The organism is Enterobacter sp. Taxon_8 (assembly GCF_058354585.1).
Window position 1 is genome coordinate 3,083,323 of record NZ_CM177989.1, and the last position, 114,142, is coordinate 3,197,464.

At 57.4% G+C, this 114,142-nt stretch carries 107 protein-coding genes and 1 riboswitch (2 of these 108 running past the window's edge); of the genes, 52 read left to right on the forward strand and 55 right to left on the reverse strand.

The annotated features are described in order from the left end of the window. The 9 genes from rlmC to nfsA all read right to left on the reverse strand — a co-directional run. Positions 1-7, reverse strand: the 5' end (the start) of a protein-coding gene (gene rlmC, locus AC4IBF_RS14695) for a 23S rRNA (uracil(747)-C(5))-methyltransferase RlmC (protein ID WP_136194592.1). It extends 1,121 nt beyond the left edge of the window; only the first 7 of its 1,128 coding nucleotides appear in the window; the start codon lies at positions 5-7; its stop codon lies beyond the left edge, outside the window. A gap of 40 nt (positions 8-47) precedes the next feature. Further along, positions 48-521, reverse strand: coding sequence for a YbjO family protein (locus AC4IBF_RS14700; protein WP_024907853.1), 474 nt, complete (start codon positions 519-521; stop codon positions 48-50). 65 nt (positions 522-586) lie between these two features. Further along, on the reverse strand, positions 587-1,432 hold the full coding sequence (potI, locus tag AC4IBF_RS14705) for a putrescine ABC transporter permease PotI (RefSeq protein ID WP_100122374.1): 846 nt from the start codon (positions 1,430-1,432) through the stop codon (positions 587-589). After that, positions 1,429-2,382 (reverse strand): putrescine ABC transporter permease PotH, encoded by a 954-nt coding sequence (potH, locus tag AC4IBF_RS14710; protein WP_133294074.1) that lies wholly within the window; start codon positions 2,380-2,382, stop codon positions 1,429-1,431. Before potH ends, potI begins: the two co-directional genes overlap by 4 nt. Before the next feature lie 10 nt (positions 2,383-2,392). Next, complete coding sequence (gene potG, locus AC4IBF_RS14715) at positions 2,393-3,526, reverse strand: putrescine ABC transporter ATP-binding subunit PotG (RefSeq protein ID WP_024907855.1); 1,134 nt, start codon at positions 3,524-3,526, stop codon at positions 2,393-2,395. Between the two features lie 98 nt (positions 3,527-3,624). Continuing rightward, entirely contained in the window at positions 3,625-4,737 is a 1,113-nt protein-coding gene (gene potF, locus AC4IBF_RS14720) for a spermidine/putrescine ABC transporter substrate-binding protein PotF (protein WP_023617461.1), read from the reverse strand. A 351-nt stretch (positions 4,738-5,088) separates the two neighbouring features. Continuing rightward, on the reverse strand, positions 5,089-5,565 hold the full coding sequence (locus AC4IBF_RS14725) for a YbjN domain-containing protein (RefSeq protein WP_014169308.1): 477 nt from the start codon (positions 5,563-5,565) through the stop codon (positions 5,089-5,091). A 63-nt stretch (positions 5,566-5,628) separates the two neighbouring features. After that, complete coding sequence (gene rimK / locus AC4IBF_RS14730) at positions 5,629-6,531, reverse strand: 30S ribosomal protein S6--L-glutamate ligase (RefSeq protein ID WP_111963877.1); 903 nt, start codon at positions 6,529-6,531, stop codon at positions 5,629-5,631. A 69-nt stretch (positions 6,532-6,600) separates the two neighbouring features. Then, positions 6,601-7,323, reverse strand: coding sequence for a nitroreductase NfsA (nfsA, locus tag AC4IBF_RS14735; protein WP_136194591.1), 723 nt, complete (start codon positions 7,321-7,323; stop codon positions 6,601-6,603). A gap of 184 nt (positions 7,324-7,507) precedes the next feature. Here nfsA and AC4IBF_RS14740 point away from each other — a divergent pair, with 184 nt between their 5' ends. Next, the gene (locus tag AC4IBF_RS14740) at positions 7,508-7,777 is read left to right on the forward strand and encodes a GrxA family glutaredoxin (protein WP_006809455.1); all 270 of its coding nucleotides are present in this window, start codon (positions 7,508-7,510) and stop codon (positions 7,775-7,777) included. Positions 7,778-7,807: 30 nt separating this feature from the next. On the opposite strand, the gene AC4IBF_RS14745 is transcribed toward AC4IBF_RS14740, so the two are convergent. After that, positions 7,808-8,182, reverse strand: a complete 375-nt coding sequence (locus AC4IBF_RS14745) for an inner membrane protein YbjM (protein WP_136194590.1) — start codon at positions 8,180-8,182, stop codon at positions 7,808-7,810. Between the two features lie 273 nt (positions 8,183-8,455). On the opposite strand from AC4IBF_RS14745, the gene AC4IBF_RS14750 reads away from it, so the two are divergent. The 4 genes from AC4IBF_RS14750 to arsC all read left to right on the forward strand — a co-directional run bounded on the left by AC4IBF_RS14750 (position 8,456) and on the right by arsC (position 12,488). Then, on the forward strand, positions 8,456-10,141 hold the full coding sequence (locus AC4IBF_RS14750) for an aspartate:alanine antiporter (protein ID WP_111963874.1): 1,686 nt from the start codon (positions 8,456-8,458) through the stop codon (positions 10,139-10,141). A 252-nt stretch (positions 10,142-10,393) separates the two neighbouring features. After that, on the forward strand, positions 10,394-10,714 hold the full coding sequence (locus AC4IBF_RS14755; RefSeq protein WP_252092679.1) for a metalloregulator ArsR/SmtB family transcription factor: 321 nt from the start codon (positions 10,394-10,396) through the stop codon (positions 10,712-10,714). A 40-nt stretch (positions 10,715-10,754) separates the two neighbouring features. Further along, positions 10,755-12,044 (forward strand): arsenic transporter, encoded by a 1,290-nt coding sequence (locus AC4IBF_RS14760; RefSeq protein ID WP_491462930.1) that lies wholly within the window; start codon positions 10,755-10,757, stop codon positions 12,042-12,044. A gap of 12 nt (positions 12,045-12,056) precedes the next feature. After that, the gene (gene arsC, locus AC4IBF_RS14765; RefSeq protein ID WP_348942645.1) at positions 12,057-12,488 is read left to right on the forward strand and encodes a glutaredoxin-dependent arsenate reductase; all 432 of its coding nucleotides are present in this window, start codon (positions 12,057-12,059) and stop codon (positions 12,486-12,488) included. 21 nt (positions 12,489-12,509) lie between these two features. Here arsC and AC4IBF_RS14770 read toward each other — a convergent pair whose 3' ends face one another. Then, on the reverse strand, positions 12,510-13,061 hold the full coding sequence (locus AC4IBF_RS14770; RefSeq protein ID WP_111963929.1) for a TetR/AcrR family transcriptional regulator: 552 nt from the start codon (positions 13,059-13,061) through the stop codon (positions 12,510-12,512). A gap of 81 nt (positions 13,062-13,142) precedes the next feature. Here AC4IBF_RS14770 and AC4IBF_RS14775 point away from each other — a divergent pair, with 81 nt between their 5' ends. Beyond that, positions 13,143-14,357 carry an MFS transporter gene (locus AC4IBF_RS14775; RefSeq protein ID WP_491462931.1) on the forward strand — a complete coding sequence of 405 codons (1,215 nt, stop codon included), beginning with the start codon at positions 13,143-13,145 and terminating at the stop codon, positions 14,355-14,357. Then, entirely contained in the window at positions 14,347-15,159 is an 813-nt protein-coding gene (locus AC4IBF_RS14780) for a Cof-type HAD-IIB family hydrolase (RefSeq protein WP_127730186.1), read from the forward strand. Before AC4IBF_RS14775 ends, AC4IBF_RS14780 begins: the two co-directional genes overlap by 11 nt. A gap of 59 nt (positions 15,160-15,218) precedes the next feature. Here AC4IBF_RS14780 and AC4IBF_RS14785 read toward each other — a convergent pair whose 3' ends face one another. Then, positions 15,219-16,451: an MFS transporter gene (locus tag AC4IBF_RS14785; RefSeq protein WP_111963868.1), complete on the reverse strand. Its 1,233-nt coding sequence runs from the start codon at positions 16,449-16,451 to the stop codon at positions 15,219-15,221. Between the two features lie 168 nt (positions 16,452-16,619). Here AC4IBF_RS14785 and AC4IBF_RS14790 point away from each other — a divergent pair, with 168 nt between their 5' ends. The 3 genes from AC4IBF_RS14790 (at position 16,620) to deoR (ending at position 18,790) form a co-directional block, all read left to right on the forward strand. After that, positions 16,620-17,348, forward strand: coding sequence for a phosphatase PAP2 family protein (locus tag AC4IBF_RS14790; protein WP_143344872.1), 729 nt, complete (start codon positions 16,620-16,622; stop codon positions 17,346-17,348). Between the two features lie 7 nt (positions 17,349-17,355). Continuing rightward, complete coding sequence (gene ybjG, locus AC4IBF_RS14795) at positions 17,356-17,964, forward strand: undecaprenyl-diphosphate phosphatase (protein ID WP_111963866.1); 609 nt, start codon at positions 17,356-17,358, stop codon at positions 17,962-17,964. 67 nt (positions 17,965-18,031) lie between these two features. Then, positions 18,032-18,790 carry a DNA-binding transcriptional repressor DeoR gene (deoR, locus tag AC4IBF_RS14800; RefSeq protein WP_008503427.1) on the forward strand — a complete coding sequence of 253 codons (759 nt, stop codon included), beginning with the start codon at positions 18,032-18,034 and terminating at the stop codon, positions 18,788-18,790. A gap of 66 nt (positions 18,791-18,856) precedes the next feature. Here deoR and dacC read toward each other — a convergent pair whose 3' ends face one another. Continuing rightward, entirely contained in the window at positions 18,857-20,062 is a 1,206-nt protein-coding gene (gene dacC / locus AC4IBF_RS14805; protein ID WP_143344870.1) for a serine-type D-Ala-D-Ala carboxypeptidase, read from the reverse strand. Positions 20,063-20,302: 240 nt separating this feature from the next. Between dacC and AC4IBF_RS14810 the strand changes: the two genes are divergently transcribed. Next, a complete protein-coding gene (locus tag AC4IBF_RS14810; RefSeq protein WP_111963865.1) occupies positions 20,303-20,929 on the forward strand; it encodes a glutathione S-transferase family protein in 627 nt (208 codons plus the stop codon). Here the strand turns inward: AC4IBF_RS14810 and AC4IBF_RS14815 are convergent, their stop codons facing one another. Together AC4IBF_RS14815 and bssR are read right to left on the reverse strand one after the other, a co-directional pair. Next, positions 20,930-22,048, reverse strand: a complete 1,119-nt coding sequence (locus tag AC4IBF_RS14815; protein ID WP_491462932.1) for a PQQ-dependent sugar dehydrogenase — start codon at positions 22,046-22,048, stop codon at positions 20,930-20,932. Between the two features lie 106 nt (positions 22,049-22,154). Then, positions 22,155-22,538 (reverse strand): biofilm formation regulator BssR, encoded by a 384-nt coding sequence (gene bssR / locus AC4IBF_RS14820; protein WP_111963863.1) that lies wholly within the window; start codon positions 22,536-22,538, stop codon positions 22,155-22,157. A gap of 216 nt (positions 22,539-22,754) precedes the next feature. On the opposite strand from bssR, the gene rimO reads away from it, so the two are divergent. Further along, positions 22,755-24,080 (forward strand): 30S ribosomal protein S12 methylthiotransferase RimO, encoded by a 1,326-nt coding sequence (gene rimO, locus AC4IBF_RS14825; protein WP_023335043.1) that lies wholly within the window; start codon positions 22,755-22,757, stop codon positions 24,078-24,080. A 63-nt stretch (positions 24,081-24,143) separates the two neighbouring features. Here the strand turns inward: rimO and gsiD are convergent, their stop codons facing one another. Genes gsiD through iaaA form a run of 5 tightly spaced genes read right to left on the reverse strand, consistent with a single transcriptional unit; the run spans position 24,144 to position 30,366 of the window. Further along, positions 24,144-25,055 (reverse strand): glutathione ABC transporter permease GsiD, encoded by a 912-nt coding sequence (gsiD, locus tag AC4IBF_RS14830; protein ID WP_115874579.1) that lies wholly within the window; start codon positions 25,053-25,055, stop codon positions 24,144-24,146. 1 nt (position 25,056) lies between these two features. Beyond that, complete coding sequence (gsiC, locus tag AC4IBF_RS14835) at positions 25,057-25,977, reverse strand: glutathione ABC transporter permease GsiC (RefSeq protein ID WP_111963862.1); 921 nt, start codon at positions 25,975-25,977, stop codon at positions 25,057-25,059. Between the two features lie 5 nt (positions 25,978-25,982). Next, positions 25,983-27,521, reverse strand: a complete 1,539-nt coding sequence (gene gsiB / locus AC4IBF_RS14840; RefSeq protein ID WP_133294063.1) for a glutathione ABC transporter substrate-binding protein GsiB — start codon at positions 27,519-27,521, stop codon at positions 25,983-25,985. Between the two features lie 23 nt (positions 27,522-27,544). Further along, the gene (gsiA, locus tag AC4IBF_RS14845; protein ID WP_115874576.1) at positions 27,545-29,416 is read right to left on the reverse strand and encodes a glutathione ABC transporter ATP-binding protein GsiA; all 1,872 of its coding nucleotides are present in this window, start codon (positions 29,414-29,416) and stop codon (positions 27,545-27,547) included. 11 nt (positions 29,417-29,427) lie between these two features. After that, a complete protein-coding gene (gene iaaA / locus AC4IBF_RS14850; RefSeq protein WP_115876043.1) occupies positions 29,428-30,366 on the reverse strand; it encodes a beta-aspartyl-peptidase in 939 nt (312 codons plus the stop codon). 187 nt (positions 30,367-30,553) lie between these two features. Here iaaA and moeA point away from each other — a divergent pair, with 187 nt between their 5' ends. Both moeA and moeB read left to right on the forward strand, forming a co-directional pair. Then, complete coding sequence (gene moeA, locus AC4IBF_RS14855) at positions 30,554-31,786, forward strand: molybdopterin molybdotransferase MoeA (protein WP_143344866.1); 1,233 nt, start codon at positions 30,554-30,556, stop codon at positions 31,784-31,786. A 1-nt stretch (position 31,787) separates the two neighbouring features. Continuing rightward, positions 31,788-32,540, forward strand: a complete 753-nt coding sequence (gene moeB / locus AC4IBF_RS14860; RefSeq protein ID WP_491462933.1) for a molybdopterin-synthase adenylyltransferase MoeB — start codon at positions 31,788-31,790, stop codon at positions 32,538-32,540. Between the two features lie 89 nt (positions 32,541-32,629). Here moeB and fsa read toward each other — a convergent pair whose 3' ends face one another. Beyond that, on the reverse strand, positions 32,630-33,292 hold the full coding sequence (gene fsa, locus AC4IBF_RS14865; protein WP_111963857.1) for a fructose-6-phosphate aldolase: 663 nt from the start codon (positions 33,290-33,292) through the stop codon (positions 32,630-32,632). A gap of 128 nt (positions 33,293-33,420) precedes the next feature. Here fsa and AC4IBF_RS14870 point away from each other — a divergent pair, with 128 nt between their 5' ends. The 4 genes from AC4IBF_RS14870 (at position 33,421) to AC4IBF_RS14885 (ending at position 39,173) form a co-directional block, all read left to right on the forward strand. Further along, positions 33,421-34,320 (forward strand): glycyl-radical enzyme activating protein, encoded by a 900-nt coding sequence (locus AC4IBF_RS14870; protein ID WP_248173132.1) that lies wholly within the window; start codon positions 33,421-33,423, stop codon positions 34,318-34,320. A gap of 4 nt (positions 34,321-34,324) precedes the next feature. Continuing rightward, positions 34,325-36,757 (forward strand): formate C-acetyltransferase/glycerol dehydratase family glycyl radical enzyme, encoded by a 2,433-nt coding sequence (locus AC4IBF_RS14875; RefSeq protein ID WP_491462934.1) that lies wholly within the window; start codon positions 34,325-34,327, stop codon positions 36,755-36,757. A 193-nt stretch (positions 36,758-36,950) separates the two neighbouring features. Continuing rightward, entirely contained in the window at positions 36,951-37,766 is an 816-nt protein-coding gene (locus AC4IBF_RS14880; protein ID WP_367897148.1) for a Cof-type HAD-IIB family hydrolase, read from the forward strand. 150 nt (positions 37,767-37,916) lie between these two features. Continuing rightward, positions 37,917-39,173 carry a DUF1479 domain-containing protein gene (locus tag AC4IBF_RS14885; protein ID WP_143344860.1) on the forward strand — a complete coding sequence of 419 codons (1,257 nt, stop codon included), beginning with the start codon at positions 37,917-37,919 and terminating at the stop codon, positions 39,171-39,173. Here AC4IBF_RS14885 and AC4IBF_RS14890 read toward each other — a convergent pair. Next, positions 39,170-40,243, reverse strand: coding sequence for a LacI family DNA-binding transcriptional regulator (locus AC4IBF_RS14890; RefSeq protein WP_143344859.1), 1,074 nt, complete (start codon positions 40,241-40,243; stop codon positions 39,170-39,172). The two genes, AC4IBF_RS14885 and AC4IBF_RS14890, sit on opposite strands and share 4 nt — an antisense overlap. Before the next feature lie 288 nt (positions 40,244-40,531). Here AC4IBF_RS14890 and AC4IBF_RS14895 point away from each other — a divergent pair, with 288 nt between their 5' ends. Together AC4IBF_RS14895 and AC4IBF_RS14900 are read left to right on the forward strand one after the other, a co-directional pair. Further along, the gene (locus tag AC4IBF_RS14895) at positions 40,532-41,833 is read left to right on the forward strand and encodes an MFS transporter (RefSeq protein ID WP_143344858.1); all 1,302 of its coding nucleotides are present in this window, start codon (positions 40,532-40,534) and stop codon (positions 41,831-41,833) included. 17 nt (positions 41,834-41,850) lie between these two features. Then, complete coding sequence (locus AC4IBF_RS14900; protein ID WP_491462935.1) at positions 41,851-44,214, forward strand: glycoside hydrolase family 31 protein; 2,364 nt, start codon at positions 41,851-41,853, stop codon at positions 44,212-44,214. 83 nt (positions 44,215-44,297) lie between these two features. Here AC4IBF_RS14900 and AC4IBF_RS14905 read toward each other — a convergent pair whose 3' ends face one another. Further along, positions 44,298-45,893 (reverse strand): ABC-F family ATPase, encoded by a 1,596-nt coding sequence (locus AC4IBF_RS14905; protein ID WP_008501187.1) that lies wholly within the window; start codon positions 45,891-45,893, stop codon positions 44,298-44,300. 222 nt (positions 45,894-46,115) lie between these two features. Here AC4IBF_RS14905 and ldtB point away from each other — a divergent pair, with 222 nt between their 5' ends. Beyond that, the gene (ldtB, locus tag AC4IBF_RS14910) at positions 46,116-47,036 is read left to right on the forward strand and encodes a L,D-transpeptidase (RefSeq protein ID WP_023335026.1); all 921 of its coding nucleotides are present in this window, start codon (positions 46,116-46,118) and stop codon (positions 47,034-47,036) included. Positions 47,037-47,078: 42 nt separating this feature from the next. On the opposite strand, the gene AC4IBF_RS14915 is transcribed toward ldtB, so the two are convergent. The 3 genes from AC4IBF_RS14915 to AC4IBF_RS14925 are packed head-to-tail and all read right to left on the reverse strand — an operon-like array spanning position 47,079 to position 50,561. Continuing rightward, positions 47,079-47,795 (reverse strand): GntR family transcriptional regulator, encoded by a 717-nt coding sequence (locus AC4IBF_RS14915; protein ID WP_115874566.1) that lies wholly within the window; start codon positions 47,793-47,795, stop codon positions 47,079-47,081. A gap of 15 nt (positions 47,796-47,810) precedes the next feature. Further along, complete coding sequence (locus AC4IBF_RS14920) at positions 47,811-49,133, reverse strand: PTS sugar transporter subunit IIC (protein WP_491462936.1); 1,323 nt, start codon at positions 49,131-49,133, stop codon at positions 47,811-47,813. A gap of 51 nt (positions 49,134-49,184) precedes the next feature. Next, positions 49,185-50,561, reverse strand: coding sequence for a glycoside hydrolase family 1 protein (locus AC4IBF_RS14925; RefSeq protein ID WP_491462937.1), 1,377 nt, complete (start codon positions 50,559-50,561; stop codon positions 49,185-49,187). Between the two features lie 298 nt (positions 50,562-50,859). On the opposite strand from AC4IBF_RS14925, the gene AC4IBF_RS14930 reads away from it, so the two are divergent. Beyond that, positions 50,860-51,963: a M14 family metallopeptidase gene (locus AC4IBF_RS14930; RefSeq protein WP_111963927.1), complete on the forward strand. Its 1,104-nt coding sequence runs from the start codon at positions 50,860-50,862 to the stop codon at positions 51,961-51,963. 113 nt (positions 51,964-52,076) lie between these two features. Here the strand turns inward: AC4IBF_RS14930 and AC4IBF_RS14935 are convergent, their stop codons facing one another. The 6 genes from AC4IBF_RS14935 to mntR form a co-directional block, all read right to left on the reverse strand. Further along, the gene (locus AC4IBF_RS14935) at positions 52,077-53,117 is read right to left on the reverse strand and encodes an aldo/keto reductase (RefSeq protein ID WP_133294049.1); all 1,041 of its coding nucleotides are present in this window, start codon (positions 53,115-53,117) and stop codon (positions 52,077-52,079) included. Between the two features lie 107 nt (positions 53,118-53,224). Then, complete coding sequence (locus tag AC4IBF_RS14940) at positions 53,225-54,748, reverse strand: efflux transporter outer membrane subunit (protein WP_491462938.1); 1,524 nt, start codon at positions 54,746-54,748, stop codon at positions 53,225-53,227. Further along, a complete protein-coding gene (locus tag AC4IBF_RS14945) occupies positions 54,748-56,319 on the reverse strand; it encodes a DHA2 family efflux MFS transporter permease subunit (RefSeq protein WP_133294047.1) in 1,572 nt (523 codons plus the stop codon). Before AC4IBF_RS14945 ends, AC4IBF_RS14940 begins: the two co-directional genes overlap by 1 nt. Next, complete coding sequence (locus AC4IBF_RS14950) at positions 56,316-57,410, reverse strand: HlyD family secretion protein (protein WP_047742414.1); 1,095 nt, start codon at positions 57,408-57,410, stop codon at positions 56,316-56,318. The genes AC4IBF_RS14945 and AC4IBF_RS14950 overlap by 4 nt, the downstream gene beginning before the upstream one ends. 101 nt (positions 57,411-57,511) lie before the next feature. Further along, the gene (locus tag AC4IBF_RS14955) at positions 57,512-58,621 is read right to left on the reverse strand and encodes an anion transporter (RefSeq protein WP_455507350.1); all 1,110 of its coding nucleotides are present in this window, start codon (positions 58,619-58,621) and stop codon (positions 57,512-57,514) included. Then, entirely contained in the window at positions 58,618-59,091 is a 474-nt protein-coding gene (gene mntR, locus AC4IBF_RS14960; protein WP_023310887.1) for a manganese-binding transcriptional regulator MntR, read from the reverse strand. Before mntR ends, AC4IBF_RS14955 begins: the two co-directional genes overlap by 4 nt. 183 nt (positions 59,092-59,274) lie before the next feature. Here mntR and mntS point away from each other — a divergent pair, with 183 nt between their 5' ends. Next, positions 59,275-59,403, forward strand: a complete 129-nt coding sequence (gene mntS / locus AC4IBF_RS14965; protein ID WP_111963843.1) for a manganase accumulation protein MntS — start codon at positions 59,275-59,277, stop codon at positions 59,401-59,403. Between the two features lie 283 nt (positions 59,404-59,686). Next, entirely contained in the window at positions 59,687-61,270 is a 1,584-nt protein-coding gene (locus tag AC4IBF_RS14970) for a phosphoethanolamine transferase (RefSeq protein ID WP_491462939.1), read from the forward strand. 95 nt (positions 61,271-61,365) lie between these two features. Here AC4IBF_RS14970 and ompX read toward each other — a convergent pair whose 3' ends face one another. Next, on the reverse strand, positions 61,366-61,884 hold the full coding sequence (ompX, locus tag AC4IBF_RS14975; RefSeq protein WP_023310884.1) for an outer membrane protein OmpX: 519 nt from the start codon (positions 61,882-61,884) through the stop codon (positions 61,366-61,368). Positions 61,885-62,238: 354 nt separating this feature from the next. On the opposite strand from ompX, the gene rhtA reads away from it, so the two are divergent. The 6 genes from rhtA (at position 62,239) to ybiO (ending at position 68,837) form a co-directional block, all read left to right on the forward strand. Further along, a complete protein-coding gene (rhtA, locus tag AC4IBF_RS14980; RefSeq protein ID WP_023334998.1) occupies positions 62,239-63,126 on the forward strand; it encodes a threonine/homoserine exporter RhtA in 888 nt (295 codons plus the stop codon). 299 nt (positions 63,127-63,425) lie between these two features. Beyond that, positions 63,426-63,929 (forward strand): DNA starvation/stationary phase protection protein Dps, encoded by a 504-nt coding sequence (gene dps / locus AC4IBF_RS14985; protein WP_063408106.1) that lies wholly within the window; start codon positions 63,426-63,428, stop codon positions 63,927-63,929. 362 nt (positions 63,930-64,291) lie between these two features. Then, the gene (gene glnH / locus AC4IBF_RS14990) at positions 64,292-65,035 is read left to right on the forward strand and encodes a glutamine ABC transporter substrate-binding protein GlnH (RefSeq protein ID WP_133294043.1); all 744 of its coding nucleotides are present in this window, start codon (positions 64,292-64,294) and stop codon (positions 65,033-65,035) included. A gap of 84 nt (positions 65,036-65,119) precedes the next feature. Further along, positions 65,120-65,779 carry a glutamine ABC transporter permease GlnP gene (gene glnP / locus AC4IBF_RS14995; protein ID WP_014169254.1) on the forward strand — a complete coding sequence of 220 codons (660 nt, stop codon included), beginning with the start codon at positions 65,120-65,122 and terminating at the stop codon, positions 65,777-65,779. Next, complete coding sequence (glnQ, locus tag AC4IBF_RS15000) at positions 65,776-66,498, forward strand: glutamine ABC transporter ATP-binding protein GlnQ (RefSeq protein ID WP_028012446.1); 723 nt, start codon at positions 65,776-65,778, stop codon at positions 66,496-66,498. The genes glnP and glnQ overlap by 4 nt, the downstream gene beginning before the upstream one ends. 125 nt (positions 66,499-66,623) lie before the next feature. Next, positions 66,624-68,837 carry a mechanosensitive channel protein gene (ybiO, locus tag AC4IBF_RS15005; RefSeq protein WP_143344856.1) on the forward strand — a complete coding sequence of 738 codons (2,214 nt, stop codon included), beginning with the start codon at positions 66,624-66,626 and terminating at the stop codon, positions 68,835-68,837. A gap of 48 nt (positions 68,838-68,885) precedes the next feature. Here the strand turns inward: ybiO and rlmF are convergent, their stop codons facing one another. Continuing rightward, positions 68,886-69,797: a 23S rRNA (adenine(1618)-N(6))-methyltransferase RlmF gene (gene rlmF, locus AC4IBF_RS15010; RefSeq protein ID WP_158285463.1), complete on the reverse strand. Its 912-nt coding sequence runs from the start codon at positions 69,795-69,797 to the stop codon at positions 68,886-68,888. 243 nt (positions 69,798-70,040) lie between these two features. On the opposite strand from rlmF, the gene mcbA reads away from it, so the two are divergent. From mcbA to ybiJ, 3 genes are all read left to right on the forward strand, one after another. After that, the gene (gene mcbA, locus AC4IBF_RS15015; protein WP_111963837.1) at positions 70,041-70,307 is read left to right on the forward strand and encodes a DUF1471 family periplasmic protein McbA; all 267 of its coding nucleotides are present in this window, start codon (positions 70,041-70,043) and stop codon (positions 70,305-70,307) included. 122 nt (positions 70,308-70,429) lie between these two features. After that, positions 70,430-70,696, forward strand: coding sequence for a DksA/TraR family C4-type zinc finger protein (locus AC4IBF_RS15020; protein WP_133294040.1), 267 nt, complete (start codon positions 70,430-70,432; stop codon positions 70,694-70,696). Between the two features lie 285 nt (positions 70,697-70,981). Beyond that, positions 70,982-71,242, forward strand: coding sequence for a DUF1471 family protein YbiJ (ybiJ, locus tag AC4IBF_RS15025; protein WP_115874556.1), 261 nt, complete (start codon positions 70,982-70,984; stop codon positions 71,240-71,242). Between the two features lie 116 nt (positions 71,243-71,358). Here the strand turns inward: ybiJ and ybiB are convergent, their stop codons facing one another. Beyond that, positions 71,359-72,321 carry a DNA-binding protein YbiB gene (gene ybiB, locus AC4IBF_RS15030; RefSeq protein ID WP_491462940.1) on the reverse strand — a complete coding sequence of 321 codons (963 nt, stop codon included), beginning with the start codon at positions 72,319-72,321 and terminating at the stop codon, positions 71,359-71,361. A gap of 266 nt (positions 72,322-72,587) precedes the next feature. Here ybiB and AC4IBF_RS15035 point away from each other — a divergent pair, with 266 nt between their 5' ends. The 5 genes from AC4IBF_RS15035 (at position 72,588) to AC4IBF_RS15055 (ending at position 77,947) form a co-directional block, all read left to right on the forward strand. After that, entirely contained in the window at positions 72,588-73,124 is a 537-nt protein-coding gene (locus tag AC4IBF_RS15035; RefSeq protein WP_325813269.1) for a fimbrial protein, read from the forward strand. A 68-nt stretch (positions 73,125-73,192) separates the two neighbouring features. Beyond that, a complete protein-coding gene (locus AC4IBF_RS15040) occupies positions 73,193-73,867 on the forward strand; it encodes a fimbrial biogenesis chaperone (protein ID WP_367897144.1) in 675 nt (224 codons plus the stop codon). A 23-nt stretch (positions 73,868-73,890) separates the two neighbouring features. Beyond that, positions 73,891-76,434, forward strand: a complete 2,544-nt coding sequence (locus AC4IBF_RS15045; protein WP_143344852.1) for a fimbria/pilus outer membrane usher protein — start codon at positions 73,891-73,893, stop codon at positions 76,432-76,434. Between the two features lie 20 nt (positions 76,435-76,454). After that, complete coding sequence (locus AC4IBF_RS15050) at positions 76,455-77,447, forward strand: fimbrial protein (protein WP_133295412.1); 993 nt, start codon at positions 76,455-76,457, stop codon at positions 77,445-77,447. Further along, entirely contained in the window at positions 77,444-77,947 is a 504-nt protein-coding gene (locus AC4IBF_RS15055) for a fimbrial protein (protein WP_133294035.1), read from the forward strand. The genes AC4IBF_RS15050 and AC4IBF_RS15055 overlap by 4 nt, the downstream gene beginning before the upstream one ends. On the opposite strand, the gene dinG is transcribed toward AC4IBF_RS15055, so the two are convergent. Both dinG and rhlE read right to left on the reverse strand, forming a co-directional pair. Further along, positions 77,934-80,111: an ATP-dependent DNA helicase DinG gene (gene dinG, locus AC4IBF_RS15060; protein ID WP_367897143.1), complete on the reverse strand. Its 2,178-nt coding sequence runs from the start codon at positions 80,109-80,111 to the stop codon at positions 77,934-77,936. The two genes, AC4IBF_RS15055 and dinG, sit on opposite strands and share 14 nt — an antisense overlap. A 97-nt stretch (positions 80,112-80,208) precedes the next feature. After that, on the reverse strand, positions 80,209-81,588 hold the full coding sequence (rhlE, locus tag AC4IBF_RS15065; RefSeq protein WP_133294033.1) for an ATP-dependent RNA helicase RhlE: 1,380 nt from the start codon (positions 81,586-81,588) through the stop codon (positions 80,209-80,211). Between the two features lie 205 nt (positions 81,589-81,793). Here rhlE and cecR point away from each other — a divergent pair, with 205 nt between their 5' ends. From cecR to AC4IBF_RS15090, 5 genes are read left to right on the forward strand one after another with little or no spacing between them, the layout of a single operon-like run. Continuing rightward, positions 81,794-82,471: a transcriptional regulator CecR gene (gene cecR / locus AC4IBF_RS15070; RefSeq protein WP_133294032.1), complete on the forward strand. Its 678-nt coding sequence runs from the start codon at positions 81,794-81,796 to the stop codon at positions 82,469-82,471. Further along, positions 82,468-83,463, forward strand: coding sequence for a secretion protein HlyD (gene hlyD, locus AC4IBF_RS15075; protein ID WP_252092662.1), 996 nt, complete (start codon positions 82,468-82,470; stop codon positions 83,461-83,463). Before cecR ends, hlyD begins: the two co-directional genes overlap by 4 nt. After that, on the forward strand, positions 83,456-85,195 hold the full coding sequence (locus tag AC4IBF_RS15080) for an ATP-binding cassette domain-containing protein (RefSeq protein ID WP_143344849.1): 1,740 nt from the start codon (positions 83,456-83,458) through the stop codon (positions 85,193-85,195). The genes hlyD and AC4IBF_RS15080 overlap by 8 nt, the downstream gene beginning before the upstream one ends. After that, the gene (locus tag AC4IBF_RS15085) at positions 85,185-86,318 is read left to right on the forward strand and encodes an ABC transporter permease (RefSeq protein ID WP_133294029.1); all 1,134 of its coding nucleotides are present in this window, start codon (positions 85,185-85,187) and stop codon (positions 86,316-86,318) included. The genes AC4IBF_RS15080 and AC4IBF_RS15085 overlap by 11 nt, the downstream gene beginning before the upstream one ends. 9 nt (positions 86,319-86,327) lie before the next feature. Continuing rightward, positions 86,328-87,434 carry an ABC transporter permease gene (locus tag AC4IBF_RS15090; RefSeq protein ID WP_133294028.1) on the forward strand — a complete coding sequence of 369 codons (1,107 nt, stop codon included), beginning with the start codon at positions 86,328-86,330 and terminating at the stop codon, positions 87,432-87,434. On the opposite strand, the gene AC4IBF_RS15095 is transcribed toward AC4IBF_RS15090, so the two are convergent. After that, a complete protein-coding gene (locus AC4IBF_RS15095; RefSeq protein WP_023334980.1) occupies positions 87,396-87,806 on the reverse strand; it encodes a YbhQ family protein in 411 nt (136 codons plus the stop codon). The two genes, AC4IBF_RS15090 and AC4IBF_RS15095, sit on opposite strands and share 39 nt — an antisense overlap. Positions 87,807-87,939: 133 nt before the next feature. Here AC4IBF_RS15095 and AC4IBF_RS15100 point away from each other — a divergent pair, with 133 nt between their 5' ends. Genes AC4IBF_RS15100 through AC4IBF_RS15110 form a run of 3 tightly spaced genes read left to right on the forward strand, consistent with a single transcriptional unit; the run spans position 87,940 to position 90,898 of the window. Continuing rightward, the gene (locus tag AC4IBF_RS15100; RefSeq protein ID WP_115874543.1) at positions 87,940-88,701 is read left to right on the forward strand and encodes an endonuclease/exonuclease/phosphatase family protein; all 762 of its coding nucleotides are present in this window, start codon (positions 87,940-87,942) and stop codon (positions 88,699-88,701) included. After that, complete coding sequence (clsB, locus tag AC4IBF_RS15105) at positions 88,698-89,936, forward strand: cardiolipin synthase ClsB (RefSeq protein WP_111963823.1); 1,239 nt, start codon at positions 88,698-88,700, stop codon at positions 89,934-89,936. Before AC4IBF_RS15100 ends, clsB begins: the two co-directional genes overlap by 4 nt. Then, positions 89,936-90,898 carry a lysylphosphatidylglycerol synthase domain-containing protein gene (locus tag AC4IBF_RS15110; RefSeq protein ID WP_133294027.1) on the forward strand — a complete coding sequence of 321 codons (963 nt, stop codon included), beginning with the start codon at positions 89,936-89,938 and terminating at the stop codon, positions 90,896-90,898. The genes clsB and AC4IBF_RS15110 overlap by 1 nt, the downstream gene beginning before the upstream one ends. Positions 90,899-91,003: 105 nt before the next feature. On the opposite strand, the gene AC4IBF_RS15115 is transcribed toward AC4IBF_RS15110, so the two are convergent. The 6 genes from AC4IBF_RS15115 to moaA form a co-directional block, all read right to left on the reverse strand. Next, positions 91,004-91,711, reverse strand: coding sequence for a Bax inhibitor-1/YccA family protein (locus tag AC4IBF_RS15115; RefSeq protein WP_069719576.1), 708 nt, complete (start codon positions 91,709-91,711; stop codon positions 91,004-91,006). 64 nt (positions 91,712-91,775) lie between these two features. Next, positions 91,776-92,228, reverse strand: a complete 453-nt coding sequence (gene moaE, locus AC4IBF_RS15120) for a molybdopterin synthase catalytic subunit MoaE (protein ID WP_133294026.1) — start codon at positions 92,226-92,228, stop codon at positions 91,776-91,778. A gap of 1 nt (position 92,229) precedes the next feature. After that, positions 92,230-92,475, reverse strand: a complete 246-nt coding sequence (moaD, locus tag AC4IBF_RS15125) for a molybdopterin synthase sulfur carrier subunit (protein ID WP_111963820.1) — start codon at positions 92,473-92,475, stop codon at positions 92,230-92,232. Next, positions 92,468-92,953, reverse strand: coding sequence for a cyclic pyranopterin monophosphate synthase MoaC (moaC, locus tag AC4IBF_RS15130; protein ID WP_111963819.1), 486 nt, complete (start codon positions 92,951-92,953; stop codon positions 92,468-92,470). Before moaC ends, moaD begins: the two co-directional genes overlap by 8 nt. Before the next feature lie 3 nt (positions 92,954-92,956). Beyond that, positions 92,957-93,469 carry a molybdenum cofactor biosynthesis protein B gene (gene moaB / locus AC4IBF_RS15135; RefSeq protein WP_115874539.1) on the reverse strand — a complete coding sequence of 171 codons (513 nt, stop codon included), beginning with the start codon at positions 93,467-93,469 and terminating at the stop codon, positions 92,957-92,959. Between the two features lie 24 nt (positions 93,470-93,493). Further along, complete coding sequence (gene moaA, locus AC4IBF_RS15140) at positions 93,494-94,483, reverse strand: GTP 3',8-cyclase MoaA (protein ID WP_133294025.1); 990 nt, start codon at positions 94,481-94,483, stop codon at positions 93,494-93,496. Beyond that, a riboswitch (molybdenum cofactor riboswitch) is annotated at positions 94,471-94,604 on the reverse strand. It overlaps the preceding gene by 13 nt. A gap of 225 nt (positions 94,605-94,829) precedes the next feature. Here moaA and yvcK point away from each other — a divergent pair. Continuing rightward, a complete protein-coding gene (gene yvcK, locus AC4IBF_RS15145) occupies positions 94,830-95,738 on the forward strand; it encodes a uridine diphosphate-N-acetylglucosamine-binding protein YvcK (RefSeq protein ID WP_127730109.1) in 909 nt (302 codons plus the stop codon). 41 nt (positions 95,739-95,779) lie between these two features. On the opposite strand, the gene uvrB is transcribed toward yvcK, so the two are convergent. Then, positions 95,780-97,795 (reverse strand): excinuclease ABC subunit UvrB, encoded by a 2,016-nt coding sequence (gene uvrB, locus AC4IBF_RS15150; protein WP_008501138.1) that lies wholly within the window; start codon positions 97,793-97,795, stop codon positions 95,780-95,782. 752 nt (positions 97,796-98,547) lie between these two features. Here uvrB and AC4IBF_RS15155 point away from each other — a divergent pair. After that, entirely contained in the window at positions 98,548-99,270 is a 723-nt protein-coding gene (locus AC4IBF_RS15155; protein WP_133294024.1) for an ABC transporter ATP-binding protein, read from the forward strand. Here the strand turns inward: AC4IBF_RS15155 and bioD are convergent. From bioD to bioB, 4 genes are read right to left on the reverse strand one after another with little or no spacing between them, the layout of a single operon-like run. Next, a complete protein-coding gene (bioD, locus tag AC4IBF_RS15160; RefSeq protein ID WP_133294023.1) occupies positions 99,233-99,934 on the reverse strand; it encodes a dethiobiotin synthase in 702 nt (233 codons plus the stop codon). The two genes, AC4IBF_RS15155 and bioD, sit on opposite strands and share 38 nt — an antisense overlap. Then, positions 99,927-100,682, reverse strand: coding sequence for a malonyl-ACP O-methyltransferase BioC (gene bioC / locus AC4IBF_RS15165; RefSeq protein WP_133294022.1), 756 nt, complete (start codon positions 100,680-100,682; stop codon positions 99,927-99,929). Before bioC ends, bioD begins: the two co-directional genes overlap by 8 nt. Continuing rightward, positions 100,666-101,823: an 8-amino-7-oxononanoate synthase gene (gene bioF / locus AC4IBF_RS15170; RefSeq protein WP_133294021.1), complete on the reverse strand. Its 1,158-nt coding sequence runs from the start codon at positions 101,821-101,823 to the stop codon at positions 100,666-100,668. The genes bioC and bioF overlap by 17 nt, the downstream gene beginning before the upstream one ends. After that, on the reverse strand, positions 101,820-102,860 hold the full coding sequence (gene bioB, locus AC4IBF_RS15175; RefSeq protein ID WP_115874533.1) for a biotin synthase BioB: 1,041 nt from the start codon (positions 102,858-102,860) through the stop codon (positions 101,820-101,822). Before bioB ends, bioF begins: the two co-directional genes overlap by 4 nt. 86 nt (positions 102,861-102,946) lie before the next feature. Between bioB and bioA the strand changes: the two genes are divergently transcribed. After that, on the forward strand, positions 102,947-104,236 hold the full coding sequence (bioA, locus tag AC4IBF_RS15180) for an adenosylmethionine--8-amino-7-oxononanoate transaminase (protein WP_411800864.1): 1,290 nt from the start codon (positions 102,947-102,949) through the stop codon (positions 104,234-104,236). 48 nt (positions 104,237-104,284) lie between these two features. Then, complete coding sequence (locus tag AC4IBF_RS15185; protein WP_032674406.1) at positions 104,285-104,761, forward strand: kinase inhibitor; 477 nt, start codon at positions 104,285-104,287, stop codon at positions 104,759-104,761. Positions 104,762-104,846: 85 nt separating this feature from the next. Here AC4IBF_RS15185 and hutH read toward each other — a convergent pair whose 3' ends face one another. The 5 genes from hutH to hutI form a co-directional block, all read right to left on the reverse strand. Further along, entirely contained in the window at positions 104,847-106,367 is a 1,521-nt protein-coding gene (gene hutH, locus AC4IBF_RS15190; protein WP_252092660.1) for a histidine ammonia-lyase, read from the reverse strand. Next, complete coding sequence (gene hutU / locus AC4IBF_RS15195) at positions 106,367-108,052, reverse strand: urocanate hydratase (protein ID WP_348942632.1); 1,686 nt, start codon at positions 108,050-108,052, stop codon at positions 106,367-106,369. Before hutU ends, hutH begins: the two co-directional genes overlap by 1 nt. A 127-nt stretch (positions 108,053-108,179) precedes the next feature. Then, positions 108,180-108,914 carry a histidine utilization repressor gene (locus tag AC4IBF_RS15200; RefSeq protein WP_104949081.1) on the reverse strand — a complete coding sequence of 245 codons (735 nt, stop codon included), beginning with the start codon at positions 108,912-108,914 and terminating at the stop codon, positions 108,180-108,182. Between the two features lie 19 nt (positions 108,915-108,933). After that, entirely contained in the window at positions 108,934-109,872 is a 939-nt protein-coding gene (gene hutG / locus AC4IBF_RS15205) for a formimidoylglutamase (protein WP_288460357.1), read from the reverse strand. Continuing rightward, positions 109,869-111,092: an imidazolonepropionase gene (gene hutI, locus AC4IBF_RS15210; RefSeq protein ID WP_143344845.1), complete on the reverse strand. Its 1,224-nt coding sequence runs from the start codon at positions 111,090-111,092 to the stop codon at positions 109,869-109,871. Before hutI ends, hutG begins: the two co-directional genes overlap by 4 nt. 224 nt (positions 111,093-111,316) lie before the next feature. On the opposite strand from hutI, the gene AC4IBF_RS15215 reads away from it, so the two are divergent. Continuing rightward, entirely contained in the window at positions 111,317-112,600 is a 1,284-nt protein-coding gene (locus AC4IBF_RS15215) for a putative acyl-CoA thioester hydrolase (protein ID WP_143344844.1), read from the forward strand. Positions 112,601-112,719: 119 nt separating this feature from the next. On the opposite strand, the gene pgl is transcribed toward AC4IBF_RS15215, so the two are convergent. Next, on the reverse strand, positions 112,720-113,715 hold the full coding sequence (pgl, locus tag AC4IBF_RS15220) for a 6-phosphogluconolactonase (protein ID WP_045909472.1): 996 nt from the start codon (positions 113,713-113,715) through the stop codon (positions 112,720-112,722). A 140-nt stretch (positions 113,716-113,855) separates the two neighbouring features. Between pgl and AC4IBF_RS15225 the strand changes: the two genes are divergently transcribed. Next, positions 113,856-114,142 carry the beginning of a pyridoxal phosphatase gene (locus AC4IBF_RS15225; RefSeq protein WP_149366186.1) on the forward strand. Its footprint extends 532 nt past the window's final position, so 287 of the gene's 819 nt are visible here — the first part of the coding sequence; it begins with the start codon at positions 113,856-113,858; the stop codon falls past the right edge of the window.

The window sequence follows — 114,142 nt, forward strand, 5'->3', positions numbered from 1 at the left end:
ACTGCATATGAAAACCTTAAAAATCACGAGGGCTGCGATTATACACATTATTGCAGGCGGAAGAATCTCCGACTGGAAGCCGGAACGAAGAGTAGAAAGAGCACCAGCATGTCCGGCAGTTTTTGCATAAATAGCGCGCGCAGGATCTCGCGTTTGGATTCACCGGCGATGCTGAACAGCTCCGGGTAGCCATACCCCAGCGAGGCGGCCCACAGATAGCTTGCGGCGGTAATTTGCGTCAGCAGATAGACCCATCGCGCCCAGTTGCGCCCTTTAACCAGCGAAAACGCGCAGTAGATCTCGATAAACACCAGCACCAGGCTGCTCAAAAAGACCAGCGTCAGATTCCACGTCTGCACGCTGCGGTGAATGAATTCACCGATGCCGCGCACGCCCAGGGTGTTGAGAATCATCAGCACATCCAGGCAGCGGATCATAATAATGGCGAGCGCCGCCACCTGAACCAGCGCAGGTACGTTAGGACGCGCGTGCGTAATACGTGATTTTTTTAATAATCCCAATGTTTTACTTCCCTGAAAAACAGTGCCGCGTCATGCGCGGCACATCACTGGAAATTTTAAATCCTTCAGCCGCGTCTTGCACGCTGGATATCGCGCACGCGCTGTTTTTCCGCGCGCGCCATCAAATACCAGGCGATAAATCCGACAATTCCGACCACGCCGAGGATGATAGAGGCCAGGGCGTTGATCTCCGGGTTGACCCCCATACGCACGCTGGAGAAGACCAGCATCGGCAGCGTGGTCGCCCCCGGGCCGGAAACAAAGCTGGCGATCACCAGATCGTCGAGCGACAGGGTAAACGCCAGCAGCCAGCCGGAGATCACCGCCGGCATAATCATCGGCAGGGTGATGATGAAAAAGACCTTCAGCGGCGTCGCGCCAAGATCCATCGCCGCCTCTTCAATGGAGCGATCCAGCTCGCGCAAGCGCGAGGAGATCACTACCGCTACGTAGGCCGTACAGAAAGTGACGTGCGCCAGCCAGATGGTGAGCATGCCGCGATCTGCCGGCCAGCCGATGGCGTGCGCCATGGCCACGAACAGAAGCAGCAGCGCGAGACCGGTGATCACGTCCGGCATGACCAGCGGGGCGGTAATCATAAAGGCGAAGCCGTTCGAACCGCGAAAACGCCCGAAACGCACCATCACCAGCGCGGCGATCGTGCCCAGCACTGACGCCATGGTCGCCGCCAGCGCCGCAATGGTCAGGCTTAGCCCCACCGCGCTCATCATTGCATCATCGTGGAACAGCTCGCTGTACCAGCGCGTCGACCAGCCTGCCCAGACCGTCACCAGCTTGGAGCTGTTAAACGAATAGATCACCAGCATCAGCATCGGCGCATACAGGAAGGTAAAGCCGATGACCAGGATCGCGATTCGCCACGGGGAGCGCACTACCGGTAAGTTGTTCATCCGCGATCTCCCATCTGTTTCTGCTGATGCTTGTGGAACCACATGATCGGCACGATCAGCAGCAGTAACATGATAATCGCCACCGCTGACGCCACCGGCCAGTCGCGGTTATTGAAGAACTCCTGCCACAGCACGCGACCAATCATGATGCTGTCTGGCCCGCCGAGCAGTTCCGGGATCACAAACTCCCCCACCGCCGGGATAAAGACCAGCATCGACCCGGCAATAATGCCGCCTTTGGTCAGCGGGACGATGACGCTGAAGAAGGTTTTTAACGGACGGGCGCCGAGATCGAGCGACGCTTCCACCAGCGAGTAGTCGATACGGGTCAGCGCCGTGTAGATCGGCAGCACCATAAACGGCAGATAGGCGTACACAATACCGATATAGACCGCGAGGTTGGTGTGCAGGATCGTCAGGGGCTGATCGATAACCCCGAGCCACATCAGGAAGTTGTTCAGCACGCCGTTGTTTTTCAGGATCCCCATCCAGGCGTAAACGCGGATCAGGAACGAGGTCCACGACGGTAAGATTACCAGCAGCAGCAGGATGTTGCGGGTCGACGGCTTACTGTGCGCCACCGCCCACGCCAACGGGTAGCCCATCACCAGACAGCAGAGCGTCGAGATGGCCGCCACCTGCAGCGACTGCAGATAGGCTTCGAAATAGAGCGGGTCGTCGGTGAGCTGCAGGAAGTTACCCAGGTTTAAGGTCAGCGTCAGCTGCCCGTCGGCCCAGTCCAGCAGGTTGGTGTAAGGCGGGATTGCCCGCGCCATTTCCGCCAGGCTTATCTTGAAAACAATCAGGAACGGCAGCAGGAACAGCAGGATCAGCCACACGTACGGCATGGCGATCACCAGCTTGCGGCCGTGGTTCATCTGCATTCGCGTCAGCCACTGGGCAAAACCGCCCGGTTTGCCTGCGCGGGCTGGAGGTTCAAGTGTACTCATTGGCCGCTCCTTATACCGTCAGCACAACGCAACTGTCTGCATCCCAACACAGGCGCACTTCGTCGCCCCAGGTCGGCTGCCCCTTGCGGTAGCGATGTTCGTTCTGTAACTGCGCGCTGAGCATCTGCCCGCTTTTCAGGCGCACGTGATAGATGGAGAGGTCGCCAAGATAGGCAATGTGCACCACTTCACCGACGGCAAAGTTATAGCCATCGGCAGGCGGATCCTCACAGAGCATGATCTTCTCCGGACGCAGCGCGACGTAGACCGGCACGTTATCCACCACGGAGTTATCCGGATCGACCTTCAGCGGATGCTGCAGCCCCGGCGATTCGATGACCAGACCATCTTCCTGACGATCTTTCAGCAGCCCTTCGAAGACGTTGACCGAGCCGATGAACTCCGCGCTGTAGCGGGTGGTTGGATGCTCATAAATCTCTTCCGGCTCGCCAATCTGCACGAACTTCCCGCGGTTCATGATTGCGATACGTCCGGCCATGGTCATGGCTTCTTCCTGGTCGTGGGTAACCATCACGCAGGTCACGCCCACGCGCTCGAGGATATCGACCACTTCAAGCTGCATACGGTCGCGCAGCTTTTTATCCAGCGCGCCCATCGGCTCATCGAGCAGCAGCAGTTTCGGGCGTTTTGCCAGGCTGCGGGCCAGGGCCACGCGCTGGCGCTGGCCGCCGGAGAGCTGGTGCGGTTTACGCTTCGCGAACTCCTGCATGTGTACCAGGCTCAGCATCTCGGCCACGCGCGCGGTAATTTCGGCCTTCGGCAGTTTGTCCTGCTTCAGGCCAAAGGCGATGTTCTGCTCCACCGTCATATGCGGGAACAGCGCGTAGGACTGGAACATCATGTTAATCGGGCGCTGATACGGCGGTACGCTGGAGAGATCCACGCCATCGAGCATGATCTGCCCGGCGGTGGGCTGTTCAAAACCGGCCAGCATACGCAGCAGGGTCGATTTACCGCAGCCAGAAGCTCCCAGAAGAGCAAAAATCTCGCCTTTATAAATCGTCAGGCTGACGTCGTCCACGGCATGCTGGCCATCGAAAGATTTAGTGAGGTTACGAATTTCAAGAAGCGGGGTCAGCGCTTTACGGACTTTCGCCTGCGGGCGGGGGATCGCGTCATTCACGGGGTGCTCTCCGGCAGAAATCAAATCATGGTGCAGGCGCACCAGAACGGTGCACCTGTTGCCGGGGGCACTTCGCTTGCCCGGCCTGTAACAAAGGGTTATTTACCGCTTTTCACCTTGGTCCACGCACGGGTACGTACGCGGTCAATTTTTGGATCCTGGACTTTCAGGGTGAAGAGCTTGGCGAACACATCCGCTGGCGGATAGATTGCCGGGTTATTACGGATTTCTTGGCTCACCAGCGGCACGGAGGCCTTGTTACCGTTCGCATAGTAAACGTGGTCGCTGATGTGGGCGATAACCTCAGGACGCATCAGGTAGTTGAGGAACTGATACGCTTCGTCTTTGTTTTTGGCGTCAGCCGGCATCGCGAAGACGTCGAAGAAGGCCAGCGCCCCCTCTTTCGGAATGAAGTAGGAGACGTTCACGCCGTTTTTCGCCTCTTTCGCGCGGTTCGCCGCCTGCCATACGTCCCCTGCCCAGCCAATCGCGACGCAGATGTCGCCGTTCGCCAGGTCGTTAATGTACTGGGACGAGTGGAAGTAACGAATGTTTGGACGCAGCTTCAGCAGCAGATCGGTCGCCGGGCCGGTGTAATCATCCGCCTTATTGCTGTTCGGGTCTTTGCCCAGGTAGTTCAGCACGGTCGCGAAAATCTCTTCCGGCGCATCGAGGAAGGAGACGCCGCAGCTTTTCAGCTTCTCAAGGTTTTCCGGCTTCAGCACCACGTCCCAGCTGTCCAGCTTCACGTCCGGGCCCAGCGCCGCCTTCACTTTATCAACGTTAAAGCCGATACCGGTGGTCGCCCAGAGATACGGCATCGCGTATTTGTTGTCCGGGTCGTGTTTGGCCACCAGCTTCAGCACTTCCGGATCGAGGTTTTTCCAGTTCGATAATTTGCTCTTATCCAGCGGCTGGAAGACGCCTGCCGTCAGCTGGCGCTCGAGGAAGCTTGCGGAAGGCACCACGAGGTCAAACCCGGTGCTGCCCGCCATCAGCTTTCCTTCCAGCACTTCGTTGGAATCGAACACGTCGTAGACCACTTTAATGCCGGTCTCTTTTTCAAAATTTGCCACCGTGTCCGGCGCAATATAGTCAGACCAGTTATAAACGTGCAGCGTTTTTTGTTCCGCAGCGAGCGTGCCGGCAGAGACGGCCATCAGAGCACCCGCAACCAGACCCGATAACCATTTTTTATTCAAGGCGATCATAGTGTTATTCCTTCTGAAAGCTCGTTAACAAACGAACTAAAACTGTGCAATCTGAATGTATGCAAAAATCATGCATAGTTTGTCGCTCTGCTCAAAATAAAAAGAAATCTCTTTACCCGGCAGCTTCCGCTCGCTTTTTGAAGCATCGCAAGAATAACTGTAGCCCGTGTCCCCGGCTATAGCCCAGACGAAAAAACGCCTTTTATCAATTTTTTATGCAGGTTAAGTCTACGTGATAAGCCGAAACGGCCTTCAGGGAGGTGAATAATTCTTTAAAGAAAGGTTAAAAGCAGCAGAAAAAATGGCCTTCTGCAGCCGCTATGGCAGCGACTGCGCAAAAGTCAGACAGGCTTAGTGAAGAAAATTGGGAGATGCATCATTATTCTCTGCATCATCTTCCGCGCTATACAGCAGATGGTGTGCATTGGCTTCCATCATGACCATCGAAATTTGCTCTTCGCTCAGGCGCATAAACCATGAGAACTGCTTGAATGACAGCCCGGCTCCGGAGAATAAAGACTGGCAAACGACCAGTTTTGGCAGATTATCATCCTGTATGTCGAGAAATGCTTTCACCGTCAAAGAACTGGCGTTAATCGCTGACAGGTCGGAAGCCAGCGCCAGCAGCGCAGAGGGCTTCACTTCGGCCAGCGCGGAGAAAAGGATCACGTCGTTAATCAGATCGATTTTGGCATCGAAAATGCCGTCGAAATTCTGCATATGAGGCAGATGCAGCGCCTGGCAGGAATCGCATTCGAAAAACGTAATTCCGGCATCATCAAGCCATTGACGTAACGTATCCAGTGTAGGTACGACCTGTAAATCCATCGCGTTGCAGCCTCTTTAATAAAAACTTCGCATAGGGTACTTAAAAAGCGCGCGGTAATCCATTTAACCACCCGTTTTCAGACAGTAGCCCGGCGTCGCATGACGCTCGATCCATAAGATCATTTTACCCGCAATATCGACCCCTGTGGTTTTTTCCACGCCTTCAAGCCCCGGCGAGGCGTTCACTTCCATAACCAGTGGCCCTCGCGTCGCCCGTAGCAGGTCTACGCCTGCCACGTCCAGCCCCAAAGTCTGCGCCGCTTTGACGGCAATTTCCCGCTCCTGGTCGCTGATATCGGCGATTCTGGCAATGCCGCCGCGGTGAAGGTTAGAGCGGAAATCGCCCTCTTTGGCCTGGCGCTCGATGGCCGCCACCACCTCGTTTCCCACCACGAAACACCGGATGTCGCGCCCTTTGGCCTCTTCAATGTACTCCTGCACCAGAATATGGGCATTCAGCCCGCGGAAGGCATCAATCACGCTCTCCGCTGCCTGACGCGTCTCCGCCAGCACCACGCCAATGCCCTGTGTGCCTTCCACCAGCTTGATCACCAAAGGGGCACCGCCCACCATGTCGATCAGATCGCTGGTGTCGTCCGGTGAATGGGCAATCCCGGTGACGGGAAGATCGATCCCCTGGCGCGCGAGCAGCTGCAGCGAGCGCAGCTTGTCGCGGGCGCGTGAAATGGCGACGGATTCGTTGAGCGGATAGCTGCCCAGCATCTCGAACTGGCGCAATGCAGCGGTGCCGTAAAAGGTTATCTGGGAGCCGATGCGGGGGATCACCGCATCAAAGTGCGGCAGCTTGCGGCCTTTGTAGTGAATCGACGAGGCGGCAGGGTCAATGTTCATATAGCAGGACATCGGGTCGAGGATCTCAACCTGATGTCCGCGTTTCGCCGCCGCTTCTCGAAGACGCTTACATGAATAGAGCGTTCCATCCCGGGACAATATGGCAATTTTCACCCTGCACCTCTCTGAAGACATGGAAAAAGCCTGCGTATCATATACGCAGGCAGGCGCAGGATAAATGGACTATCTCGTAGCCCAGCCCTGTTTGTGCAGATAATCAAGAATAAACGGGCGATTTTCTTTAATGATGGTGCGGCGAATATGGTCAGTCCAGGTGTCGCGACGGTTATTGCTGCCGCGCGTCAGGTAGTAGTTCGCCAGCTCTTCATCGTATTGATTCAGGACGTTCTGATCGACCGGCTGGTAGTGGTTTTCGTGCACCAGCATCGCCGCGGGAATACGCGGTTTCAGATCCGGGTTATCCGCCGGCCAGCCGAGACACAGGCCAAACAGCGGCAGCACGTGTTTTGGCAGCTTCAGCAGGTCGGTCACGCTTTGAATGTTGTTACGCAGGCCTCCGATGTAGACGCCGCCTAATCCCAGCGACTCCGCCGCCGTAAAGGCGTTTTGCGCCATCAGCGCGGTATCCACCACGCCCAACAGCAGCTGTTCGGCCAGCCCGAGCTCGGCCTCAGGGCAGATCTGCAGGTGGCGGTTAAAGTCGGCGCAGAATACCCAGAACTCGGCTGCCTGAGCCACATGCTTCTGCCCGCCGGTCAGCGTCACCAGCTGTTCACGCATGGCCGGGTCGGTAATGCGGATAATGGAGCTGCACTGCAGGAAGCTGGAACTTGAAGTCGCCCTTGCGCTGTTAATAATCGCTTCGCGCTGCGCATCGGTAATCGGCTCATCGGTGAAGTGGCGAATGGAACGATGGGAAAGGAGCAGGTCTATGGTTGGCGTCATCTTGTCTCTCTTTGTCTTGCTTAATACGTATGGCAGCCAGTATAGGCAATGATATGCGCGGTGTAATTGGCGAAACATAGCTCATAGATATTATAACGACAGGCGAAACCTTCTTTAATGACGACAGGTTATGGGGCACTATACGTGTCATTCGCCGTCAGGCTTGTTTTTTGAGGAGAGAGAAATGTTTGCAGTAATTTTTGGTCGTCCAGGGTGCCCTTACTGTGTGCGCGCGAAAGAGCTGGCTGAGAAACTGACCGAAGAGCGCGATGACTTCAACTTCCGCTACGTGGATATCCACGCGGAAGGCATCACCAAAGCGGATCTCGAAAAAACCGTCGGTAAGCCGGTTGAAACCGTACCGCAGATCTTCCTCGATCAGAAACACATCGGCGGCTGCACCGACTTTGAAGCCTATGCCAAAGAGCACCTGGGCCTGTTTGCTGCCCAGTAATGAAAGGAGGCCCTCACCGAGAGGGCGTTTTTATTTGTGGTGCCGTCGGCGTTGAAGCAGACTGCGCACAAATAAGTAGCAGAGCGCGCCAAGGGCGCACCAGAATACGGCGCTCATCAACCACGCCAGCTCCTGCCAGAAACTTCGCGTTGAAACATACAGCATACGCATCAGCAGCAGACACAGCGGTGCCGCCAGCATGGCGCCAATTAGCGGCTTGACCACTTCCCCTTTACGGGAAAGAAAACTGGCTGCCGCTCCCGGCAGGGTAAAAAAGAGCAGCCCCAGCTCCGGGTGTCCGGCAGCCCTGAATGCCCCTTTCAGATTAAAAGCGAGCGACATGCACACGACGGTAAACAGCAAAAAGCAGCTGATCACCCCCACCCAGTTTCGTTTAATGTTCAAACTATCCTCCTGACTTATCTCTATCAAATACAGCTTCGTCGGGTAGACGCCCGGTCAGATAAAGCAGTGCGGCAATCCTTGCCAAAGTACGCACAGGGTGATGCGATAATAGGTAGCTGTCAGTAGCTAATGCGATTAAACTACACGCCAGCTAATGTTTTAGGGAATAAAGCAGGAAACAGGGAGCGTTAACGCCTTTCCCTGACCCAGAAAACAGTAGCCCAAATAGTCCTTTCATTCAACAACTTACTGGTAAACAAGAAGTTAGCCTCCGTGAATATAAACGTCGCAGACTTGTTAAATGGGAATTACATCCTGTTATTATTTGTGGTACTGGCGCTGGGCCTTTGCCTGGGTAAATTGCGCCTGGGTTCAGTTCAACTTGGTAATTCCATTGGCGTTTTAGTCGTCTCCTTATTATTAGGTCAACAGCACTTCAGCATTAACACGGACGCGCTCAACTTAGGTTTTATGCTGTTTATTTTTTGTGTTGGCGTGGAAGCGGGACCGAACTTTTTTTCAATTTTCTTCCGCGACGGTAAAAATTATCTGATGCTGGCGCTGGTGATGGTCGGCAGCGCGCTGCTGATCGCGTTAGGACTGGGTAAACTGTTTGGCTGGGATATCGGGTTAACGGCCGGTATGCTGGCAGGCTCCATGACCTCCACTCCCGTGCTCGTGGGTGCCGGTGATACCCTGCGTCATTCCGGCATGGCCGGCGCACAGCTTTCTGCCGCACTCGACCACCTGAGCCTGGGCTATGCCCTGACCTATCTGATTGGTCTGGTGAGCCTGATCGTTGGCGCACGCTATCTGCCAAAACTGCAGCACCAGGATCTACAGACCAGCGCCCAGCAAATCGCCCGCGAGCGCGGTCTGGATACCGATTCCAAACGTAAAGTCTATCTCCCGGTGATCCGCGCCTATCGCGTCGGGCCAGAGCTGGTGGCATGGGCAGACGGCAAAAATCTGCGCGAGCTGGGGATTTATCGCCAGACGGGCTGCTATATCGAACGTATCCGCCGCAACGGCATTCTGGCGAACCCGGACGGCGACGCGGTGCTGCAGATGGGCGACGACATCGCGCTGGTGGGTTACCCGGACGCCCACGCCCGTCTCGACCCGAGCTTCCGTAACGGCAAAGAGGTGTTCGACCGCGACCTGCTCGACATGCGTATCGTCACCGAAGAGATCGTGGTGAAAAACCATAACGCCGTTGGCCGCCGCCTGGCGCAGCTGAAGCTGACGGACCACGGCTGCTTCCTCAACCGCGTGATCCGCAGCCAGATTGAGATGCCTATCGACGACAACGTGGTGCTCAACAAAGGCGACGTGCTGCAGGTCAGCGGCGACGCCCGACGCGTGAAAACCGTGGCCGACCGCATCGGCTTTATCTCCATTCACAGCCAGGTCACCGACCTGCTGGCCTTCTGCGCCTTCTTTATCGTTGGTCTGATGATCGGGATGATCACCTTCCAGTTCAGCAACTTTAGCTTCGGCATCGGTAACGCCGCCGGGCTGCTGTTCGCCGGGATCATGCTGGGCTTCCTGCGAGCGAACCATCCGACCTTCGGCTACATTCCGCAGGGCGCGCTGAACATGGTGAAAGAGTTCGGTCTGATGGTGTTTATGGCAGGCGTCGGCTTAAGCGCGGGCAGCGGCATTGGCCACAGCCTGGGCGCCGTCGGCTGGCAAATGTTGGTTTCCGGACTTATCGTCAGCCTGGTGCCGGTGGTGATCTGCTTCCTGTTCGGCGCCTACGTGCTGCGCATGAACCGCGCCCTGCTCTTCGGGGCAATGATGGGCGCGCGTACCTGTGCGCCTGCGATGGAAATCATCAGCGATACCGCGCGCAGCAACATCCCGGCGCTGGGCTATGCGGGCACGTATGCTATCGCTAACGTGCTGCTGACGCTGGCGGGTACGCTGATTATCATCATCTGGCCCGGACTCGGATAACTCCTAAGAATGCGCGTGGTGGAAAATATTTTTGTTACGCGCAGAACTTTTTTATCAGGGGGCAGTCATAACTAGTGCCACTGCTTTTCTTTGATGTCCCCAATTTGTGGAGCCCATCAACCCCGCCGTTTTGGTTCAAGGTTGATGGGTTTTTTGTTGCCTGAAATTCACCTTCCTCTATTCTTTTCTTCTCTCTTGCCACGAAAACACATATGATTAAACATATATAAAATCACACCTGCAGGAAATCCCATGATCCACCCGCTCCAGCTCTTCAAAACCCTCTCCGACGAAACGCGGCTCGCCATCGTCATGCAGCTCCGCGAAGCGGGCGAGCTGTGCGTCTGCGATCTCTGCGCCGCCACCGCCGAATCTCAGCCGAAGGTTTCCCGCCATATGGCGCTGCTGCGCGAGTCCGGGCTGGTGATCGACCGTCGCGAGGGTAAGTGGGTTTATTACCGTCTCTCTCCCAACATGCCCGCGTGGGCGGCAACGATTATCGACAACAGCTGGAACTGCCTGCGGGAAGAGACGCGCATGAAGCTGAAAAACCGACTTCCGGGCTTGTGCTAAGCAAAACATATTCACAAAAACAGATACAACGGAGTAACAGATGTTTCTGGCAGGGGCTATTTTTCTGTTTACGCTGGTACTGGTCATCTGGCAGCCCAAAGGGCTCAGCATCGGCTGGAGCGCGACTATTGGTGCCGTACTGGCGCTCGCCAGCGGCGTGATTCACGTAAACGATATTCCGGTTGTGTGGAATATCGTCTGGAACGCCACGGCAACGTTTATCGCCGTCATCATTATCAGCCTGCTGCTGGATGAGTCCGGCTTTTTCGAGTGGGCGGCACTGCACGTTGCCCGCTGGGGGAACGGCCGCGGACGATTGCTGTTTACGTATATCGTGCTGCTGGGCGCAGCCGTGGCGGCGCTGTTTGCCAATGACGGTGCGGCGCTGATCCTGACCCCTATCGTTATCGCCATGCTGCTGGCCCTGGGGTTCAGCAAGCGGGCCACGCTGGCGTTTGTGATGGCGGCAGGTTTTATCGCCGATACCGCCAGCCTGCCGCTGATTGTCTCCAACCTGGTCAACATCGTCTCGGCAGACTTCTTTAAGCTGGGGTTCAGCGAGTACGCTTCGGTGATGATTCCCGTTGATATCGCCGCGATTGCCGCAACGCTGGTCATGCTGCACCTGTTCTTTCGCAAGGAAATTCCTCCAGAATATGACCTGGCGAAACTCCAGGAGCCTGCGCGGGCCATTCACGACCTCCCGACGTTCAGAACGGGCTGGATCGTCCTGCTCCTTCTGCTCGTCGGTTTCTTCGTGCTTGAACCTCTCGGCATTCCGGTCAGCGCCATTGCGACCGTCGGCGCGCTGATTTTATTCGCTGTCGCAAAACGCGGACATGCAATTAATACCGGAAAAGTGTTGCGCGGCGCACCGTGGCAGATCGTCATCTTCTCGCTGGGGATGTATCTGGTGGTGTATGGCCTGCGCAATGCCGGGCTGACGGAATATCTCTCAGGCGTACTGAATAGCCTGGCCGGGCAAGGGCTGTGGGCCACCACGCTGGGAACCGGATTCATCACCGCGTTTCTGTCATCCATAATGAACAATATGCCCACGGTGCTGATTGGCGCGCTCTCCATTGAGGGCAGTACGGCGACAGGACTGATCAAAGAAGCAATGATTTACGCCAACGTGATTGGCTGCGATCTGGGGCCGAAAATCACGCCTATCGGCAGCCTTGCCACCCTGCTCTGGCTTCACGTGCTGGCGCAGAAAAACATGACGATTAGCTGGGGCTACTATTTCCGGACGGGCATCATCATGACGCTGCCGGTCCTGTTTGTGACGCTCGCCGCGCTGGCGCTACGTCTCTCCTTCACACTGTAATGAGCCACTGATATGAGCCACATCACTATCTATCACAACCCCGCCTGCGGCACGTCGCGCAACACGCTGGAGATGATCCGCAACAGCGGCGCGGAGCCAGAGATTATCCTCTATCTGGAAACCCCGCCGTCGCGCATTAAGCTGACAACCCTGATTACCGATATGGGGATCTCGGTGCGGGATCTGCTGCGTAAAAACGTGGAGCCCTACGAACAGCTCGGCCTTGCCGATGATAACTTCACCGACGACCAGCTTATCGATTTTATGCTGCAACACCCGATTCTGATTAACCGTCCAATCGTGGTCACGCCCTTGGGCACTCGCCTGTGCCGCCCGTCTGAAGTCGTCCTCGACATCCTGCCGGACGCACAGAAAGGGGCATTTACGAAGGAAGATGGCGAAGCGGTGGTGGACGCCAGCGGGAATAAAATCGAGCGCAGGTAAAACTGGCAGGGCGAGTGATACCTAAGGGTTCCCCTCGCCCGCAATTCTCCCCACCATCGCCCGGATCTCTTCGCGGGATAGTGGCGCCCGGTCAGTCACGTAGTGCAGCGTCATTCCTTCAATAAAGGCATCCAGCGCGCGGGTGGTGACCGGGTCGAACCACTGCTCGAGCGTTGTCTGGCTCATCTTCATCCAGTCCTGCATCACCGTTTTGAGCGCCGCGCTGCGGTGCATAAAGGCGTAAAGCTGATACATCAGCGCCATGTTGTGCGGCGTAGTCACCTGCGAGCTGTGGATCAGCGTGGTGATGGATTCGCACGCCATTTCCGGCCCGGTGACGCCCGCGAAGAAATCCCGGTACTGCTGCGACATCTGGCGGGTAAACCACGTGAAGGCCTCCTCCAGCAGCGGCTCCATACCGTCGAAATAGTAGGTCATCGACCCCAGCGGCACGCCCGCGCAGGTGGCGATTTTCCGGTGCGTGACGGCGTGAATACCGTGTTCAGCAATGGTGTCGAGGGTCGCCTGCAGGATCTTCTCCCGGCGATGCGGATCGTTGGGTGGTCTGCTCATCATTTCCTCACCTGGTTTGTGTACAAATGTACACAAACTTGCTAGTGTTGTCGCTATTGTTGTACTTCTGGTGCTACCCCAATGACGCTGACCTCTTCCCGCAAAGCCCTGCAGCTCCGCATGTGGGCGCTGTTTATGTTCTTCTTTATTCCCGGTCTGCTGATGGCCTCCTGGGCCACGCGCACCCCCGCCATTCGCGACATTTTGTCCGTCTCTACAGCTGAGATGGGTATCGTGCTGTTTGGCCTGTCGATAGGCTCCATGAGCGGCATCCTCTGCTCCGCGTGGCTGGTGAAGCGCTTCGGTACGCGGGCGGTGATCCGCACCACCATGTGCTTCGCGGTGTTCGGGATGATCGTGCTCAGCGTCGCGCTGTGGTTTGCCTCACCGGTGCTGTTTGCGCTGGGGCTGACGGTATTTGGCGGCAGCTTCGGTTCGGCGGAAGTTGCCATCAACGTTGAAGGAGCGGCTGTCGAGCGTGAGATGAACAAAACCGTGCTGCCGATGATGCACGGTTTTTACAGCCTCGGCACGCTGGCCGGTGCGGGCGTGGGGATGGCGCTGACGGCCACTGGCGTGAGCGCCAATCTGCATATCCTGCTGGCAGCGCTGGTGTGCATTATTCCGATTCTGACCGGCATCCGGGCGATCCCGGACGGCACCGGCAAGAACGCCTCAGATGAACAGCATTCGGCCGAAAAAGGACTGCCCTTCTACCGCGATTATCAGCTGATGCTGATTGGCGTGGTGGTGCTGGCGATGGCGTTCGCGGAAGGGTCCGCCAACGACTGGCTGCCGCTGCTGATGGTAGACGGTCACGGCTTTAGCCCAACCTCCGGCTCGCTGATCTACGCCGGGTTTACGCTGGGGATGACCGTCGGGCGCTTCACCGGCGGCTGGTTTATCGACCGCTACAGCCGCGTGGCGGTGGTGCGCGCCAGCGCCCTGCTGGGCGGCCTGGGTATCGCGATGATCATATTTGTCGATGTGGACTGGATTGCCGGGGTATCGGTGATCCTCTGGGGACTGGGCGCGTCGCTCGGCTTTCCGCTTACCATTTCAGCCGCCAGCGATACCGGCCCGGATGCCCCGACGCGCGTCAGCGTGGTGGCAACCACGGGCTATCTCGCCTTCCTGGTCGGGCCGCCGCTGCTTGGCTTCCTCGGCGAGCACTACGGGCTGCGCAGCGCCATGCTGGTGGTGTTAGGGTTGGTCATCATCGCGGCGCTGGTGGCGCGCGCGGTGGCAAAGCCGGAAACGAATCAAACGACACTGGAGAAGGGATATGAGCGTTAAACTGATCGCCGTCGACATGGATGGCACATTCCTCAGCGATGCCAAGACCTACAATCGCCCGCGCTTTCTGGCGCAATACGCCCGCATGAAGGCGCAAGGCATTCGCTTCGTGGTCGCCAGCGGCAACCAGTTCTACCAGCTGATCTCCTTTTTCCCGGAGATTGCGCATGAAATTTCATTCGTCGCCGAAAACGGCGGCTGGGTCGTAAGTGAGGGTGAAGACGTCTTTAACGGTGAACTGTCGAAAGCCCATTTCGAGACCGTTGCGAACGTGTTAAGCGACGTTCCCGGCATTGAGATTATCGCCTGCGGGAAGAGCAGCGCCTACACGCTGAAGTGCTATGACGAAGGCTTTAAGGGTATCGCGGCGAAGTACTATCACCGTCTGGAAATGGTCAGCGATTTCGACAACCTGAACGATATTTTCTTCAAGTTCGGGCTTAACGTGTCTGACGATGAAATTCCGCGTATTCAGGCGCTGCTGCATGAAAAGCTGAGTGACATCATGGTGCCCGTCACCACTGGTCACGGCAGTATCGACCTGATCATACCCGGCGTGCACAAAGCTAACGGCCTGCGGATCCTGCAAAAGCGCTGGGGCATAGACGATAGCGAAGTGGTGGCCTTCGGCGACAGCGGCAACGACGTGGAGATGCTGCGCCAGTCCGGATTCAGCTTTGCGATGGCGAATGCCAGACCGCATATCAAAGCGGCGGCGCGTTTTGAAGCGCCGCACAATAACGATGAAGGCGTGTTGGATGTGATTGATAAGGTGCTGGATGGAGAGGCACCGTTTAATTAACACCGTGCGGTCTGGTGCCCTCACCCTACCCCTCTCCCACAGGGAGAGGGAATAAACAGTTAAGGTTGCAGGGCGTTTCCGACGCGCTTGTCTTTCAGGAACACCACCATCAGGGCAACCCACAGCACGCCGTTGGCGAGGTTAAACAGGCTGAACAGCCCGTTGCCGCCCATCGCGTAGGCATGCTTGCTCACCTCGATACCGACGGTAAAAATCAGCATCTGCAGCATCCCCATCGCCGCGGAGACCGTGCCTTTACTCATCTCGCTGGCAAACAGCGTCAGGCGCACCAGACCGGCGTTGGCCACGCCAATCCCGAAGGCGTAGATGCTCAGCCCTGCCGTCATCCACAGATAAGCGTGTGATGACGCGACGGTCGCCACCGCCGCCAGAATCAACCCTGCCGCAATCGGCCAGCCGCCCATGATAATAAGCGAACGCACTGTGCGGCGTGACGTCAAACGTGCCAGCACCAGGTTCCCGATAATCAGCGCGCCAAAGATCGGCACCTGCAGCAGACCATACTCATAGCTGCTGAGCTTTTCACCGCTGATGATAATAACCGGAGACTGGGCGATCCACGCCAGCAGCGGCAGGCTAACGAACCCGGTCGCCAGCGCGCCCGCCACAAAGCGGCCATTCTTCAGCACTTCTTTATAGTCCCGACCCAGCTCTTTCAGCGAGAGTTTCTCGCCGATGCGGGTGGCCGTTTCCGGCATCGCCCGGTGCAGACCAAAGAACGCGATGGCGGCGAGAACGGCAAACAGCACAAACATCCCTTCCCATGGCGCCATATGCACCCACGCGGCACCCACCAGCGGCCCGAGTAAGGGGGCAATGAGCGCCACGTTCGCCATCAGCGCGGTAATTTTGATACACACCGCCTCTTCAAACGATTCCTGAATGGCGGCATACCCCACGGCGCCGATAAAGCACAGGCTCACCCCCTGCAGGAAGCGCAGCAAGGTAAATTGTTCAATGTTTTGCGCCAGCAGCGTGGCAAGACAGGTGACGATAAACCACACCACGCCCGTCAGCATCACCGGACGGCGGCCAATGCGATCCGACAGCGGGCCTAACAGCCACTGCAAAAACATGCCGCCGGCCAGATAGGCGGTCATGGAGGTCGGTACCCACTCGATTCCGGCGTTGTACTGCGCCACCACCGCCAGCATACCGGGCTGGATCATATCGTTGCCGATATAGGTAGAAAATTCGTAGAGCACCAGACACAGAGGGAAAAGCAACGCCTGACGACCCAGACGTGAACCAGAAGAAGAACGGTTTAACATGCAATCTCTTTATAATGACAAAATCGCGACGAGTGTAATGAAATGCCGCAGCCCGAGATAGTGATTTATCGAGGATAAACAGAAATAAAGCACATATCGTCTTCGTTTAAGGTTTCCTTAAGTTGACACTTTTATGATAGCCCCATTACTCGTCAACGACCCCAAATCATGGCACTTACCTCCAGCCGTTCAGAATTGTCTAAGTTACAGACAAATAAGACAAAACGCCTTTACCGCTTACCGTCCCGCTTTTATGGTTATCAGCTTTTCATACTGATTGCCCTTGCCGTGGTATTTACGTGGCTATCGCGCAATGAAGCGCTCGACAGATGGATTACCGGCTTTTGGTATGACGCGGCGACGCAGAGCTTTCCGCTGCAGAAAGACCACCTGCTGGATCTGCTCAACCACCGACTGGCGAAGTACATTGCCATCGCCTTTGGCGCCGTGGCGCTGGTTTACGGCGCCTACAAGCGTAACGCAAGGCTGGTTACGGCAGCGCTGCTGATGGGCGTTGGCGCGCTGGTGGTGGGCCTGCTGAAAAGCATGAGCCATCACAGCTGTCCGTGGGATCTGGTGGAATATGGCGGGAAGGCCGTGTCCTACCCCCTGTTCAGCTCCATTCCTGCTGACAGCGGTCCGGGGCGCTGTTTCCCCGGCGGTCATGCCTCCAGCGGCTTTATGGTGATGGGGCTGTTTTTTGCCTTCTGGCGCGAACGTCCGCGTCTCGCCTGGTGCTTCGTCGCGCTGGGCGTGGTGTTAGGTCTGGCGATGGGCTTCGGTCAGGTCATGCGCGGGGCGCATTTTTTCTCTCACAACCTGTGGGCCGGGTGGTGGGTCTGGTTTTCCCAGGTGGTGGTCTACGGGCTGATTTCCACCCGGTTTGCTAAAGAGTGATAACGCTATGCTAGAGAATCTGAATTATCAGCTGTTTTATCTGATCAACGCCACACCGGCCTCGCCCGAGTGGATGATCGACTTTGCCACCTTTCTGGCAAAAGACCTGATCGGTATCGTGCCCGCGCTGGCAGCCATTCTCTGGCTGTGGGGGCCTCGTAGCCAGGTAAAAGCACAGCGCAAGCTGGTAATCAAAGTGGCGATGGCTCTCGGCGTAAGCGTCCTGGTGAGCTACATTCTGGGCCACGCGTTCCCGCACGATCGTCCGTTTGTCGATCACGTCGGCTATACCTTCCTGCATCATGCGCCGGATGACTCGTTCCCGAGCGATCACGGTACGGTGATCTTCACCTTTGCGCTAGCCTTCCTGTTCTGGCATCGCCTGTGGTCTGGTGCGGTGCTGATGGTGGTCGCCGTGGCCATCGCCTGGTCTCGCGTTTACCTGGGCGTCCACTGGCCGCTGGATATGGTGGGCGGCTTCCTGGTCGGGCTGATTGGCTGCGTGAGCGCGGCTATCCTGTGGAGCCTCTTCGGTGAAGCGCTCTACCGCACGCTGTCATCACTGTATCGCGCCATTTTCGCTATCCCGATCCGCAAAGGCTGGATACGTGACTAACCCCAACCTGTCAGGTTACACTTGAACCCCCGCCCTGCGGGGGTTCACTTTTTTATCCCGAGGAACTATGGAAACACGTCGCGATGACCGCATTGCTCAGCTGCTACAGGCGCTGAAGCGCAGCGATAAGCTGCATCTTAAGGAAGCCGCCAACCTCCTCGGCGTCTCAGAGATGACCATTCGTCGGGATCTTAACAGCGAAAGCGCGCCCGTCGTGCTGCTGGGCGGGTATATTGTGCTTGAGCCGCGTAGCGCCAGCCATTATCTGATCAGCGACCAGAAGACGCGCCTGGTGGAAGAGAAACGCAAAGCCGCCCGGCTTGCAGCCTCGCTGGTACAGCCGCACCAGACGCTATTTTTTGACTGCGGCACCACCACGCCGTGGATTATCGAGGCCATCGACAGCAGCATTCCTTTTACTGCCGTGTGCTACTCCCTGAACACCTTTCTGGCGCTTCAGGAGAAACCCGAGTGCCGGGTGATCCTGTGCGGCGGCGAGTTTCACGCCAGCAACGCCATCTTTAAGCCGCTCAACCTGCAGGACACGCTCAGCAATCTCTGCCCGGATATCGCGTTTTATTCCGCGGCGGGCGTCAACGTGCGCCAGGGCGCAACCTGCTTTAACCTGGAAGAGCTGCCGGTGAAGCACTGGGCATTAAGCGCCGCGCAGTACCATGTTCTGGTGGTCGATCACAGCAAGTTTGGTAAGGTCCGTTCGGCAAGAATGGGCGAGCTGGCGCAGTTCGACGCCATCGTCAGCGACTGCCGCCCGGACGACGAGATTGTGGCCCACGCGAAGGCGCAGCAGGTGAAATTGATGTATTAAGAGAGTGCGGTCTGATGCCCGCACCCCAGCCCTCTCCCACAGGGAGAGGGAGAAAACCCATCAGGTTTAGCTGAACCAGCTGCCGAACCACCCGTGAAATTTCATCATCACGAAATCCCACATCCGGCTGAAGAAGCCGCCCTCTTCGACCGCTTCCATTACAATTAACGGACGCTGTTCAATTGATTTACCGTTTAGCTGGAAATCAATCGTCCCGACTACCTGGCCTTTTTTCAGTGGCGCGGTGAGCTGCGGATCGGTCAGGGTGTAGCTGGCCTTCAGGTTTTTCAGCTGACCGCGCGGAATGGTCACCGAGCCCGCCTCACCCGCGCCCAGGTTCACTTCGCTCTTGTCACCAAACCAGACGCGCTGGCTGACGAACGTGGCATCCGGTTTAATCGGCGTCACGGTTTCATAGAAGCGGAAGCCCCACGTCAGCAGTTTTTCTGACTCATTAAAGCGAATACGGTCGGTTTTGGTGCCCAGCACTACCGAAATCAGGCGCATGTCGCCCTGGGTCGCGGAGGCCACCAGGTTATAGCCCGCGCCCGCCGTGGTGCCGGTTTTCATTCCGTCCACGTTAACGTTGCTGCTCCACAGCAGGCGGTTGCGGTTCGGCTGACGGATTTTATTGAAGGTAAACTCTTTCTCTTTATGGATGGCGTATTCATCCGGCACGTCGTGGATCAGCGCTTTCCCCAGCAGCGCCATGTCGCGCGCGGTACTGAACTGTCCCGGCGAATCCAGACCGTGAACTGTTTTGAACGTGGTGTTGGTTAAGCCCAGTTTCTGCGCGTAGCCATTCATCAAGCCAATGAAAGAATCCTGGCTGCCGGCAACATAATCGGCCAGCGCAATGCACGCATCATTTCCCGACTGAATAATTACCCCTTTGTTCAGATCGGAAACGGAGACCTGATCCCCAGGCTTCAGGAACATCACGGAAGATCCCCGCAGCTCCGGGTTGCCGGTCGCCCAGGCATCCTTCCCGATGGTGACCATATCGTCCAGCTTGATCTTGCCCGCTTTCAGCGCCTGGCCGACCACATAGCTGGTCATGATTTTGGTCAGGCTTGCCGGATCGAGTTTCTCATCTGCATTACCTTCCGCCAGCACTTTACCGCTGGAATAATCCATCAGGATCCAGGCGCGCGCGTCCACAGGCGGCGCTTCGGGCGCAGCCTGCTCAGCTGCGTAGAGAGTTGGTGCAAACAGGAAAAGGAGCGCAGAGCCTGTCGCAAGGCTGCGCAGAGAAGTCATTTTACGCGTCATAAATGCCACCCGAGTGTCCATTCAAAAATTACGTCACATCACCGTGTCGCAAGAAGCGATGAGTAATAGCGCACTAAAACGGTTAAAGAAACCCAACGAGGGTAAAGTTATTAAAGTTTATGCAATAACATTCAGATACGCTTTGATTCAGACGATTTTTTTGTCTTCTGTTGCGTAATTGTTAGGTTTATCTCACCATGGCGAAAGCTGACACGGATTCACATCTCATCAGGAGTAAATATGATTACGCTTTGGGGCAGGAACAACTCGACCAACGTTAAGAAAGTGCTCTGGACGCTCGAGGAGCTGGATTTACCGTTCAATCAAATCATGGCCGGCATGTCGTTCGGCGTAAACAAAGAGGCCGACTATCTGGCCATGAACCCGAACGGCCTGGTGCCGCTGCTGCGCGATGATGAAACAGACGCGACGCTTTGGGAGTCCAACACCATTGTGCGTTACCTCGCCGCGCAGTACGGTCAGGGCCGCCTGTGGGTTGAGAATCCCGCCCGGCGCGCTCAGGGCGAAAAGTGGATGGACTGGGCGAACCAGACGCTGTCCCCGACCCACCGCGTGATCCTGATGGGGCTTATCCGCACGCCGGAAGCTGAACGCGACTATCCCGCAATTCACGCCGCGCAGGATGCCTGCGAAAATCTGTTTGCGATGATGGATGACGAGCTGGCGAAGCACGCCTGGTTCTCCGGCGAGGCGTTCGGCGTGGGCGATATTGCCGTGGCGCCGTTCGTCTGGAACCTGACCAATATGGGCCTGAAGTGGACGCCGCGCCCTCACCTGGAGCGCTGGCTTAAACAGCTGAGCGATCGCCCGGCTTACCGCAACGTGGTAATGATCCCGGTCACCTGATTACGCGCCGGACGGGCTGACTTTCAACAGTTGCCCGTCCGTCTCGTCGGTCAGGACATACAGATACCCATCCGGCCCCACCCGCACGTCGCAAATACGCTGGTCCCGGTCGCCCAGAATGCGCCCGTCCTCCGTCACCTTATTGCCGTCCACGCTCAGCACGATCACGTCCTTCTCCTTCAGCGCGCCGATAAACAGCTTGTTTTTCCACTGCGGGAAAACGTCGCTGTTGTAAAACGCCATGCCGCTCACCGCGGGTGAGACTTTCCAGAAGAACAGCGGTTTTTCGGTTCCCTCAACGTGCTCGCCTTTAGCTTCCGGGATTTTCAGGCCGCTGTAGTTAATGCCGTGCGTCGCAAGCGGCCAGCCGTAGTTTTTTCCTTTCTCCGGAATGTTGATCTCATCCCCGCCTCGCGGGCCGTGCTCGTTCAGCCAGAGCGTGTCGCTCCAGGGGTTCATCGCCATCCCCTGCGGGTTGCGAATGCCGTAAGACCAGATTTCGGGTCGCGCACCGGGGGTATTCACAAAGGGGTTATCCGACGGGACTTTTCCGTCTTCGGTAAGGCGCACCACTTTACCCTGCAATTTATCCAGATCCTGCGCCGTCGGACGCTGATTATTCTCGCCGAGTCCAATAAAGAGAGAGCCTTTGCCGTCGAACACCAGCCGCCCGCCAAAATGGTTACCGGTTGAGAGTTTCGGTATCTGGCGAAACGCCACCTGGAATCCCTCGATGCGGGAATAGTCGTCGCTCAGGCGGCCATAGCCTACCGCCGTGCCGGCTTTGCCGTCATGCCCGGCCTCGGCGTAGCTCAGCCAGACGCGGCGCGACTTCTCAAAATCCGGGGCAAGCACCACATCCAGCAACCCTCCCTGACCGTTTGCCCAGACCTTCGGCACGCCGACAATCGGATCGGAGAGCCCTTTTCCGGTCTGCCAGCGTTTGAGCTGACCACCCTTCAGGGTCACCAGCAGCCCGTCATTATCCGGCAGGAACGCCAGGGACCAGGGGTGATCGAGTCTGTTTTGCAGCACCTCGACCTTCACCGCCTCTGGCGCAGCAAGAAGTGAAAACGGAATGAATAATACAGGCAGGGAAATCAGCGAGGATCGAGGCATAACGCACTCCTTTATCGGCATATGGCATAAAGATTAGCCACTGCGTCCGGGCGCGTTAGCACTTTTACAAAAGCTTAAGCAGAAGGGGGAGTCGCCTCCCCCTGGATCAGTGCTGTTCAAGCTTCTCGTGCTCGTTCAGGCACATGATGCATAGAGAGAGCGTTGTCAGGCAGTTTTCAAGCTTCTCCGCGTTTACGGCGATAAAGTTCGGGCAGTCGTGGCGTCCGTTCATCAGACATACCCCGGCGATGGAGAGCACCTCAGCGGCGCGGCGCAGCGCGATCAGCTCACTTTCGCCGTAATTCGCCTTCAGGGTCGGTGCTTTTTCACGCATGAAATTACACAGTTCAAACAGGTTATCACGCAGATGTTCGCTTTCGCTGACTGACATATACCCTTTTGCCTTCCTCAACTGCAGGTACGCGGCCAGGTCGATTCGGGCGTTGATCAGCTTGTTCAGCAGATCGCGTTTTAGTCTGTCAACGGTCATGCTCTTTCCTCCTCTGTCAGCCATGGTGCATAGTCAGGATAAGTACATTTTTTGTACAGTTTAATGCCTGGGATCAATTTTTATTAACTGATTAACATAATTTACAATGTTACAACGTCAGCCCGACGCATCCACCTTGCAAAGAGTGTATAAATCCCCCGCGATACGCTGTAAAATCCCGCCCTGATAACTCCATAATTGATGAATTTTTAACCTATGAGCAATGTTACGCACCAGCCGAAAATCGGCTTCGTCTCCCTGGGCTGCCCGAAAAACCTGGTGGATTCAGAACGCATCCTGACCGAACTGCGCACCGAGGGCTATGACGTGGTGCCAAGCTACGACAACGCCGATATGGTGATCGTTAACACCTGCGGGTTTATCGACAGCGCGGTCCAGGAATCACTGGAAGCCATCGGTGAAGCCCTGACCGAAAACGGCAAAGTGATTGTGACCGGCTGCCTGGGCGCGAAAGAAGACCAGATCCGCGAAGTGCACCCTAAGGTGCTGGAGATCACCGGCCCGCACAGCTACGAGCAGGTGCTGCAACATGTTCATCACTACGTGCCAAAACCAAAGCATAACCCGTTCCTGAGCCTGGTGCCGGAACAGGGCGTGAAGCTGACGCCGCGCCACTACGCGTACCTGAAAATTTCCGAAGGCTGCAACCATCGCTGCACCTTCTGCATCATCCCGTCCATGCGTGGCGATCTGGTGAGCCGTCCGATTGGCGAAGTGCTGGCTGAAGCCAAACGTCTGGCCGACGCGGGCGTGAAGGAGCTGCTGGTCATCTCCCAGGACACCTCTGCCTACGGCGTGGACGTAAAGCACCGCTCCGGTTTCCACAACGGCGAGCCGGTGAAAACCAGCATGGTTGGCCTGTGCGAGCAGCTGTCCAAACTCGGTATCTGGACGCGCCTGCACTACGTCTACCCGTACCCGCACGTTGACGATGTCATCCCACTGATGGCGGAAGGCAAAATTCTGCCGTACCTGGACATCCCGCTGCAGCACGCGAGCCCGCGTATCCTGAAGCTGATGAAACGTCCTGGCTCCGTTGACCGCCAGCTGGCCCGCATCAAGCAGTGGCGTGAGATCTGCCCGGATCTGACGCTGCGCTCCACCTTTATCGTCGGCTTCCCGGGTGAAACCGAAGAAGACTTCCAGATGCTGCTCGACTTCCTGAAAGAAGCGCGTCTGGACCGCGTCGGCTGCTTCAAGTACAGCCCGGTAGAAGGCGCAACCGCCAACGAGCTGGCGGACCAGGTGCCGGAAGAGGTGAAAGAAGAACGCTGGAACCGCTTCATGCAGCTGCAGCAGCAGATTTCTGCCGAGCGTCTGCAGGAAAAAGTGGGCCGCGAGATCATGGTTATTATCGACGAAGTTGACGAAGAAGGCGCGATTGGCCGCAGCATGGCGGACGCCCCTGAAATCGACGGTGCGGTGTACCTGAACGGCGAAACCAGCGTTAAGCCGGGTGATATTATTCGCGTGAAGGTTGAAAACGCGGACGAGTATGACCTGTGGGGTAGCCGGGTTTAATCTTCCTGCTCCTCTTTTGTAGGCCGGGTAAGGCGTAGCCGCCACCCGGCACATTTTACTGCGCTATCCCTTAATCCTCGGATCCAGCGCGTCGCGCAGACCGTCACCCAGCAGGTTAAACGCCAGCACGGTCAGAAAAATCGCCAGGCTCGGGAAGATCGCCACGTGCGGTGCAATCACCATATCCGCCCTCGCCTCGTTCAGCATCGCGCCCCACTCCGGCGTTGGAGGCTGAGCACCCAACCCTAAAAACGACAGGCTGGCCGCCGAGATAATCGACACGCCGATACGCATGGTGAAATAGACCACGATGGACGACACCGTACCCGGCAGAATATGGCTGAACAGGATGGTGGCGTCGCTGGCCCCCATGCTGCGGGCAGATTCTATAAAGGTCTGCTGTTTCAGCACCAGCGTGTTGCCGCGCACCAGGCGCGCAAACGCCGGAATCGAAAACACCGCGACCGCAATGATGACGTTGGCCATGCCGCTGCCCATGATCGCCACCACCGCAATCGCCAGCAGAATGCCGGGAAAAGCAAACAGCACGTCGCAGATGCGCATGATGATGCGGTCCCACCAGCCTTCGTAATATCCGGCAACGAGCCCCAGCACGGTACCGATGGCCGCGCCGATCAGCACCGCGAACACCCCGGCGGCAAGCGAGATTTGCGCCCCGACCAGCACGCGGCTAAAGATATCGCGCCCGAGGGAGTCCACGCCGAACCAGTGCAGCATCGACGGTCCGTCGTTCAGACGGTCATAGTCAAAATAGTTTTCCGCATCAAATGGCGCCACCCACGGCGCAATCACCGCCACTGCAATAAGCAGCAGCACAAACAGCCCCGCGGTCATCGCGACCGGCTGACGGCGAAAACGCCGCCAGAATTCAGACCACGGGGTGTGGACGTGGTCCGGTTTTAGCCCCGGCATCGCGTTTAAAACGGCCTGACGTCGCCAGTTCAATAATCGCATCTTACTTATACCTGATGGCCGGGTTAATGGCGGCGTAGAGCACGTCCACCACTAAGTTGATAAGAATAAATTCCAGCGAGAAAAGCAGCACTTCCGCCTGAATCACCGGGTAGTCGCGCATCTCGACGGAATCGACCAGCAGGCGTCCCAGCCCCGGCCAGTTGAAGACTTTTTCCACCACGATAGAGCCGCCCAGCAGGAAGCCAAACTGCAGCCCCATCATCGTCACCACCGGGATCATCGCGTTGCGGAACCCGTGCTTGAGAATGACCCACTTCTCGCTGACCCCTTTCGCCCGCGCGGTGCGAATATAATCTTCGCTCAGCACGTCAACGAACGAGGCGCGGGTAAAGCGGGCCATCACGGCCGACACGGCAGCCCCAAGCGTCATGGAAGGCAGGATGTAATGCTTCCAGGTATCGGCCCCGACGGTGGGCAGCCAGCCCAGCTCAACGGAGAAGATCTGCATCAGCAGCATCCCCAGCGCGAACGCCGGGAAGGAGATGCCGGTCACCGCCAGCGCCATGCCGAGCTTGTCCGGCCAGCGGTTGCGCCAGACGGCTGCGACAATACCGGCGCCAAGCCCAAACACGACTGCCCAGCTCATGCTGGCAATCGTCAACCAGAACGTCGGCATAAAGCGGGTGGCGATCTCCTCCGACACCGGACGACGCGACACCATCGAAATACCAAAGTCACCCTGAAGAACGTTGCCAATATAGTGCAGAAACTGCATATACAGAGGCTGGTCAAGACCCAGCTGTTTACGCACCAGCTCAATGACCGTGGCATCCGCTTCGGGCCCGGCAACCAGACGCGCCGGATCGCCCGGCAGCATATGGACAAACAAAAACACCAGCACCGCCACAATCAGCAGCGTCGGAATAAGCCCCAGCAGGCGTTTACAAACATAATTCAGCATGAGGTTTATTTTAAATCCGCATCGTCAAAGCTAAAGCCGGTGTCCGGCATGATGTAGAACCCGGTCAACGCTTTGTTATGGGCTGATACCAGTTTCTCCACCACCAGCGGCACCCACGGTGACTCTTTCCAGATGATGTCCTGCGCGTCTTTGTAGAGGCGCGCCTTCTCCTCCGGTTTAGTGGTTTTCAGCGCATCGGCCAGGTCTTTGTCCACCTGCGGGTTGCTGTAGAACGCAGTGTTGAACAGGGTTGGCGGCCAGTTCTGCGAGGCAAACAGCGGCGACAGCGCCCAGTCGGCTTCACCAGTCGATGCCGACCAGCCGGTGTAGAACATCCGCACGCCGCTCTCTTTCTGCCCTTTCCCCTCCACTTCTGCCGCACGCTGTCCGGCATCCATTGCCGTGACCTGTACCTTGATACCCACCTGCGCCAGCTGCTGCTGGGTAAACTGCAGCACCTTCTGGGCGGTGCTGTGATTATGCGACGACCACAGCGTGGTGCTAAAACCGTTCGGGAAGCCCGCCTCTTTCAGCAGCTCGCGCGCTTTAGCCGGATCGTACGGCCACGGCTGATAGCTTTGCGCATAGGCGATAGCCGGCGGCAGCACGCCGGTGGCCGGGGTGGCATAGCCCGCAAAAGCGACCTTCACCAGCGCCTGACGGTTAATGGCATAGTTAATAGCTTCGCGCACCTTCGGGTTATCGAACGGCTTTTGCGTGACGTTCATGCTGATGTAGCGCTGCATGATCGACGGGCTGGCGACCAGCTCCAGCTTGCTGTTTTTCTGCAAAATGGCGGCCTGCTCATACGGGATCGGGAAGGCAAACTGCGCCTCGCCGGTTTGCAGCATCGCCGCGCGGGTGTTGTTGTCCACCACCGGACGCCAGGTGATGGTGTCCAGCTTCGGCAGCCCCTGCTGCCAGTATCCGGCGAATTTCTTCACCTTCACAAAATCGGTCTGGTTCCAGGTGAGCAGTTCGTAAGGGCCGGTGCCAACAGGGTGGAAACCGATCTCTTTGCCGTATTTCTGCAGCGCAGCAGGGGAAATCATCGCCGTTGCCGGATGCGCCAGAATATTGATAAACGCGGAGAACGGCTCTTTCAGGGTGATTTTTACCGTCGCCGGGTCGACCACCTCGGTTTTGGCGATGTTTTTATAAAGGTTATAGCGCTTGAGGCTGTTTTCAGGATTGCTGGCGCGATCGAGGTTAATCTTCACCGCCTCCGCATTGAAGTCTGTCCCATCCTGGAACTTCACGCCGGTTCTGAGCTTGATGGTGTAGACCAGCCCGTTGTCGGACACGGTGTACCCCTCCGCCAGCACGTTTTTGAGCTTCATCTCTTTATCCAGGCCGAACAGGCCCTGGTAGAACGATTTCGCCACCGCCTGAGAGAGCGTGTCGTTGGCGTCATACGGATCGAGCGTGGTGAAATTGGAGCCGACGGCAACCACCACATCTTTGGCAGCGAACGCGGGGGCAGCGGCCAGGGCTGCCGTCACGCTCGCGGCTAACAACCATCTACGCGCTACAAATGTAACCATTGTGTTCTCCTGCCTGTTGTAAGTTATAACCGCGAAAAAGCATTGTCCTGACGCGGGGGAGCGACGAAATGACCCGGCTCGACCTCGCGAAGCGTCACGCGCTCCACGGCCTCGCCGAGTTTATGAATATTGCCCGGCATATCATCCTGCAGCAGCACGCGCTGGCCGTGACGATGTGCGGGATCGGCAACCGGAACCGCCGCGATAAGCTTGCGGGTGTACGGGTGCTGCGGGTTCTCGAACACTGCCCTTCGCGGCCCAATCTCCACGATCTGCCCCATAAACATTACCGCCACGCGATGGCTGATGCGCTCGACCACCGCCATGTCGTGCGAGATAAACAGGAAGGCGATACCCATATCCCGCTGTAAATCAAGCAGCAGGTTGATGATTTGCGCCCGGATAGAGACATCCAGCGCCGAGACGGATTCATCCGCAATCACCACTTTCGGGTTCAGCGCCAGCGCGCGGGCGATGCAGATACGCTGCCGCTGCCCGCCGGAAAACTCGTGCGGATAACGCCAGGCGTGTTCCGGCTTCAGGCCAACGCGCTCCAGCAGCCAGGCCACGCGACGCTGCGCCGCCTCGCCGTCGAGCAGGTTATGCACCCGCAGCGGCTCCATGATCGAATACCCCACCGTATGGCGCGGATCGAGGGAGGCATACGGATCCTGAAAAATAAACTGAATATCCCGCCGCACCGCCTGCAGCCTGCTGTCCGGAAGGGTATCAATGCGCTCGCCGTTAAAGGTAATGCTGCCCTCCTGAGATTCCACCAGACGGAGCAGCGCGCGCCCGGTCGTGGATTTACCGCAGCCGGACTCCCCCACCAGCGCCAGCGTTTCGCCCGGCCAGAGGTCGAAGCTGACGTTTTCCACCGCGTGCACTTCGCGCTTCACCCGGTTCAGTACGCCGCTGCGCAGCGGAAACCGGGTGACCAGATTTCGTACTTCCAGAATGGGCTTGCCCGGCACCACGGTGTCCTGCTCGCGCTCATCCTCCTGCAGCTCAGACGCCTCGAGGGAAAGCAGCGGAAAACGGCGCGGCAGATCGCTGCCGTTCATCGCCCCCAGTCGCGGGACCGCCGCCAGCAGTGCTTTGGTGTAAGGATGCGCGGGCGCGTGAAAAATCTGCTCGACCGGGCCGGTTTCTACCGCGCAGCCCTTATGCATCACCAGTACGCGATCGGCGATATCGGCAACCACGCCCATATCGTGGGTGATAAAGATCACCCCCATCTCCATCTCCTGCTGCAGCACGTTGATGAGCTGCAGGATCTGCGCCTGAATGGTCACGTCCAGCGCCGTTGTCGGCTCGTCGGCAATGAGCACCGCCGGACGGCAGGAGAGCGCCATGGCAATCATTACCCGCTGGCGCATGCCGCCGGAAAGCTGATGCGGATAGCGGCCCAGAATGGCCTGCGCCTCCGGAATGCGCACCAGCTCAAGCATCCGTCGGGCCTCTTTGAGCGCTTCATCGCCGCTCAGCCCCTGATGCAGGCGGATGGACTCGGCAATTTGCTCCCCGACCGGGAACACCGGGTTCAGAGAGGTCATCGGTTCCTGGAAAATCATGGCAATATCCGCCCCGCGCACGCCCTGCATCTGCGCACCGCTCAGCTCATTTAAATCAATGACCTGCCGGTTACGGCGGCGCAGGAGCATTTTCTCGCTGCTGATTTGCCCGCCCGTCTGTTCCAGCAGGCGCATCAGCGCCAGCGCGGTAACCGATTTCCCGGAACCGGATTCGCCAACAATCGCCAGCGTCTCGCCGCGCCTGAGCGTGAACGATAAATTCTGTACTGCGGGGAAGAACTGCCGCTCTTCCTGAAACGCAATATTCAGCTGATGGACAGCCAATACTTCGCGGTTGTCCAGCTCTTCACTGTGCGGCACGCGCTGCCCCCTTATTCACGATAAATCCCCGTGCTCGGCTCATCGCCGGCATAGCCCCAGGCGCGATACATGCCTTCGCTGTTGAACGGCAGGGCCACGTTGCCCTCACGATCCACCGCAATGAGTCCGCCGACGCCGCCCAGGGCAGGCAGTTTTTCCATCACCACGCGCTCGCAGGCCTCGCTCAGGCTTAAGCCGCCGTAATCCATCAGCGCGGTAATGTCGTAGGCCGCGAGGGCGCGAATAAAAACTTCCCCGGTGCCGGTACACGACACCGCCGCCGTCGCGTTATTGGCATAGCAGCCGGCGCCCGGCAGCGGGCTGTCGCCGACGCGTCCAGGCAGCTTGTTGGTCATCCCACCCGTTGACGTCGCCGCCGCGAGGTTGCCGGCTTTATCGAGCGCCACCGCGCCGACCGTGCCCATTTTGCTGCGCTCATCCAGCGGCGCAGTATGGTCAAGCTGCGTCATGCCCGCCGAACGAGCTTCCAGTAACTGCTGATAGCGCGCTTCCGTGGAAAACAGATCGGGCGATACCGGCTCCATCCCGTGTTCGAAGGCAAAGGTCTCCGCCCCGGCCCCCGTCAGCAGCACGTGCGGACTCTCTTCCATCACCAGACGCGCCGCCAGCACCGGATTACGCAGGTGACTGACGCCCGCCACGGCGCCCGCTTTCAGGGTAATACCGTCCATCACGCAGGCATCCAGCTCGTGCGTTTCATTCCGGGTAAAGACCGAACCGATCCCCGCATTAAATAACGGGCACTCTTCCAGCAGGCGCACCGCCTCGGTGACCACGTCCAGCGCGCTTTCGCCCGCTTCCAGCATTCTCTGGCCCGTTTCCACAATGGCGTACAGCGCGTCGATGTAGCGCTTTTCCTGCTCGGGACTGAGCTGTGCTCGGGTGATTGCCCCGGCGCCACCATGAATTGCGATTACCGCATTAACCATTCGCATCACCCGTTAGCCTGTTTTGCGGCTTTTTCTATAAATATCATTATCGTCGACGAAACTTCAGATGATTTTTGAATATAGAAAGACGTAACAGTGATGTAAAGCGTGCACCCTTCGGTCATACAGTTAGCCGCACTTTTCTGCCATAATGGACGCTTTCGTTGTTACTCCGCAGGAGCCCACCATGGATTTTACCGCCGGACTGATGCCGCTTGAGACGGCACTCACGCAGATGCTTGACCGAGTTTCCCCGCTGCATGACGTAGAGACGCTGCCCCTCGTGCGCTGTTTTGGCCGTATTGCCGCGCGCGATATCGTCTCTCCACTTAACGTGCCGGGGTTTGATAACTCAGCGATGGACGGTTACGCGGTACGCCTGGCGGATCTCCAGACGGGTAATGCCCTGCCGGTGGCGGGCAAAGCCTTTGCGGGTCAGCCGTTTAGCGGTGAATGGCCTGCGGGCACCTGCGTGCGCATCATGACCGGCGCGCCGGTTCCGGCCGCCTGCGACGCCGTGGTAATGCAGGAAGAGACCGAACAGACCGACGAAGGCGTGCGTTTTACCGCCAACGTTAAAGCGGGCCAGAACATCCGCCGTACCGGCGAGGACATTACCCTCGGCGCGACCGTTTTTGCCGCCGGGCAAAGGCTGACGGTGGCAGAGCTGCCGGTGCTGGCCTCGCTCGGCATCGCGGAAGTCGACGTTATCCGCAAAGTGCGCGTCGCCGTCTTCTCCACCGGCGACGAGCTGCAGCTTCCGGGCCAGCCGCTGCAGGACGGCCAGATTTACGACACCAACCGCCTGGCGGTACACCTGATGCTGGAGCAACTGGGCTGCGAGGTGATTAACCTCGGCATCATTCCAGACGACCCGGAAAAACTGCGCGCGGCGTTTATCGAGGCGGATAAATCCGCCGACGTGGTCATCAGCTCCGGCGGCGTCTCCGTGGGCGAAGCGGATTACACCAAAACCCTTCTTGAAGAGCTGGGCGAAATCGCCTTCTGGAAGCTGGCGATCAAGCCGGGCAAGCCGTTCGCGTTTGGCAAGCTTCCACACAGCTGGTTCTGTGGCCTGCCGGGTAATCCGGTCTCGGCGGCACTCACCTTCTACCAGCTGGCGATCCCGCTGCTGGCGAAGCTTTCCGGCAACAGCGCCAGCCCGCTGCCTGAACGCCAGCGCGTGCGTGCCGCCACGTGCCTGAAAAAATCACCGGGCCGCCTCGATTTCCAGCGCGGTATTCTGGCGCGCAGCGCGGACGGCGAGCTCGAAGTGAGTACAACCGGGCACCAGGGCTCACACATTTTCAGCTCCTTCAGCCAGGGCAACTGCTTTATCGTGCTGGAGCGCGAGCGCGGCAACGTGGAAGCCGGCGAATGGGTTGAGATAGAGCGCTTTAACCACCTGTTCGGAGGCTGATATGACGGTGGAGCTGAGCGACCCGGAGATGATGCGCTACAACCGCCAGATTGTGCTGCGCGGGTTTGACTTCGAAGGCCAGGAAGCGCTCAAGGCGGCCAGCGTGCTGGTCGTCGGGCTGGGCGGGCTGGGCTGCGCCGCCGCGCAATACCTTGCCGCGGCAGGCGTGGGCAGGATGACGCTGCTGGATTTCGATACCGTGTCGGTGTCTAACCTGCAGCGCCAGACGCTGCACAGCGACGCGACGGTGGGCCAGCCGAAAGTGGACTCTGCCCGCACGGCGCTGGCGCGCATCAACCCCCACGTTCGGTTCACGCTGATTGACGCAATGCTGGATGACGACGCGCTCTCCGCGCAGATTTCCCGGCACGATCTGGTCCTGGACTGCACCGATAACGTCACCGTCCGTAACCAGCTCAACGCGGGCTGTTTTGCCCATAAAACGCCGCTGGTTTCCGGCGCGGCTATCCGCATGGAGGGGCAAATCAGCGTCTTCACGTACGCCGAGGGTGAACCCTGCTACCGCTGCCTGAGCCGTCTGTTTGGCGAGAATGCGCTGACCTGCGTTGAGGCGGGCGTGATGGCGCCGCTCGTCGGCGTGATTGGCTCATTGCAGGCAATGGAAGCGATCAAGGTGCTGGCGAATTACGGCACGCCGGCAGCGGGGAAAATCGTGATGTATGACGCGATAACCTGCCAGTTCCGCGAGATGAAGCTGATGCGTAACCCGGGGTGTGAGGTGTGCGGAGGTTAAAGCAAACGGCAACCTTCAGGTTGCCGTTTTAGTGTTTGCTCCCTCTCCCTGTGGGAGAGGGTTGGGGTGAGGGCATCAGGCCGCACCCGTCAAATCGACGTCCTGCCAAACGCCCCCAGCCAGTCCTGCTCAAACTTCACAATTGCCGCATCTACCGCAGGAGAGGCAATAAACTGCTGCGCCACGTCCAGCGGCAGCGTGATGGACTTGCACCCTGCCAGCAGGCAGTCCAGCGCCTGACGCGGGGTTTTAAAGCTCGCGGCCAGCACCTTTGACTGCGGTGCGTGCAGCGTCAGCAGCTGTTGCAGCTCAATTACGGTCTGGATCCCGTCCCCGCCCTGCGCGTCCACGCGGTTAACGTAAGGGGCCACATACTCCGCCCCCGCCAGCGCGGACAACATCCCCTGCGCAGCACCGTATACCGCCGTGCCCAGCGTCGGGATCCCTTCCGCTTTTAGCATCTTGATCGCCGCCAGCCCTTCTGCGGTTACCGGCACTTTCACCACCAGATCGTTAATGATGGCGCGAAGCTTACGCGCGTCTTCCACCATCCCTTCGGCGGAGGTCGCCATCACCTGTGCGAACAGACGACCTTTACCACCAAGCGCGTCGTGCAGCGCGGGCAGCAGTTCATCGAGCGGCGTTTTACCGGCAGCTACGATGCTTGGATTGGTGGTCACGCCCGCCAGCGGGAAGATACGCGCCAGCTTTTTGACTGCCGCAACGTCAGATGTGTCGAGATAAAGTTCCATGATGTCACCCTCAAAATTAGCCTGCACTTACCCTATCACGACAAAACCTGCTGAAGAGTTGACCTGCATCAAGATAACTTTCATTCGAAAGTAATTTAATCTTCATATGCAAGATGAGAGGCAAAAACATGATCTTCAATATTCAGCGTTACTCCACCCACGACGGCCCCGGTATTCGTACTGTGGTGTTCCTGAAAGGCTGCTCGCTGGGCTGTCGCTGGTGCCAGAACCCGGAAAGCCGCTCCCGCAGCCGGGACGTGCTGTTTGATGCACGTCTGTGCCTGGACGGCTGCGACCTGTGCCAGCAGGCAGCGCCGGGCTGCATCGAACGCGCGCTGAATGGCCCGATCATCCACCGCGAAAAGCTGAGTGAAGAGACGCTTAACGCCCTCACCGACTGCTGCCCGACGCAGGCGCTGACCGTCTGTGGCGAAGAACAGCATGTCGAGGAGATCATGGCGACCGTACTGCGCGACAAGCCCTTCTACGACCGCAGCGGTGGCGGGATCACCCTCTCCGGCGGCGAGCCGTTTATGAACCCGGATCTGGCGCAGGCCCTGTTTAAAGCCAGCCATGACCAGGGGATCCACACCGCCGTCGAAACCTGCCTTCACGTGCCGTGGCACTATATCGAGCCGTCATTACCGTACGTCGATCTGTTCCTCGCAGACCTGAAGCATGTCGACGGTGACCTTTTCAAGCAGTGGACGGACGGTTCGGCTAAGCGCATCCTGGATAACCTAAAACGCCTGGCCGCCGCAGGGAAAAACATCACCATCCGCGTACCGCTCATCCAGGGCTTCAACGCAGATGAAGCCTCCATAACCGCCATTACCAACTTCGCTGCCGATGAACTCGGCGTCGACGATATTCATTTTCTGCCGTATCACACGCTGGGCATGAACAAATACACCCTGCTCGGCCAACCCTACTCTGCCCCTGACAAACCGCTGGATAACCCTGCTCTGCTGGACTTTGCGCAGCAGTACGCCCGCCAGAAAGGGTTAACCGCGACCTTACGAGGATAAACTTATGACCACTCTGAATCTCAATACCCTCAGCGAACGCATTAAGGCGCACAAAACGGCCCTGGTGCATATCGTCAAGCCGCCGGTCTGTACCGAGCGCGCGCAGCATTACACCGAAATGTACCAGCAGCACATGGACAAGCCGATCCCGGTGCGTCGCGCTCTGGCGCTGGCGCATCACCTGGCCGAACGTACCATCTGGATCAAACACGACGAGCTGATTATCGGTAACCAGGCAAGCGAGGTGCGCGCCGCGCCGATCTTCCCGGAATACACCGTCTCCTGGATTGAGAAAGAGATCGACGACCTGGCAGACCGCCCGGGCGCGGGCTTTGCGGTGAGCGAACAGAACAAGCGTGTGCTGCACGAGATCTGCCCTTGGTGGCGCGGCCAGACGGTGCAGGATCGCTGCTACGGCATGTTCACCGACGAGCAGAAAGGCCTGCTGGAAACCGGCATTATCAAAGCCGAAGGCAACATGACCTCAGGCGACGCGCACCTGGCGGTGAACTTCCCGCTGGTGCTGGAGAAAGGTCTCGACGGCCTGCGCGCCAAAGTGGCCGAACGCCGCTCGCGCATCAACCTGACGGTGCTGGAAGACCTGCACGGCGATCAGTTCCTGAAGGCGATCGATATCGTGCTGGAAGCGGTAAGCCTGTACATCAAACGTTTTGCCGACCTGGCGCGCGAAATGGCCGCGACCGAAACCCGCGTAAGCCGCCGCGACGAGCTGCTGGCAATGGCGGAAAACTGCGACGTGATTGCCCACGAGCCGCCGAAAACCTTCTGGCAGGCGCTGCAGCTGTGCTACTTCATTCAGCTGATCCTGCAGATTGAGTCCAACGGCCACTCCGTTTCCTTTGCGCGTATGGACCAGTATCTCTATCCGTACTACCGCCGTGACGTGGAGCTGAACCAGAGCCTCGACCGCGAACACGCCATTGAACTGCTGCACAGCTGCTGGCTGAAATTGCTTGAAGTGAACAAGATCCGCTCTGGCTCGCACTCCAAAGCCTCTGCCGGTAGCCCGCTGTACCAGAACGTCACCATCGGCGGCCAGAAGCTGGTCAACGGTGAGCCGATGGACGCGGTGAACCCGCTCTCCTACGCAATTCTGGAATCCTGCGGCCGTCTGCGCTCCACCCAGCCGAACCTGAGCGTGCGCTATCACGCGGGCATGAGCAACGACTTCCTCGATGCGTGCGTGCAGGTGATCCGCTGCGGCTTCGGGATGCCGGCGTTCAACAACGATGAAATCGTCATTCCGGAATTCATCAAGCTCGGCGTTGAGCGCGACGACGCCTACGACTACGCGGCCATTGGCTGTATCGAAACCGCAGTTGGCGGCAAGTGGGGCTATCGCTGCACCGGCATGAGCTTCATCAACTTCGCCCGCGTGATGCTGGCCGCGCTGGAAGGCGGCCGCGACGCCACCAGCGGCAAGGTATTCCTGCCGCAGGAGAAAGCGCTCTCCGCAGGTAACTTCGATAATTTCGAGGAGGTGATGGCAGCCTGGGATAGCCAGATCCGCTACTACACCCGCAAATCCATTGAGATTGAGTACGTTGTGGACACCATGCTGGAAGAGAACGTCCACGATATTCTCTGCTCGGCGCTGGTGGACGACTGCATCGAGCGCGCGAAAAGCATCAAGCAGGGCGGCGCGAAGTATGACTGGGTCTCCGGCCTGCAGGTGGGTATCGCCAACCTCGGCAACAGCCTGGCAGCGGTGAAAAAGCTGGTGTTCGAACAGGGCACTATCGGCCAACAGCAGCTGGCGGCGGCGCTGGCGGATGACTTCGACGGGCTGACTCACGAGCAGCTGCGTCAACGTCTGATTAACGGCGCGCCGAAGTACGGTAACGACGATGACAGCGTGGATATGCTGCTGACCCGTGCTTATCAGACCTACATTGAAGAGCTTAAGCAGTATCACAATCCTCGCTACGGCCGCGGCCCGATTGGCGGTAACTACTACGCGGGCACGTCCTCCATCTCCGCAAACGTGCCGTTTGGCGCGGCGACGATGGCAACGCCGGACGGACGTAAGGCACACACGCCGCTGGCGGAAGGGGCAAGCCCGGCTTCCGGTACCGACCACCTTGGCCCGACGGCGGTAATTGGCTCGGTGGGCAAACTGCCTACCGAAGCGATTCTCGGCGGCGTGCTGCTGAACCAGAAGCTGAATCCGTCAACGCTGGAAAACGACAGCGATCGCCAGAAGCTGATGGTGCTGCTGCGGACCTTCTTCGAGGTGCATAAGGGCTGGCATATTCAGTACAACATTGTCTCCCGCGAAACGCTGCTGGAGGCGAAGAAACACCCTGACCAGTATCGTGACCTGGTGGTGCGCGTCGCGGGTTACTCGGCGTTCTTCACCGCCCTGTCGCCGGATGCACAGGACGATATTATTGCCCGTACTGAGCATACGCTGTAACGGGGCATCACCTCAGGGGAAAAGCGCACGCTGATGCCCTCACCCCTCCCCTCTCCCACGGGGAGAGGGAGAAAACACTAAAAACGGCAACCTCGGTTGCCGTTTTGCTTTTACTTTCGAATGAAATTAAATTTGTGCTCCCCGTCACCTTGTTATTAGAATGTTTCAAAACGCAGTGACCCAGGAGCACAGTATGACCGTTAAAGTTATCGTCACCGATATGGACGGAACTTTTCTTGATGATGCCAAGCAGTACGATCGTGACCGCTTCCAGGCACAGTTTGAACAGCTTAAAGCCCGCGATATTGAATTCGTTGTCGCCAGCGGCAACCAGTATTACCAGCTCCTCTCCTTCTTTCCGGCGCTAAAAGATCGGATCTCCTTCGTGGCGGAAAACGGCGCGCTGGTGTTCGACCGCGGAGAACAGATTTTTCACGGCGAGCTGACCCGCCATGAATCGCAGATCGTGATTGGCGAACTGCTGAAAGACAAAGGCCTGAACTTCGTGGCCTGCGGGCTGGAGAGCGCCTACGTCAGCGACAAAGCCCCGGACGCCTTCGTGGCGCTGATGTCAAAGCACTACCACCGCTTAAAGCGCATCAGCGATTACCGCGACATTGACGACGTGCTGTTCAAGTTCTCCCTGAACCTGCCGGATAGCGATATCCCGAATCTGGTGGATAAGCTGCACGTCTCCCTGGACGGCATCATGAAGCCGGTCACCAGCGGCTTTGGGTTTGTCGATTTGATTATCCCCGGCCTGCACAAAGCCAACGGCATCAGCCGTCTGCTGAAGCGCTGGAAAATCTCCCCTCAGGAGTGCGTGGCCATTGGCGACAGCGGCAATGATGCCGAGATGCTGAAGCTGGTAAAATATTCCTTTGCGATGGGTAACGCGGCGGAAAGCATCAAAGAAATCAGCCGCTACAGCACCGACGACAACAACCATCAGGGCGCGCTGAACGTCATTCAGGCCGTGCTCGACAACCATTCCCCGTTCGACGCCTGATCTTCTCCTCGCCGGAGCCTTGCTCCGGCAGCCTGACTCTTTTCCCGTCCTGTGGCTTGCGTCAAGTTTTTAAACTTGCATTAACTTAATTTTAACTTAAAGTATCACTTGTAGACATTTTGACTTTCGAATGAAAGATGCGAGGCAGTTATGACCTTTACCAGTGAAACTTTGCCGGCGGATCACAAAGCGGCAATCCGTCAGTTGAAACGTGAGCTACGCGCGCAGATCGGCGACGTGCAGGCGGTGTTCAATAAGCTCAGCGATAAAATTGCCACCCGCGTGGCGGAAATCAACGCTCTTAAGAACAAAGGCGAATCCATCTGGCCGGTGATTCCGTTTGCGGATGTGAAAAACGGCACGATTACCAACGCACAGCGCGAAGCCGTTAAACGCCGCGGCTGCGCGGTGATTAAAGGTCACTTCCCCCGCGAGCAGGCGCTGGCGTGGGATCAGTCGATGCTCGACTACCTCGATCTGAACAAGTTTGACGAAGTGTACAAAGGGCCTGGCGATAACTTCTTCGGCACCTTAACGGCCTCCCGTCCGGAGATTTACCCGATCTACTGGTCGCAGGCGCAAATGCAGGCGCGTCAGAGCGAAGAGATGGCGCAGGTGCAGTCGTTCCTGAACCGTTTATGGACGTTCGAGAGCAACGGCAAGCAGTGGTTCGACCCGGATGTGAGCGTGATTTACCCGGACCGTATCCGCCGCCGTCCGCCGGGAACCACCTCGAAAGGACTCGGCGCCCATACCGACTCCGGCGCGCTGGAGCGCTGGCTGCTGCCGGCTTACCAGCAGGTCTTTGCCCACGTGTTTGACGGCAACGTCGATAAGTACGATCCGTGGAACGCCGCGCACCGTACCGAAGTGGAAGAGTACACCGTCGATAACACCACCAAATGCTCGGTGTTCCGCACCTTCCAGGGCTGGACGGCGCTGTCGGACATGATCCCCGGTCAGGGGCTGCTGCACGTGGTGCCAATCCCGGAAGCGATGGCGTACATTCTGCTGCGCCCGCTGCTGGACGACGTGCCGGAAGACGAGCTGTGCGGCGTAGCGCCGGGGCGCGTGCTGCCGGTTTCCGAGAAGTGGCACCCGCTGCTCATCGAAGCATTAAGCAGCATTCCGGCGCTCGACGCGGGCGATTCCGTGTGGTGGCATTGCGATGTGATCCACTCCGTCGCGCCGGTGGAAAATCAGCAGGGCTGGGGCAACGTGATGTACATTCCTGCCGCGCCGATGTGCGAAAAGAACCTCGCCTACGCCAAAAAGGTCAAGGAAGCGCTCGAAACCGGCGCGTCACCGGGAGATTTCCCGCGCGAAGATTATGAAAAGAGCTGGCAGGACCGCTTTACCGTGAACGATCTCAACATCCACGGCAAGCGCGCGCTGGGCATGGTTTAACTGTCATACAAACCTTCCCGCTCAACGGCGGTGCGTCGTTTCCCCTGACGTATCCGCCGTACCGATTCCCGCACGGCCAGCGTGCCGTTAAGCAGTAACGTCCCCACCGGCGCGTCCGGGCGCATGAGCCGCTGCTGGAGCATATAAACCGCTTCCGTTCCCAGCTCATCGCGGGGAACGTGCACGGCCGTTAATGGAACATCCTGGATTGCCGCCAGGTTAAACCCGTCAATGCTCATCACAGACACGTCCTGCGGCACGCGCAATCCTCTTTTTTGCAATGCGCTGATGGTGCCCGCCGCCATAAAATCGCCGCCAACCAAAAATGCGGTTGGCAAATCCTTGCCCTGCATTTCGCTGAGCCAGCTGCTGACTACCTGTTCACTTTCGCGTGCGCTGAAGCTGGGGACCACCAGCAGATCGCGCTTGTCGCTGAATTTCAGGTTGTGAGACTGCCACGCGTCGCGGATCCCCGCCAGGCGAAGCTCCATGGTATAGCGGCGCAGGCACAGCACGCTCATTACCTCACGGTGTCCCATCTCAAACAGATATTCCGCCGCCCGCTCGCCAATGGCGCGATGATCCGGCGCGACGGCAGGCAGGCGCATGTGGCGGTCACGGCAGTTAATCAGCATGCAGGGTTTGCCGACATCCACAGCCAGATCGTGGATATGCGGGTCGTCGATGCCAAGAAGGATTGCCGCCTGGGTATCCGCCTCGTTCATGCGCGCCAGAAACAGCTGGGCATCGCTATCGTTCTCTTCCAGCGCGCAGTAGCGCAGGCGCACATCGTGGGATGCAAGGCCTTTACTCACGCTCTGGATCACACGGTAGTAAAAGATGTCGGACCGCTCGTCGAACGCACGCTGAGGGGCAAAAACCACCAGGCTATTGAGCAGCAGCCGTCCCGCCGCCATACCCTCCATCACCCCCAGCTCCCGCGCGCACGCCAGCACCTTTGCGCGCGCCTTTTCGCTGGTATTCGCTTTTCCCGCCAGCACCCGCGACACGGTGCTGATCGAGAGCTGCGTGCGGGCCGCGATTTCGGTGATTTTTAGCCTTTTGTCCATTTTGTGATCTGGCTCCATTTGCGAAATGAAAAAATTTTCATAGCGTATTCGTCAGGCAATAACTGACATAAATACCATCTTGCCAGAGGCTTTTCGTCAGTTATGAGAAATTTTGCACAAAATCCACTTTTGCCCACTCATTTTCTTCCTTAAGGTGAACTTGTCACACAACTTCCATACTAGTTGTATACCAGATTAAGAATTTTAAACGGATAAAAATCAAAGTCATAAAAATCCGTGTGACACCTGAACCTCCGTCCCCTTACAGTCCGTCTTGTGGAGAGTAAAATGAGTCAGGACATCAATAACACCGTTGCGACAAGCAAAACCCGTCGCGTCATCAAGAACCTGCGCTGGTACGTGCTGGTGCTGTTCTTACTTGGCGTTACCGTTAACTACATCACCCGAAACTCGCTCGGGATCCTCGCCCCGGAACTGAAAGAGAGCCTCGGGATCACCACCGAGCAGTACTCCTGGATCGTAGGAGCTTTCCAGATCGCCTACACCATTTTCCAGCCCCTGTGCGGCTGGCTGATTGACGTCATTGGCCTGAAGATTGGCTTTATGGTCTGCGCCGGGATCTGGGCTCTGATGTGTATTTTCCACGCGGGTGCCGGAAGCTGGCTGCACCTGGCCATTCTGCGCTTCTTTATGGGTGCCTCTGAGGCCGCCGCTACCCCGGCGAACGCCAAAACCATCGGCGAATGGTTCCCGAAATCAGAGCGACCCGTTGCCGCCGGCTGGGCGGGCGTGGGCTTCTCCATCGGCGCGATGCTGGCCCCGCCTATCATCTACTTTGCTCACGCCTCGTTCGGCTGGCAGGGCGCGTTTATGTTTACCGGCGTGCTGGCGCTGCTGTGGGTGATCCTGTGGTGGGCGTTCTACCACAACCCGGAGCAGCACCCGAACCTGAGCAAGGACGAGCTGGCGTTTATCAAGCAGGACAACGAACCGCCTGCGGTGAAGCTGCCCTTCCTGACCGCGCTGAAAACCGTTTCAAAAAACAAACGCTTCTACGGTATCGCCATCCCCGCCTTTATGGCGGAACCGGCCTGGGCGGTGCTGAGCTTCTGGGTACCGCTGTACCTCGCCAAAGAGCACGGCATGGACCTGAAGCAGATTGCGATGTTTGCCTGGCTGCCGTTCCTCGCCGCCGACCTCGGCAGCGTGGCGAGCGGCTACCTGACGCGTCTGTACACCCGCATGTTCGGCTGCTCACGCGTTAACTCGGTCGTCGCCAGCTCCGTGACGGGCGCGTTCCTGATGATCTCGCTGGGCATCGTGGCCATTACCCGCGACCCGTATATCACCATCGTGCTGATCTCCATCGGCGGTTTCGGGCACCAGATTATTTCCTGCATGCTGAGCGCCCTGGTCGTGGAGTCGTTCGACAAAGGTCAGATGGCGACCGTCAACGGCATGCGCGGCTCGGCGGCGTGGATCGCCAGCTTCCTGTTCTCCCTGTTAATCGGTGTGACCGCCGACAAAATCGGCTTTAACCCGCTCTTTATCGCCATGGGCTTCTTTGACCTGATTGGCGCCGTCTTCCTGGTAGCATTTATTGCTGAACGTCGCGCCAAGCGCGCCTGATAGTGGATGTATTGCATATGAAAACCCTGAAAAACTGGACCCTGGATACGCAGTCGGCAAACCATCTGGAACTGCTGGTCGATAACCAGCACCGCCTGTGCCTGTATGTGCTGGAAGAGAACCTGTTCCGCGTGCTGATCAAACGCAAAGGCGAGCTGGCGCTGGACCGCACCTGGAGCATCGCGCCGGAAAAAGACGTGCCGTGGGAAGGGCGCCGTCGTGACGATATCAGCGGCTTCACCTGCCCGACCTGGGCGCTGACGCAGCAGGACGACACGTTAACCGTGGCAACCGAACAGCTGCGCGTCACCGTGCACCAGCCGCTGTGGCTGGAGTGGCACTATCGCAATGACGCGGGCGAGTGGCAGCCGCTGGTCAACGACCGCCCCACCAGCGCCTACCTGCTGAACGCCCACGGCGACGGCGTGGCGCACTATCTGAGCCGCCGTAAGGACGAGCGCTTCTACGGACTGGGCGAGAAAGCGGGCGATCTGCAGCGCAACGGTAAACGCTATGAGATGCGCAACCTCGACGCCATGGGCTATAACGCCGCCAGCACCGACCCGCTCTACAAGCATATTCCTTTCACTATAACCCGCCGCGACGACGTGAGCTACGGCCTGTTCTACGACAACCTGAGCAGCTGCTGGCTGGATTTGGGCAACGAGATCGACAACTACCATACCGCCTATCGCCGCTGGCAGGCGGAAGCGGGCGATATCGACTACTACATTTTTACCGGCAAACGCGTGCTGGACGTTACCAAAGCCTTTGTTCGCCTCACCGGGAAAACGCTGTTCGGACCGAAATGGAGCCTGGGTTACAGCGGTTCGACCATGCACTACACCGACGCGCCGGACGCGCAGAATCAGCTGATGAACTTCATCCGCCTGTGCGAAGAACACGCCATTCCGTGCGACTCGTTCCAGCTTTCGTCTGGCTATACCTCCATCAACGGCAAGCGCTACGTCTTCAACTGGAACTATGACAAGGTGCCGCAGCCGAAGGTGATGAGCCAGGCGTTCCACGACGCGGGATTGAAGTTGGCCGCAAACATCAAGCCGTGCCTGCTGCAGGATCATCCGCGCTACAGCGAAGTGGCGGAGAGCGGCCTGTTCATTCGCGATTCGGAAACCGATGCACCCGAACGCTCCAGCTTCTGGGATGACGAAGGCTCGCACCTCGACTTTACCAACCCGCAGACGGTGCAGTGGTGGCAGAACGGCGTCACTACGCAACTGCTGGAGATGGGCATCGACTCTACCTGGAACGACAACAACGAATATGAAGTGTGGGACGGAGAAGCCCGCTGCTTTGGCTTCGGCAAGGAGATCGCCATCAAGCATATTCGCCCGGTCATGCCGCTGCTGATGATGCGCGCCTCGCTGGAAGCGCAGCAGCGCTTTGCGCCAGAAAAACGCCCTTACCTCATCTCCCGCTCCGGATGCGCCGGGATGCAGCGCTACGTTCAGACCTGGAGCGGCGACAACCGCACCAGCTGGGACACGCTGCGCTATAACATCCGCATGGGGCTGGGCATGAGCCTGTCCGGGCTGTTCAACGTCGGCCACGACGTCGGCGGTTTCTCCGGCGACAAGCCGGACGCCGAGCTTTTCGTGCGCTGGGTGCAGAACGGCGTGATGCACCCGCGCTTTACCATTCACTCGTGGAACGATGACCACACCGTCAACGAACCGTGGATGTATCCGGGCGTCACGCCTGCTATTCGCGGCGCGATTGAGCTGCGCTACCGCCTGCTGCCTTATCTCTACACCCTGCTCTGGCAGGCGCACGCCGACGACGAGCCGATGCTGCGCCCGACCTTCCTCGACCACGAGCGCGATGCGCAGACATTCGAAGAGTGCGATGACTTCCTGCTGGGCCGCGACCTGCTGGTCGCCAGCGTGGTCGAAGCCGGGCAGCGCGAGCGCCGGGTCTGGCTGCCGGATAACGAAACAGGCTGGTACGATTTTTACACCCACGCGTGGTATGCAGGCGGGCAATCCATCGTCCTCGATGCGCCGCTGGAAAAACTGCCGCTGCTGGTGCGCGCCGGAGCCGGTCTGCCGCTGAGCGAGCGCATCACGCATGTGAGTGCCGAAAAAGATACGGCACGCGAGCTGAAGCTGTTCCCGGTGAAAGGCGTCGGCACAACCTCCGGGCTGCTGTTTGAAGACGACGGTGAAAGCTGGGGCTACCAGAACGGCAATGCGCTGTGGGTGGATTGGGAGATGGTGTGCGACGGCGCAACCATCAACCTGAAGGTGAACGCGCGCGGGGATTATCGTCCAGCGTGGAAAGCGCTGAAAGTGTCGTTACCGGCGGGGGAGAAACGTACGCTGCGGGTGAACGGGGTTGAAGGGAGTGAGTGGGTGCTCTGAAGATTGCCGGGTGGCGGCTTCGCCTTACCCGGCCTACAACGTCACCCGTCGGCCCGGTAAGCGAAGCGCCACCGGGCTTTTTTTTAGCCGTCGATACCTTTGCTGCGCAGGTAATCTTCGTAGTTACCGGTGAAGTCCACCACGCGCTCTGGCGTAATTTCGATCACGCGGGTCGCCAGGGAGCTGACGAACTCACGGTCGTGAGAGACGAAGATCAGGGTGCCCTGATACATCTCCAGCGCCATGTTCAGGGATTCGATCGATTCCATATCCAGGTGGTTAGTCGGTTCGTCCATCACCAGGATGTTTGGTTTTTCCATCATCAGCTTGCCGAACAGCATGCGTCCCTTCTCACCACCGGAAAGCACTTTAGCCGGCTTCTTGATGTCGTCCTGGCTGAACAGCAGACGACCCAGAATGCTGCGTACCGCCTGCTCGTCGTCGCCTTCCTGCTTCCACTGGCTCATCCAGTCGAAGACGGTCAGGTCATTCTCGAACTCATATTCATGGTCCTGCGCGTAGTAACCAATCTGCGCGTTTTCGGACCATTTTACGGTGCCGTTGTCCGGCTGCAGTTCGCCGACCAGGGTTTTCAGCATGGTGGACTTACCCACGCCGTTGGCGCCCAGAATGGCAATCTTCTCGCCCACTTCCAGCAGCAGGTTGAAGTTTTTAAACAGCGGGCCTTCATCGAAGCCTTTGGTAAGAGCTTCCACTTCCAGCGCGTTACGGAACAGCTTCTTGTCCTGCTCGAAGCGGATGAACGGGTTTTGACGGCTGGAGGCTTTAACCTCTTCCAGCTTGATTTTATCAATCTGACGGGCGCGCGAGGTCGCCTGACGCGATTTAGAGGCGTTAGCGCTGAAGCGGCTGACGAAGGACTGCAGGTCGGCAATCTGCGCTTTCTTCTTGGCGTTGTCCGCCAGCAGACGTTCACGCGCCTGGGTGGCCGCCGTCATGTACTCGTCGTAGTTGCCCGGATACACGCGCAGCTCGCCGTAGTCCAGATCCGCCATGTGCGTACAGACCATATTCAGGAAGTGACGGTCGTGCGAGATGATGATCATGGTGCTGTCGCGATCGTTCAGCGTCTGCTCCAGCCAGCGGATGGTGTCGATGTCCAGGTTGTTCGTCGGTTCGTCGAGCAGCAGGATGTCCGGGTTAGAGAACAGCGCCTGTGCCAGCAGCACACGCAGCTTCCAGCCTGGCGCGACTTCGCTCATCGGGCCGTAATGTTGTTCAACAGGGATCCCCACGCCCAGCAGCAGCTCGCCCGCGCGCGCTTCCGCAGAGTAACCGTCCATCTCGCCGTACTGCGTTTCCAGATCGGCCACCTTATAGCCATCTTCTTCGCTCATTTCGGCCAGCGCGTAAATGCGATCGCGCTCCTGCTTCACTTCCCACAGCTCCGCGTGCCCCATGATCACGGTGTCGAGCACGGTGAACTCTTCGAAGGCGAACTGATCCTGACGCAGCTTACCGATACGCTCGTTAGGGTCGAGCGAGACGTTGCCGAGGGTCGGCTCCAGATCGCCGCCGAGGATCTTCATAAAGGTGGATTTTCCGCTACCGTTGGCACCAATCAGGCCGTAACGGTTGCCGCCGCCAAATTTGACGGAAATGTTTTCGAACAGCGGCTTACTGCCAAACTGCATAGTGACGTTGCTGGTAACTAACACGGGGAGATTCCTGCGAAAAGTGTGATAAACATGGCATTATGCCACAATTCCGAATTGAGATCCCGTGTTGCGGCAATCCACTAAACTTTAACAAAATCGAAAAAAATGTGATTTCGTACACATCTGAATTCCCTGTTAGCGGGAATGCACATATAATGCGCTCCCATCACAGATTCAGACTTATCAACTCATCGCCAGAATGGCTTAGATACCTCGCACAACATGAACATGAAATTAACAACGCTTTTTGCGGCGGCGTTAGCCGTAGTAGGTTTTTGTAAGACCGCGTCTGCGGTGACGTATCCCCTGCCAACAGACGGTAGCCGTCTGGTAGGCCAGAACCAGGTTGTGACGGTACCAGAAGGTAACTCTCAGCCGCTGGAGTATTTCGCGGCGCAGTACCAGCTGGGCCTGTCTAACATGCTGGAAGCAAACCCGGGCGTTGACCCGTATCTGCCAAAAGCGGGTACCGTGCTGAATATTCCTCAGCAGCTGATCCTGCCGGATACCGTTCATGAAGGTATCGTGATTAACAGTGCCGAAATGCGTCTGTATTACTACCCGAAAGGCACCAACACCGTTATCGTGCTGCCAATCGGTATCGGCCAGCTGGGTAAAGACACCCCGATGAACTGGACCACGAAAGTCGAGCGTAAGAAAGCGGGCCCAACCTGGACGCCGACTGCCAAAATGCACGCGGAATACATCGCTGCGGGCGAACCGCTGCCAGCCGTAGTACCGGCAGGCCCGGATAACCCGATGGGTCTGTATGCCCTGTACATTGGTCGCCTGTACGCTATCCACGGTACTAACGCCAACTTCGGTATCGGCCTGCGCGTGAGCCACGGCTGCGTGCGCCTGCGTAACGATGACATTAAATTCCTGTTCGAAAACGTGCCGGTCGGTACGCGCGTGCAGTTCATCAACGAACCGGTGAAAGCGACCTCTGAGCCAGACGGCAGCCGCTACATCGAAGTGCACAACCCGCTGTCCACCAGCGAAGACCAGATCAACAACAACGAAGTCGTCCCTGTTACGCTGAACAGCGCGGTACAGGCGGTGACTTCTCAGCCTGACGTAGAAACGGCGATTGTTGACCAGGCCGTGCAGAACCGCTCCGGTATGCCGGTGCGTTTGAACTGATAGAGAAGCATTAAAAAAGCGGGCCTCGTTGCCCGCTTTTTTTTACCCGTTATTCACGATCACAATCCCGCCGTGGTCGTACCGATAGTGACAGTGGGCATACTCCAGCGCTGTGCCATCTTCCAGATAAATGACCTGCTCCACCTCCAGAACCGGATCGGTTTCCTCGCAGACCAGATGCTCCCTGTCCAGCGCGCTGGGCTTAAGCGCCCGCACCACCCGATACGACCCCATAATTTTCAGCCCCAGCGTCTCCTGCACGTACTGGAACACTGAACCTTCAAGATGATTTTTCGTCAGGCCCGGCACCAGATTCATCGGCATCACCGTGGAATCCAGCGACATAGGTTCACCGTTCAGCAAACGCAGGCGAATGAAGTCATAGATCGGCGCATCGGCATTGATCATCAGCGACGCCTGCTCTTTCTCGTTCGGGAAGCGCAGCTCAAAATGCACCACCTGGCTGGTTACCTTGCCCAGGTGTTCCCAGGTTTTAGTCGCGCCGAAGTAGTCGCTGCCGGAGAGATCCCACTGCGAGAGCTGGAGGAAGTTTTTGCGGATAAACGTGCCCTGGCCCTGACGGGTATAGACCAGACCTTCGACGATCAGCTGGCGCATCGCCTGCTGAATGGTCATCCGGCTGGTGCTGAACTCCGCCGCCAGCGCAAACTGGTCCGGGAGCGGTTCATTGGCGGCGTACTGCTGGCTGATAATGCGTTTCTTGATTTCCCGCGCTATGGTGATGTACTTCGCCGCCATCGTCCTTCCTTTCAGTTAGTTTTCTATCCCGCTGTTTTTCAAGGCCACTCGCTCGGCAATTTTGAGGAAAGGCAGGTAGAAGAATACACCAAATACGATGATTGCCAACTGCACCACTACCGCCCGCCAGTCCCCTGCCGTCGCCAGCCAGGCGCTGAGAATCGGGGGCGTGGTCCACGGGATCATCACCACGCAGCGCGACATTAACCCCAGCGTGGTACAGAGCCAGGCGAAGTAAATGCCGATGGCGGGCAGCAGCACAAACGGGATCATCAGCGGCAGGTTAAACACAATCGGCAGGCCAAAAATCACCGGTTCGTTGATGTTAAACAGGCCCGGCGCCAGCGACAGACGCGCCACCTGCTTCGCCGACTTTTGTCGGGAGAAGATAAAGATGGCAATCAGGAGCGAGATGGTGCTGCCCGTCCCGCCCACCATGCCAAAGGTCGGCACGAAGATGTTGTTGATGATGTGCGGGATCGGCTGGCCGTTGGCGAAGGCCAGCATGTTCTCGTTGGTGTTGATCAGCAGGAACGGCTCCAGCACCACGCTGTTAACGACTGACTGATGAATGCCGAGCGTGAACAGGAAGTTACCGAAGCTGTAGATAAAAATCGTCCCCGGCAGGCTGGTGTTGATCAGCCGCAGCGGCTGCTGGATAAAGGTCGTAATGAGATGGATCAGGTCCGTATGCAGCACGTTTGCCAGTATCGCCGCCAGCACCGCGAACAGGGAGAGCGTGAGGATCGTCGGGATCAGCGCGGTAAAGGATTTGCTCACCGCCGGGGGCACATTTTCCCCGAGCGATATGTGCAGCGCCTTCAGGCGCGAAATAGCGATAAACACTTCCGTTGAGAGCAGCCCAATCAGCACCCCGGCGAAAATGCCGGTGGAGCCGATATTGGCGAACGTCAGCACCTGCGTGACGTTCACCGCAGCGTCGCTGCCAACGGGCGTAACCTGTAAGCGCATCGGCATCATGATGATAAAACTGCTGACGGCGATAACCACTGCCGAGATCGGATTGTCGAAACCTTTGTTGCGCGCCAGCGACCAGGCAATCATCGGGGCTAGCAGCAGCGCGGCGATGTTCAGCGTGCCGTTGATAATCGCCTCGCCCCACACCTTACACTGCGCGAGCGTGTCGCCGTGAAAAATCCACGGAAACACCACGTTGTTCACCAGCACCGCCAGACCGGCGAGGATGAAAATGGGCATCACCGTGGCGAAGGCGTCGCGCAGGGAGCGAAGGTGCACCTGGTTTGCCAGGCGCGCCGAGAACTCTACAAATTTATCGACAAAAGACTGCATGTGCGGTGTTATTTTTGTTTCAGACATAGCGGATATTTCCCATCAATCAGTCACAAAAACGGCCCGGCAGCGTACGGCTTACATCTCGCGTCCGTTGGTATGGATAAGCTGTTTTAACCACGCGTAGCTCTTCTTCGGCACGCGCTTCAGGTCTTTCAGGTCGTGGTTTTCACGGTTGACATAGACCACGCCGTAGCGCTTACGCATATCACCCTGAGAGCTGAGAATGTCGATCAGGCCCCAGCCGAGGTAGCCGAGAACTTCTGCTCCGTCTTCGAACATCGCCTCTTTCATGGCATTGATATGCGCCCGGTGGTAGTCAATGCGGTAGGTGTCCTCAATCGGGTTCACGCCGTCCCAGGACTCAATCACCCCAATGCCGTTCTCGATCGGGAATACCGGCAGGCGCCAGTCGTTATAATAACGGGTAATGATGGTGCGAAAACCGAGCGGGTCTATCTGCCAGTTCCACTCGGTGGCTTTCAGGTACGGATTGTTTTTCTCGCCGTGCAGCAGGTAATAGTTCACGGGAGTGCCTTCCGGGATCGCATCGCTGTCCAGCGTTTTACTGGCATAGTAGCTGAAGGCCATATAGTCGTTTTTGGTGCGCGCCAGCAGCGCTAAATCTTCAGCGCGGTAGATATCGCCAAAGCCCTCCTGCTCCACCACCGCCATCACCGCCGGGCTGTAGCCCTGCCCGGCAAAGACGCGCAGCAGGTTCTGGTTGAGGAACTCGTCGTACTGCTGGGCGCAGAAAATATCGCGCGGTTTGCAGGTGGCCGGGTAGATCAGCTGGTGCGCCAGCATGCCACCCATCAGCTGGCCCGGTTTGGTCTGGTGCAGGTACTCGGTCAGCGACATGTGCGCCACCATGGTGTGGTGCTGCAGCTCGTACAGCTCGCGCAGGGTTTTCTCCCCTTTCATGTAGCCGGATATGCGAAACGCTTCCGGCATATGGAAGATGTTCTGCTCGTTGAAGGTCAGCCAGTACTTTACGCGATCGCCATAGCAGTCAATCATCTTTTTGCCGTAGCGGATAAAGGCGTCCATCACGCGGCGGTCGTTGAAGCCGTTGTACTCCTGCGCCAGCGCCAGCGGCATATCGAAGTGGTACAGGCAGATCATCGGCTCGATGCCGCGGGCGATGAGATCGTCGATAAAGCGGTCGTAAAACGCGATGCCTTCGTCGTTGAACGGGCCGTCACCCAGCGGGCAGACGCGGCTCCATGAGATCTGGAAGCGGTAGCAGTTCATCCCCAGATCCTGCATCAGGTCGAAATCCTCCCGGTAGCGGTGATAGGAGTCGGTCGCCACTTTCCAGTCGGAGACATTCTCCCCGGCTTCACGAATGTCGTACACAGACATCCCCTTTCCGCCCTCATTCCAGGCACCTTCCGTCTGCATGCTCGATACCGAGTTGCCCCATAAAAAGTTTGCCGGCAGCTGATTGTTCATGGTCTCTCCCTATATGACTAGTCATTTAAAAATTCATGACTAGTCATATAGGTGAAGATGGCATGTCGATCAAAGCGGAGGATCGTTTTTTGTGAGACATGTCGGAAAGAAAACGTCGGGCAGGAAATGAATCGCGCAAACCCTGTTATTGAAGCCGGTGCCTTAGCCTATGCAAAATCACATTTCCCGCTCGTGCCGCTGGCTGGCCTCATAAAATCACTATTAACTTAATGAGCACGAACCACGGCCCAGGCCGGAAAATAAAAATCTTAACTCTATCAAATGGAAAATGACGCTCATGAAGATATCTACTGGCCGTATCGCATTCGCTCTCAGCTTAGCGCTGCCATGCTCAATGACTTACGCGGCAACGGTGTATACGGGTGATAAGGTACAGGGAGTGCCGGTCATCTCGACTCTGGATGTATCAGACCTGACAGCAGGACAACATCGCTTCATGTTCGAGGGGGTTGAGACAGGAACGGGACAGCGCTGGTATGTACCCATCATGGTGGCAAAAGGGAAAACGGACGGGAAGAAAGTTCTGCTGCAGGCGGGCGTCCACGGGGATGAGCTAAACGGAGTGCGCATCGTACAAAAAGTAATGGAACAACTGGACCCCGCAAAAATGAACGGCAGCGTTATTGGCATTATTGGTCCAAACCGTTCTGGACTTGAAAGGGTCTCCCGGACATGGTCCGTTTCAACCGATGGGGGTGAGACGATCGACTACAACCGCGTGCATCCGGGAAAAGAAACGGGTAACCCTGCCGAGCGTCAGGCATGGATGATGTGGAATAACGTTTACAAGGGAAATGTCGACCTGGCGATTGACTATCACACCCAGTCTACCGGAACGGCTTATCCGCTGTTCATTTATGCTGACTACCGCAATGCGGATGCCCGGACTATTGCAGAACTTTTTCCGGCAGATCAAATTAAGAAAGATCCCGGTGAAGCCGGCTCAATGGAAACTACCTTTATTCAAAATGGTATCCCGGCGATAACGGCCGAGACGGGAGAGCCGAGGATTTACCAGCAGGATATGATTGCCCGGGGTGTAGAAGGTGCCCGCAATGTACTGATCCATTATAAGGTGATTGAAGGCAAAATCGGCGCAACCGCCAGCAGCAATAAAACGTATATTGGTAATGCTATCAGTTCAATACGAGCGACCACGGGTGGGTTTGCGGAAGTATTCGTTAAGCCCGGCGATACGGTAAAAGCAGGGCAAGAAGTCGCCCTGCAGCGAAATGCATTCGGTGATGTTGTCGCGAAGTATTCAGCAGAGCGGGACGGCAAAGTACTGTCAGTTGGAACGGATGTAGTAAGAGAACCCCGAGCCCTGCTGGTAAGAGTTCTTGAGCAAAATCCAGCGGCAACCTGCAAAGACGGTTGCTGATTTCCGCCAGAGCCCATCGTTGAATCGGCAAAAGCATGCTCAGTGAAATAAGCCGCTTTCGCCGATTGCTGTAACGATGGGCAAAGAAATTTAAAATCTCCTGATGAAAAAGGTTACTGTTGCGCTAGCTGATTGCTGCGATATTCCCCCTGACGCTCCAGCATCCAGCCAGGGTATTCCCGCGGCAGCGCGCTCACCGCATCCAGCTGTTTGAGCTCGTCTTCGCTTAAGCGGATCCCGGTGGCGGCAATGTTGTCGTCCAGCTGTTCGACGCGTTTGGCCCCGATAATCACGCTGGTCACGGCTTTTTGATGCAGCAGCCAGGCCAGCGCGATTTGCGCGACGGAGACGCCCTTGCTTTCGGCAATCACGCGCATCACGTCCACGCAGTCAAAGGCGCGCTCTTTGTTCACCGGCGGGAAGTCAAACTCCAGACGGCGGCTACCGGCTTCGCTCTGCCCGTCGCGGCCATATTTTCCGCTCAGCAGGCCGCCTGCCAGCGGGCTCCAGACCATTAGCCCGACGCCTTCGCTCTGCATCATCGGCACCAGCTCGCGCTCAAGATCGCGTCCGGCGATGGTGTAATACGCCTGGAGGGATGCGAAACGCGCCAGCCCGAGACGCTCGGAAATGCCCAGCGCTTTGGCAATCTGCCACGCCGCCCAGTTCGAGACGCCGATATAGCGCACGTGGCCGTGCTGCACCAGGTTATCCAGCGCATACAGTGTCTCTTCAATCGGCGTGGCCGGGTCGAAGCCGTGCAGCTGATAGAGATCGATATGATCGAGCTGCAGGCGGCGCAGGCTCTCCTTCACGCTGCTGATGATGTGATAGCGCGAGCTGCCGCGCGAGTTCACCCCTGCCGTTCCGGTTTCGCCGAACACTTTGGTCGCGACCACCACGTTCTCGCGAGGGATTTTCAGGTTTTTCAGCGCCTGGCCGACGATCTCCTCCGAACGCCCTTCCGAGTAAACGTCCGCGGTATCGATAAAGTTGATCCCGGCATCCAGCGCGCGGCCCACCAGCTGTTCTGCTTCGCTTTGCTGGAGCTGTCCAATCTTGCCCCACATGCCGCCTTCACCGCCGAAGGTCATGGTGCCGAGGCAGAGTTCAGAAACGAACAGTCCAGTATTGCCCAGTTTTTGATAACGCATAAGATAATCCTCGCATGTCGTTTAAGGGGTACACGATAGTTATACCCGCCCCTCAGCCATCGCGAATGTGGTGTTCCTGTCCGTTTCTTGCCCAATCCTCTGAATATTTATCCGCGCGGGGCGTCGCCAAAGACGCTGTAGTCCGGTAATTGCACCTGCTGATACGGCTCCCAGCCGCCGCCGAGCGCCTTGTAGAGCGCCACCAGATCGAGGGCGCTTTGCACCTGCGCCTGCGCGCGCTGCTGCTGGGCCTGCGCCAGCTGACGCTGGGCGTCCAGCACGTCGATAAAGCTGGCGATCCCCTGGCGGTAGCTGTCGCTGGCTAAATCGAAGGCGTTTTGCAGGGCATCAATGGTTTTCGCCAGGCCCGCCTCACGCTGCTGGTCGGTGCGATAGCTCACCAGCGCATTTTCGACATCGCCAAGCGCGGTGAGCACCGTCTGACGATAGTCCAGCACCGCCGCCCCCTGCTGCGCGCGCGCCACCTTGACGCTGGAGACCAGCCGCCCGCCCTGGAATATGGGAATGGAGACCTGCGGGCCAAAGCTGTAGAAGTGGCTGCTCCAGTCGGTCAGCCAGTTGGTTTCGCTGTTGCGCAGGCCAAACTGCCCGGAGAGGGTAAAGCTCGGGAACAGCTCCGCCACCGAGACGCCAATTTGCGCCGTGGCAGCATGGAGGTTCGCCTCAGCTTCGCGCACGTCCGGACGGCGTCGCGCAAGCGTCGACGGAATGCCGGTCTGCACGATATCCGGCAGCGCGGGCATCGGCTGCGCGGATTGTAGTTCGGCATCCAGCGCCCCCGGCGGCTTGCCGAGGAGGATCGCCAGACCGTTCATCGCCTGCCGCTCCTGCGCCTGATACTGCGGCAGTTGCGCTTCGAGGTTGCCCAGCTGCGCCCGGGCGTTTTCCACGTCCATCTGTGGAGACAGTCCGCCGCGCTGGCGGCTTTCGGTAAGATCCAGCGTCTGCTGCGCGCTTTTAATCTGGGTGTTCAGCGTGGCGATAATGCTCTGCGCCCCGCGCAGCTGGAGCCACGCGCGCGCCACTTCCGCCTCCAGCGACACCAGCGCGTCGTTACGCTGCTCGATAGCGGCTTTCTGCTGCGCTTCGGCGGCTTCCACCTGCCGGCGTACCTTGCCCCACAGGTCGATTTCCCACTGGGCGTCGAAGCTGCCCTGGTAGAGGTTGATCGGCTGCGTCAGGGGGCCTAACGCGCCCCGCAGCTCAGGATCGACATTATCCAGCTGGTCGTACACGCCGTGGGACTTCAGCTCCCCTTCCAGCCCAAGCTGCTGACGCGTCGCCTCCAGATTGCCGTTCACCGACGGGTAAAACGCCCCGCCCGCCTGGTTAATCTGCTCACGCGCTCCGGCGATGCGCAGCACCGTCTGCTGCAGCGTCAGGTTCCCGGCGATGGCGCGCTCAACCAGGCTATCTAACTGCGGCGAACCGAAGGTTTTCCACCAGCGCGGGTTTGTCGCGGCGGAGGTAGTTTGCGATTTCACCGTGCTGTCGACCTTATCGTTCCAGTGCGTGACGGCAGGCGGCGCGGGCGGCTGATAGTCCGGCCCGACGGCGCAGCCTGCCAGCATCATCATTATCATCAGGGGGTGTAAACGTCTGTGTATCATCAATGTGCTCCTGCACTCCCCTCGCTCTTAACCGGCGAGAGCAACAAACAAAACGGAATCAGTAACAAGGCCACGGCGCTCAGGATGGTAAAGACGTCGATGTAGGCCAAAAAGCGCGACTGCTCAATCATGGTCTGGTACATGCGTCCGGTGGCAATCCCGATGGGGTCCCCTACCTGGGTGGTGAAGTTCTGGATTGCCTGGGCGCTTTCGCGTATTGCCAGCTGGAACTGCTCGTTAAACGGTGAGGCGTGGTACGCAAGATGCGCACTGTGCGCCTGAGACCGTTCGGTGATGGCCGCCGTCGACAGCGAGATCCCAACCGAGCCCGCCACGTTGCGGAACATGGTGAACAGCGCCGCCGCGTCGGCATTCAGCCGTCTTGGGATCGAAATAAAGGCAATGGTGGTCAGGGGCACAAACAGGAATCCCAGCCCCAGCGACTGGGCGCTGCGGAACAGCACCAGCGTCTCGAAGTCGATATCCGGGGTCAGCGTGCGCGACCAGAAGAACGACACCGCCAGACAGGTAAAGCCAAAGGCGATAATCCAGCGCGTCTGTACAACCGGCATCAGCTTCAGCACCAGCGGAATAGTCAGCACAATCAGCACCGCCCCGGGCGACAGCACCAGCCCGGACCAGGTGGCGGTATAGCCCAGGTCCTGCTGCGCCAGCTGCGGGATCACCACGGAACTGCCGTACAAAATCATCGCCATCCCCGCCATCAGCAGGCTGGAGATGGCAAAGTTGCGGTCCTTCATGCAGTGCAGATCTACCACCGGCTTTTTGGCATACACCAGCCAGTAAATGGCACCGATAATGCCGATAAGCGTTAACACCGCGAAGGTACGAATAAAGTTCGAGTAGAACCAGTCCTCATCTTCCCCCCGGTCAAGCATCACCTGCAGGCAGCCCAGCCCCAGGGCGATCAGGCCGATCCCCGTCCAGTCGATAGTCAGCTTCTCTTTTGATTTGCTCTCCCACGGCGGATCTTCCAGCAGCTGGTAGATCGCCAGCACCGTGACAATCCCCACCGGAATATTGATAAAGAACACCCAGCGCCAGGAGTAGTTGTCGGTGATCCAGCCGCCCAGCGTCGGGCCGAGGACCGGTGCAACGATAATCGCGATGGATGAGAGCCCAAACGCTTTGCCCCTGTCCTCCGGCTTGAAGTAGTCGAGCAGCACCGACTGCTGCGTGGGCTGCAGCCCGCCGCCAAAAAAGCCCTGCATCACGCGGAACAGGATGATCTGCCACAGCTCGGTGGCAATCCCGCACAGAAACGAGCAGACGGTAAACATGACGATGCAGATCAGGAAGAACTGTTTGCGGCCGAATACCCGGCTCAGAAACGCCGAGATGGGCAGCACGATGCCGTTCGCGACCAGGTAGCTGGTTAACACCCAGGTGGATTCGTCATAGCTGGACGAGAGCGAACCCGCCACGTGGGGCAGCGCCACGTTGACGATGGTGGTGTCCAGAATTTCCATAAACACCGCCAGGGTGACGACAATCGCCACCGCCCACGGATTGCTGGCGGGCTTCCAGCTGTCGTGGCTGTGATCCGTCATTCCACCGTCACCTTCGGTGCAACCGACAGCCCCAGCGGCAGCGGTTTGTTCGGATCGAGGCCTTTATCAATCACGATTTTGACCGGCACGCGCTGCACAATTTTGACGAAGTTACCGGTAGCATTTTCTGCCGGGAAGGCGGAGAAGCGCGAGCCGCTGCCCTGCTGGATACTGTCTACGTGCCCCTCAAGCTCCATATCCGGCCACGCGTCGACGGACACGGTGACCTTATCGCCCGGCTTCATGCGCTCAAGCTGGGACTCTTTGAAGTTCGCCACCACCCACACGTTCGGCGAAACCAGTGAGAACAGCGCCGTTCCCGCCTGCACCAGCGTGCCGGGCTGCACGTTGCGTTTGGTGACAAATCCGTCGAACGGGGCGCGGACTTCGGTGTAAGAGAGATTCAGATTGGCCGTTTCAAGCTGCGCTTTCGCCTGATCGACCTGACGCTCGCGCGCTTCAACGTTGGTTTCCTGCTGGCGGATTTGCAGCTGTACCTGCTCTGCCACTTCCAGCTGCGCCTGGGCGCTGGCCAGCCCTGCCTGGGCGCTACGCAGCTGAGCGTTCGCGGAATCAATGCTTTGCTGGGTGGTTGCCCGCGGGTCGACGCCGCGCTGGCGACGGTACTCCGCCTGTGCGTTAGCCAGATCGGCCTGCGCTTTCAGCACCTGCGCTTTGGCTTCGTCACGCTGGGCGGGATACTGGACTTTTGAAAGCGCCAGCTGCGCCTGGGCCTGATGCAGCTGCGCGATAGCCAGCCCAAGCTGGGCCTGGGCCTGATCGCGCTGCGCGGTGGTATCTCGCGGATCTATGACCACCAGCAGATCGCCCTTTTTCACGCGCTGGTTATCACGTACGCGCAGCTCGGTGACGTAGCCCGCCGTTTTCGGGGCAATCGTCACCACGTCGCCGTCGGTAAAGGCGTCGTCGGTCGTCTCTTCGTTACGGGTTAAAAACCACCAGACCAGCGCCACGACGACCATTACCACGACGACAATGCCGAGGATAATTAACGGTTTCTTGCCCGGGCGCTTACGCTCATTATTGTTTTTGTCCTGCTCGTCAGCAGGCGGGTTTTGATCTTCAGCCATAGTTCAGCAACGGTCCTGTCAGTGAGCGGCATCACACTATGCCGTTCACTAAAGCTAGGACGTTGCTATACGTTTGCCAGGAAAAACTGACAAATTGCGCACTATATGAGAAGGAATATTCCGAAACCGATCGCCGCGGCCCAAACCAGCATCGGGATTGACCAGAGATGGAAGCGCCACCAGATACGACGATCGTTGGCCATGCGCAGGGCTATCAGGTTTGCCAGCGAGCCGGGCAGCAGCCCAAACCCGCCGATGTTCACCGCCCAGGCCAGCAGCGTGTCCGGCGGAACATAGTTGAGCAGCAGAATGGTGGAAGGCACGTTGCTGATAAACTGCGACAGGCCAATCGCCGTCAGCCACAGCCCTGCCTGCGGCAGACTGCTGACGCTGTGCAGAACGGTTTGCAGCACCGGGAGCTGAATAAGCAGATGCACGTCGATGAACATCGCCATAAAGACCAGCAGCAGCGTCCAGTCCACGCTTACCAGAACGCGACGCGCCAGGACGACAAAGCCTGCGGCAACGAGCAGGACGCCCGCCAGCTCATACTTCAGCTCCAGCGCAAACAGAAAGACGATGTATAACCCGAGGCAGCTCCACACCAGACGCGGCTGCCACTGCGGGCCCGTTGTGCCGCTGTGGTACTGCAGTTTTTTATCAGGAAACGCAAACCAGCATACCGCCAGCAGCGACAGCATCATCACCAGCGCCAGAGGGGCCATCTGCCAGGTAAAGGCGGCGAACGACAGCCCGGAACGTCCCCAGAGAAGGATATTTTGCGGATTGCCGATTGGCGTCAGAAGTGAGCCGGCGTTAACGGCGAGCGCTTCAAAGATGATCAACCGGCTGACCGGGATCTCGCATAGCTTACGCAGCGTAAGCGTGAGGGGCACGATGATAAACAGCGCCACATCGTTGGTCAGAAACGTCGACAGCACCGCGGCAGAAAACACCATAAACAGGGACAGCCTGCGTTCGGTGGCAAAGCGGCGCACCATTTTACGGCCAAGAACGTCAAAGTAGCCGCTCAGCTCAACCCCTTTGGTGAGCATCATCAGGCCGCTCAGGGTAATGATGGTGCGCCAGTCAATCGCGGCGGGCCAGGCCTGCGGCGTAAACGGCACAAAGAGGCTTAACCCTACGCCAATGAGTAATAAGAGATGGAAGAAACGATCGCGTGCCAGGGCCTGCAGTCCAGGGATTTTCATTCAGCGGAGGGACCATATTTAAGGGTAAATTCGCGAAACTTCACCAGCGTCTCTTCGCTGACGTGGTGTTCCATGCCTTCCGCATCCCGGCGGGCAATCTCCGGGCTGACGCCCAGCACCAGTAAAAAATTCTCGACAAGCTGATGGCGCTCGCGGCTCTCCTGCGCGAGTTTCTCCCCCTCCGGCGTCAGAAAAACACCGCGCCAGGGGATCATTTCAATTAAGCCCACGGAGGCCAGGCGTTTTAACATTTTAGCGACAGTTGGCTGTGAAACCCCCAGCCTGGCGGCCATATCGACCTGGCGCGCTTCACCAACCTCACGAATCAGATCGGAAATGAGTTCAACATAATCATCAATCAGTTCACGCCGGTGCGCTTCACGGACCTGGCGAAAACCTTCGACATGTTCTTCAACATTCACCAGTTGCGTCGTTTTCCTCATTGTCGGATGACCTGCGCGACGGTTCATTGTACTTCCTCAGTGGGGTGACGCTTCCAGCGCCCGGTTTCGAGAGCGCACATTGTAAACCATAGCTCTGCAAGCACAAAAAATTAACGAAATAGCCATAGCTATACAATATAGCCTGTGCTATATCTGTATGTAATGCAGTCACCCTTCATGGATCGAAGGGATCAAAACTCAGGAGGTCTTATGAATGAATTCAAGAGGTGCATGACCGTGTTTACCCACTCCCCCTTTAAAGTGCGCTTAATGCTGCTGAACATGCTGTGCGATATGTTTAACAACAAACCGCATCAGGACGATAAACCTTCCAACTAAGCGGCGTTGCGGTACGCCGCTTCATTTTCCCGTCACATTCTCGCTGTAAACTGGCTTTCAGCCGCCTTATTCCCGATCTTTTTTACGGATTTGCAATCCCCTTCGCAAAACATCTGCTTAGCAACTGTTGATATTCTTTAGCGCTCGCACTATCTTCTTGCAGCCCTGCACAATTTGCGGCTCGCTGAAGCGGACCCTCATTCCCTCTCCACGCACTGTCAGGCAGGTTATGACCCTTGACGCCAGGGTGAGCACATGGCGTTTTCATCCATGATAGTGACCTATGAATGTAACCCTGATAGATACCGTTGTTACCCGCAGCCGGGCCTTAAGCCCGTGGACGGGTTTTTACTTTTTGCAGTCATTACTGATTAACTTTGCGCTGGGTTATCCCTTTAGTCTGCTCTACGCGGTAGCCTTCACCTGCATTCTGCATTTGCTGTGGCGAGCCGCCCCGCGCGTGCAAAAAACAGTAATCGGGATCTGTTCGCTGGTTGCTGCACTCTATTTCCCGTTCGGTCAGGCTTACGGCTCGCCAAACTTTAATACCCTGCTGGCGCTGCACTCGACCAATATGGAAGAGTCGACGGAGATCCTGACGATCTTCCCGTGGTACAGCTATGTGGTCGGGCTTTTTATCTTCGCGTTGGGCGTTATTGCCATCCGCCGTCAGTCGGGCGAGAAAAAATCCTGGGGTAAGATCGAAATACTCTGTCTGGTGTTCAGCATTGCCGTGGCGTTTGTCGCCCCCATCCAGAATATTCCCTGGGACGGTAAGTTAAGGCTCATCAATATCGGCTATCCGGTTTTCCGCTTCGTTAAAGACGTTGTTGTAAATAATAAAGAGGTTCTCGACGAACAGGCGCGCATGGCTGAGCTTTCCAATATGAAAGACACCTGGAACGTGCTGGCCGTTAAGCCGAAATATCACACCTATGTGGTGGTGATTGGCGAAAGCGCGCGTCGCGATGCAATGGGGGCGTTTGGCGGCCACTGGGACAACACCCCGTTTGCGAGTTCGGTCAAAGGCACTCTGTTTACCGATTATGTCGCGGCCAGCGGCTCAACGCAGAAATCGCTCGGTCTGACCCTTAACCGAGTGGTAGATGGTAAACCGCAGTATCAGGATAATTTTGTCACTCTGGCAAACCGCGCAGGTTATCAGACCTGGTGGTTCTCCAATCAGGGGCAAATTGGCGAATACGATACGGCCATCGCCAGCATCGCCAAACGGGCTGACGAAGTGCAGTTCCTGAAAAACGGCGATTTTGAAGCCGACAAAAACACCAAAGACGAAGCGCTGCTGAAAATGACGGCACAGGTCTTCGCCACCCCGCGCACGCAGCCTCAGCTGATCGTCCTGCACCTGATGGGGTCGCATCCGCAGGCCTGCGATCGGACGGGCGGGAAGTACGCGGAGTTCGTGCAGTCCAAAGAGACCTCGTGCTACCTCTACACCATGACGCAAACCGACGATCTGCTGAGCAAGCTGTACGATCAGCTACGCAATACGGGCGACAGCTTCTCTATGGTCTATTTCTCGGATCACGGGCTGGCGTTTAAAGAGCGTGGTAAAGAGGTGCAGTATCTGGCGCACGATGACAAGTTCCAGCAGAACTTCCAGGTGCCGTTTATGGTGCTGTCGAGTGATGATAAAACGCATCGCGTCATTAAAGCGCGCCGTTCGGCAAATGATTTCCTGCAGTTCTTCTCGCAGTGGACGGGGATTACAGCCGAACAGATAAAAACGGCTTACCCGTTTGTCTCTAACAAGAAAGCTCCCCCAGTGTACGTTACCAACTTCAAGTTACAGAAAGTTGACTACAACCATCTGGGTACGGATATTTTTGATATTAAGAGTAAGTAGCGGTTCGATGCTCTCACCCTGGCCCACGGGGAGAGGAAAAAAGCCAAAAAAAATCCGCCACAGTGGGCGGATTTTTTATTTAATCACCGAAGTGATTAGAAGCGGTAACCTACGCCCGCGATCCAGGTGCCAACGTCAACGTTGCGGATACGGCTCTGCTCATAGGAGAAGTCCAGAGCAACGTCCTGGATTGGGTTGAACTGCAGGCCTGCGCCATAGGAGAAACCGTAGTCGCTGTTGCTTGCAGTGCGGCTTTCGCTCTGGTTTTCAGTCTGCTGGAATTTACCGTAGCCAACACCTACAACACCGTAGATGCTCGCCCAGTCATTCAGACGGTAAGCTGGACCAGCGGTGATACCGTAGTACTGGCCTTTGTTGTATGCGCCGTTTTCAGAACGATCTTTCTCGGTGTAGGTGAAAGAACCGATCACGCCCAGTGGGTTGTTATCCTGCTCGTAGCGATACTTCAGGTTGAAGCCGTTAGCTTTGTTCATCACGCCCTGATAGTCGCTCTGAGCGTAACCACCAGTAACAGTAGAAGTAGCAGCTACAGCGGTACCTGCGGAAACAGCCAGTACAGCGGCCAGTGCTGAAAGACATGCAATTTTTTTCATAACCACCTCAAATGTGCTTCAAGTAAGTCCGTAAGTTTTAAATATATCAAAAAAATTTGCGAAACTCTTTGTGATTCGTGATGTCTAATGAAACCTTTCCTGTAACAGAACGTTTCCAGCCTAAGCTATCTCTTTCAAATCACATGCAATTTTCACTTCTAAATGCGCATAGTGCGCGTCTGCGCCGTTACATTCATCCAGATTATTCCTAATCTGACAGGCGATAAATCCACCAGCGCTTAACCATTTTACGGATTTCACGTGGTTTTTTTTCAACAGCGCCTCAACCGTTGCCGCATATTTCCTTTACACTGCAACTTTTACCTCATTTGACATAAGCTGACAGGAGAAAGGATGCCTGGGTTATCCCGCACATCGTCGGTCTGGTTGCCGGTCGCAGTGATACTCATTGCCATGTTGTCCATTCAAAGCGGTGCTTCGCTTGCAAAATCACTTTTTCCGCTGGTCGGTGCGCCCGGGGTAACAGCCCTGCGTATCGTGCTGGGCACTGCGATACTGGTGGTCATTTTCAAACCCTGGCGTCTGCGCTTCAAAAAGGAGCAGCGTTTACCCCTGCTGTTTTATGGACTCTCCCTGGGGGCAATGAACTATCTGTTCTACCTCTCTATACAGACGATACCGCTGGGGATCGCCGTCGCGCTGGAGTTTACCGGTCCGCTGGCGGTGGCGCTTTTCTCCTCGCGACGTCCGGTCGATTTTATCTGGGTCGTGCTAGCCGTTCTGGGCTTATGGTTCCTGCTTCCCCTGGGCCAGAGCGTCGCTGAGATCGATCTGACGGGCGCCGCGCTGGCGCTGGGTGCAGGCGCCTGCTGGGCTGTCTATATTCTCACGGGACAGCGTGCAGGCGAAGAGCACGGTCCGGCAACGGTGGCGTTGGGTTCTCTGATTGCGGCCATCGTATTTGTGCCCATCGGCATGGCGCAGGCAACTGAATCTATCTGGCAATGGTCAGTCATGCCCATCGGACTGGCAGTCGCGATTCTCTCTACCGCACTTCCCTATTCTCTGGAGATGATTGCCCTTACGCGTCTGCCGACACGCATATTTGGCACCCTGATGAGCATGGAGCCTGCCCTTGCCGCCATTTCCGGCATGGTGTTTCTCGGCGAAACCCTCACGTTGACCCAGACGCTGGCGCTCTGCTCGATTATCGCGGCTTCAATGGGCTCTACGCTCACTATGCGCCCGGAACCTAAAGTTGAAAAGGTGGATATCAGCTAAGGCCATATATTCTGCATGGCTTCCACGCCATGCAGAATAAAGGCCAGAAAGACAGACGTTATAATTTCTTACACACTTTGCTCTATTTTCGAAATATCCCTCTACGTTTTCGTCCCCATCCAGCAATTAAGATTGATCTGTATAAATTTAAAAATTATTCATTAATTTCAATAAATTAAATTCTCAACCCACTTCTCGCTATTAAACCGATAGGCACAGCCAAACCGCAGAGAAAAAATCCGGTGCTATACTTAGTTTCGTAATTACCTGGGACATAAACATCAAGAGGATATGAGATTATGAGTACCGCTAAACTGGTGAAAACGAAAGCGTCTAATCTGCTTTATACCCGTAACGATGTACCGGACAGCGACAAAAAAGCGACCATTGAGTTGCTGAATCGCCAGGTGATCCAGTTCATCGATCTTTCGCTGATCACCAAACAGGCCCACTGGAATATGCGCGGTGCAAACTTTATTGCCGTTCATGAAATGCTGGATGGCTTCCGCACAGCACTGGTTACCCACCTCGATACGATGGCTGAGCGTGCCGTTCAGCTAGGCGGCGTGGCGCTGGGAACCACACAGGTGATCAACAGCAAAACGCCTCTGAAGAGTTATCCGCTGGATATCCATACCGTTCAGGATCACCTGAAAGAACTGGCGGACCGCTACGCGATTGTGGCAAACGATGTACGCAAAGCGATTGGCGAAGCCAAAGATGAAGATACTGCAGATATCTTTACCGCCGCGTCCCGCGACCTGGATCAATTCCTGTGGTTCATCGAATCTAACATCGAATAATTCATACGAAATTTCTATCCAACCCTCGCCTTCCGGTGAGGGTTTTGCACATCTATGGTGCACGTTTTTTGCCTGAGACAGTGCAAAAGTGAAAAAATTGTAATAATCACCTCACACAACCGTTAACGGAAGATTGTTTTTTCGTCAGAATTTACGCTAAATATCTCCCCGTCAGTTGAGCCAAACGAAGCGCACCAAAACAGTGCTCTACTTTGGTGCAATAAAACCTCATTGCCCCATTAATTGTGCAATGCATGACATCATCCCCTTTGCAAAACAATAGCTTGTAAAGTTGGCACGATTTTTTCATTGTGCCAGCTGTTCTCGCAGGGGATCGCCCCGTGGATATAAAAGGAAATGCTATGAAGTCTGTATTAAAAGTTTCACTGGCTGCACTTACCCTGGCTTTTGCAGTGTCCTCTCAGGCTGCCGACAAACTGGTTGTGGCGACCGACACGGCGTTCGTTCCGTTTGAATTCAAACAGGGTGATAAATACGTTGGTTTTGATGTGGATCTGTGGGCCGCTATCGCAAAAGAACTCAAACTGGATTACACCCTGAAGCCTATGGACTTCAGCGGCATTATCCCGGCACTGCAAACCAAGAACGTTGATCTGGCGCTGGCAGGTATCACCATTACCGATGAACGTAAAAAAGCGATCGACTTCTCTGACGGCTACTACAAAAGCGGCCTGCTGGTCATGGTCAAAGCCGATAATAACGACGTAAAAAGCGTGAAAGATCTCGACGGCAAAGTAGTTGCGGTGAAGAGCGGCACCGGTTCTGTTGATTACGCGAAAGCAAATATCAAAACCAAAGACCTGCGCCAGTTCCCGAACATCGACAACGCGTACATGGAACTCGGCACCAACCGTGCTGACGCTGTTCTGCACGACACGCCTAACATCCTGTATTTCATCAAAACAGCCGGTAACGGTAAGTTCAAAGCCGTTGGCGAGTCTCTGGAAGCACAGCAGTACGGTATCGCGTTCCCGAAAGGCAGCGACGACCTGCGCTCGAAAGTTAACGGCGCGTTGAAAACGCTGAAAGAGAACGGCACCTATAACGAAATCTACAAAAAATGGTTCGGTACCGAGCCTAAATAATAAGACGTAAAAATGACGTTCACTCGGGGGCGACCTTTCGCCCCTGCTATTTTTGAAACACGGTAACAGTAACAGGAAATTATCATGCAGTTTGACTGGAGCGCCATCTGGCCTGCCATTCCTATCTTGCTTGAAGGCGCTAAAATGACCCTCTGGATTTCGGTCCTGGGTCTGGTTGGTGGGTTGATTATCGGTCTTGTCGCCGGTTTCGCTCGCACCTACGGCGGCTGGATCGCAAACCACATCGCACTGGTTTTCATCGAAGTGATCCGCGGCACACCTATTGTTGTGCAGGTCATGTTCATCTACTTCGCCCTGCCAATGGCATTCACCGACCTGCGCATCGACCCGTTCAGCGCAGCCGTTGTCACCATTATGATCAACTCAGGTGCCTATATTGCGGAAATCACCCGCGGTGCGGTGCTGTCGATTCATAAAGGTTTCAGTGAAGCCGGTCTGGCGTTAGGTCTTTCTCGTCGCGAAACGATCCGCCACGTTATTCTGCCGCTGGCGCTGCGTCGCATGCTGCCACCGCTCGGCAACCAGTGGATCATCAGCATTAAAGATACGTCGCTGTTCATTGTTATCGGCGTGGCCGAGCTGACCCGTCAGGGTCAGGAGATCATTGCTGGCAACTTCCGCGCGCTGGAAATCTGGAGTGCGGTAGCCGTTGTCTACCTGATCATTACTCTGGTTCTGAGCTTCGTTCTGCGTCGTCTTGAAAGAAGGATGAAAATCCTGTGATTGAATTTAAAAACGTTTCCAAGCACTTTGGTCCAACCCAGGTGCTGCACAATATCGATCTGAACATTAAACAGGGTGAAGTGGTGGTGATTATTGGGCCATCCGGCTCCGGTAAATCCACCCTGCTGCGCTGCATCAACAAGCTGGAAGAGATCACCAGCGGCGATCTGATCGTCGACGGCCTGAAAGTGAACGACCCGAAAGTCGACGAGCGCTTGATTCGTCAGGAAGCGGGCATGGTGTTCCAGCAGTTCTACCTGTTCCCGCACCTGACGGCGCTGGAGAACGTGATGTTTGGCCCACTGCGCGTGCGCGGTGCCAACAAAGCGGCGGCGGAAGCGCTGGCAAAAGATCTGCTGGCGAAAGTCGGCCTGGCTGAACGCGCGCACCACTACCCTTCCGAGCTGTCCGGTGGTCAACAGCAGCGCGTGGCGATTGCCCGCGCCCTGGCGGTCAAACCGAAAATGATGCTGTTTGATGAGCCTACGTCCGCACTCGACCCGGAGCTGCGCCACGAGGTGCTGAAAGTCATGCAGGATCTGGCGGAAGAAGGGATGACGATGGTTATCGTGACCCACGAAATCGGCTTCGCTGAGAAAGTGGCGTCCCGCCTGATCTTTATTGATAAAGGCCGTATCGCGGAAGACGGTAACCCGCAGGAATTGATTGCGAACCCGCCGAGTCAGCGTTTGCAGGAGTTCCTGCAGCACGTATCCTGATCTCTCGCTTTACACGTAAGCCGGGCATGCCCGGCTTTTTTACGCCAGATTGTTCCCAAAAATCCCCCTCCGCGTCCCGACTTCTATACTTATCATTTTGTTCGACATTTTCACCGGAGGACGCCGTGCCGTGGATCCTGTTACTGTTGATTAGCCTGTTTAGTGCGTCATCGTTCGCCGTCGCGATCCCCGGCGTGACCACCGGAACAACCGCCAGCCAGCAAAATACTCCCCCGCCGGAACCGGATGTCGAACAGAAAAAAGCCGCCTACAGCGCCCTCGCCGACGTCCTTGAGAACGACACTTCCCGGCAGGAACTCATCAGCCAGCTGAGGAAAGTGGCCGCCACGCCGCCGCAGGAGCCGGTGCCTGTCATCACCCCTCCCCAGGTGGAGGAGCAAAAAACGGTGCTGGAAAATGTCACCGACGTAAGCCGCCACTATGGGGAAGCCCTCTCCTCGCGCTTTGCTCAGCTCTACCGCAACCTGATTGGATCGCCGCATAAGCCGTTTAACCCACACACGTTTACCGCCGCGGCCACGCAGTTCCTGATGCTGGCCGGTGCGGTATTTCTTTTTTACTGGCTGGTGCGCCTGTGCGCGTGGCCGCTGTACCGCAAAATGGGACAATGGGGACGAAGGAAGAATCAGCATAAAAGCAGCTGGCTGCACCTGCCGTTGATGATAGCCTCAGCGTTTATCATCGATTTACTGCTGCTGGCCTTGACGCTGTTTTTAGGCCAGATGCTCGCCGACAGGCTGAACGCGGGCAATAAAACCATCGCCTTTCAGCAGTCGCTTTTCCTGAATGCCTTTGCCCTGATCGAGTTCTTCAAGGCGCTGCTGCGGTTACTCTTTTGTCCGCACGTACCGGAGCTACGTCCCTTCTCAATTCGCGATGCGAGCGCCAGGTACTGGGCGCTGCGTCTGAGCGTGCTCAGCGGGCTGATTGGCTATGGTCTGCTGGTTGCCGTGCCGATCATCTCCAACCAGGTAAACGTCCAGTTTGGCGCGCTGGCAAACGTCATTATCATGATCTGCATTACCGTCTGGTCGCTGTATCTTATCTTCCACAATAAAAAAACCATTACCCAAAGCCTGCTGAATCTGGCCGATCGCTCCCTTTCGTTCTTTAGCCTCTTTATCCGCGCTTTCGCCCTGGTGTGGCACTGGCTGGCAAGCGCCTACTTCATCGTATTGTGCTTCTTCTCGCTGTTCGACCCAGGCAATAGCCTGAAATTTATGATGGGGGCGACGTTCAAAAGCCTGGCCATTATCGGGATCGCGGCGTTTGTGTCGGGGCTGCTCTCGCGATGGATCTCGAAAACCATCACCCTGTCGCCGCAGGTACAGCGTAATTACCCGGAACTGCAAAAACGGGTAAACGGCTGGATGTCGGTATCGCTGAAGGTGGCGCGCATCCTCACCGTCTGCGTGGCGATCATGCTGCTCCTGAATGCCTGGAGCCTGTTTGATTTCTGGAACTGGCTGCACAACGGTGCGGGTGAGAAAACGGTCGACATCCTGATTCGCATCGCGTTGATTTTGTTCTTCTCTGCCGTCGGCTGGACGCTGCTGGCGAGCCTTATCGAGAACCGTCTGGTGTCGGATATTCACGGCCGTCCCCTGCCCAGCGCTCGGGCAAGAACGCTGTTAACGTTGTTCCGTAACGCGCTGGCGGTCATTATCAGTACCATCACCATCATGATTGTGCTGTCGGAAATCGGGGTGAATATCGCCCCGCTGCTGGCCGGTGCCGGTGCCCTGGGCCTGGCGATCTCCTTCGGGTCGCAAACGCTGGTGAAGGATATTATTACCGGCATCTTTATCCAGTTTGAGAACGGGATGAACACGGGCGATCTGGTAACCATCGGGCCGTTAACCGGCACCGTTGAGAGGATGTCCATCCGTTCAGTTGGCGTGCGCCAGGACACCGGGGCGTACCACATCATTCCCTGGTCCTCGATAACCACCTTCGCCAACTTTGTGCGCGGCATTGGTTCCGTGGTGGCGAACTACGATGTGGATCGTCATGAGGATGCCGATAAAGCGAAACAGGCGCTGCGCGATGCGGTAGAAGAGCTGATGCAGATGGAGGATATTCGCGGACTGGTGATTGGCGAGCCGTCATTTGCCGGCATTGTCGGGCTGACGAACACGGCGTTTACCCTGCGCGTGTCGTTCACCACCCAGCCGCTGAAGCAGTGGACGGTGCGCTTTGCCCTCGACAGCATGGTGAAAAAACACTTCGATCTGGCGAACGTGCGGATGCCCGTGCAGACGTATCAGGTATTGCCGCCGCCCGCATCGCCGCTCCCTCCGCAGGAGCCGACGCTGTAGCCTGGTTGCCGGGTGGCGGCTTCGCCTTACCCGGCCTACGACGGAGTGCTATTTGCGACGTTTGTTATTGTCCATAAACGACCAGGCGATAAAGCGGCTTTGCTTCTGACCCTGCGCCATCTCTTTTTTCACCACTTTTACGGCGCCCGCCTCGGTCAGGGCGCGGTAAAGTGGCGGCAGGTTATCTCCGCGGGATACCAGCGTCGTGAACCACTTCACCTGACGCCCAAACTGTTTGCTTTCCGCAATCATGCGCAGGATGAACGCCACTTCGCCCCCTTCACACCAGAGCTCCTGCTGCTGACCACCGAAATTCAGCGCGGCATCCTCAGCCTGACCCAGGTTGCGGCGCTTGCGCTCGCTGCCCGCACGGGCCGATGCCGCCGAATCATGGAAAGGTGGATTGCACATCGTGGCGTCATAGCTTTCGTTTTTGTGAATAATGCCGTTGAAGATCGAAGCCGTATCTTTCTGTCGACGCAGGCGAATGGCGCGGCTTAATCCCGGGTTAGCGTTGATAATCGCCTGGGCGCTGGCAAAGGCCTCGTCAGCGATTTCGCTTCCGGTAAAGCGCCACTGGTATTCATGCGCGCCAATCAGCGGGTAAATCAGGTTTGCCCCGGTGCCAATATCCAGAATGGTGGCCTGCTGTGGAACAACACCCTCATTACCTTCGGCAAGAAGGTCAGCAAGGTGGTGAATGTAATCAGCCCGGCCCGGTACGGGTGGACAGAGAAAGCCTTCCGGAATATCCCATTGAGCCACACCGTAAAAATGCGCCAGCAGGGCTTTGTTCAGCATTTTCACCGCCTGCGGGTCAGCAAAGTTGACCGAGGGCTCACCCGCTGGGGTCTGAACAAGGTAGTCCTGCAGCGGCGGGCAGCTCAGGCATAACGCGTTCATGTCGTAGCGGCTGCGGTGGCGATTTCGCGGGTGTAATCCCGGCTTTTGGGCAGTCATGGCATTCTCCTTTAAACAGCGGCGTAAGATACCCTGTGCTGGCTCAACGGTAAATCTTTCTCTGCGGCGCTTAGAAACTCGCCATAAATCAAGCACCTTTATGTCTATGATCCGTCAGCGAATTGTCAACTTATATCGTTCAAAAAATAAGCAGATCATCATCAAATATTTGCGCTAAGTCACACTCGTCAGGCTTCTAAACTTAAGGGGAATCACCTGTTGTTTCCTCATGAGGATGTGATTATGAAAAAGTACCTGACCCTTGCTGTTATCGCAGCCGCCCTGACGACCGCGTCATTTTCTGCCATGGCCGTTCAGTCGCTGACCCAGAGTACCGACACCAGCCAGCTTCGTCCTGCGGGCACCGTTTCGGTTAGCCGCGCCAGTAACCTTGACGATCTACAGGCTAAACTTGCTGAAAAAGCCCGCCAGGAGGGTGCAAAAGGATTCGTGGTGAACTCCGCTGGCGGAGACAACCATATGTACGGCACTGCGACCATCTATAAATAATCTTTCTCTTCCACAAGACTGCATCTGCCCAACGGGTGCAGTTCTCTTCTCCCTTCGCCTTGATTGCTCATTTTTTAACCCCATAGTGAACGTATACCTTAAACCGATTTCAGGAGGGCGCTATGGCTTCCGGCTGGGCAAATGACGACGCTGTTAACGAACAGATCAACAGTACTATTGAAGATGCGGTTGCGCGTGCCCGCGGTGAAATTCCGCGCGGCGAAAGCCTAACTGAATGTGAAGAATGCGGAGACCCCATTCCGGAAGCGCGCCGAAAAGCCATTCCCGGCGTAAGGCTTTGCATCATCTGCCAGCAGCATAAAGATTCGAAAAACTCATCGCACTCGGGATATAATCGCAGAGGTTCGAAAGACAGCCAGCTACGTTGACTTTACTTTACCTAAGCTAACCGCGCAGCTCCCTAGCTTTACGCTCACGATTTTTAGCGAACCGCGTAGCAAAATGTGCCCTTCATTTCGCGTCTGTAAAGCGTATCCACAAGAAGTGTAAAGCGGTGCTTTGAATTTATTAATATTCAATAAGTTATTTGTCATTCAATTTTTTTGAGCAACCACGTCAATTCTCTTCGATTTTATCTCTCGAGAAAAACCGTGATACTTATCACATCGACGGAACATCGTCCCCTTAACAGAAACACCTGCGAGAGATTAATTATGAAAACCATCAAATTTGCTGTAGCTGCTGTTGCCCTGTCCGCTCTGTCTTTCGGCGCTTTCGCTGTCGAGCCTGTCTCTTCTACTCAGGCACAGAACATGAATAAAGTCGGTGTGGTCAGTGCTGATGGCGCCACCACGCTGGACGGCCTGGAAGCCAAACTGGCTGAAAAAGCCGCTGCTGCTGGTGCAAGTGGATACACCATTACTTCCGCTAACGGTAATAACAAGCTGAGCGGTACCGCGGTTATCTACAAGTAATCGACTGAATGAATGCTGTCCCCTCGCCATACCCTCTGGTGAGCTGCTCCACCCTCATTGACCCTGTTGTTGTTACCCTTGCTTGCCCGTCCGCCACTGGACGGGCTTTTTTTTGTCTAAAACGCCTGCGCCACACGTTCAAGCCCGGCCTGGACAGATTCCACTTCGCCGGTTGCCAGCAAACAGCAGGCCATTTGCAGCTTAATCGAATGCGGAACAGGAACATTTCCGGCAAGGCACTGCTCAATCCAGTGGGCTGTAGTATGGGGATCTTTTGCCTCAGGCAATATCACACCGGTATTCTCTTCCCCACGCTCAAGAATGGCGCGCGTACCTGAAGAATCAATCAGCATGATCTGCGGGCAGCGCTGCGGGTTCGCATAAACCTCGCCTTCCGTGCCGTGCATCAACAGCGCCCTTGCGCCAATTGCCTCAAAGAATTGCCCCACGCGTGCCACGTATTCCGGGTGCGAGACGCTGGAGAGACGCAGGGCGACATCTTCGCCAAACGGCGTGGCCAGTTTTGCCAGCGTATGCGCGCTGTTGCGCACGCCTATGCGCCAGCGCATATCAAGCTGCTTCTCCAGCGGCGGGCAGAGCGTGCCGACCGGGATATAAACAGGCTGGTGGCCATCCAGCTTAGCCTGCGCCTGACCGGCATGACGCGTTGGTTCAATCCCCAACATCCCGAAAATGGTCTCCGTCAGCACGCGGGTGGGATCTTCGCTTACGCCGTGCACCACCACCGGGAATCCCAGCTTGTGTAATAAGATAGCGAGCAGCGGAGTTAAATTTGCCTGCTTGCGCGCACCGTTGTAGCTCGGGATCACGATCGGCATAGGTTTTGCCACCGGCGGCGTTAAGCGCAGCGTTTGTGCCTGCATGGCTTCATAGAAGCCATGCATCTCCGCTTCACCTTCGCCTTTAATACGCAGCGCAATAAGGATACCGCCCAACTCAAGCTCCGGAACCTCGCCGTTAAGCATACGGGTGTAAAGCGCGCGAGCAGTTTCATGGTCCAGGTCGCGGGCATGATGCTTCCCACGCCCTACCTCTTTGATAATTTTACGATAATCCACGACATTTCTCCTTACAGCAGGTTATCAACAATATAGCCCTGATAATGACTCCGCCGTTAGTTTTTTTGGCCGCCCTGCTGATTTTTATAATTAATTGTTTTATTGAGAAAAATTATTTTGCAAGAATTAATTGAATTATTTGGAAGCCGCGCAGGACCTTTCCCGACCCGAGTTTTCTGATTAAATAACCAGCGGTGAGTAGTTGAGACATAACTTCGAATAATGCGGGATGCAGATGTTGAAAGGAGAAACATACAGGTTTAAATATGAAAAAAGTCACTTTAGGTTTATTCATTGCTGCCGCTCTGGGATGCTCTGCATCTTCGTTCGCAGCATCCACCGGTGAAGGGCAAATTAACTTCACAGGTGAAATTATCGATTCCGCCTGTCAGGTCGTTAACGGCTTAAGCAGTCCGCTGAATGTTGCGCTGGGCAAAGTATCCAAAACAACATTTACTGGTGTAGGCTCTACCAGCACCTTAACGAAATTTGATATTCAGTTAAAAGACTGCCCGGAAACGGTCACGTCTGCAGCCATTAATTTCGGTGGTACGCCAGATGCGGACAATAACACCACGCTGTCTTTGACCCCGGGTGCGACGACTGCAACTGGCGTGGCGATTCAGCTGGTTGATTCTTCCGAACAGCCTGTCAGTTTATATACGCCTTCAAAGCAGTATCCTTTAGCTGCTGGAACGACGGTAAATAATCTGGAGTTTGGCGCGCGTTATATTCAGACTCAGGCATCGATCACTGCTGGCCAGGCTAACTCAGCCTCTACTTTTACAGTTATTTATAACTGATACGATCAATGAGGAGATATTCGTCTTCATGCGAAGGCTAATATTTCCTCTTTCATTGAGACAGATTTATGCGACACAGTTATTTATTAAGCGCACTTTTACTGACCGCAGTAACAGCCCATGCAGGTGTGATTATTAATGGCACTCGACTGGTTTATCAGGGAGAGAAAAAAGAGTCTTCGATTGGGATTTCCAATCCGGATGAGATTAACTATCTGGTACAGTCCTGGGTGGATACCGGTTTGAAAAAAGGCGGTAAAGCGCCATTTCTGATTACTCCACCGCTGTTCCGTCTGAACGCTAAAGAAGATAACGTGTTGCGTGTAGTGCGCACCGGCGGAAATATGCCAGAAGACCGCGAGTCGTTGTACTGGTTAAATATTAAAGCCATTCCTTCTTCAAGCCATGAAGAGGGCATTAATACATTACAAATAGCCATTAATACCCGTATTAAATTGCTGTATCGCCCTGCATCGATTAAAGGTAAACCCGAAGCAGTTGCTGACAAACTGGAATGGCACCGCGAAGGCAATGATCTGGTGGTAAACAACCCCACGCCTTTCTATATGAATTTCCAGAGCGTTGCGCTGAACGGCCAAAAAGTGGCAAAAGCGACCTGGGCTGTGCCAAATACCTCTACCCGCTTTGCTCTTCCGACAAATATGAGCGGTAACACCGTAAGCTGGTCGGTCATTACCGATTACGGAAGCATCAGTAAAACCTGGTCTGCATCCGTTCGTTAATATCTGTTGACGCCTGAATAATCATGTACAGCACAAATAAGCCGCTATTACGTCGACTGCGTGAAATGCTGCCCACTTTTTTTGGAATAGCGGTGACATGCTGCGCGCTGCAGGCCCACGCTGATGATTATTTTAACCCTGCCCTGCTGGATATTGATAATCCAGAACAGGCAAAGACCGATCTCTCTGTTTATGAAAAAGGTCCCGGTCAGGCGCCAGGTAAATACCAGGTCACGGTGTTCGTCAATAACAATAAAATCGACACACGTGACGTCCTTTTTACATTACAAAAAGATGCCCAGGGAGATGATTCCCTGCAGCCTTGCCTGAGTCTGGATGAATTAACGCGTCTGGGCATCAAAACCAAAGATTATCCAAAGCTGGCGGCAAAAGGGGAATGCGCGGACCTCAGCGCCATTCCTTCGGCCTCGGCAACTTTCCGCATCAAAAACCAGCAACTACTGCTGAGTATTCCCCAGTCGGCTCTGGGCCAGGTGCCTCGCGGCTACATCGATCCGAAAGAGTATGACGAAGGGATCACCGCGGGCATCCTGAACTATAGCGTTAACGCCAGCCAAAGCCGCGCTCGCCAGCAAGGGGAAGCGGACAACAGCAGCCAGTTTATTAACCTGCGCCCCGGTTTTAACATTGGTGCCTGGCGCGTGCGTAATTACAGCACCTGGAACCACAATTCGGATGGCGGTCAGGACGACGGCAAGCTGAACACGGTCTATACCTATGCCCAGCGCGATATCGTGGGGCTGAAGAGCGAGCTGACCGTGGGACAGAGCAGCACCCAGGCCGACGTTTTCGACAGTGTCTCTTACACTGGCGCACAGCTGGCTACCGAAAGCGACATGCTGCCGGACAGCGAGCGCGGGTATGCCCCGGTGGTACGCGGTACGGCGCACAGTAACGCCCAGGTGGTGGTTCGCCAGAATGGCTACGTTATCTACCAAAACACCGTCGCCCCAGGCGCGTTTGAGATTAACGATCTCTACCCTACCGGCAGCAGCGGCGATCTGAACGTCACGGTAAAAGAGACCGACGGCAGCGAGAGTCATTTCGTGGTGCCGTTTGCCTCCGTGCCTGTGCTGCAGCGGGAAAAACACCTGAAGTACAGCGTCGCTGCGGGGCGCTACCGTTCATACGATAAAGAGGTTGAGAAGACCCCTTTCACCCAGGGCAGCGCCATCTATGGCCTGTCACACGGCGTCACCGTTTACGGCGGTACGCAACAGAGTTCGCATTACCACTCCGCCGCGCTCGGCGCAGGGAAAAACTTTGGCGACCTCGGAGCGTTCTCCCTGGACGTTACCCGCGCCAAAGCGTTACTGAAAAAGCGCAAAACCAGCAAAGGGCAATCCCTTCGTCTGCGCTATAGCAAAAATTTTACCTCGACCGGCACTAACTTTTCGCTGGCGGGTTATCGCTACAACAGCAAAGGCTTTTATACCCTGCAGGACACCATGGAGTCCTGGACCAGTGCAAACGACTGGTCCGCTCCACAGCAGCGCCGCTCGCGGGCGGAGGCCACCATCGACCAGACCCTGGGCGACAAGCGGGGTTCGGTGACGCTAAGCCTGGTGAAAGAGCGTTACTGGAGCCAGAGTCAGGATATGACCTCCCTGAGCGTTAACTACAACAACAGCTGGCACGGCGTGAGCTATAGCCTGAGCTACAGCGTCAATAAAAACAGCAACGACACGGACGAGGACGGTAAATCCATCAGCTATGACCGACAAATCGGCCTCAACGTGTCGGTTCCACTCGACCGCTGGCTGCCTAATACCTGGGCAAACTACAGCCTGAACAACAGTAAAGACGGCACCACCCACAACCTGGGGCTGAATGGTACCGCGCTGGAGGGAGACAAGCTGAGCTGGAACGTGCAGCAGGGGCTGGACAGCGCCAATAACAACACCGCCACCAGTATGAATGCGGATTACAAAGGCACCTACGGTGAAGTGCACGGCGGCGTAAGCCAGGACAGCCATCAGCACACCGTGAACGCCGGGATCCAGGGCGGCATTGTCGCCCACTCTGACGGCATCACCTTCGGTCAGACCCTGGGAGAAACCGTGGTGCTGATTAAAGCGCCGGGCACGCATGGCACACACGTTGCCAACCAGACGGGCGTGGAAACGGACTATCGCGGCTATACGCTGGTGCCGTTTGTCACTCCGTGGCGTCACACCCCAATTTCGCTGGACACGGAGACACTGCCAGAAGATGCCGACGTGACGCACGCCTCGCAGACGGTTACACCAACACGCGGCGCGATAGTTCGTGCCAGCTTCGATACACGCGTGGGCAACCGCGTCTTAATGACGCTGGCCTGGAAAGACAAACCGCTGCCCTTCGGCGCAACGGTTACCACGGAAGATAAGAGCAGTGAATTTATCGTCGGTAACGACGGCCTGGTGTATCTCACCGGACTGCCGCAGCATGGACGCCTTTTCGTTTCCTGGGGCAAGGAGGGGAGCGAGCATTGCGTCGCCGATTACGCCCTGATGCAAGAGAAAGATAACACCAACATTATTAACGCTGCGGCGCAGTGTCACTGATTAACACCGGACCGATCATGATGCAGATAGCAAAATCATTTTTCTTACTTTTAGTTCTGGCGACGGCAGCACTCTTTATGCCGCACGCGAAAGCTTCTTGCCAATCGCCGAGCCTGCCCGCGCTACTATCATTAACGTCGATTTCGGTCTCCACCAGCCTGCCCGTAGGTTCGACCATTCCGGGAACTGAACGCACCGTGCACATATCGGGAAACTGTTACTACGCGCCGGATGCGGGTCAGCCAATCATCGCGTGCTATAACGGCTTCGGCAAAGAGATCCCCGGGCTTCCGGGCGTCTATGAAACAGGCGTTGCTGGTATCGGCATCTCGCTAAGAAATGATAAAGGACAGCGCGTGACTGGCGCAGCGGACCAGATTTGTTCGGCGAATATGCCCGTAGGCCAGGTCTCCGGTACGATAAACAGCGACTCTACCATCCCCTTTAGCTTTGACGTGATGCTGGAACTGGTAAAAACCAGCGAAACCGTGGCTTCGGGCGCACTGACAATGAGCAATACGCAATTCAACCTTGCAGTGGGACGCGTTGAGGCCCTGGGTGACCCTAATACCCTCTCTTACTCAGGCAATGTTCAGGTAAAAGCAGTGACCTGTTCGGTGTCACCTAAATCCCTGACCGTCACGCTGGGTGATTTTCCGGTGAGCCGTTTTACCGGTCCGGGAACACTGGTCTCCCAGTCGGTATTCAATATCGGCATGCTCTGCGATCGGGATGTACAGCCGGAAATGATGATCACCAGCGCTAATGGCTATGAAACGAATTTTCCCGGCGTGATCAAATTAACGCCGGAAAGCGGCGTCGCCACCGGCGTGGGGGTGAAAATGCTCTTTAACGGCCAGATACCTGTTTTCGGGCAATATATGAATACCTTTACCGCCTATGCCAATATCCAGTCGCAATATCCCTTCAGCGTCTCTTACGAACAAACCAGTTCGGAGGTGACGCCCGGAACGGCGAATGCCGTCGCAACCATTACGGTAGCCTACAAATGAAAACGTTATTAACCCTTTTACTGCTTGGAGTGGCCAGCCAGAGCCTGGCGGAAGAAATTCAACTCGATGTTCGCGGAAACATTTATGCCAACGCCTGCCAGGTGGACAGCGCCAGCCAGAACCTGACGGTCAATCTGGGCAAAGCGAATACCGGCGATTTTAAGGATGTGGGCGATACCGGACAATGGAAATCATTCGACTTAACCCTGTCGAAATGCCCAACCACTTCCGTGCTGGCCACGGCCACCTTTCACGGTCAGCCAGACAGCCTTCATCCGACTAAATTCGCCAGCACCGGAACCGCGAAAGGACTGGCGCTGGAGCTTGCCGACCCGCAGGACCAGATCTCGCTTGCCCCGGACGCCAGCTTCAGCGTGCTGATCAACCAGAACAATCACACGGCGGATTTCCCGCTGGCCGCCCGCTATTACGCCACCTCATTGCCGGTCACGGCAGGAACGTTCAGCAGCGTGGTGCAGGTGACCTTCATTTACCAGTAGGACCGCGCCCCTTAGCACGGATGTTTTTCTTGCGCCCGGCGGCTGGTTTTGCCGGGCGTTTTTTTACCTCGGGCACCTCTGGCTGTTCGATCGGGAAGATCGGCAGCGCGTTCAGTAGCCGTTGGCCGTAATTTTTGGTGAGCAGGCGTTTATCATAAATCACCACCTCCCCCCAGCAGCCGTGGCTACGGATCAGACGCCCGACCTGCTGAATGAGGTTAAACGATGCCGCAGGTAAACTCTGCACCTCAAACGGATAGCGATTGAGGCTTTTCAGCCACTCCCCTTCGGTGATCACCACCGGGCTATCGATAGGCGGGAAGGCGATTTTATGTATATGCACCTGCGTCAGGTAATCGCCCTTCAAATCCAGACCTTCCGCGAAGGACTGTAATCCCACCAGCACGCTGCGCTCGCCGTTATCAATGCGTTTGCGGTGCGTTTCCACCAGCCGGTAGCGCGGCTGATCGCCCTGCACCAGCAGCAATAAACGCAGATCGGTGACGTGTTCGAGGAAGCGCTGCATCGCGCGTCCGCTGGCAAACAGCACCAGCATGCCGGGGTATTTCCTGCTCTCAACCTGTTCACGGAAGTAGGCCGCCATTTCCGCAATGTGCTGCTCTTCGTTGTCGATGAGCGGCTCGTAATTCATGCGCGGGATCACCAGCTTCCCCTGCTCGCAGTGGTTAAACGGCGAGTCCAGCGCGACAAAACGATCGCCCGCTTTCTCTTTAAGCCCGCTCATTTCCTGCAAACGAGAAAAACTGTTCAGGGAGCGCAGCGTGGCGGAGGTGACCACCACGTGCGGCACGCTGCGCCAGATGAGCTTTTCCAGCTGATCGGCCACGCGGATGCCCACGCAGTGGAAAAAGAGATGCACCTGGCCGTCCCGCACTTCACGGGTGGCCCATTTGGTGACCGGCGCGCCCGACGCCTGCGCCATCGAGGCCAGCCGCCAGAGCTTGCTCTGTGCTTCGAACATCCCCAGCGCACGGTTCATTTGCAGAAGGATACGGTGAAGGCGAACAACGTCATGGGTGCCGGTTTTCTCGCTGAGATCGTTCAGGAACATCTCCGCCAGCCCGCGCAGCTTTTCCAGATGCTTCGCCAGCTGCTGGCAGATCTCCATCACCTCGTCCGGCAGTTCGCCCATGGCAAAACGGTGTTCGGCCTCCTGGGTTGCCGGAAGATAAAGATTCAGGATGTTGTTCAGCGACGAGATAAGGCTGTAAACCTCTTCACAGTGGTCGCTCAGACGCTCCGGTACCGCCAGCGGCGGCGTGGTTTTCGGGCGGAACTGCTCCATGCAGGTGGCGACAAGCTTGCAGAAGAGATCCAGCTGCAGGCGGAACCAGGGCGCGGTAATTTCCGCGCTCATCTCCAGCGCGTCGCGCGCCACGTCGGGCAGATGGTGTCCTTCGTCGAGTACCAGCAGCAGGTTTTTCGGCTCCGGCAGCACCGCTTCGCTCTCCAGCGCCGCCATCACCAGGGCGTGGTTAGCCACCACCACTTCGGCTTCCTGAATTTCGCGCCGCGCGACGAAGAACGGGCATTCGCGGTAGTAGTGACAGTTGCGGTTCAGACAGCTGGCTTTGTCGGTGCTGAGCCTGCGCCACAGATCGTCGCTGATGGCTTTATCGGTGTGATCGCGCAGGCCGTCCCACTTATAGCCATCAAGATCGCCTTTCAGCGTTGCGCAGAGCTCCTGCTCGGCTTTGTTGTTTGGCGTGAGATCGTCGTCGAGGAACGCCAACAAATCCTGTTGCGACGCCTCGCTGCTGGCAAGCCCTGCCAGGTTACGCGGGCAGACGTAGCGCCCGCGGCCGAAGGCGGCCGTAAACCGCAGGTCGGGGATGATTTTGCGCAGCAGCGGTAAATCTTTACTAAAGATCTGGTCCTGCAAGGCCACGTTGGCGGTGCTGACCACCAGCGTTTTGTCCTCTTCCCGCGCAATCGCGATGCCGGGAATGAGATACGACAGGGTTTTCCCGACGCCGGTCGGGGCTTCAATCGCCAGATGTCGCCCGTCGTCCCCGGCGAGCGTTTTTGCCACGTCGGCAATCATCTGCCGCTGCGGCGCTCGGGGGATAAAGTCGGGGATCTGCTGTTGTAGCGCCTTATACCATGCGCCAATTTGCGCTTTCAGCGCAGCGGTTAAAGCCATCGGAAAACCTGAAACACTGTATAAACAGCCACTATTGTGGCACTTTCTCTTCTCTGCCGCAAAAAGAAAAGCCCGGCTTTACGACCGGGCTTCCATATTACTGCGGGTTAGCAGGTTTACGCGGGCGGCGTCGACGCTGCCCTTCCCCTGCCGGCTTGCCTTCGCCGCTGCGCCACGGGTTTTCGCCGGCCGGTTTGCCGTCGTTGCTACGACGCGGCGGTTTGCCGGATGACTTCGGCGCGCCACCTTCGGCACGACGCGGCTGCTGGCCGCGACCGCCGCCGCCCTGACCGCGACCGCCCTGACGACCGTTCTGAATCGGCTCGGCTTTGATTGACGGGTCCACTTCATAGCCCGGGGTTTCGATGCGCGGGATCTCTTTCTTCAGGAGGCGCTCGATGTCGCGCAGCAGCTTGTGCTCGTCCACGCAAACCAGAGAGAGCGCTTCACCGGTGGCCGCCGCACGGCCGGTACGGCCGATACGGTGCACGTAATCTTCCGGCACGTTTGGCAGCTCGTAGTTCACAACGTGCGGCAGCTCTTCAATGTCGAGGCCACGGGCAGCGATGTCGGTGGCCACCAGCACGCGGATGTCGCCGGACTTGAAGTCCGCCAGCGCACGGGTCCGCGCGCCCTGGCTCTTGTTACCGTGGATCGCCGCACTGCGGATGCCGTCTTTGTTCAGCTGTTCAGCCAGGTGGTTGGCACCGTGCTTGGTGCGGGTAAAGACCAGCACCTGCTGCCAGTTACCCTGGCCTATCATCTGGGAGAGCAGTTCCCGCTTACGCTTTTTATCCACAAAGTGAACGTGCTGCGTCACCTGCTCGGAGGCGGTGTTGCGGCGCGCCACTTCCACTTCCAGCGGGTTATGCAGCAGCTTTTCCGCCAGCGCCTTGATCTCGTCGGAGAAGGTCGCAGAGAAGAGCAGGTTCTGACGACGCGCAGGCAGCTTGGCCAGCACGCGACGAATATCATGGATGAAGCCCATGTCGAGCATGCGGTCGGCTTCGTCCAGCACCAGAATTTCAATGCTATCGAGCTTCACCGCGTTCTGGTGTTCGAGGTCAAGCAGACGGCCCGGCGTTGCTATCAGCACGTCCACGCCGCCGCGCAGCTTCATCATCTGCGGATTGATGCTGACGCCACCGAAAACTACCAGCGAGCGAATGTTGAGATAGCGGCTATAGTCACGCACGTTCTCGCCAATCTGCGCGGCCAGCTCGCGGGTTGGGGTGAGGATCAGGGCACGAACCGGACGACGGCCTTTGGCGTGCGGCTGGTTTTTTACCAGCAGCTCTAACAGCGGCAGGGTAAAGCCCGCGGTTTTACCGGTGCCGGTCTGGGCGCTGGCCATCAGGTCACGTCCCTGAAGAACGGCGGGGATCGCCTGCTGCTGGATTGGGGTTGGCTCAACGTAGCCCTGCTCTGCGATCGCGCGCAGAATTTCCGGGTTCAGGCCAAGGGAATCAAAAGACATAAAAACTCCGAACCGCCCCGACCATCACAGGTGTAGTTTTCAGGGAGATATAACAATTGAGAGGACAAAAACCACAATGTCGCGAAGGAGCGGAGTGTAGCAGCTTTTGTGACGTGGCGCATAAAATATCCCTCCGCATTCCCTCGACGTTAGCGGGAATCAGGCATAATCTTAATCAATCGATTGATTAATTCTTAGTGCCGCCATGAATACGACACCCACAACAACCAAAGGTGAACAGGCCAAAAACCAGCTTATCGCCGCCGCGCTGGCGCAGTTTGGTGAGTACGGCCTGCATGCAACCACGCGCGATATCGCCGCGCTGGCCGGGCAGAACATTGCGGCGATTACCTACTATTTTGGCTCAAAAGAAGATTTATATCTCGCCTGCGCCGAGTGGATTGCCGATTTTATCGGCACGCAGTTTCACCCACACGTAGAGGAAGCCACCGCGCTGCTCGGCCAGCCGTCGCCCGATCGCGAGGCCATCCGCCAGCTGATCCTCAATGCCTGTAACAACATGATCCGCCTGCTGACGCACGACGATACGCTCAACCTGAGCAAGTTTATCTCCCGCGAGCAGCTCTCCCCCACTGCCGCCTACCAGCGGGTACACGATCGGGTCATTGCTCCGATGCATACCCACCTGACCCGGCTGATCGCCGCCTATACCGGGCGGGACGCCAGTGATACCGAGACAATTTTGCATACCCACGCCCTGTTGGGTGAAATTCTGGCCTTCCGTCTGGGCAGGGAAACCATCCTGTTACGCACCGGCTGGACACAATTTGATGAGGATAAAGCCGCGCAGATAGGCGAGGTGATCGCCTGTCATCTCGATCTGATCCTGCAAGGCTTAACGCAAAGGAGCCCGAAGTCATGAAAAAACCTGTCGCCATCATTCTGGTGGTCGTTGTTTTGCTTGCCGCAGGCGTCGGTGGATGGCTGTGGTATCAAGGCCATCAGGATAAAGGCCTGACGCTGTACGGTAACGTGGATATTCGCACGGTGAACATGAGCTTCCGCGTAGGCGGTCGTCTCGCCTCGCTGAGCGTGGACGAAGGCGATGCCATTAAAAGCGGGCAGACGCTGGGGATGCTGGACAAAGCGCCCTATGAGAATGCGCTGCTGCAGGCCAAAGCAGGCGTGTCCGTCGCCCAGGCACAGTATGACCTGATGCTGGCCGGCTATCGCGACGAAGAGATTGCCCAGGCCGCCGCCGCCGTTAAGCAGGCGCAGGCCGCCTATGACTACGCGCAGAACTTCTACGCGCGCCAGCAGGGGCTGTGGAAAAGCCGCACCATTTCCGCCAACGATCTGGAAAATGCGCGTGCGTCCCGCGACCAGGCGCAGGCAACGCTAAAATCCGCGCAGGATAAGTTAAGCCAGTACCACACCGGTAACCGCCCGCAGGATATCGCCCAGGCGAAAGCCAGCCTTGAACAGGCGCAGGCGCAGCTGGCGCAGGCAGAGCTCGATCTGCACGACACCACCTTAATCGCACCGTCTGACGGTACGCTGATGACCCGCGCCGTGGAGCCCGGCAGCATGCTCAGCGCGGGCAGCACCGTCTTAACGCTCTCCCTGACCCGCCCGGTCTGGGTGCGCGCCTACATTGATGAACCGAATCTCGGCCAGATGCAGCCGGGCCGCGAGCTGCTGCTCTATACCGACGGTCGCCCGGACAAGCCGTATCACGGCAAAGTGGGCTTTGTCTCCCCTACCGCCGAATTCACGCCGAAAACCGTTGAAACACCGGACCTGCGTACCGACCTGGTGTATCGCCTGCGCATCATCGTGACCGATGCGGACGACGCGCTGCGCCAGGGCATGCCCGTCACCGTAAAAGTAGACAACGGGGAACGACATGAATGACGCGGTTATTCAGCTCAACAATCTGGTTAAACGCTTCGCGGGAATGGACAAACCGGCCGTCGCGCCGCTGAACTGCACTATCCAGAAGGGCTATGTGACCGGGCTGGTCGGCCCGGACGGCGCGGGGAAAACCACGCTGATGCGGATGCTGGCCGGACTGCTGAAGCCGGATGAAGGCTCGGCCAGCGTGCTGGGCCTGGATCCGATTAAAGACGACGGCGCGCTCCACGCCATGCTCGGCTATATGCCGCAGAAGTTTGGCCTGTATGAAGATCTGACGGTGATGGAAAACCTGAACCTGTACGCCGACCTGCGCAGCGTCACCGGCGAAACCCGGGAGAAAACCTTCGCCCGCCTGCTGGAGTTTACCTCCCTCGGCCCGTTCACCGACCGGCTGGCGGGCAAGCTGTCCGGTGGGATGAAGCAGAAGCTGGGGCTGGCCTGCACGCTGGTCGGCGAGCCAAAGGTGCTGCTGCTGGACGAGCCCGGCGTTGGCGTGGACCCGATTTCGCGACGAGAACTGTGGCAGATGGTGCACGAGCTGGCCGGCGACGGGATGCTGATCCTCTGGAGCACCTCCTACCTCGACGAAGCGGAGCAGTGCCGTGACGTGCTGCTGATGAACGAAGGCGAACTGCTTTATCAGGGCGAGCCGACGACGCTGACGCAGAGCATGGCCGGGCGCAGCTTTCTGCTGCACAGTCCGCAGGAGTCCAACCGCAGGCTGCTGCAGCGGGTGCTCAAACTGCCGCAGGTCAGCGACGGGATGATTCAGGGCCGCTCGGTACGGGTGATCCTCAAAAAAGAGGTCACAGTCGACGATATTCGCCATGCGCCCGGCATGCCGACGATTGAGATGGAAGAGACCGCGCCGCGCTTTGAGGACGCGTTTATCGACCTGCTGGGCGGCGCGGGCACGTCAGAATCGCCGCTTGGGGCGATTCTGCACACGGTGGAAGGCACGCCGGGCGAAACGGTGATCGAAGCCAAATCCCTCACCAAAAAGTTCGGGGATTTCGCCGCCACCGACAACGTGAATTTTGCCGTGAAGCGCGGTGAGATTTTTGGCCTGCTCGGGCCTAACGGCGCGGGAAAATCGACCACCTTTAAGATGATGTGTGGCCTGCTGGTGCCGACGTCCGGCAAGGCGCTGGTGCTGGATATGGACCTGAAGGTCAGCTCCGGCAAGGCGCGCCAGCACCTGGGCTACATGGCGCAGAAGTTCTCCCTGTATGGCAACCTGACGGTCGAGCAGAATCTGCGCTTTTTCTCCGGCGTGTATGGCCTGCGCGGGCGGGCGCAGAACGACAAAATCCGCCGCATGAGCGATGCCTTCGGGTTAACCAACATTGCTTCACACGCCACCGACGAGCTGCCGCTCGGCTTTAAGCAGCGGCTGGCGCTGGCCTGCTCGCTGATGCACGAGCCGGATATTCTGTTTCTGGATGAACCCACGTCTGGCGTTGATCCCATTACCCGCCGCGAGTTCTGGCTGCATATCAACAGCATGGTGGAAAAAGGCGTGACCGTGATGGTGACCACCCACTTCATGGACGAGGCGGAGTACTGCGACCGCATCGGGCTGGTGTATCGCGGCAAGCTGATTGCCCACGGCACGCCGGACGACCTGAAAAACCAGGCCGCCGACGATGAGGTGCCGGACCCGACCATGGAGCAGGCGTTCATCACCCTCATCCACGACTGGGATAAGGAGAATGCCCATGCGCAGTAAGGCCATTTCCTGGCGCAGGGTGCGCGCGCTGTGCATTAAAGAGACGCGGCAGATCGTGCGTGACCCCAGCAGCTGGCTGATTGCGGTAGTGATCCCCCTGCTGCTGCTGTTTATCTTTGGCTACGGCATTAACCTGGATTCCAGCAAGCTGCGGGTCGGGATTTTGCTGGAGCAGCAGAGCAAAGAGGCGCTGGACTTTACCCACGCTATGACCGGCTCTCCCTACATTGATGCCACCATCAGCGACAGCCGCCAGGAACTGATCCAGAAGATGCAGGCCGGGAAGATTCGCGGTCTGATCGTCATTCCGGTGAATTTTGCCGCCAACATGGCGCGGGCAAATACCGATGCGCCGATCCAGGTGATTACCGACGGCAGCGAGCCAAACACCGCGAACTTCGTGCAGGGCTACGCGGAGGGGATCTGGCAGCTGTGGCAAATGCAGCGGGCGGAAGATCGGGGTGAAGAATTTAAACCGCTGATCGACGTACAGACCCGCTACTGGTTTAACCCCGCCGCCATCAGCCAGCACTTTATTATTCCGGGCGCGGTGACGATTATCATGACGGTGATTGGCGCGATCCTAACCTCGCTGGTGATCGCCCGCGAGTGGGAGCGCGGCACCATGGAGGCGCTGCTTTCAACCGAAGTGACGCGCGTCGAGCTGCTGCTGTGCAAGCTCATTCCCTACTACTTCCTCGGCATGCTGGCAATGCTGCTCTGTATGCTGGTGTCAGTCTTTATCCTCGGCGTGCCGTATCGCGGCTCGCTGGTCGTGCTGTTCTTTATCACCAGCCTGTTTTTACTCAGCACGCTTGGCATGGGGCTACTCATCTCCACCATCACCCGCAACCAGTTTAACGCCGCGCAGGTAGCGCTGAATGCCGCTTTCCTGCCGTCAATAATGCTCTCAGGGTTTATCTTCCAGATAGACAGTATGCCTGCCGTCATCCGCGCCGTGACCTACATTATCCCGGCGCGCTACTTCGTGAGCACGCTGCAAAGCCTGTTCCTGGCGGGGAATATTCCGGTAGTGCTGATTATCAACACGCTGTTTTTAATGGCTTCGGCGGTGATGTTTATCGGTTTGACGTGGATGAAAACCAAACGGCGGTTAGATTAAGGAGCGCGCATGTTTCACCGTTTATGGACGTTAATACGCAAAGAGCTGCAATCCCTGCTGCGCGAGCCGCAAACCCGCGCCATTCTGGTGTTGCCGGTGCTGATCCAGGTTTTACTGTTCCCGTTTGCCGCCACGCTGGAGGTGACCAACGCCACCATTGCCATTTACAACGAAGACAACGGCAAACACTCCGTCGAGCTAACGCAGCGCTTTGCGCGTGCGAAAGCCTTTACCCACATCCTGCTGCTGAAAAGCCCGAAGGAGATCCAGCCCACCATCGACACGCAAAAAGCGCTGCTGCTGGTGCGGTTCCCGGCGGATTTTTCCCGTAATCTGGATACCTTCCAGACCGCGCCGATGCAGCTGATCCTCGACGGGCGTAACTCCAACAGCGCCCAGATAGCCGCCAACTATCTGCAGCAGGTGGTGAAGGATTACCAGCAGGAGCTGATGGACGGCAAACCGAAGCTCAACAACAGCGAGCTGGTGGTGCGCAACTGGTATAACCCGAATCTGGACTACAAGTGGTTCGTGGTGCCGTCGCTGATCGCCATGATCACCACCATCGGGGTGATGATTGTGACCTCTCTCTCCGTCGCCCGCGAGCGTGAACAGGGCACGCTGGATCAGCTGCTGGTCTCCCCGCTCGCCACCTGGCAAATTTTCGTCGGCAAAGCGGTGCCGGCGCTGATCGTCGCGACGTTCCAGGCCACCATCGTGCTGGGAGTCGGTATTTGGGCCTATCAGATCCCGTTCGCCGGTTCGCTGGCGCTGTTTTACTTCACGATGGTGATTTACGGGCTGTCGCTGGTGGGGTTTGGGCTGCTGATCTCGGCGCTCTGCTCGACGCAGCAGCAGGCGTTTATCGGGGTATTCGTCTTTATGATGCCCGCGATTTTGCTCTCGGGCTATGTTTCTCCCGTCGAGAACATGCCGGTATGGCTACAGGATCTGACATGGGTAAATCCGATTCGACACTTTACGGACATCACCAAGCAAATCTATCTGAAGGATGCGAGTCTGGATATCGTCTGGGGAAGTTTGTGGCCGCTACTGGTCATAGCGGCCACGACGGGCTCAGTGGCGTACGCGATGTTTAGACGCAACATCGCGTAGCTTTTTCTCTTTGGTCAGCAACGAGACCACCGCAGGCCCTGCGAGGATAGCCAGACCCGCCAGGGCCAGCAGCAGGTTGTTTTGCAGCACGCGTGACAGCAGCCACAGAACAATCATCGCCGCACCAAAGTACCAGGTGGTGGTGAGCTCTTCGAGCACGTCACCTACCTCGCGCCAGCGCGCTTCATGGTGGCGCTGTAAGAACAGCATCGACAGCACGGTGACGCCGTAAAGGACGCATAGCCCCAGGCCAACGCGCACCAGCGTGCCGCTCATCCAGCCCATCACCAGTACGGCCACGACCAGTAAATGCAACATTATCTGCCAGCAACTCAGGCCAGTTGCGACACGAACACGTTGTTGCCACTTCATGGCTTCTCTCCTGAAGGATTTTTCTCTGCTTAATCAGACTACCGCACTTTACGGAAAATTCCGTAACACCGCATCTTTTTGTGACGCCGACTACACTTTATTTTCATTGGGATAGTCACTCAGGAAGGAGCTTATGACGAAAAAAATGCAGCATTTCTCGCTTAAGGTGCTGACGATAAACATTCATAAGGGCTTCACAGCATTTAACCGCCGCTTCATTTTACCGGAGCTGCGCGACGCGGTGCGCACCGTCAGCGCGGATATTGTCTGCCTGCAGGAGGTGATGGGCGCACATGAAGTGCATCCGCTTCACTTTGAGAACTGGCCCGACACGCCGCACTATGAATTTCTGGCCGACACCATGTGGAGTGATTACGCCTACGGCCGCAACGCGGTCTATCCGGAAGGGCATCACGGCAACGCGGTGCTGTCGCGTTATCCCATTGAACATTATGAAAATCGCGACGTTTCCGTCGGGGAGAGCGAAAAACGCGGCCTGCTCTACTGCCGCATTACCCCGCCCGACCTTGAGCTGCCCATCCACGTGGGCTGTGTTCATCTTGGCCTGCGCGAAGCCCATCGTCAGGCGCAGCTGAAAATGCTGGCCGAATGGACCAATGCGCTTCCCGAAGGTGAACCGGTGGTGGTTGCGGGCGACTTCAACGACTGGCGACAGCGGGCAAACCATCCGCTGAAGGTGGAGGCCGGACTGGAGGAGGTTTTTACGCGCGCCAACGGCAGGCCTGCGCGCACGTTTCCGGTCCGTTTCCCGCTTCTGCGGCTTGACCGCATCTATGTGAAAAATGCCCACGCCAGCAGCCCAACCGCCCTGGCGCTCCTTAACTGGCGGCATCTTTCCGACCATGCGCCGCTCAGCGCGGAGATCCACCTATGAAATGTTCCTGGCAGGAAGGCAACCGGATCACGCTGCTGGTCAACGGGGACGAGTATTACCCGGCCGTGTTTAAGGCGATTGATAACGCTCAGCAGAAGGTGATCCTCGAAACCTTTATCTGGTTCGAAGACAACGTCGGCAAGCAGCTGCACAGCGTGCTGCTGCGCGCCGCCCAGCGCGGCGTCAAAATTGAAGTGCTGCTGGATGGCTATGGCTCGCCGGACCTCAGCGATGCGTTCGTCAACGAACTGACCACCGCGGGGGTGGTGTTCCGCTACTACGATCCCGGCCCTCGCCTTTTCGGCATGCGGACCAACCTTTTCCGCAGGATGCACCGCAAAATTGTGGTGGTGGATGAGACGGTGGCGTTTGTTGGCGGCATTAACTACTCCGCGGAGCATATGTCCGACTACGGTCCGGAAGCGAAGCAGGATTACGCCATTCGCATTGAAGGCCCGGTGGTGCAGGACATTTTGCTGTTTGAGCTGGAGAACCTGCCGGGGAAAGAGGCCGTTCGCCGCTGGTGGCGACGACGTCATCGCCCGGAAGAGAACCGGAAGCCAGGCGAAGCGCAGGCCCTTTTCGTCTGGCGGGATAACGGCGAGCACCGGGACGATATCGAACGTCATTATCTCAAGATGCTCGCCAACGCGAAGCGCGAAGTGATTATTGCTAACGCCTACTTTTTCCCGGGCTATCGCCTGCTGCACGCCATGCGCAATGCGGCCCGGCGCGGGGTACGCGTGAAGCTGATTGTGCAGGGCGAACCGGATATGCCGATCGTCAAAGTCGGGGCGCGGCTGCTTTATAACTATCTGGTGAAGGGCGGCGTACAGATCTACGAATACCGCCGTCGGCCGCTGCACGGCAAAGTCGCGCTGATGGACGATCACTGGGCCACCGTGGGCTCCAGTAACCTCGATCCGCTGAGCCTGTCGCTGAATCTTGAAGCCAACCTGATCATTCACGATCGTCAGTTTAATCAGACCCTGCGGGATAACCTGCAGGCGCTAATCGTCAATGACTGCGTGCGTGTGGATGAGTCCATGGTTCCCAAACGCACCTGGTGGAACCTGGGCATCAGCGTGGTGGTGTTCCACTTCCTGCGGCATTTCCCGGCGATGGTCGGCTGGCTGCCGGCGCATACGCCTAAGCTGGCGCAGGTGGACCCGCCGGTACAACCCGAAATGGAAACCCAGGACCGCATAGAAGCGGAAGATGGAGGCAAACCCTGATGTCGAAATCGCATCCACGCTGGCGGCTGGCAAAAAAGATCCTGACATGGCTGTTTTTTATTGCGGTCGCGGTTCTGCTGGTGGTCTACGCGCAGAAAGTTGACTGGGAAGAGGTGTGGAAGGTTATCCGCAACTATAACCGGATGGTGCTGCTGGGCGCTGCAGGGTTGGTCATTGTGAGCTACCTGATGTACGGCTGCTATGACCTGCTGGGTCGCGCCTACTGCGGCCACAAGCTGGCCAAACGTCAGGTGATGCTGGTGTCGTTTATCTGCTACGCCTTTAACCTGACGCTGAGCACCTGGGTTGGGGGGATTGGCATGCGCTATCGCCTCTACTCGCGGCTCGGCCTGCCGGGCGGGACCATCACGCGCATTTTCTCGTTAAGCATCACCACCAACTGGCTGGGCTATATTCTGCTCGGCGGGGTGATCTTCACCATCGGCGTGGTGCAGCTGCCCGCGCACTGGTATATCGATGAGGCCACGCTGCGCATTCTGGGCATCGTACTGCTGCTGATCATCGCCGTGTATCTATGGGCCTGCGCGTTTGCCAGACGCCGCCATATGACCATCAAGGGGCAAAAGCTGGTGCTGCCCTCGTGGAAGTTTGCGGTGCTGCAGATGGCGGTCTCCAGCGCCAACTGGATGGCGATGGGGGCTATTATCTGGCTGCTGATTGGCGAGGACGTAAATTATTTCTTCGTGCTGGGCGTGCTGCTGGTGAGCAGCATTGCCGGGGTGATTGTGCATATTCCGGCGGGGATCGGCGTGCTGGAAGCGGTGTTTATTGCCCTGCTGGCCGGGGAGCATGTCTCTCAGGGAACGATTATTGCGGCCCTGCTGGCGTACCGCATGCTGTATTACTTCCTGCCGCTGGCGCTGGCAACGGTCTGCTATCTGGTTCTGGAGAGCCGGGCGAAGAAGTTACGGGCGAAGAATGAGAAGGCGCTGGCGAAATAAAAGCAAAACGGCAACCTTGTTGCCGTTTTTAGTGTTTGTTCCCTCTCCCGTGGGAGAGGGTCAAGGTGAGGGCACCAGACAGCACCGCCACCCGGCAAAGCAATCTTAACGACGGTTGCCAAGAATTCGCAGCAGCATCAGGAACAGGTTGATGAAGTCCAGATACAGCGTCAGCGCGCCCAGAATCGAGTATTTGCGCAGGTTGGAACTGTCGCGCACGTCGATCTGCTCACCGATGTTTTTCAGCTTCTGGGTGTCATAGGCCGTTAACCCCACGAAGAGCACCACCCCGATATAGGTCACAGCCCACATCAGCGCTTCGCTCTTCAGCCACAGGTTCACCAGCGACGCCAGCACAATCCCGATCAGCCCCATAAACAGCATGCTGCCGAAGCCGCTCAGATCGCGCTTCGTGGTGTAACCGTACAGGCTCATCGCACCAAACATCCCGCCGGTCACCACGAAGGTGCTGGCGATGGAGGAGTAGGTGTAAACGATGAAAATGCTGGAAAGCGTCAGGCCCGTTAGCGCCGAATAGAGCATAAACAGGGTCGTTGCCATGCCGGCACTCAGCTTGTGCACCAGACCAGAAAGCACAAACACCAGCGCCAACTGCGCGATAATCAGCCCAAAGAAGGTGATTTTGCTGGAGAAGATAAACATCATCAGCTCCGGCGTGTTCGCTGCATACCACGCGATAAACGCGGTAAGCAGCAGGCCAACCGTCATCCAGCCATACACCTGAGCCATATACGTCTGCAGGCCGCTACGGGTCTGCTGTACTATTGAATCGGAACGCGGAAATCGGTCCATGATTCACTCCTGATTAAGATTAAGTAGACACACTCGTTAAGAGTAACACATCCACGTAAACCAACTACCAACGGCTGGCGGCCTGCTTATCGCTGTCGCGAGATTCTACCCAGCGATCCCCTTCCGGCGTGGCTTCGCGCTTCCAGAACGGGGCTTTGGTTTTGAGGAAATCCATAATGAACTCCCCTGCCGCAAACGCGCTGCCGCGGTGGGCGCTGGTCACGCCGACGAAGACAATCTCCTCGCCGGGCCACATCTCGCCGATGCGGTGAATTACCGTGACGCGCCCGAGCGGCCAGCGGCCTCGCGCCTCGTCGACAATCTCCGCCAGCGATTTCTCCGTCATGCCGGGATAGTGCTCCAGCGTCAGCGCCTTCACGCTATCACCGAGGTTGTGATTGCGCACTTTGCCGGTAAAGGTCACGACCGCACCGTCTTCGTCGCGTTCCGCCAGCCAGCTGTATTCTGTCCCTACGCTAAAACGCTCATGACTCACCAGAATTCGGGTTTCAGCCATCTTAGCCCCCTGTCACCGGCGGGAAGAAGGCCACTTCATCCCCTGCGTTCAGCGGATGGGTGAATTCCACCAGCGTCTGGTTAACGGCGGCCAGCAGCTTGCCTTCGTCGAGCGCCAGCGCCCAGCGGTCGCTTTGTGCCGCCAGATGCGCGCGCAGGGCAGCAACGTTATCAAAAGACGCATCCAGCGTCAGGCTATCGGTATTCACCAGCTCGCGCACCTGCGCAAAAAAGAGCACCTTAATCATGGCTGTCCACCTTAAAATCACCGGATTTGCCGCCGCTTTTCGCCAGCAGACGCACCGGGCCAATCACCATATCTTTCTGCACCGCTTTGCACATGTCGTAGATGGTCAGCGCGGCAACGGAGGCCGCCGTCAGCGCCTCCATCTCCACGCCGGTTTTGCCGGTTAAGCGGCAGAGTGACTCAATGCGCACGCGATTGTGCTCCGGCTGCGCCTGCAGGTTCACTTCCACCTTGCTCAGCATCAGCGGATGGCACAGCGGAATGAGATCCCAGGTGCGTTTAGCGGCCTGAATTCCCGCGATGCGCGCGGTTGCAAACACGTCACCCTTATGATGGCTGCCGTCGATAATCATCGTCAGGGTTTCCGGCAACATAGTGACGAACGCTTCCGCGCGCGCCTCGCGCACCGTTTCCGCTTTGGCGGAGACGTCCACCATATGCGCTTCGCCAGCGGCGTTAATGTGGGTCAGTTGTGACATAGCTTATTTCTTTAAATGGGGATGGAAATTACACGGACGGGTACGGGCATCCAGCTGCGGGGCGATGATGTTTTCCCACGCGGTGCGGCAGGCTTTGGTCGAGCCCGGCATGGCGAAAATCAGGGTTTTGTTAGCCACGCCCGCCACGGCGCGCGACTGAAGCGTGGAGGTACCAATCTCTTCAAAGGAGAGCATGCGGAACACTTCGCCGAAGCCTTCCACCTCGCGGTCGAACAGCGGGATTAGCGCTTCGGGGGCCTGATCGCCTGCGGTAAAGCCGGTGCCGCCGGTGATCAGCACCACCTGAACTTCATCGCTGGCGATCCACTGAGAGACCTGCGCGCGAATGGCGTAGCGGTTCTCCTTCACGATCGCTTTATCAACGATGTTATGTCCTGCGTCATGGGCCGCATCGCGCAGCCAGTGGCCGGAGGTATCATCCTCTTCGCCACGGCGGTCGGAAACGGTAAGAATAGCAATGCGTGTCGGGATAAATTCTGCGCTTACCTGACTCATCTTCTGATTCCTTCTTAAGCCTGATTACCCGCCGATGTAGGACAGGTTCTGAGTAATACCGGTATTGCCCTGATGCAGGAAGTGGGTCTGTTTTTTATGCGTCAGCGCTTCAGAAATGCGTGCTTCAAGCGCGTCCTGCTGCGCATCGTCTTCCAGCAGATCGCGAAGGTCCACGCCGCCGTCGCCGAACAGGCAGAGATGGAGCTTGCCCACGGAGGAGACGCGCAGGCGGTTGCAGCTGGCACAGAAGTCTTTCTCGTAAGGCATGATAAGCCCAATTTCGCCTTCGTAATCAGGATGGCAGAAGACCTGCGCCGGACCGTCGCTGCGCTGGCGGATCTGGTGGATCCAGCCGCGTTTCAGCAGCTCGTCGCGCAGCACCATGCCGGAGATGTGATGGCGGCGAAACAGCTCGCTGCCCTCGCCGGTTTCCATCAGTTCAATAAAACGCAGCTGAATGGGGCGGGTTTTGATCCACGCCAGGAAGGTATCGAGCTGGTGATGATTTACATCACGCATCAGCACCGTGTTGACTTTGACTTTTTCGAAGCCGGCCGCAAATGCCGCATCGATACCGTCCATGACCTGCTGGAATTTATCCTGGCCGGTAATGGCGTGGAACTGGCGGGCATCCAGACTGTCCACGCTGACGTTAATGGCGGTTAAGCCCGCATCGCGCCAGGTGGCCACGTCGCGCGCCATACGGTAACCGTTGGTGGTCACCGCAATCTGGCGGATACGTTCGTTTTCACGCACGGCGGCAATGATGTCGGGGAAATCGCGGCGCAGCGAGGGTTCACCGCCGGTAAGGCGAACTTTTTCGGTGCCGAGCTCAGAGAAGGCGCGCGTAACGCGGCGCACTTCATCCACGGAGAGAAAGCCGTTATTGGTAACGCTGCCCGGTTTGTAGCCGTCGGGCAGGCAGTAGGTGCAACGGAAGTTGCACACATCGGTAATCGACAGACGTAAGTAATAAAACTTACGCGCGAAAGCATCAGTAAGTTGTGAAGCCATGTACACCTTTCCAGATCGGGAGGCACAGTCATTTCTTTCTGTACCCTGGTGGCAAATTCGCCACGGCCAGAGCGCCATATCTTTCGACACAGGCACAAGGGCTAGAGTGTATGTTTTCATTTTTGAAAACGTGGTTAGGGCGATAGTAGCGCGGAAATTCTCACGGCGCCATTGTCGCTTCTCGCTATATAATTACGTATATAGCGAATCAATCCTGCATTTTCGCTACAGAATACCTAAAAACCGCATTTTCACATTGATATACGTCATTTTGCATCGGGTGAGGCATCGTCTTTTAGGGGTAGTTAGGTTACTGTTACGCGATCGAACGTGATAAGGAATACGTATGCGCAATCGCACTTTTGCGGATCTTGACCGAGTGGTCGCTCTTGGCGGAGGACACGGCTTAGGCCGGGTTATGTCCTCTTTATCGTCACTCGGCTCAAGGCTGACAGGGATAGTGACTACCACCGATAACGGCGGCTCAACCGGGCGCATTCGTCGTGCCGAAGGCGGCATTGCCTGGGGAGATATGCGCAACTGCCTGAACCAGTTAATTACCGAGCCGAGCGTCGCATCGGCGATGTTTGAGTACCGTTTTGGCGGCAATGGCGAACTTTCCGGGCATAACCTTGGAAATCTGATGTTAAAGGCATTGGATCACCTGAGCGTACGGCCTCTGGAAGCCATTAACTTGATCCGTAATCTGCTGAAAGTGGACGCATTCCTGATCCCCATGTCTGAACAACCGGTTGACTTAATGGCCATCGACGCCGAAGGGCATGAAGTTTACGGCGAGGTGAATATCGACCAGCTCCTCCTGCCGCCAGCGGAGTTGATGACCTATCCGAGCGTGCCCGCCACGCGAGAAGCGGTGGAGGCCATCGGGGAAGCGGATCTTATCCTGATCGGTCCGGGCAGTTTTTACACCAGCCTGATGCCCATTCTGCTGGTGAAAGAGCTGGCACAGGCGCTGCGCCGCACTCCTGCCCCGATGGTTTACATCGGCAATTTAGGCCGTGAGCTGAGTCCGGCAGCCGCAAGCCTGTCGCTGGCGGATAAACTCAGCTTGATGGAGCATTACGTCGGTAAGAAGATCATTGACGGCGTGGTGGTTGGGCCGAAGGTGGATGTGTCCGGCATCGGCGATCGTGTAGTGATTCAGGAGCCGCTGGAGGCTTCAGATATCAAATATCGCCACGATCGCCATCTGCTGCGCGAGGCGTTGGAGAAGGCGATTCAGGCGCTGGGCTGACAATAAAACCCGGTGGCGCTGCGCCACCGGGCAAAACCAACCTACGATGCCGCGATAAACAGATCCCGCAGCTGATGAAGCTGGTCGCGGATCTGCGCCGCCTCTTCGAACTCCAGGTTCTGCGCGTGCTGCATCATCTGCCCTTCCAGCTCGTGGATTTTCTGCTGCAGCGCTTTCGGCGTCAGCACGACGGTATCTTCTTCCACCACTGAACGCGCCTTGCCGCGGCCTTTCGCTTTGGTTTTGGCAATGTTCTGACCCAACGCCAGAATATCCACCACCTTCTTGTTCAGCCCCTGCGGCGTAATGCCGTGTTCTTCGTTGTAGCGCTGCTGTTTCTCGCGGCGGCGTTCCGTCTCGCCAATCGCTTTCGCCATCGACGGGGTAATTTTGTCACCGTACAGAATCGCTTTACCGTTGACGTTACGCGCGGCGCGGCCAATGGTCTGAATCAGCGAACGCTCGGAACGCAGGAAGCCCTCTTTATCCGCGTCCAGAATCGCCACCAGCGAGACCTCCGGCATATCCAGACCTTCTCGCAGCAGGTTGATCCCTACCAGCACGTCAAACTCGCCCAGACGCAGATCGCGGATGATCTCCATGCGCTCCACGGTATCGATATCCGAGTGAAGATAACGCACCTTCTCGCCGTGCTCTTCGAGATACTCGGTGAGGTCTTCCGCCATACGCTTGGTGAGCGTGGTCACCAGCACGCGCTCGTTAATGGCGGAACGGGCGCGGATCTCAGAGAGCAGGTCGTCCACCTGCGTTGCCACCGGACGCACCTCGATAATCGGGTCCAGCAATCCAGTCGGACGCACCACCTGGTCCACCACCTCATCGCCGGATTTTTCCAGCTCGTAGTTGCCCGGCGTGGCCGAGACGTAGATGGTTTGCGGCGCCAACGCCTCAAATTCTTCAAACTTCATCGGACGGTTATCCAGCGCTGACGGCAGGCGGAAACCATACTCCACCAGCGTCTCTTTACGCGCCCGGTCGCCGCGGTACATCCCGCCGATCTGCGGGATCGTGACGTGGGATTCGTCGATCACCAGCAAACCGTCGGCCGGAAGGTAATCAAACAGCGTCGGCGGCGGCTCGCCGGGCCCGCGCCCGGAGAGGAAGCGCGAGTAGTTTTCAATGCCGGAGCAGTAGCCCAGCTCGTTCATCATCTCAAGGTCAAACTGGGTACGCTGGCTCAGGCGCTGCTCTTCGAGCAGCTTATTGTTCGCCAGCAGAACCTTACGGCGTTCCGCCAGCTCCACTTTGATCTCTTCCATCGCCTGTACGATACGCTCGCGCGGCGTCACGTAGTGCGTTTTCGGGTAGATGGTGAAGCGCTGGATCACTGACTCAACGTGTCCGGTCAGCGGGTCGAAGAGCGACAGGCGCTCGACCTCCTCGTCAAACAGCTCGACGCGCAGCGCCATATCGTCCGATTCTGCCGGGAAGATGTCGATCACTTCGCCGCGCACGCGGAAGGTGCCGCGCTGGAAGGCCTGATCGTTGCGGGTGTACTGCAGCTCCGCCAGACGACGCAAAATCGCACGCTGGTCGATGATCATCCCCTGCGTCAGGTGCAGCATCATCTTGAGATAGAGATCCGGATCGCCCAGACCGTAGATCGCGGAAACCGAGGCGACGACCACCACATCACGACGCTCAAGAAGCGCCTTAGTGGCCGACAGTCGCATCTGCTCGATGTGTTCGTTCACCGAGGCATCTTTCTCAATGAAGGTGTCAGAGCTCGGCACATAGGCTTCAGGCTGGTAGTAATCGTAGTAGGAGACGAAATACTCCACCGCGTTTTCCGGGAAGAACTCTTTCATTTCGCCGTATAGCTGCGCCGCCAGGGTTTTATTGGGTGCCAGCACCATTGTTGGGCGCTGGAGATCCGCAATCACGTTGGCGATGGTGAACGTTTTACCCGAGCCGGTTACCCCCAGCAGCGTCTGGTGCGCCAGCCCATCTTCCAGCCCCTCTTCCAGACGACGGATCGCCTCAGGCTGATCGCCTGATGGACGGAAAGCAGAATTCAATTTGAACGGTTTACTCATGGGCGACAACCTGATGACGTTATAAGCGGCAGGTGTGTAATTTTACTCCTTGTTGCCAGGAATGCCAGTAAAAAACACTGGATGAAAAACCAGTAGCATGTCAGGATATTTAGCATAGCGCCTGAATGATTAGCGCGATAGCGGCCAAAATTTGGACAGTGGCAACATAAAACACCAGTCAGGTCAGGTTATCCCCAGAACTTTTTCTTTTTTAACATTTGTCAAGCCAGGTAATGATAGTTTTATGGCAACCGGTGACACTTTCATGACGGGAATTGCTTTTATCTAAGCAATTAAAAAATAAACGATATTTTCTAAAGCCGCGTTTCGCGTCAATTTGGGCGAAAGCCGCGTCTTCTCTCGCTTATCGCGTGTTTTCTAACTCTAATGCACATGGTTATCCACAGGAATAGTGGATAACTGCTTCCAGCCCATACAGACTGGCGCTCTGCAAATTCCCGGATTTTCCCACGAGACGGCGACAAAAAATTTTTATAGCTATTTTTTGCTGATTAACAGTTGCGTCATTCATAACCAATCGATGGGATCTTGCTCACATTTTCATCATTTCGGGTTCTGCACCACAACTCATCACCGGCGGCACCGTCAATGTGCAATCCGGTTTTTTATAAACCGCTTTCCGGTGACTTATTCCTAAAAAAGTCGCTTTTTTAATCACTTTCCGCTTTATGGCAGGGGTTTTGCAGAATCAACAGCGAGCCTCACCTACACACATTTTTAAGGAGAGAAAGATGTTGAGTCTGCGTGCTGTGAATCAGTTTTACGGAAGTCAACATACGCTATGGAACGTGGATTTAGATTTTCCGCAAGGGATGTGTACAGGCGTCGTTGGCCTGCCGGGCATGGGGAAAACCACCCTAATGAATTGCATCGCCGGGAAGGTGCCTGTCGAAAGCGGCAGCATCATCTGGTATGAGGCGGGCGCGCCGCCGCGTGATTTGCTAAACCCGCCGCCAGAACAGCGTTCCGGCCCGGAGATTGGCTATGTCTCGCAGGACAGGCGGATCTTTTCGCAGCTAACGATTGAGGAGAACCTGCATATCGCCATGCGCGCGACGGGGAAACCTAACCCGAACGCAAAAAATGACGTTTACGACCTGTTTCCGGCGCTCTATGGGGTGCGACAGACCCGCGCCAACACGCTCTCTCCGGACGACCAGTATCAGCTGGCGCTGGCTAATGCGCTGGTGAACCGTCCTCCCCTGCTGATCCTCGATGAGCCCCTGCACGGCGCAGGACACAGCTTCGCCCAGAAGCTGGGGCAGCTTCTGGTGCGCTTAAATCGGGAGTTAGGTATGACGGTGCTGTTAACGGAGCAGCAGCTGTCGTTTATCCGCCGGGTGGCTGACCGTTTCTGTATGCTCTATCGCGGGCGTAACGTGGCGCAGGGCCACGTTAACGAACTGGATGACGAGCTTATCGCGCACTGGATGTCGCGGGAAGCAAGACGCTGAGATCGAGATAACGCCCGGTTTCGATATTTTCCGCGCCGTCAGCAAGCCAGGGGATTTCCCCGAGGCACGGCGCGGGAAGGACGCGCCTGAGCGTCGCCAGATACTCCTGATGGCGTTTACCCGGCGCAACCACGTCGTTGGCTATCCAGCCCGCCAGACGCAGTCCGGCCTGCTGTACGGCCTGCGCGGTCAACATGGCGTGATTGATGCATCCCAGCTTGACGCCGACGACCAGAATGACCGGAAGCTGCTCGGACTTCACCCAGTCGGCAAACGTCTGCGTGTCCGAAAGCGGCGTAAACCAGCCGCCAGCCCCTTCCACCAGCACCCAGTCGGCCTGATTTTCCAGCGTCCACAATCCGGCGGACAGCACGGCGAAATCAATCGGACGACCTTCATCGGCGCTGATAATGTGCGGCGAGGTCGGCTCGGCAAAGGTGTACGGATTCACCGCGGAATAGGCGAGTTCAAGGGTGCTGTTACGCTGGAGCGCCAGCGCGTCGGTGTTGCGTAACCCTTCCGCCGTCATCTCGCTGCCGGACGCCACTGGCTTATATCCGGCGGTGTTTTTCCCGAGCATCCGTGCCGCCTGCAGCAGCGCCGAGCTGGCCACCGTTTTACCCACTTCTGTGTCCGTGCCGGTGACAAAATAACGTTCAGTCACGTTCGATAATCCCATGAAAAAGTTGATAGGAGAGCGGGAATTGACCCCGCTGCTGCGGCCAGGCCAGCTCAAGGCGCTGCAGCTGACCGCGGGTGAGCGGTTTTTTCTCGCGTCCGGTATGCAGGTGCGTGGCGCCTATGCCCTTCAGCGAACGCATGGCGCTGAACGCATCGCTAAAATTGAGCGTGATGGTCTGCACTACGCTGCGAGCGCGCCAGCCTGCCAGCGCCTGCGTCACCTGCTCATGCGATAAAAACCGGTTAGCGTGCGGCTGTTCATCGACTGCCTGCCAGGCCTGATTCAGCTCCGGCAGCGAACTTTCCAGCAGGGTGGTAAACGCCACCTTCCCGCCCGGTCGCGCGACGCGATAAAGCTCGCGCAAGGCCTGCGGCAGGCTGCTGCACCACTGAACCGCCAGATGGCTCCAGACAAGATCAAACTGCGCGTCCGCCAGCGGGATCGCCTCGATATCGGCCAGCAGATAGCGATGCGCCGCCTGCTGCTGGCGCGCCTCTTCAAGCATCTGGGCTGAGAGATCGATAGCCGTCACCTGGCTTCCCGCCCCGCGCCAGTAGCGGCTGTTGCTGCCGGGACCACAGCCGGCGTCCAGCACCTGTGGAAAACGGTTCTCGCCAAGCGCGGCCAGAAGCCCCTGCGCGCTCAGACGCTGCAGCTCATCGTGCTGCGAATAGCTCTGCGCGGCGCGGCCAAATGCCGCCGCGATGGCCTGCTTATTCACCGGCATCATGGAGCGCCTCCAGCAACGTCTCAATATCCTGTCGTTCATGCGCCGCCGTCAGGGTTAAGCGCAGACGCGCCGTGCCCGGTGGGACGGTTGGCGGGCGGATGGCGGTGACCCACATGCCGCGCTGGCGCAGCGCCTGTGCCAGCGCCAGCGCGCGGCCGTTTTCTCCGACAATCACCGGCTGGATAGCGCTCTGCGAATCGGGACTGTGGAAAGGCAGCGCCGCTAATCCCTGACGGAAGCGGGCAACATGCTCTGCCAGCCGCTGGCGACATTCATCCCCTTCCGCGCCGCGTATCACAGCCAGCGACGCAGACAGCGCAACGGCCTGCGCCGGGGGCATGCTGGTGCTGTAGATCAGGTGTCGGGCAAACTGCAGCAGATAGTCGGCGACGGATTCGCTGCACAGCACGGCGGCACCGCTAACGCCAAAGCCCTTGCCAAAGGTGACAATCAGCAGTTCAGGCTTCACGTTTTGCTGATACGCGCTTCCACGCCCTTCGTCGCCCATCACGCCGGTGCCGTGGGCATCGTCCACCAGCAGCCAGGCATTCTGTCGCTTTGCGGCCTCGTGCAGCGCGGCAAGCGGCGCGCTGTCGCCGTCCATGCTGAACACTCCTTCGGTGACAGCCAGCTGTTGTCCTTCGCAGGGTTTATCCAGCAGCGCTGCGAGCTGTCCCGCATCGTTATGGGCAAAACGCCGCAGCTGAGCCGGGCTTAAATTTGCCGCCTCCAGCAGGGACGCATGGCTTAAGCGATCGGCAACAATGCGATCGTCCTTCCCCATCAGGGCCGTAATAACCGCCTGATTGGCGGCAAAGCCGGAGATAAACAGCAGCGCGCGCGGGTAGCCCAGCCAGTCGGCAAGCGCCTCTTCCAGCGCATGATGCGCCGTGGTGTACCCGCTGACGTGCCCCGATCCGCCGCTGCCCACGCCAAACCGCTCCGCGCCCTTCTGCCAGGCGCGGATAATGGCCGGATGCTGGCTCAGCCCGAGATAGTCGTTGCTGGAGAAATTGCAGAACCGCTGGCCTTCACGGGTAAGAAAACGGCCCGCGCCGTTTTCCACCACCCTGCGAACGCGAAATGCCTCTGCCGCCCGACGGTCGTCGAGCGCAGAGTTGATACGTGCCTGCCAGGTCATACGGCTGCCGCGTTGTAGAACTGTTCGGTGTCGGCGTTGAAAATCTGCTGCTCCAGCTGCTGCTGTTGCTCGTTATCGCCCGTCAGCACTTCGGTCTGATGCGGGTTCAACCCCAGCTTGCGGAACAGCTGAACGTCTTTATCCTCTTCCGGGTTCGGCGTGGTCAGCAGCTTGCAGCCGTAGAAGATGGAGTTGGCTCCGGCCATAAAGCACATGGCCTGGGTCTGCTCGTTCATCTGCTCGCGACCCGCTGAGAGGCGAACGTAAGACGTTGGCATCATGATGCGCGCCACCGCGATGGTGCGGATAAAATCAAACGCATCCACGTCCTCGTTATCCGCCAGCGGCGTGCCCTTGACCTTCACCAGCATGTTGATCGGCACGCTTTCCGGCGGGGTCGGCAGGTTCGCCAGCTGCAGCAGCAGGCCCGCGCGGTCTTTCACGGTTTCGCCTAAGCCCACGATGCCGCCGGAGCAGACCTTAATCCCCGCGTCACGCACTTTATCCAGCGTATCCAGACGCTCCTGGTAGGTACGCGTGGTGATGATGTTGCCGTAAAATTCCGGCGAGGTGTCGAGGTTGTGGTTGTAGTAATCCAGCCCCGCTGCCGAGAGGCGCTGCGCCTGCTCCTCGTTGAGCGTACCGAGCGTCATACAGGCTTCGAGGCCCATCTCCTTCACGCCCTTCACCATCTGCTCCAGATACGGCATGTCGCGATCGTGCGGGTTCTTCCACGCCGCGCCCATGCAGAAGCGGGTCGAGCCGGCGTTTTTCGCCTTGCGCGCGGAGTCGAGGACCTGCTCGACTTCCATCAGGCGCTCTGACTCCAGACCGGTTTTGTAGCGCGCGCTCTGCGGGCAATATTTGCAGTCTTCGGGGCAGGCGCCGGTCTTGATCGACAGCAGCGTGCTGACCTGAACATGGCGGGGATCGAAGTGCTGACGATGCACCTGTTGGGCTTCGAACATCAGCTCAAGGAAAGGTTTGTTGAATAATTCAGTAACTTGCGACATCGTCCAGCGTGCGTGGTGAGCCATCGGGCTTCTCCAAAGGGTTTTGTTAATTTTCGGTTCGGTTTATACTCGTAAACCTAAAACTTTTCAAAATGGTTTACAAGTCGATTATGACCCAGGACGATCTCGCCTTCGACAAGCAGCATATCTGGCACCCTTACACCTCCACCACCCGCCCCCTTCCCGTCTATCCGGTTGCCTCCGCCCACGGCTGCGAGCTGCACCTCGCCAGCGGCGAGCGGCTCGTTGACGGCATGTCTTCGTGGTGGGCGGCGATTCACGGGTACAACCACCCGCGCCTGAATGCGGCGATGAAGGCCCAGATTGACCAGATGTCGCACGTGATGTTTGGCGGGATCACCCATCAGCCCGCGGTGGATTTATGCCGCCGTCTGGTAGCGATGACGCCTGACTCGCTGGAGTGCGTATTCCTGGCCGATTCCGGCTCCGTGGCGGTGGAAGTGGCGATGAAAATGGCGCTGCAGTACTGGCACGCCAGAGGCGAAACGCGCCAGCGGTTACTCACCTTCCGCAACGGCTATCACGGGGATACCTTCGGGGCGATGTCGGTTTGCGATCCGGAGAACTCCATGCACAGCCTGTGGAAAGGGTATCTGCCGGAAAACCTGTTTGCCCCTGCGCCGCAGAGCCGCTTCGACGGCGAGTGGAACGAGATGGACATGGTCGGCTTCGCGCGGCTGATGGCGGCGCATCGTCATGAGATTGCCGCCGTGATCCTTGAGCCTATTGTGCAAGGCGCGGGCGGAATGCGGATGTACCATCCGGAATGGCTGAGGCGTATTCGCAGGATGTGCGACCGCGAGGGCATTCTGCTGATTGCCGATGAGATTGCCACCGGCTTTGGCCGCACCGGCAAGCTGTTTGCCTGCGAGCATGCGGGTATCGCCCCGGATATTCTGTGCCTCGGCAAAGCGCTGACGGGCGGCACCATGACGCTCTCCGCCACGCTCACGACCCGCCAGGTGGCCGACACCATCAGCGACGGTGAAGCGGGCTGCTTTATGCACGGTCCGACGTTTATGGGTAACCCGCTGGCCTGTGCCGTGGCGAGTGAAAGCCTTGCGATTCTGGAGAGCGGCGAGTGGCAGACGCAGGTTGCGGCGATAGAAGCGCAGCTGAAAGCGGAGCTGAGCGCCGCCTCGGGCGCGAATTTCGTGGCGGACGTGCGCGTGCTGGGCGCCATCGGGGTGATTGAAACCACCCATCCGGTGAATATGGCGGCGCTGCAGCGCTTCTTTGTGGACCAGGGCGTGTGGGTGCGGCCTTTCGGCAAGCTTATCTACCTGATGCCGCCGTACAGCATCACGCCAGAGCAGCTTCGAAAATTAACCGACGCGGTTGTAACAGCCGTTAACATTCCCGCGCATTTCATGATTTAACCCAATGCATTACACTTGCTGAACGAGCGATCAACAAGGGTAAACCGTATGAAAATCATCAGTAAAGATCTGCGCGACGGAGAAAAACTCCCGGAACGGCACGTTTTCAACGGCATGGGGTATCAGGGAGATAATATCTCCCCGCACCTGGCGTGGGACGAGGTTCCGGCAGGCACCAAAAGCTTTGTCGTGACCTGCTACGACCCGGATGCGCCAACCGGTTCCGGATGGTGGCACTGGATCGTGGCGAACCTGCCTGCCGACACGCGCGTCCTGCCGCAGGGTTCCGGCTCTGACCTGGTTGCCCTGCCTGAGGGCGCGATTCAGACGCGCACCGATTTTGGTAAAGCGGGCTACGGCGGCGCGGCGCCACCAAAAGGGGAAACCCACCGCTACATCTTCACGGTGCACGCGCTGGACGTGGAGAAGATTGACGTCGATGAAGGCGCGAGCGGCGCGATGGTCGGGTTTAACGTGCATTTCCATTCCCTGGGGAGCGCGTCGATTACGGCGATGTATTCGTAAAAAAAGCCGGGTGGCGGCTACGCCTTACCCGGCCTGGATTTCGCATTCGTAGGCCCGGTAAGCGCAGCGCCACCGGGCAAAAAAATCACAGCACCGAAGGTAGCAGACCCACCAGCCGCCCTTCTTCCAGAAGCTGCATCGCCTTATCAATATCCGGCGCAAAGAAGCGGTCGTCGTCGTAATGCGATACGTGCTCGCGCAGCACCTGGCGCGCCTGCTCCAGCAGCGGGCTGGATTTGAGCCCTTCACGCAGATCGATACCCTGACTTGCCGCCAGCCATTCCACCGCCAGCACGCCGCGGGTGTTGGAGGCCATTTCCCAGAGACGACGCCCGGCAGCCGGTGCCATCGAAACGTGATCTTCCTGGTTTGCAGACGTTGGCAGGCTATCCACGCTGTGCGGATGCGACAGGGCTTTGTTCTCGCTTGCCAGCGCTGCGGCCGTCACCTGAGCAATCATAAAGCCCGAGTTGACCCCGCCGTTACGCACCAGGAACGGTGGCAACTGGGACATGTGTTTATCCATCATCAGCGCGATGCGGCGCTCGGACAACGCGCCGACTTCGGCAATCGCCAGCGCGATGTTGTCCGCAGCCATTGCCACCGGCTCGGCGTGGAAGTTACCGCCTGAGACCACCTCGTTTTCCTGGGCGAACACCAGCGGGTTATCGGACACCGCGTTGGCCTCCACCAGCAGCACCTCCGCCGCCTGGCGCAGCTGCGTCAGGCACGCGCCCATCACCTGCGGCTGGCAGCGCAGGGAATAGGGATCCTGCACCTTTTCACAGTTGTGGTGTGAATCCGCGATCTCGCTGGTGTCGGTAAGCACTTGACGGTACATCGCGGCGGCATCGATCTGCCCGCGCTGACCGCGCACCTCGTGGATGCGGGCATCGAACGGGCGACGCGAGCCCAGCACCGCTTCGGTGGTCAGCGCACCGCACACCACCGCCGAGGCAAACAGATCTTCCGCTTCAAACAGGCCGCGCAGCGCGAAAGCTGTCGATGCCTGCGTGCCGTTCAGCAGCGCCAGCCCCTCTTTCGCCGCCAGCGTGATCGGCGTTAAGCCGGCTTTTTTCAGCGCCTCTTTCGCCGGAAGCCACTCGCCCTGCCAGCGCGCTTTGCCTTCACCCAGCAGCAGCAGCGACATGTGCGCCAGCGGCGCGAGATCGCCGGAGGCCCCGACGGAGCCCTTCGCCGGGATCCACGGATAGACCTCTGCATTAACCAGCGCCATCAGCGCCTGGATCACGCTCAGGCGAATGCCGGAGAAACCGCGCGCCAGGCTTTTGATTTTGAGCACCATCATCAGACGGACAATCTCATCATCCAGCGGCTGACCCACGCCCGCCGCGTGTGACAGCACCAGCGAACGCTGTAAGTTTTCCAGATCGTGTGTCGCGATGCGGGTCTGCGCCAGCAGGCCAAAGCCGGTGTTAATCCCGTAGGCGGTGCGCCCTTCGGCAACGATGGCTTCGACGCAGGCGACGCTGTCGTTAATGGCGGCATGGGCACTTGCATCCAGCGAAAGGGTGACCGGCTTGCGCCAGACGTTACGCAGCTGCTTGAGCGTCAGCGAGCCGGGAGTGAGTGTTAATGCGTTCATTAATTCTTTCCTTGTGTGGCAGGGATCATCGGCAGGTTAAGGCCCTGCTCTTTGGCACAGTCAATGGCAATTTCGTAACCCGCATCCGCGTGACGCATCACGCCGGTTGCCGGGTCGTTGTGCAGTACGCGAGCGATACGCGCGGCGGCTTCATCGGTTCCGTCGCAGACGATGACCATCCCGGAATGCTGGGAGAAGCCCATCCCCACGCCGCCGCCGTGGTGCAGCGACACCCAGGTCGCGCCGCTGGCGGTATTCAGCAGAGCGTTCAGCAACGGCCAGTCGGAGACCGCATCCGAGCCGTCGCGCATGGCTTCGGTTTCGCGGTTCGGGCTGGCGACGGAGCCGGAGTCCAGGTGGTCGCGGCCGATGACGATCGGCGCGGAGACTTCACCGCTGCGCACCATTTCGTTGAAGGCGAGGCCGAGTTTTTGACGCCACTCCAGCCCTACCCAGCAGATACGCGCCGGCAGGCCCTGAAAGTTAATGCGCTCGCGGGCCATGTCCAGCCAGTGGTGAAGATGTTCGTCATCAGCGACGATCTCCTTCACTTTGGCGTCGGTTTTGTAGATATCCTCCGGGTCACCGGACAGGGCAACCCAGCGGAACGGACCGATGCCGCGGCAGAACAGCGGACGAATATAGGCAGGAACGAAGCCCGGGAAGTCAAAGGCGTTATTCACGCCCATCTCTTTCGCCATCTGGCGGATGTTGTTGCCGTAGTCAAAGGTCGGAATGCCCATCTGGCTGAAGGCCAGCATGGCGTAGACGTGCTCGGCCATGGAGCGTTTCGCGGCAAGCACCGTGCCTTCCGGGTCGGTTTCCGCTTTTTGCTGATATTCTTCCCACGTCCAGCCTTTTGGCAGATAGCCGTGCAGCGGGTCATGGGCGCTGGTCTGGTCGGTGACCAGATCCGGGCGCACGCCGCGGGCGACGAGTTCAGGAAGAATGTCCGCCGCGTTGCCGCACAGGGCAATCGACACCGCTTTGCCTTCAGAGGTGTATTTTTTGATGCGCGCCAGCGCATCGTCCAGATCGGTTGCCTGCTCATCGACGTAGCGGGTGCGCAGACGGAAATCAATGCGGCTCTGCTGGCACTCAATGTTGAGCGAGCATGCGCCGGCAAGCGTGGCGGCCAGCGGCTGCGCGCCGCCCATGCCGCCGAGACCCGCGGTCAATACCCAGCGGCCTTTCAGCGAGCCGTTGTAGTGCTGGCGACCGGCTTCCACGAAGGTCTCGTAGGTGCCCTGCACAATCCCCTGGCTGCCGATGTAGATCCAGCTCCCGGCGGTCATCTGGCCATACATCGCCAGCCCTTTGGCGTCGAGTTCGTTGAAGTGCTCCCAGGTGGCCCAGTGCGGCACGAGGTTAGAGTTGGCGATCAGCACGCGCGGGGCGTTTTTATGCGTTTTAAACACGCCAACCGGCTTGCCGGACTGCACCAGCAGGGTTTCGTCGTTTTCGAGTTCGGTCAGTGCCTTAACAATGGCGTCATAGCATTCCCAGTTGCGCGCGGCGCGGCCAATGCCGCCGTAGACCACCAGCTCGTGGGGGTTTTCCGCCACCTCAGGATCAAGGTTGTTCATCAACATGCGCAGCGGGGCTTCGGTGAGCCAGCTTTTGGCTGTAAGGGTGGTGCCGCGCGCGGCGCGGACGTCCTGCTGGCGGTATTTACCTGACGACATTGTGTGCTCCTCATAAGGGACAGATGATGCATTTAGATATACTTGTATAGACAAGCACACACAAGGCCAGATTTAACAAAAAAGATACAATTTTGTTATATTGCGTTAGCGATCACGCTTATAAAACTTATGACATAAAGTGGCCCTGCAGCCGGTAACGGTTCCCCGGGAAAAGCAGCCGGGCATGCGACACGATGTGCGACGAGGACCAGGTTCGACGGCGGATCAGCAGGCACGGGTCGTGCTCTTTAATCCGCAGCCGTTCGCACTCCTGCGGCGTGGCGCGCACGGCTTCCACAATGTGCTCCCCTTCCGTCAGCGGTGCGACAAGCGACAGATAGGCATGCGGCGTGGTCTGGGTGTAATCCTGGTTCAGATAGTCCGGTATCCGTTCGGCGTTAACACAGCGATCTTCAATCTGCACCGGAATGTCGTTTTCGAAATGCACCATCACGGAGTGGAAGATGCGGCTGCCTTCTTTGACGTTCAGCTCTACCGCCTGCTCAGCGCTGGCCTGGGTCTCTTCGAGCACCAGCACCTCACAGCGGTGCTGATGATTACGCGCGGCAATTTCGTCTGCAATACTGCGGATTTCAAACAGGGCGGATTGCCCTTTCGGTTCCGCCACAAACGTCCCCACGCCCTGCAGGCGCACCAGAAGCCCTTCGTCGGTCAGCTCGCGCAGCGCGCGGTTGACGGTCATCCGGCTAAAGCCAAACTGCGCCACCAGATCGGCCTCCGAGGGAATGCGGTCGTGCGGCCGCCAGACGCCGGTGGCGATTTTTTCGCTGATCGCCTGCTTCACCTTTTCGTAGAAAGGTGCGGGAGAGCTCGACTGCGGCAGGGGTGAGCGTGAAAACATCGTGACTCCTTGAATAGTGTTATGCCCACCAGTGAGCAATTTGCCAGGCCAGACGGGCGGCAAGCTTTGCGCCCTGCCCGTCCCGATCGTACTGCGGGTTAAACTCTACCAGATCGGCGGCCTGGAGCTTACCGCTACGGCAGATTTGTTCGATAACCGGGAGAAGATCCAGCGCCGGTATGCCTAACGCAGCCGGCGCGGAAACGGCAGGCATTTCGCTGGCGGGCAGGACGTCCAGATCGATCGTCAGGTAGACGCGATCGGCCTGGGCCAGCACCTTTTCCAGCGCGGATAGCGCATCGCGCCTGAAATGGAGATCTTCCACCAGCGTGACGTTCAGGCGTTCGGCCTCATCCCACAGCGCCAGCGTGTTCGCCGCCCGGCTCACGCCAAAGCAGGCGTACTGAAATTCCCGCCCGCGCTCATCGCAGTAGTGCGCCAGCTGGCGAAACGGCGTGCCGGACGTCGCCCGGTCGGCCTTGCGCAGATCGAGATGGGCATCAAGATTGATAATGACAACCCGCTCGTCCGGGAAGGCGTCCAGCACGCCGCGACCGTGCGCCCACGCGGTTTCGTGTCCGCCGCCAAAGACCAGCGTACGCATCCCGGACCGCTGGCATGACGTCACGGCATCGCTTAACGCCTGCTGTGCCGCCTCAAGCTCGTCACCTTCAACGTAAACCGAGCCCATATCCGCCAGCCGATCGTGTCCCTGATGGCTGGCCATATTCGCCAGCGCTTTTCGCAGTATATCCGGTGCCTGCACGGCGCCGGGCCTGCCCTGATTGCGTTTTACGCCTGCATCACATTCAAAGCCTATCAGCGCAATGCCGGATGCCAGCGGCGTGAACGCTCCCTGCTGCCGTATCGTCTGGAAAATACGCGTTGCGTTGCTGGCCTCGGCGCTGTCGTCGCGCCCCTGCCAGACCGTTTCGGCTACGGGCCGCCATAGCTTCATACTGCCTCCCCACGAAAAATACGTTGATACAGCGGGTTGCGTCCCGGCTCGTAGACCATCTCTACCGGATGATGAGCATCCCAGACGATAAAATCAGCGACAAACCCGGCCCGCAGCTGTCCGTGGGTTGCGCCACGACCCAGCGCCTGCGCGGCATGCCGCGTGACGCCAGCCCAGGCTTCTTCAGGGGTCAGGCCAAACTGGACGCAGGCCATGTTCATCGCCAGGTGCAGGCTGGCAAACGGGCTGGTGCCGGGGTTGTAGTCGGTGGCGACCGCCATCGGCACACCGTGTTTTCTGAGCTGTTCCACCGGCGGACGCTGGCGCTCCTGCAGAAAATAGAACGCGCCGGGGAGCAGTACCGCAACCGTACCGCTTTGCGCCATCGCCTGAACGCCTGCGTCGTCGAGATATTCGATATGATCGGCGGAGAGTCCTTTATACCGGCTGACCAGCGCCGCACCGCCCTGATTTGAAAGCTGCTCAACATGCCCTTTCACCGGGATACCGAGCGCGGTTGCCGCCTTAAAGAGACGCTCGGTTTGCGACGAGGTAAAGCCGACGTTTTCGCAGAACACGTCTACTGCTTCGTATAACTCTTTTTGCCACAGCGTGGGCAATATCTGCTCACAGACCAGCGTGAGGTACGCGTCCGGATCCTGTCGGTATTCCGGCGGAACCGCATGAGCCGCCAGCAGCGTTGGGCTGATATCGATCGGATTATTGAGGCCCAGCTGGCGCGCGACCAGCAGTATCTTCTCTTCGGCCTCGGGGTTTAGACCGTATCCCGACTTGATTTCAACCGTAGTGACGCCTTCATTCATCAGTCGCTGAAGCCGCTGCTGCGCCAGCTTAAGCAGGGTTTCGGGCGAGCTGCTGCGGGTCGCCGTCACGGTAGCGTTAATCCCGCCCCCCTGGGCGCTGATGGTTTGATAAGAGACGCCGTTAAGACGCTGCTCCCACTCCGCCGCGCGATCGCCGCCAAATACAAGGTGGGTATGGCAGTCAATCAGGCCAGGCGTGACCAGACGCCCCTGGAGATCGACGCAGTGACGGTGTCCGGCCGGAATGTCAGATTCAGGGATCACGGCCAGGATAGTTTGACCCCGTACGACCAGGGCATGTTGCTCTTTCAGTCCATAGGGCGCAGATACGTCCGGCACCATCGTAGCCAGTCGCGCATTTCGCCATATCACATCGTCGGGATGAATCTGCTGCATGGGCATTCCACTTGTCATGGGTTGTATAGACATTTATTTGCATCCACCGTCTACTGTCAACCGCCTTGAAGGAAAATGTTAGTTATTTGTGATCACTTACTTGCCGCTCTCGGGCTAAAAATGGAACTTTTACCCTTTTTATCTTCCCGTTTCGCTCAACTTAGTATAAAAAAGCAGGCTATTTCGTCTGTCCCGTAAAGACTTGCATACCCAGGAGCTCTACCTTGAACATTTCCAGGATTTCCCGTCTGGCGTTAGCACTCGCCTTTGGCGTGACCTTATCCGCTTGCAGTTCAACACCACCGGATCAGCGACCTTCTGAGCAGGTTGCGCCCGGTACCGCCTCCCGCCCGATTTTGTCCACTGATGAAGCGAAGAACTTCGACCGTGCACACTACTTCTCAGCGATGGATCCTAACGCTGCGCCGTGGACCCCGTCGTCTATTAATCTGCCGAAACAGCCTGACTTCGTGGTTGGCCCGGCGAGTGCGCAGGGCGTAACGCATACCTCAATTCAGGCTGCGGTTGATGCTGCCATCACTAAACACAGCGCGTCTCGCCAGTACATCGCGATCCTGCCTGGTGAATATGAAGGCACCGTGTATGTTCCGGCGGCACCAGGCAGCATTACGCTTTACGGTCTGGGCGAAAAGGCGATTGACGTAAAAATTGGTCTGGCGATTGATTCCGAAATCGACAGCAACACCTGGCGTCACCTGGTGAACCCGGCCGGTAAATATATGCCGGGCAAACCGGCGTGGTATATGTTTGATAACTGCCAGAGCAAGCGTTCCGCCACCATTGGCGTAATGTGCTCGGCGGTATTCTGGTCTCAGAATAACGGTCTGCAGCTGCAGAACCTGACCATTCAGAATACCCTGGGTGACAGCGTTGACGCCGGTAACCACCAGGCCGTTGCGCTGCGTAGCGATGGCGATAAGGTGCAGATTAACAACGTCAACATTCTGGGCCGTCAGAACACCTTCTTCGTGACCAACAGCGGCGTGCAGAACACCCTGCAGAATAACCGTCTGACCCGTACCCTTGTGACCAACAGCTACGTTGAAGGTGACGTGGACCTGGTGTCTGGTCGCGGCGCGGTGGTGTTTGATAATACCGATTTCCGCGTGGTGAACTCACGTACTCAGCAGGAAGGTTACGTGTTTGCTCCGGCAACCCAGTCGAACCTCTTCTTCGGCTTCCTGGCCGTGAACAGCCGCTTTAATGCTGCCGGTGACGGCGTGGCGCAGCTGGGACGCTCCCTGGACGTGGACTCAGCCACCAACGGTCAGGTTGTGATCCGCGACAGCGTGATCAACGAAGGCTTCAACATGGCGAAACCGTGGGCGGATGCCGCGATCTCCAAACGTCCGTTCTCCGGCAACACCGGTGCGGTGGATGATAAAGGGAACGTGCAGCGCAACCTGAACGACGCTAACTTCAACCGCATGTGGGAATACAACAACCGCGGTCTGGGTAGCAAAGTGGTTGCTGAGCCGAAGCAGTAAGCTGTTTTGCCGGGTGGCGGCTTCGCCTTACCCGGCCTACAGATGATGCAGGCCCGGTAAACGCAGTGCCACCGGGCATAAAAAACCTCGCATTCGCGAGGTTTTTTGTTTTAGGCAGCTTAGTGAGCGTTAACTACCACCCACATCGGCCCCTGGCCTACGGCGTAGCGCCCTTTTTCTTCCAGCAGTCCCTGCTCGCCTTTAATTTCGTACAGCGCAATGTGGTGGGATTTCTGCCCCGCCGCAATCAGGTATTTGCCGCTGTGATCGATATTAAAGCCGCGCGGCTGGGTTTCCGTTGGCTGGAAGCCTTCAACCGCCAGCACGCTGCCATCTTCAGAAACGCTAAACACGGTAATCAGGCTGGAGGTACGGTCGCAGGCGTACAGATGGCGGCCATCTGGCGTAATGTGGATATCCGCCGCCCAGCGGGTGTCGGAGAAATCAGACGGCATCATGTCCAGCGTCTGCACGCACTCAATCTGACCGTTTGGATCTTTCAGTTCCCATACGTCCACTGAGCTGTTCAGTTCGTTGACCACGTAGGCATACTGCTGGTTCGGGTGGAAGACCATATGACGCGGACCAGCGCCTTCAACAGTCGTAACTTCAGCTGGATTCTGCGCCACCAGGTGACCATCGTCGCTCAGGGTGAACAGGCAGATACGATCCTGCTTCAGCGCAGGTACCCACAGCGTGCGGTTATCCGGAGAGATATTCGCCGAGTGGCAGCCTTCCAGCCCTTCCACCACATCCACGGTTTCGACCGGAATGCCGTCTTCCAGACGCGTTACGCTGACGCAGCCCGCGTTATACGAGCCGCTGAAGACAAAGTTGCCTTTACGATCGGTTGAGATATGGGTTGGGCTGCCCGGCAACGGGGCTTCAGCAGTGTACGTCAGCGCGCCGTCGTCCGGAGAAATGCGATAGGCCAGCACGCGAAACTCCGGGCGCACACCCACGTACAAGAAACGTTTATCCGGGCTGATGACCATCGGCTGTACCTGGCCTGGCACATCAACAACCTGAACCAGCGTGAGTGTCCCTTCGGTATTTAAGCGCCAGACGTGGATCTGCTGGCTTTCAGGACTGGCGGTATAAACGGTTTGTTTCATGAATATTCACTCCTCACTGCGCATGAAAGTAGTTAACTTTTGACGGTGAATGCTGAATTGTCGACAGGAATTTTGAAGCGTTCGCCTCTCGGTGTACCATCCCATCAAAACGTAAATTCAATATTAACCCGGAAAAACAGATGACCTCGCGTGTGATTGCTCTGGATTTAGACGGTACCTTACTGACGCCGCAAAAAACCCTTCTCCCCTCTTCTCTGGAAGCGCTTAAACGCGCGCAGGAAGCGGGATATCAACTCCTTATCGTAACGGGTCGACATCACGTTGCCATTCACCCTTTTTATCAGGCACTGGCGTTAGATACACCTGCAATTTGTTGTAATGGCACTTATTTGTATGATTATCAGGCAAAAAAGGTTTTAGAATCCGACCCGCTGCCGGTTCCCCAGGCGCTGCAACTGATTGATCT

Bases quoted from the DNA above. Each gene is read 5' to 3' on its own strand.
- AC4IBF_RS15185 (WP_032674406.1), top strand. From the start codon at position 104,285: ATGAAAATCATCAGTAAAGATCTGCGCGACGGAGAAAAACTCCCGGAA.
- AC4IBF_RS14950 (WP_047742414.1), bottom strand. From the start codon at position 57,410: ATGGCTGAAGATCAAAACCCGCCTGCTGACGAGCAGGACAAAAACAAT.
- bioA (WP_411800864.1), top strand. From the start codon at position 102,947: ATGACCCAGGACGATCTCGCCTTCGACAAGCAGCATATCTGGCACCCT.
- dinG (WP_367897143.1), bottom strand. From the start codon at position 80,111: ATGGCTTTAACCGCTGCGCTGAAAGCGCAAATTGGCGCATGGTATAAG.
- moaA (WP_133294025.1), bottom strand. From the start codon at position 94,483: ATGGCTTCACAACTTACTGATGCTTTCGCGCGTAAGTTTTATTACTTA.
- glnP (WP_014169254.1), top strand. From the start codon at position 65,120: ATGCAGTTTGACTGGAGCGCCATCTGGCCTGCCATTCCTATCTTGCTT.
- AC4IBF_RS15090 (WP_133294028.1), top strand. From the start codon at position 86,328: ATGTTTCACCGTTTATGGACGTTAATACGCAAAGAGCTGCAATCCCTG.
- AC4IBF_RS14885 (WP_143344860.1), top strand. From the start codon at position 37,917: ATGACCTTTACCAGTGAAACTTTGCCGGCGGATCACAAAGCGGCAATC.
- arsC (WP_348942645.1), top strand. From the start codon at position 12,057: ATGAGCCACATCACTATCTATCACAACCCCGCCTGCGGCACGTCGCGC.
- hlyD (WP_252092662.1), top strand. From the start codon at position 82,468: ATGAAAAAACCTGTCGCCATCATTCTGGTGGTCGTTGTTTTGCTTGCC.
- AC4IBF_RS14900 (WP_491462935.1), top strand. From the start codon at position 41,851: ATGAAAACCCTGAAAAACTGGACCCTGGATACGCAGTCGGCAAACCAT.
- moeA (WP_143344866.1), top strand. From the start codon at position 30,554: ATGGATTTTACCGCCGGACTGATGCCGCTTGAGACGGCACTCACGCAG.
- potF (WP_023617461.1), bottom strand. From the start codon at position 4,737: ATGATCGCCTTGAATAAAAAATGGTTATCGGGTCTGGTTGCGGGTGCT.
- gsiD (WP_115874579.1), bottom strand. From the start codon at position 25,055: ATGCGATTATTGAACTGGCGACGTCAGGCCGTTTTAAACGCGATGCCG.
- AC4IBF_RS14970 (WP_491462939.1), top strand. From the start codon at position 59,687: ATGAATGTAACCCTGATAGATACCGTTGTTACCCGCAGCCGGGCCTTA.
- gsiC (WP_111963862.1), bottom strand. From the start codon at position 25,977: ATGCTGAATTATGTTTGTAAACGCCTGCTGGGGCTTATTCCGACGCTG.
- moaD (WP_111963820.1), bottom strand. From the start codon at position 92,475: ATGATTAAGGTGCTCTTTTTTGCGCAGGTGCGCGAGCTGGTGAATACC.
- moaB (WP_115874539.1), bottom strand. From the start codon at position 93,469: ATGAGTCAGGTAAGCGCAGAATTTATCCCGACACGCATTGCTATTCTT.
- AC4IBF_RS15155 (WP_133294024.1), top strand. From the start codon at position 98,548: ATGTTGAGTCTGCGTGCTGTGAATCAGTTTTACGGAAGTCAACATACG.
- bioC (WP_133294022.1), bottom strand. From the start codon at position 100,682: ATGATGCCGGTGAATAAGCAGGCCATCGCGGCGGCATTTGGCCGCGCC.
- AC4IBF_RS15045 (WP_143344852.1), top strand. From the start codon at position 73,891: ATGTACAGCACAAATAAGCCGCTATTACGTCGACTGCGTGAAATGCTG.
- AC4IBF_RS14810 (WP_111963865.1), top strand. From the start codon at position 20,303: ATGATTACGCTTTGGGGCAGGAACAACTCGACCAACGTTAAGAAAGTG.
- hutG (WP_288460357.1), bottom strand. From the start codon at position 109,872: ATGAAGCTATGGCGGCCCGTAGCCGAAACGGTCTGGCAGGGGCGCGAC.
- AC4IBF_RS15055 (WP_133294035.1), top strand. From the start codon at position 77,444: ATGAAAACGTTATTAACCCTTTTACTGCTTGGAGTGGCCAGCCAGAGC.
- AC4IBF_RS14895 (WP_143344858.1), top strand. From the start codon at position 40,532: ATGAGTCAGGACATCAATAACACCGTTGCGACAAGCAAAACCCGTCGC.
- AC4IBF_RS15095 (WP_023334980.1), bottom strand. From the start codon at position 87,806: ATGAAGTGGCAACAACGTGTTCGTGTCGCAACTGGCCTGAGTTGCTGG.
- AC4IBF_RS15115 (WP_069719576.1), bottom strand. From the start codon at position 91,711: ATGGACCGATTTCCGCGTTCCGATTCAATAGTACAGCAGACCCGTAGC.
- AC4IBF_RS15050 (WP_133295412.1), top strand. From the start codon at position 76,455: ATGCAGATAGCAAAATCATTTTTCTTACTTTTAGTTCTGGCGACGGCA.
- uvrB (WP_008501138.1), bottom strand. From the start codon at position 97,795: ATGAGTAAACCGTTCAAATTGAATTCTGCTTTCCGTCCATCAGGCGAT.
- ldtB (WP_023335026.1), top strand. From the start codon at position 46,116: ATGAACATGAAATTAACAACGCTTTTTGCGGCGGCGTTAGCCGTAGTA.
- rlmF (WP_158285463.1), bottom strand. From the start codon at position 69,797: ATGACTGCCCAAAAGCCGGGATTACACCCGCGAAATCGCCACCGCAGC.
- ompX (WP_023310884.1), bottom strand. From the start codon at position 61,884: ATGAAAAAAATTGCATGTCTTTCAGCACTGGCCGCTGTACTGGCTGTT.
- potI (WP_100122374.1), bottom strand. From the start codon at position 1,432: ATGAACAACTTACCGGTAGTGCGCTCCCCGTGGCGAATCGCGATCCTG.
- AC4IBF_RS14890 (WP_143344859.1), bottom strand. From the start codon at position 40,243: ATGGACAAAAGGCTAAAAATCACCGAAATCGCGGCCCGCACGCAGCTC.
- AC4IBF_RS14875 (WP_491462934.1), top strand. From the start codon at position 34,325: ATGACCACTCTGAATCTCAATACCCTCAGCGAACGCATTAAGGCGCAC.
- AC4IBF_RS14760 (WP_491462930.1), top strand. From the start codon at position 10,755: ATGTTTCTGGCAGGGGCTATTTTTCTGTTTACGCTGGTACTGGTCATC.
- AC4IBF_RS14775 (WP_491462931.1), top strand. From the start codon at position 13,143: ATGACGCTGACCTCTTCCCGCAAAGCCCTGCAGCTCCGCATGTGGGCG.
- cecR (WP_133294032.1), top strand. From the start codon at position 81,794: ATGAATACGACACCCACAACAACCAAAGGTGAACAGGCCAAAAACCAG.
- fsa (WP_111963857.1), bottom strand. From the start codon at position 33,292: ATGGAACTTTATCTCGACACATCTGACGTTGCGGCAGTCAAAAAGCTG.
- bioF (WP_133294021.1), bottom strand. From the start codon at position 101,823: ATGACCTGGCAGGCACGTATCAACTCTGCGCTCGACGACCGTCGGGCG.
- moaE (WP_133294026.1), bottom strand. From the start codon at position 92,228: ATGGCTGAAACCCGAATTCTGGTGAGTCATGAGCGTTTTAGCGTAGGG.
- dacC (WP_143344870.1), bottom strand. From the start codon at position 20,062: ATGACGCGTAAAATGACTTCTCTGCGCAGCCTTGCGACAGGCTCTGCG.
- AC4IBF_RS15080 (WP_143344849.1), top strand. From the start codon at position 83,456: ATGAATGACGCGGTTATTCAGCTCAACAATCTGGTTAAACGCTTCGCG.
- AC4IBF_RS14870 (WP_248173132.1), top strand. From the start codon at position 33,421: ATGATCTTCAATATTCAGCGTTACTCCACCCACGACGGCCCCGGTATT.
- AC4IBF_RS14915 (WP_115874566.1), bottom strand. From the start codon at position 47,795: ATGGCGGCGAAGTACATCACCATAGCGCGGGAAATCAAGAAACGCATT.
- AC4IBF_RS15020 (WP_133294040.1), top strand. From the start codon at position 70,430: ATGGCTTCCGGCTGGGCAAATGACGACGCTGTTAACGAACAGATCAAC.
- AC4IBF_RS15035 (WP_325813269.1), top strand. From the start codon at position 72,588: ATGAAAAAAGTCACTTTAGGTTTATTCATTGCTGCCGCTCTGGGATGC.
- moaC (WP_111963819.1), bottom strand. From the start codon at position 92,953: ATGTCACAACTGACCCACATTAACGCCGCTGGCGAAGCGCATATGGTG.
- rhlE (WP_133294033.1), bottom strand. From the start codon at position 81,588: ATGTCTTTTGATTCCCTTGGCCTGAACCCGGAAATTCTGCGCGCGATC.
- bioB (WP_115874533.1), bottom strand. From the start codon at position 102,860: ATGGCTCACCACGCACGCTGGACGATGTCGCAAGTTACTGAATTATTC.
- AC4IBF_RS14935 (WP_133294049.1), bottom strand. From the start codon at position 53,117: ATGCGTTATCAAAAACTGGGCAATACTGGACTGTTCGTTTCTGAACTC.
- moeB (WP_491462933.1), top strand. From the start codon at position 31,788: ATGACGGTGGAGCTGAGCGACCCGGAGATGATGCGCTACAACCGCCAG.
- deoR (WP_008503427.1), top strand. From the start codon at position 18,032: ATGGAAACACGTCGCGATGACCGCATTGCTCAGCTGCTACAGGCGCTG.
- mntS (WP_111963843.1), top strand. From the start codon at position 59,275: ATGAATGAATTCAAGAGGTGCATGACCGTGTTTACCCACTCCCCCTTT.
- rimO (WP_023335043.1), top strand. From the start codon at position 22,755: ATGAGCAATGTTACGCACCAGCCGAAAATCGGCTTCGTCTCCCTGGGC.
- mntR (WP_023310887.1), bottom strand. From the start codon at position 59,091: ATGAACCGTCGCGCAGGTCATCCGACAATGAGGAAAACGACGCAACTG.
- ybiJ (WP_115874556.1), top strand. From the start codon at position 70,982: ATGAAAACCATCAAATTTGCTGTAGCTGCTGTTGCCCTGTCCGCTCTG.
- gsiB (WP_133294063.1), bottom strand. From the start codon at position 27,521: ATGGTTACATTTGTAGCGCGTAGATGGTTGTTAGCCGCGAGCGTGACG.
- AC4IBF_RS14755 (WP_252092679.1), top strand. From the start codon at position 10,394: ATGATCCACCCGCTCCAGCTCTTCAAAACCCTCTCCGACGAAACGCGG.
- hutH (WP_252092660.1), bottom strand. From the start codon at position 106,367: ATGAACGCATTAACACTCACTCCCGGCTCGCTGACGCTCAAGCAGCTG.
- hutI (WP_143344845.1), bottom strand. From the start codon at position 111,092: ATGCAGCAGATTCATCCCGACGATGTGATATGGCGAAATGCGCGACTG.
- AC4IBF_RS15085 (WP_133294029.1), top strand. From the start codon at position 85,185: ATGCGCAGTAAGGCCATTTCCTGGCGCAGGGTGCGCGCGCTGTGCATT.
- AC4IBF_RS14925 (WP_491462937.1), bottom strand. From the start codon at position 50,561: ATGAACAATCAGCTGCCGGCAAACTTTTTATGGGGCAACTCGGTATCG.
- AC4IBF_RS15100 (WP_115874543.1), top strand. From the start codon at position 87,940: ATGACGAAAAAAATGCAGCATTTCTCGCTTAAGGTGCTGACGATAAAC.
- AC4IBF_RS14725 (WP_014169308.1), bottom strand. From the start codon at position 5,565: ATGGATTTACAGGTCGTACCTACACTGGATACGTTACGTCAATGGCTT.
- iaaA (WP_115876043.1), bottom strand. From the start codon at position 30,366: ATGGTTAATGCGGTAATCGCAATTCATGGTGGCGCCGGGGCAATCACC.
- AC4IBF_RS14920 (WP_491462936.1), bottom strand. From the start codon at position 49,133: ATGTCTGAAACAAAAATAACACCGCACATGCAGTCTTTTGTCGATAAA.
- clsB (WP_111963823.1), top strand. From the start codon at position 88,698: ATGAAATGTTCCTGGCAGGAAGGCAACCGGATCACGCTGCTGGTCAAC.
- nfsA (WP_136194591.1), bottom strand. From the start codon at position 7,323: ATGACGCCAACCATAGACCTGCTCCTTTCCCATCGTTCCATTCGCCAC.
- bssR (WP_111963863.1), bottom strand. From the start codon at position 22,538: ATGACCGTTGACAGACTAAAACGCGATCTGCTGAACAAGCTGATCAAC.
- ybjG (WP_111963866.1), top strand. From the start codon at position 17,356: ATGCTAGAGAATCTGAATTATCAGCTGTTTTATCTGATCAACGCCACA.
- hutU (WP_348942632.1), bottom strand. From the start codon at position 108,052: ATGTCGTCAGGTAAATACCGCCAGCAGGACGTCCGCGCCGCGCGCGGC.
- AC4IBF_RS14785 (WP_111963868.1), bottom strand. From the start codon at position 16,451: ATGTTAAACCGTTCTTCTTCTGGTTCACGTCTGGGTCGTCAGGCGTTG.
- glnH (WP_133294043.1), top strand. From the start codon at position 64,292: ATGAAGTCTGTATTAAAAGTTTCACTGGCTGCACTTACCCTGGCTTTT.
- AC4IBF_RS14955 (WP_455507350.1), bottom strand. From the start codon at position 58,621: ATGAAAATCCCTGGACTGCAGGCCCTGGCACGCGATCGTTTCTTCCAT.
- AC4IBF_RS14815 (WP_491462932.1), bottom strand. From the start codon at position 22,048: ATGCCTCGATCCTCGCTGATTTCCCTGCCTGTATTATTCATTCCGTTT.
- yvcK (WP_127730109.1), top strand. From the start codon at position 94,830: ATGCGCAATCGCACTTTTGCGGATCTTGACCGAGTGGTCGCTCTTGGC.
- potH (WP_133294074.1), bottom strand. From the start codon at position 2,382: ATGAGTACACTTGAACCTCCAGCCCGCGCAGGCAAACCGGGCGGTTTT.
- AC4IBF_RS14940 (WP_491462938.1), bottom strand. From the start codon at position 54,748: ATGATACACAGACGTTTACACCCCCTGATGATAATGATGATGCTGGCA.
- AC4IBF_RS15040 (WP_367897144.1), top strand. From the start codon at position 73,193: ATGCGACACAGTTATTTATTAAGCGCACTTTTACTGACCGCAGTAACA.
- AC4IBF_RS14930 (WP_111963927.1), top strand. From the start codon at position 50,860: ATGAAGATATCTACTGGCCGTATCGCATTCGCTCTCAGCTTAGCGCTG.
- rhtA (WP_023334998.1), top strand. From the start codon at position 62,239: ATGCCTGGGTTATCCCGCACATCGTCGGTCTGGTTGCCGGTCGCAGTG.
- AC4IBF_RS14770 (WP_111963929.1), bottom strand. From the start codon at position 13,061: ATGAGCAGACCACCCAACGATCCGCATCGCCGGGAGAAGATCCTGCAG.
- mcbA (WP_111963837.1), top strand. From the start codon at position 70,041: ATGAAAAAGTACCTGACCCTTGCTGTTATCGCAGCCGCCCTGACGACC.
- AC4IBF_RS15200 (WP_104949081.1), bottom strand. From the start codon at position 108,914: ATGTTTTCACGCTCACCCCTGCCGCAGTCGAGCTCTCCCGCACCTTTC.
- AC4IBF_RS14945 (WP_133294047.1), bottom strand. From the start codon at position 56,319: ATGACGGATCACAGCCACGACAGCTGGAAGCCCGCCAGCAATCCGTGG.
- pgl (WP_045909472.1), bottom strand. From the start codon at position 113,715: ATGAAACAAACCGTTTATACCGCCAGTCCTGAAAGCCAGCAGATCCAC.
- AC4IBF_RS15110 (WP_133294027.1), top strand. From the start codon at position 89,936: ATGTCGAAATCGCATCCACGCTGGCGGCTGGCAAAAAAGATCCTGACA.
- AC4IBF_RS14880 (WP_367897148.1), top strand. From the start codon at position 36,951: ATGACCGTTAAAGTTATCGTCACCGATATGGACGGAACTTTTCTTGAT.
- AC4IBF_RS14740 (WP_006809455.1), top strand. From the start codon at position 7,508: ATGTTTGCAGTAATTTTTGGTCGTCCAGGGTGCCCTTACTGTGTGCGC.
- dps (WP_063408106.1), top strand. From the start codon at position 63,426: ATGAGTACCGCTAAACTGGTGAAAACGAAAGCGTCTAATCTGCTTTAT.
- AC4IBF_RS14790 (WP_143344872.1), top strand. From the start codon at position 16,620: ATGGCACTTACCTCCAGCCGTTCAGAATTGTCTAAGTTACAGACAAAT.
- AC4IBF_RS14780 (WP_127730186.1), top strand. From the start codon at position 14,347: ATGAGCGTTAAACTGATCGCCGTCGACATGGATGGCACATTCCTCAGC.